Annotated in this window: 107 protein-coding genes and 2 pseudogenes (2 of these 109 cut by a window edge); 46 read left to right on the top strand and 63 right to left on the bottom strand. The window is 65.5% G+C overall.

Annotated features, from left to right (window positions below; translation table 11 throughout):
- The 3 genes in view from ACZZZQ_RS10965 to pcaH are tightly spaced (at most 44 nt apart) and all read right to left on the bottom strand, a layout consistent with a single transcriptional unit that may run on beyond the window.
- On the bottom strand, nt 1-445 hold the beginning of the coding sequence (locus ACZZZQ_RS10965; protein ID WP_187250174.1) for a lyase family protein. Its footprint begins 863 nt before the window's first position; only the first 445 of its 1,308 coding nucleotides appear in the window; the start codon lies at nt 443-445; its stop codon lies off the left edge, out of view.
- 44 nt (nt 446-489) lie between these two features.
- Complete coding sequence (gene pcaG / locus ACZZZQ_RS10960) at nt 490-1,050, bottom strand: protocatechuate 3,4-dioxygenase subunit alpha (RefSeq protein WP_463508096.1); 561 nt, start codon at nt 1,048-1,050, stop codon at nt 490-492.
- Nucleotides 1,051-1,052: 2 nt separating this feature from the next.
- Nucleotides 1,053-1,871, bottom strand: a complete 819-nt coding sequence (gene pcaH / locus ACZZZQ_RS10955) for a protocatechuate 3,4-dioxygenase subunit beta (RefSeq protein ID WP_320490591.1) — start codon at nt 1,869-1,871, stop codon at nt 1,053-1,055.
- A 118-nt stretch (nt 1,872-1,989) separates the two neighbouring features.
- On the opposite strand from pcaH, the gene ACZZZQ_RS10950 reads away from it, so the two are divergent.
- Nucleotides 1,990-2,742, top strand: coding sequence for an IclR family transcriptional regulator (locus ACZZZQ_RS10950; RefSeq protein ID WP_187250171.1), 753 nt, complete (start codon nt 1,990-1,992; stop codon nt 2,740-2,742).
- A gap of 88 nt (nt 2,743-2,830) precedes the next feature.
- Entirely contained in the window at nt 2,831-4,012 is a 1,182-nt protein-coding gene (locus ACZZZQ_RS10945; protein WP_463507541.1) for a 4-hydroxybenzoate 3-monooxygenase, read from the top strand.
- A 28-nt stretch (nt 4,013-4,040) separates the two neighbouring features.
- Here the strand turns inward: ACZZZQ_RS10945 and ACZZZQ_RS10940 are convergent, their stop codons facing one another.
- The 3 genes from ACZZZQ_RS10940 to ACZZZQ_RS10930 form a co-directional block, all read right to left on the bottom strand.
- Nucleotides 4,041-4,235 (bottom strand): hypothetical protein, encoded by a 195-nt coding sequence (locus ACZZZQ_RS10940; RefSeq protein ID WP_463507540.1) that lies wholly within the window; start codon nt 4,233-4,235, stop codon nt 4,041-4,043.
- Nucleotides 4,236-4,327: 92 nt separating this feature from the next.
- Entirely contained in the window at nt 4,328-4,801 is a 474-nt protein-coding gene (locus ACZZZQ_RS10935; RefSeq protein ID WP_463507539.1) for a BLUF domain-containing protein, read from the bottom strand.
- Nucleotides 4,794-5,054 carry a hypothetical protein gene (locus ACZZZQ_RS10930; RefSeq protein ID WP_053097671.1) on the bottom strand — a complete coding sequence of 87 codons (261 nt, stop codon included), beginning with the start codon at nt 5,052-5,054 and terminating at the stop codon, nt 4,794-4,796. Before ACZZZQ_RS10930 ends, ACZZZQ_RS10935 begins: the two co-directional genes overlap by 8 nt.
- Before the next feature lie 111 nt (nt 5,055-5,165).
- On the opposite strand from ACZZZQ_RS10930, the gene ACZZZQ_RS10925 reads away from it, so the two are divergent.
- The 3 genes from ACZZZQ_RS10925 (at nt 5,166) to ACZZZQ_RS10915 (ending at nt 6,384) form a co-directional block, all read left to right on the top strand.
- Complete coding sequence (locus tag ACZZZQ_RS10925) at nt 5,166-5,606, top strand: hypothetical protein (protein ID WP_463507538.1); 441 nt, start codon at nt 5,166-5,168, stop codon at nt 5,604-5,606.
- A 40-nt stretch (nt 5,607-5,646) separates the two neighbouring features.
- Complete coding sequence (locus ACZZZQ_RS10920; protein WP_053097674.1) at nt 5,647-5,964, top strand: NIPSNAP family protein; 318 nt, start codon at nt 5,647-5,649, stop codon at nt 5,962-5,964.
- Nucleotides 5,965-6,030: 66 nt separating this feature from the next.
- Nucleotides 6,031-6,384: a hypothetical protein gene (locus tag ACZZZQ_RS10915; protein ID WP_187250164.1), complete on the top strand. Its 354-nt coding sequence runs from the start codon at nt 6,031-6,033 to the stop codon at nt 6,382-6,384.
- Between the two features lie 17 nt (nt 6,385-6,401).
- Here the strand turns inward: ACZZZQ_RS10915 and ACZZZQ_RS10910 are convergent, their stop codons facing one another.
- From ACZZZQ_RS10910 to ACZZZQ_RS10900, 3 genes are all read right to left on the bottom strand, one after another.
- On the bottom strand, nt 6,402-6,914 hold the full coding sequence (locus ACZZZQ_RS10910) for a GNAT family N-acetyltransferase (RefSeq protein ID WP_463507537.1): 513 nt from the start codon (nt 6,912-6,914) through the stop codon (nt 6,402-6,404).
- 32 nt (nt 6,915-6,946) lie between these two features.
- Complete coding sequence (locus ACZZZQ_RS10905) at nt 6,947-7,807, bottom strand: CPBP family intramembrane glutamic endopeptidase (RefSeq protein ID WP_463507536.1); 861 nt, start codon at nt 7,805-7,807, stop codon at nt 6,947-6,949.
- A 131-nt stretch (nt 7,808-7,938) separates the two neighbouring features.
- Nucleotides 7,939-8,589: a hypothetical protein gene (locus ACZZZQ_RS10900; protein ID WP_463507535.1), complete on the bottom strand. Its 651-nt coding sequence runs from the start codon at nt 8,587-8,589 to the stop codon at nt 7,939-7,941.
- A gap of 141 nt (nt 8,590-8,730) precedes the next feature.
- Here ACZZZQ_RS10900 and ACZZZQ_RS10895 point away from each other — a divergent pair, with 141 nt between their 5' ends.
- The 4 genes from ACZZZQ_RS10895 (at nt 8,731) to ACZZZQ_RS10880 (ending at nt 15,210) form a co-directional block, all read left to right on the top strand.
- Nucleotides 8,731-10,098: a D-alanyl-D-alanine carboxypeptidase family protein gene (locus ACZZZQ_RS10895; protein ID WP_463507534.1), complete on the top strand. Its 1,368-nt coding sequence runs from the start codon at nt 8,731-8,733 to the stop codon at nt 10,096-10,098.
- Between the two features lie 163 nt (nt 10,099-10,261).
- Nucleotides 10,262-11,890 (top strand): MFS transporter, encoded by a 1,629-nt coding sequence (locus tag ACZZZQ_RS10890; protein WP_463507533.1) that lies wholly within the window; start codon nt 10,262-10,264, stop codon nt 11,888-11,890.
- Between the two features lie 107 nt (nt 11,891-11,997).
- Nucleotides 11,998-12,654: a hypothetical protein gene (locus ACZZZQ_RS10885; protein WP_463507532.1), complete on the top strand. Its 657-nt coding sequence runs from the start codon at nt 11,998-12,000 to the stop codon at nt 12,652-12,654.
- A gap of 192 nt (nt 12,655-12,846) precedes the next feature.
- On the top strand, nt 12,847-15,210 hold the full coding sequence (locus tag ACZZZQ_RS10880) for an arylsulfatase (protein ID WP_320490606.1): 2,364 nt from the start codon (nt 12,847-12,849) through the stop codon (nt 15,208-15,210).
- Between the two features lie 139 nt (nt 15,211-15,349).
- Here the strand turns inward: ACZZZQ_RS10880 and ACZZZQ_RS10875 are convergent, their stop codons facing one another.
- Complete coding sequence (locus tag ACZZZQ_RS10875; RefSeq protein ID WP_463507531.1) at nt 15,350-15,877, bottom strand: GNAT family N-acetyltransferase; 528 nt, start codon at nt 15,875-15,877, stop codon at nt 15,350-15,352.
- A 646-nt stretch (nt 15,878-16,523) separates the two neighbouring features.
- Between ACZZZQ_RS10875 and ACZZZQ_RS10870 the strand changes: the two genes are divergently transcribed.
- Nucleotides 16,524-17,765, top strand: coding sequence for a Fic family protein (locus ACZZZQ_RS10870; RefSeq protein ID WP_463507530.1), 1,242 nt, complete (start codon nt 16,524-16,526; stop codon nt 17,763-17,765).
- Nucleotides 17,766-17,943: 178 nt separating this feature from the next.
- Here the strand turns inward: ACZZZQ_RS10870 and ACZZZQ_RS10865 are convergent, their stop codons facing one another.
- A complete protein-coding gene (locus tag ACZZZQ_RS10865) occupies nt 17,944-18,075 on the bottom strand; it encodes a hypothetical protein (protein WP_268776162.1) in 132 nt (43 codons plus the stop codon).
- A 229-nt stretch (nt 18,076-18,304) separates the two neighbouring features.
- On the opposite strand from ACZZZQ_RS10865, the gene ACZZZQ_RS10860 reads away from it, so the two are divergent.
- Together ACZZZQ_RS10860 and ACZZZQ_RS10855 are read left to right on the top strand one after the other, a co-directional pair.
- Nucleotides 18,305-18,448, top strand: coding sequence for a hypothetical protein (locus ACZZZQ_RS10860; RefSeq protein WP_157538179.1), 144 nt, complete (start codon nt 18,305-18,307; stop codon nt 18,446-18,448).
- Nucleotides 18,449-18,493: 45 nt separating this feature from the next.
- Entirely contained in the window at nt 18,494-18,697 is a 204-nt protein-coding gene (locus ACZZZQ_RS10855; protein ID WP_463507529.1) for a hypothetical protein, read from the top strand.
- Nucleotides 18,698-18,704: 7 nt separating this feature from the next.
- Here the strand turns inward: ACZZZQ_RS10855 and ACZZZQ_RS10850 are convergent, their stop codons facing one another.
- Both ACZZZQ_RS10850 and ACZZZQ_RS10845 read right to left on the bottom strand, forming a co-directional pair.
- Entirely contained in the window at nt 18,705-19,724 is a 1,020-nt protein-coding gene (locus ACZZZQ_RS10850; RefSeq protein WP_463507528.1) for an FUSC family protein, read from the bottom strand.
- 175 nt (nt 19,725-19,899) lie between these two features.
- Entirely contained in the window at nt 19,900-20,391 is a 492-nt protein-coding gene (locus ACZZZQ_RS10845; RefSeq protein WP_463507527.1) for a DUF1269 domain-containing protein, read from the bottom strand.
- A 242-nt stretch (nt 20,392-20,633) separates the two neighbouring features.
- Between ACZZZQ_RS10845 and ACZZZQ_RS10840 the strand changes: the two genes are divergently transcribed.
- Both ACZZZQ_RS10840 and ACZZZQ_RS10835 read left to right on the top strand, forming a co-directional pair.
- Nucleotides 20,634-20,774: a hypothetical protein gene (locus tag ACZZZQ_RS10840; RefSeq protein ID WP_463507526.1), complete on the top strand. Its 141-nt coding sequence runs from the start codon at nt 20,634-20,636 to the stop codon at nt 20,772-20,774.
- A 2-nt stretch (nt 20,775-20,776) separates the two neighbouring features.
- Nucleotides 20,777-22,990, top strand: a complete 2,214-nt coding sequence (locus ACZZZQ_RS10835; RefSeq protein ID WP_463507525.1) for an arylsulfatase — start codon at nt 20,777-20,779, stop codon at nt 22,988-22,990.
- Between the two features lie 234 nt (nt 22,991-23,224).
- Here ACZZZQ_RS10835 and ACZZZQ_RS10830 read toward each other — a convergent pair whose 3' ends face one another.
- The 9 genes from ACZZZQ_RS10830 to ACZZZQ_RS10790 form a co-directional block, all read right to left on the bottom strand.
- A complete protein-coding gene (locus ACZZZQ_RS10830) occupies nt 23,225-23,737 on the bottom strand; it encodes a tetratricopeptide repeat protein (protein ID WP_463507524.1) in 513 nt (170 codons plus the stop codon).
- A gap of 61 nt (nt 23,738-23,798) precedes the next feature.
- Nucleotides 23,799-24,155 carry a cupin domain-containing protein gene (locus tag ACZZZQ_RS10825; RefSeq protein WP_463507523.1) on the bottom strand — a complete coding sequence of 119 codons (357 nt, stop codon included), beginning with the start codon at nt 24,153-24,155 and terminating at the stop codon, nt 23,799-23,801.
- Between the two features lie 748 nt (nt 24,156-24,903).
- On the bottom strand, nt 24,904-27,654 hold the full coding sequence (locus ACZZZQ_RS10820; protein WP_463507522.1) for a CIA30 family protein: 2,751 nt from the start codon (nt 27,652-27,654) through the stop codon (nt 24,904-24,906).
- Nucleotides 27,651-28,649: an ROK family protein gene (locus ACZZZQ_RS10815; RefSeq protein ID WP_463507521.1), complete on the bottom strand. Its 999-nt coding sequence runs from the start codon at nt 28,647-28,649 to the stop codon at nt 27,651-27,653. Before ACZZZQ_RS10815 ends, ACZZZQ_RS10820 begins: the two co-directional genes overlap by 4 nt.
- The gene (locus ACZZZQ_RS10810; RefSeq protein WP_463507520.1) at nt 28,646-31,126 is read right to left on the bottom strand and encodes a glycoside hydrolase family 2 protein; all 2,481 of its coding nucleotides are present in this window, start codon (nt 31,124-31,126) and stop codon (nt 28,646-28,648) included. The genes ACZZZQ_RS10815 and ACZZZQ_RS10810 overlap by 4 nt, the downstream gene beginning before the upstream one ends.
- Nucleotides 31,123-32,046, bottom strand: a complete 924-nt coding sequence (locus ACZZZQ_RS10805) for a carbohydrate ABC transporter permease (protein ID WP_463507519.1) — start codon at nt 32,044-32,046, stop codon at nt 31,123-31,125. Before ACZZZQ_RS10805 ends, ACZZZQ_RS10810 begins: the two co-directional genes overlap by 4 nt.
- Entirely contained in the window at nt 32,043-32,870 is an 828-nt protein-coding gene (locus ACZZZQ_RS10800) for a carbohydrate ABC transporter permease (protein ID WP_463507518.1), read from the bottom strand. The genes ACZZZQ_RS10805 and ACZZZQ_RS10800 overlap by 4 nt, the downstream gene beginning before the upstream one ends.
- A 197-nt stretch (nt 32,871-33,067) precedes the next feature.
- On the bottom strand, nt 33,068-34,366 hold the full coding sequence (locus tag ACZZZQ_RS10795) for an ABC transporter substrate-binding protein (RefSeq protein WP_061016443.1): 1,299 nt from the start codon (nt 34,364-34,366) through the stop codon (nt 33,068-33,070).
- A 141-nt stretch (nt 34,367-34,507) separates the two neighbouring features.
- Nucleotides 34,508-35,344, bottom strand: a complete 837-nt coding sequence (locus tag ACZZZQ_RS10790; protein ID WP_463507517.1) for a LacI family DNA-binding transcriptional regulator — start codon at nt 35,342-35,344, stop codon at nt 34,508-34,510.
- 108 nt (nt 35,345-35,452) lie between these two features.
- Between ACZZZQ_RS10790 and ACZZZQ_RS10785 the strand changes: the two genes are divergently transcribed.
- A complete protein-coding gene (locus ACZZZQ_RS10785) occupies nt 35,453-36,673 on the top strand; it encodes an ROK family transcriptional regulator (RefSeq protein WP_463507516.1) in 1,221 nt (406 codons plus the stop codon).
- On the opposite strand, the gene ACZZZQ_RS10780 is transcribed toward ACZZZQ_RS10785, so the two are convergent.
- On the bottom strand, nt 36,662-38,191 hold the full coding sequence (locus ACZZZQ_RS10780) for a carboxylesterase family protein (RefSeq protein ID WP_463507515.1): 1,530 nt from the start codon (nt 38,189-38,191) through the stop codon (nt 36,662-36,664). The two genes, ACZZZQ_RS10785 and ACZZZQ_RS10780, sit on opposite strands and share 12 nt — an antisense overlap.
- Nucleotides 38,192-38,233: 42 nt before the next feature.
- Complete coding sequence (locus tag ACZZZQ_RS10775; protein ID WP_463507514.1) at nt 38,234-39,277, bottom strand: glycosyl hydrolase; 1,044 nt, start codon at nt 39,275-39,277, stop codon at nt 38,234-38,236.
- 679 nt (nt 39,278-39,956) lie between these two features.
- On the opposite strand from ACZZZQ_RS10775, the gene ACZZZQ_RS10770 reads away from it, so the two are divergent.
- Nucleotides 39,957-42,026 (top strand): hypothetical protein, encoded by a 2,070-nt coding sequence (locus ACZZZQ_RS10770; protein ID WP_463507513.1) that lies wholly within the window; start codon nt 39,957-39,959, stop codon nt 42,024-42,026.
- The gene (locus tag ACZZZQ_RS10765) at nt 42,023-43,480 is read left to right on the top strand and encodes a PIN domain-containing protein (protein WP_463507512.1); all 1,458 of its coding nucleotides are present in this window, start codon (nt 42,023-42,025) and stop codon (nt 43,478-43,480) included. Before ACZZZQ_RS10770 ends, ACZZZQ_RS10765 begins: the two co-directional genes overlap by 4 nt.
- A 367-nt stretch (nt 43,481-43,847) precedes the next feature.
- Here the strand turns inward: ACZZZQ_RS10765 and ACZZZQ_RS10760 are convergent, their stop codons facing one another.
- The 4 genes from ACZZZQ_RS10760 to ACZZZQ_RS10745 all read right to left on the bottom strand — a co-directional run bounded on the left by ACZZZQ_RS10760 (nt 43,848) and on the right by ACZZZQ_RS10745 (nt 49,992).
- Nucleotides 43,848-46,136, bottom strand: coding sequence for an AAA family ATPase (locus ACZZZQ_RS10760; RefSeq protein WP_267415931.1), 2,289 nt, complete (start codon nt 46,134-46,136; stop codon nt 43,848-43,850).
- Between the two features lie 218 nt (nt 46,137-46,354).
- The gene (locus ACZZZQ_RS10755; RefSeq protein ID WP_396653579.1) at nt 46,355-47,518 is read right to left on the bottom strand and encodes a tyrosine-type recombinase/integrase; all 1,164 of its coding nucleotides are present in this window, start codon (nt 47,516-47,518) and stop codon (nt 46,355-46,357) included.
- The gene (locus ACZZZQ_RS10750) at nt 47,518-47,745 is read right to left on the bottom strand and encodes a helix-turn-helix transcriptional regulator (protein ID WP_267415933.1); all 228 of its coding nucleotides are present in this window, start codon (nt 47,743-47,745) and stop codon (nt 47,518-47,520) included. The genes ACZZZQ_RS10755 and ACZZZQ_RS10750 overlap by 1 nt, the downstream gene beginning before the upstream one ends.
- Before the next feature lie 1,746 nt (nt 47,746-49,491).
- Complete coding sequence (locus ACZZZQ_RS10745; protein ID WP_311258535.1) at nt 49,492-49,992, bottom strand: hypothetical protein; 501 nt, start codon at nt 49,990-49,992, stop codon at nt 49,492-49,494.
- A gap of 474 nt (nt 49,993-50,466) precedes the next feature.
- Between ACZZZQ_RS10745 and ACZZZQ_RS10740 the strand changes: the two genes are divergently transcribed.
- The 6 genes from ACZZZQ_RS10740 to ACZZZQ_RS10715 all read left to right on the top strand — a co-directional run bounded on the left by ACZZZQ_RS10740 (nt 50,467) and on the right by ACZZZQ_RS10715 (nt 55,128).
- Nucleotides 50,467-50,673 (top strand): hypothetical protein, encoded by a 207-nt coding sequence (locus ACZZZQ_RS10740; protein ID WP_150115111.1) that lies wholly within the window; start codon nt 50,467-50,469, stop codon nt 50,671-50,673.
- Between the two features lie 982 nt (nt 50,674-51,655).
- On the top strand, nt 51,656-52,036 hold the full coding sequence (locus ACZZZQ_RS10735; protein WP_311258534.1) for a hypothetical protein: 381 nt from the start codon (nt 51,656-51,658) through the stop codon (nt 52,034-52,036).
- Nucleotides 52,037-52,154: 118 nt separating this feature from the next.
- Nucleotides 52,155-52,550 carry a hypothetical protein gene (locus ACZZZQ_RS10730; protein WP_311258533.1) on the top strand — a complete coding sequence of 132 codons (396 nt, stop codon included), beginning with the start codon at nt 52,155-52,157 and terminating at the stop codon, nt 52,548-52,550.
- Nucleotides 52,531-53,340 carry a hypothetical protein gene (locus ACZZZQ_RS10725; RefSeq protein ID WP_311258532.1) on the top strand — a complete coding sequence of 270 codons (810 nt, stop codon included), beginning with the start codon at nt 52,531-52,533 and terminating at the stop codon, nt 53,338-53,340. The genes ACZZZQ_RS10730 and ACZZZQ_RS10725 overlap by 20 nt, the downstream gene beginning before the upstream one ends.
- Before the next feature lie 382 nt (nt 53,341-53,722).
- The gene (locus tag ACZZZQ_RS10720) at nt 53,723-54,442 is read left to right on the top strand and encodes a hypothetical protein (RefSeq protein WP_463507511.1); all 720 of its coding nucleotides are present in this window, start codon (nt 53,723-53,725) and stop codon (nt 54,440-54,442) included.
- Nucleotides 54,439-55,128, top strand: coding sequence for an HNH endonuclease (locus tag ACZZZQ_RS10715; RefSeq protein ID WP_463507510.1), 690 nt, complete (start codon nt 54,439-54,441; stop codon nt 55,126-55,128). Before ACZZZQ_RS10720 ends, ACZZZQ_RS10715 begins: the two co-directional genes overlap by 4 nt.
- Before the next feature lie 14 nt (nt 55,129-55,142).
- Here ACZZZQ_RS10715 and ACZZZQ_RS10710 read toward each other — a convergent pair whose 3' ends face one another.
- The 7 genes from ACZZZQ_RS10710 to ACZZZQ_RS10680 all read right to left on the bottom strand — a co-directional run bounded on the left by ACZZZQ_RS10710 (nt 55,143) and on the right by ACZZZQ_RS10680 (nt 59,463).
- Nucleotides 55,143-55,766: a uracil-DNA glycosylase gene (locus ACZZZQ_RS10710; RefSeq protein WP_311258529.1), complete on the bottom strand. Its 624-nt coding sequence runs from the start codon at nt 55,764-55,766 to the stop codon at nt 55,143-55,145.
- Between the two features lie 23 nt (nt 55,767-55,789).
- Nucleotides 55,790-56,914, bottom strand: coding sequence for a hypothetical protein (locus tag ACZZZQ_RS10705; protein WP_311258528.1), 1,125 nt, complete (start codon nt 56,912-56,914; stop codon nt 55,790-55,792).
- A gap of 367 nt (nt 56,915-57,281) precedes the next feature.
- Nucleotides 57,282-57,581 (bottom strand): rhodanese-like domain-containing protein, encoded by a 300-nt coding sequence (locus ACZZZQ_RS10700; RefSeq protein ID WP_463507509.1) that lies wholly within the window; start codon nt 57,579-57,581, stop codon nt 57,282-57,284.
- A gap of 35 nt (nt 57,582-57,616) precedes the next feature.
- On the bottom strand, nt 57,617-57,880 hold the full coding sequence (locus ACZZZQ_RS10695; protein ID WP_311258526.1) for a hypothetical protein: 264 nt from the start codon (nt 57,878-57,880) through the stop codon (nt 57,617-57,619).
- Nucleotides 57,877-58,329, bottom strand: coding sequence for a hypothetical protein (locus tag ACZZZQ_RS10690; RefSeq protein ID WP_311258525.1), 453 nt, complete (start codon nt 58,327-58,329; stop codon nt 57,877-57,879). Before ACZZZQ_RS10690 ends, ACZZZQ_RS10695 begins: the two co-directional genes overlap by 4 nt.
- Before the next feature lie 13 nt (nt 58,330-58,342).
- Nucleotides 58,343-58,768: a MarR family winged helix-turn-helix transcriptional regulator gene (locus ACZZZQ_RS10685; protein WP_311258524.1), complete on the bottom strand. Its 426-nt coding sequence runs from the start codon at nt 58,766-58,768 to the stop codon at nt 58,343-58,345.
- A gap of 74 nt (nt 58,769-58,842) precedes the next feature.
- Nucleotides 58,843-59,463 (bottom strand): TetR/AcrR family transcriptional regulator, encoded by a 621-nt coding sequence (locus ACZZZQ_RS10680; RefSeq protein ID WP_311258523.1) that lies wholly within the window; start codon nt 59,461-59,463, stop codon nt 58,843-58,845.
- A 130-nt stretch (nt 59,464-59,593) separates the two neighbouring features.
- Here ACZZZQ_RS10680 and ACZZZQ_RS10675 point away from each other — a divergent pair, with 130 nt between their 5' ends.
- From ACZZZQ_RS10675 to ACZZZQ_RS10660, 4 genes are all read left to right on the top strand, one after another.
- Nucleotides 59,594-60,910, top strand: a complete 1,317-nt coding sequence (locus ACZZZQ_RS10675) for an MFS transporter (RefSeq protein ID WP_311258522.1) — start codon at nt 59,594-59,596, stop codon at nt 60,908-60,910.
- Complete coding sequence (locus ACZZZQ_RS10670; RefSeq protein ID WP_311258521.1) at nt 60,910-62,739, top strand: glycoside hydrolase family 3 protein; 1,830 nt, start codon at nt 60,910-60,912, stop codon at nt 62,737-62,739. Before ACZZZQ_RS10675 ends, ACZZZQ_RS10670 begins: the two co-directional genes overlap by 1 nt.
- A gap of 17 nt (nt 62,740-62,756) precedes the next feature.
- Nucleotides 62,757-65,309, top strand: a complete 2,553-nt coding sequence (locus tag ACZZZQ_RS10665; protein WP_311258520.1) for an excinuclease ABC subunit UvrA — start codon at nt 62,757-62,759, stop codon at nt 65,307-65,309.
- A gap of 63 nt (nt 65,310-65,372) precedes the next feature.
- Nucleotides 65,373-65,741 carry a winged helix-turn-helix transcriptional regulator gene (locus ACZZZQ_RS10660; RefSeq protein ID WP_285362845.1) on the top strand — a complete coding sequence of 123 codons (369 nt, stop codon included), beginning with the start codon at nt 65,373-65,375 and terminating at the stop codon, nt 65,739-65,741.
- Here the strand turns inward: ACZZZQ_RS10660 and ACZZZQ_RS10655 are convergent.
- On the bottom strand, nt 65,728-66,234 hold the full coding sequence (locus tag ACZZZQ_RS10655) for a CGNR zinc finger domain-containing protein (RefSeq protein WP_463507508.1): 507 nt from the start codon (nt 66,232-66,234) through the stop codon (nt 65,728-65,730). The two genes, ACZZZQ_RS10660 and ACZZZQ_RS10655, sit on opposite strands and share 14 nt — an antisense overlap.
- A 46-nt stretch (nt 66,235-66,280) precedes the next feature.
- Here ACZZZQ_RS10655 and ACZZZQ_RS10650 point away from each other — a divergent pair, with 46 nt between their 5' ends.
- On the top strand, nt 66,281-67,210 hold the full coding sequence (locus ACZZZQ_RS10650; protein ID WP_463507507.1) for an AEC family transporter: 930 nt from the start codon (nt 66,281-66,283) through the stop codon (nt 67,208-67,210).
- Between the two features lie 40 nt (nt 67,211-67,250).
- Here the strand turns inward: ACZZZQ_RS10650 and ACZZZQ_RS10645 are convergent, their stop codons facing one another.
- Nucleotides 67,251-69,041: a glycoside hydrolase family 3 protein gene (locus ACZZZQ_RS10645; protein WP_311258519.1), complete on the bottom strand. Its 1,791-nt coding sequence runs from the start codon at nt 69,039-69,041 to the stop codon at nt 67,251-67,253.
- Between the two features lie 9 nt (nt 69,042-69,050).
- Nucleotides 69,051-70,328 carry an MFS transporter gene (locus tag ACZZZQ_RS10640; protein WP_463499156.1) on the bottom strand — a complete coding sequence of 426 codons (1,278 nt, stop codon included), beginning with the start codon at nt 70,326-70,328 and terminating at the stop codon, nt 69,051-69,053.
- A 93-nt stretch (nt 70,329-70,421) separates the two neighbouring features.
- On the opposite strand from ACZZZQ_RS10640, the pseudogene ACZZZQ_RS10635 reads away from it, so the two are divergent.
- From ACZZZQ_RS10635 to ACZZZQ_RS10615, 5 genes and pseudogenes are all read left to right on the top strand, one after another.
- A pseudogene (locus tag ACZZZQ_RS10635) lies at nt 70,422-70,637 on the top strand (helix-turn-helix domain-containing protein); the annotation flags it as partial.
- Nucleotides 70,638-70,739: 102 nt separating this feature from the next.
- Complete coding sequence (locus tag ACZZZQ_RS10630; RefSeq protein WP_463508095.1) at nt 70,740-71,675, top strand: TetR/AcrR family transcriptional regulator; 936 nt, start codon at nt 70,740-70,742, stop codon at nt 71,673-71,675.
- A 67-nt stretch (nt 71,676-71,742) separates the two neighbouring features.
- Nucleotides 71,743-71,922, top strand: a pseudogene (locus ACZZZQ_RS10625) (BlaI/MecI/CopY family transcriptional regulator); the annotation flags it as partial.
- Between the two features lie 71 nt (nt 71,923-71,993).
- Nucleotides 71,994-72,119, top strand: coding sequence for a hypothetical protein (locus ACZZZQ_RS10620; RefSeq protein WP_463508115.1), 126 nt, complete (start codon nt 71,994-71,996; stop codon nt 72,117-72,119).
- 3 nt (nt 72,120-72,122) lie between these two features.
- Nucleotides 72,123-72,947, top strand: coding sequence for a M56 family metallopeptidase (locus tag ACZZZQ_RS10615; RefSeq protein ID WP_463499147.1), 825 nt, complete (start codon nt 72,123-72,125; stop codon nt 72,945-72,947).
- Nucleotides 72,948-72,986: 39 nt separating this feature from the next.
- Here the strand turns inward: ACZZZQ_RS10615 and ACZZZQ_RS10610 are convergent, their stop codons facing one another.
- On the bottom strand, nt 72,987-73,202 hold the full coding sequence (locus ACZZZQ_RS10610; protein ID WP_463499144.1) for a hypothetical protein: 216 nt from the start codon (nt 73,200-73,202) through the stop codon (nt 72,987-72,989).
- Nucleotides 73,203-73,385: 183 nt separating this feature from the next.
- On the opposite strand from ACZZZQ_RS10610, the gene ACZZZQ_RS10605 reads away from it, so the two are divergent.
- Genes ACZZZQ_RS10605 through ACZZZQ_RS10595 form a run of 3 tightly spaced genes read left to right on the top strand, consistent with a single transcriptional unit; the run spans nt 73,386 to nt 77,908 of the window.
- Nucleotides 73,386-73,613 carry a heavy-metal-associated domain-containing protein gene (locus tag ACZZZQ_RS10605; protein WP_463499141.1) on the top strand — a complete coding sequence of 76 codons (228 nt, stop codon included), beginning with the start codon at nt 73,386-73,388 and terminating at the stop codon, nt 73,611-73,613.
- Nucleotides 73,606-75,663, top strand: coding sequence for a cytochrome c oxidase assembly protein (locus tag ACZZZQ_RS10600; RefSeq protein WP_463499138.1), 2,058 nt, complete (start codon nt 73,606-73,608; stop codon nt 75,661-75,663). The genes ACZZZQ_RS10605 and ACZZZQ_RS10600 overlap by 8 nt, the downstream gene beginning before the upstream one ends.
- Nucleotides 75,617-77,908: a heavy metal translocating P-type ATPase gene (locus ACZZZQ_RS10595; protein WP_463507506.1), complete on the top strand. Its 2,292-nt coding sequence runs from the start codon at nt 75,617-75,619 to the stop codon at nt 77,906-77,908. Before ACZZZQ_RS10600 ends, ACZZZQ_RS10595 begins: the two co-directional genes overlap by 47 nt.
- Nucleotides 77,909-77,917: 9 nt before the next feature.
- On the opposite strand, the gene ACZZZQ_RS10590 is transcribed toward ACZZZQ_RS10595, so the two are convergent.
- The gene (locus tag ACZZZQ_RS10590) at nt 77,918-78,280 is read right to left on the bottom strand and encodes a winged helix-turn-helix transcriptional regulator (protein ID WP_311258514.1); all 363 of its coding nucleotides are present in this window, start codon (nt 78,278-78,280) and stop codon (nt 77,918-77,920) included.
- A gap of 87 nt (nt 78,281-78,367) precedes the next feature.
- On the opposite strand from ACZZZQ_RS10590, the gene ACZZZQ_RS10585 reads away from it, so the two are divergent.
- On the top strand, nt 78,368-78,769 hold the full coding sequence (locus ACZZZQ_RS10585; RefSeq protein WP_463499133.1) for a nuclear transport factor 2 family protein: 402 nt from the start codon (nt 78,368-78,370) through the stop codon (nt 78,767-78,769).
- 67 nt (nt 78,770-78,836) lie between these two features.
- Here the strand turns inward: ACZZZQ_RS10585 and ACZZZQ_RS10580 are convergent, their stop codons facing one another.
- Complete coding sequence (locus tag ACZZZQ_RS10580; protein WP_463507505.1) at nt 78,837-79,439, bottom strand: DUF5134 domain-containing protein; 603 nt, start codon at nt 79,437-79,439, stop codon at nt 78,837-78,839.
- 60 nt (nt 79,440-79,499) lie between these two features.
- On the opposite strand from ACZZZQ_RS10580, the gene ACZZZQ_RS10575 reads away from it, so the two are divergent.
- Nucleotides 79,500-80,924 carry a PepSY-associated TM helix domain-containing protein gene (locus ACZZZQ_RS10575; protein WP_463499127.1) on the top strand — a complete coding sequence of 475 codons (1,425 nt, stop codon included), beginning with the start codon at nt 79,500-79,502 and terminating at the stop codon, nt 80,922-80,924.
- Nucleotides 80,925-80,979: 55 nt separating this feature from the next.
- Here the strand turns inward: ACZZZQ_RS10575 and ACZZZQ_RS10570 are convergent, their stop codons facing one another.
- Together ACZZZQ_RS10570 and ACZZZQ_RS10565 are read right to left on the bottom strand one after the other, a co-directional pair.
- Nucleotides 80,980-81,822, bottom strand: coding sequence for an SDR family oxidoreductase (locus ACZZZQ_RS10570; RefSeq protein WP_311258510.1), 843 nt, complete (start codon nt 81,820-81,822; stop codon nt 80,980-80,982).
- A 71-nt stretch (nt 81,823-81,893) separates the two neighbouring features.
- On the bottom strand, nt 81,894-82,922 hold the full coding sequence (locus tag ACZZZQ_RS10565) for a PDR/VanB family oxidoreductase (RefSeq protein WP_463507504.1): 1,029 nt from the start codon (nt 82,920-82,922) through the stop codon (nt 81,894-81,896).
- Between the two features lie 312 nt (nt 82,923-83,234).
- Here ACZZZQ_RS10565 and ACZZZQ_RS10560 point away from each other — a divergent pair, with 312 nt between their 5' ends.
- Entirely contained in the window at nt 83,235-83,981 is a 747-nt protein-coding gene (locus ACZZZQ_RS10560) for a sulfite exporter TauE/SafE family protein (RefSeq protein ID WP_463499121.1), read from the top strand.
- 25 nt (nt 83,982-84,006) lie between these two features.
- On the opposite strand, the gene ACZZZQ_RS10555 is transcribed toward ACZZZQ_RS10560, so the two are convergent.
- The 4 genes from ACZZZQ_RS10555 to ACZZZQ_RS10540 all read right to left on the bottom strand — a co-directional run bounded on the left by ACZZZQ_RS10555 (nt 84,007) and on the right by ACZZZQ_RS10540 (nt 88,423).
- A complete protein-coding gene (locus tag ACZZZQ_RS10555) occupies nt 84,007-84,606 on the bottom strand; it encodes a TetR/AcrR family transcriptional regulator (RefSeq protein ID WP_463499118.1) in 600 nt (199 codons plus the stop codon).
- Between the two features lie 100 nt (nt 84,607-84,706).
- Entirely contained in the window at nt 84,707-86,020 is a 1,314-nt protein-coding gene (locus ACZZZQ_RS10550; protein ID WP_463508094.1) for a glycoside hydrolase family 3 protein, read from the bottom strand.
- Nucleotides 86,005-87,138 carry a glycoside hydrolase family 3 protein gene (locus ACZZZQ_RS10545; RefSeq protein WP_463507503.1) on the bottom strand — a complete coding sequence of 378 codons (1,134 nt, stop codon included), beginning with the start codon at nt 87,136-87,138 and terminating at the stop codon, nt 86,005-86,007. The genes ACZZZQ_RS10550 and ACZZZQ_RS10545 overlap by 16 nt, the downstream gene beginning before the upstream one ends.
- 4 nt (nt 87,139-87,142) lie before the next feature.
- Nucleotides 87,143-88,423 (bottom strand): MFS transporter, encoded by a 1,281-nt coding sequence (locus tag ACZZZQ_RS10540; protein WP_463507502.1) that lies wholly within the window; start codon nt 88,421-88,423, stop codon nt 87,143-87,145.
- A gap of 231 nt (nt 88,424-88,654) precedes the next feature.
- Here ACZZZQ_RS10540 and ACZZZQ_RS10535 point away from each other — a divergent pair, with 231 nt between their 5' ends.
- Together ACZZZQ_RS10535 and ACZZZQ_RS10530 are read left to right on the top strand one after the other, a co-directional pair.
- Nucleotides 88,655-89,566, top strand: a complete 912-nt coding sequence (locus tag ACZZZQ_RS10535; protein ID WP_463499110.1) for a LysR family transcriptional regulator — start codon at nt 88,655-88,657, stop codon at nt 89,564-89,566.
- A 225-nt stretch (nt 89,567-89,791) separates the two neighbouring features.
- Nucleotides 89,792-91,132: an aspartate aminotransferase family protein gene (locus tag ACZZZQ_RS10530; RefSeq protein ID WP_463499107.1), complete on the top strand. Its 1,341-nt coding sequence runs from the start codon at nt 89,792-89,794 to the stop codon at nt 91,130-91,132.
- Nucleotides 91,133-91,294: 162 nt separating this feature from the next.
- Here the strand turns inward: ACZZZQ_RS10530 and ACZZZQ_RS10525 are convergent, their stop codons facing one another.
- The 7 genes from ACZZZQ_RS10525 to ACZZZQ_RS10495 form a co-directional block, all read right to left on the bottom strand.
- A complete protein-coding gene (locus ACZZZQ_RS10525; RefSeq protein ID WP_463499105.1) occupies nt 91,295-92,140 on the bottom strand; it encodes a DJ-1/PfpI family protein in 846 nt (281 codons plus the stop codon).
- A gap of 65 nt (nt 92,141-92,205) precedes the next feature.
- Nucleotides 92,206-93,003, bottom strand: a complete 798-nt coding sequence (locus ACZZZQ_RS10520) for an ABC transporter ATP-binding protein (RefSeq protein WP_463499102.1) — start codon at nt 93,001-93,003, stop codon at nt 92,206-92,208.
- A complete protein-coding gene (locus ACZZZQ_RS10515) occupies nt 93,000-94,007 on the bottom strand; it encodes a FecCD family ABC transporter permease (RefSeq protein ID WP_463507501.1) in 1,008 nt (335 codons plus the stop codon). The genes ACZZZQ_RS10520 and ACZZZQ_RS10515 overlap by 4 nt, the downstream gene beginning before the upstream one ends.
- Before the next feature lie 56 nt (nt 94,008-94,063).
- Nucleotides 94,064-95,092, bottom strand: coding sequence for an ABC transporter substrate-binding protein (locus tag ACZZZQ_RS10510; protein ID WP_463499096.1), 1,029 nt, complete (start codon nt 95,090-95,092; stop codon nt 94,064-94,066).
- 572 nt (nt 95,093-95,664) lie between these two features.
- Nucleotides 95,665-96,432, bottom strand: a complete 768-nt coding sequence (locus tag ACZZZQ_RS10505; RefSeq protein WP_463499093.1) for an ABC transporter ATP-binding protein — start codon at nt 96,430-96,432, stop codon at nt 95,665-95,667.
- Complete coding sequence (locus tag ACZZZQ_RS10500; RefSeq protein WP_463499090.1) at nt 96,429-97,412, bottom strand: FecCD family ABC transporter permease; 984 nt, start codon at nt 97,410-97,412, stop codon at nt 96,429-96,431. The genes ACZZZQ_RS10505 and ACZZZQ_RS10500 overlap by 4 nt, the downstream gene beginning before the upstream one ends.
- 80 nt (nt 97,413-97,492) lie before the next feature.
- Nucleotides 97,493-98,974, bottom strand: coding sequence for a DHA2 family efflux MFS transporter permease subunit (locus ACZZZQ_RS10495; protein ID WP_463499087.1), 1,482 nt, complete (start codon nt 98,972-98,974; stop codon nt 97,493-97,495).
- A 225-nt stretch (nt 98,975-99,199) separates the two neighbouring features.
- Between ACZZZQ_RS10495 and ACZZZQ_RS10490 the strand changes: the two genes are divergently transcribed.
- Nucleotides 99,200-100,297 (top strand): ABC transporter substrate-binding protein, encoded by a 1,098-nt coding sequence (locus tag ACZZZQ_RS10490; RefSeq protein ID WP_463499085.1) that lies wholly within the window; start codon nt 99,200-99,202, stop codon nt 100,295-100,297.
- Nucleotides 100,298-100,478: 181 nt separating this feature from the next.
- Nucleotides 100,479-101,489 (top strand): LacI family DNA-binding transcriptional regulator, encoded by a 1,011-nt coding sequence (locus ACZZZQ_RS10485; protein WP_463499082.1) that lies wholly within the window; start codon nt 100,479-100,481, stop codon nt 101,487-101,489.
- A gap of 49 nt (nt 101,490-101,538) precedes the next feature.
- Here ACZZZQ_RS10485 and ACZZZQ_RS10480 read toward each other — a convergent pair whose 3' ends face one another.
- The 4 genes from ACZZZQ_RS10480 to ACZZZQ_RS10465 form a co-directional block, all read right to left on the bottom strand.
- The gene (locus tag ACZZZQ_RS10480) at nt 101,539-103,578 is read right to left on the bottom strand and encodes a beta-galactosidase (protein ID WP_463507500.1); all 2,040 of its coding nucleotides are present in this window, start codon (nt 103,576-103,578) and stop codon (nt 101,539-101,541) included.
- A 75-nt stretch (nt 103,579-103,653) separates the two neighbouring features.
- Entirely contained in the window at nt 103,654-104,973 is a 1,320-nt protein-coding gene (locus ACZZZQ_RS10475; RefSeq protein WP_463499076.1) for an ABC transporter substrate-binding protein, read from the bottom strand.
- 40 nt (nt 104,974-105,013) lie between these two features.
- Nucleotides 105,014-105,838, bottom strand: a complete 825-nt coding sequence (locus tag ACZZZQ_RS10470) for a carbohydrate ABC transporter permease (protein ID WP_463499951.1) — start codon at nt 105,836-105,838, stop codon at nt 105,014-105,016.
- Between the two features lie 40 nt (nt 105,839-105,878).
- Nucleotides 105,879-106,802 carry a carbohydrate ABC transporter permease gene (locus ACZZZQ_RS10465; RefSeq protein ID WP_463507499.1) on the bottom strand — a complete coding sequence of 308 codons (924 nt, stop codon included), beginning with the start codon at nt 106,800-106,802 and terminating at the stop codon, nt 105,879-105,881.
- Between the two features lie 263 nt (nt 106,803-107,065).
- Between ACZZZQ_RS10465 and ACZZZQ_RS10460 the strand changes: the two genes are divergently transcribed.
- Together ACZZZQ_RS10460 and ACZZZQ_RS10455 are read left to right on the top strand one after the other, a co-directional pair.
- Nucleotides 107,066-107,698, top strand: a complete 633-nt coding sequence (locus ACZZZQ_RS10460) for an isochorismatase family protein (RefSeq protein WP_463499070.1) — start codon at nt 107,066-107,068, stop codon at nt 107,696-107,698.
- 62 nt (nt 107,699-107,760) lie between these two features.
- On the top strand, nt 107,761-108,831 hold the full coding sequence (locus tag ACZZZQ_RS10455; protein ID WP_463499067.1) for an LLM class flavin-dependent oxidoreductase: 1,071 nt from the start codon (nt 107,761-107,763) through the stop codon (nt 108,829-108,831).
- A gap of 52 nt (nt 108,832-108,883) precedes the next feature.
- Here ACZZZQ_RS10455 and ACZZZQ_RS10450 read toward each other — a convergent pair whose 3' ends face one another.
- The 4 genes from ACZZZQ_RS10450 to trxA all read right to left on the bottom strand — a co-directional run bounded on the left by ACZZZQ_RS10450 (nt 108,884) and on the right by trxA (nt 111,692).
- Entirely contained in the window at nt 108,884-109,045 is a 162-nt protein-coding gene (locus tag ACZZZQ_RS10450) for a hypothetical protein (protein WP_463499064.1), read from the bottom strand.
- 40 nt (nt 109,046-109,085) lie between these two features.
- Nucleotides 109,086-109,352, bottom strand: coding sequence for a metal-sensitive transcriptional regulator (locus tag ACZZZQ_RS10445; RefSeq protein ID WP_463499062.1), 267 nt, complete (start codon nt 109,350-109,352; stop codon nt 109,086-109,088).
- A gap of 281 nt (nt 109,353-109,633) precedes the next feature.
- Nucleotides 109,634-111,289 (bottom strand): FAD-dependent oxidoreductase, encoded by a 1,656-nt coding sequence (locus tag ACZZZQ_RS10440; RefSeq protein WP_463507498.1) that lies wholly within the window; start codon nt 111,287-111,289, stop codon nt 109,634-109,636.
- 31 nt (nt 111,290-111,320) lie between these two features.
- The gene (gene trxA, locus ACZZZQ_RS10435) at nt 111,321-111,692 is read right to left on the bottom strand and encodes a thioredoxin (RefSeq protein WP_463499056.1); all 372 of its coding nucleotides are present in this window, start codon (nt 111,690-111,692) and stop codon (nt 111,321-111,323) included.
- Between the two features lie 84 nt (nt 111,693-111,776).
- Here trxA and ACZZZQ_RS10430 point away from each other — a divergent pair, with 84 nt between their 5' ends.
- Nucleotides 111,777-112,724, top strand: coding sequence for a GlxA family transcriptional regulator (locus tag ACZZZQ_RS10430; protein WP_463499052.1), 948 nt, complete (start codon nt 111,777-111,779; stop codon nt 112,722-112,724).
- Between the two features lie 116 nt (nt 112,725-112,840).
- Here the strand turns inward: ACZZZQ_RS10430 and ACZZZQ_RS10425 are convergent, their stop codons facing one another.
- Nucleotides 112,841-112,957: the 3' portion of an MFS transporter gene (locus tag ACZZZQ_RS10425; RefSeq protein ID WP_463499049.1), read on the bottom strand. The gene runs 1,197 nt beyond the window's last position; only the last 117 of its 1,314 coding nucleotides appear in the window; the start codon falls outside the window, past its right edge; its stop codon occupies nt 112,841-112,843.

Here is a 112,957-nt window from a genome sequence, read left to right as displayed (position 1 = left end):
CGCGGCCGTGCCGCTCGGCGACTCCGCGCAACCCGTCGACGACCCCGGTCAGAGACTCGCGCACGCGCTCGACCGCGGCGAGGGCGATGATCATCATCGCGGTGTCGACGATGTCCTGGCTCGTCGCGCCGCGGTGGACCCAGGGACGCAGAGGCTCCGGCACGCGGTCCTTCAGCTGCGCGACGAGGGGGATGACCGGATTCCCTCCGTCGACCGACGCCGCGACGAGGGCGGGCAGATCGACCGCATCGGTCGCGGAAGCATCCCCGCGCAACGCGCGCACGATCACCTCATGCTCGCTCTCGGGCAGCATCCCGATCTCGCGATAGGCCGTGACCAGCGCCTGCTCGGCACAGACCAGCGCCTCGAGCACGGCCGCATCGCTCACCGCCTCGTCGTGCCCGGCCGTCACCGGCGAGAGCAGCCCCTCATCGAATGCCGTCATGACTCGCCTCCTCCTGCTCGACGCGCGCGACGCCGCCGATCGCCTCAGTAGACAAGGAACACCGTCTCCCCGTCGCCCTGCAGGCGGATGTCGTGTGTCAGCCAGCCGTCGGGGGTGCGCGTCGCGATCAGGGTCGCACGCTCCTCCGTCGACAGCGAGGCGAGCAGTGGATCGGCATCGAGAGCTGCCGAGTCCTCAGGCAGGTAGATGCGCGTGTGCAGCTTGTCGGGCAGGCCTCGGGCGTAGACGATCGCCGCGAAGAACGGTGCGCGCGCGCCTGCTGGGCCCGGGTTGCGCGTCCAGAACTCGTAGCGGCCCTCGTCGTTCGTGAAGGCACGGCCGAATCCCGTGAACGTGTGGTCGTCGCGGCGGAGCGATCCGCGGGCGCGGGGCACGGTGCCGTCGGCATCCGCTCCGAAGATCTCGATGAACGCATCCGGGATCGGGTGGCCCGCTCCGTCGCGCACGGTGCCGGCGAGCAGGATGGCGCCTGGTGAGTGCGGCGAGGCGATCTCGTGCATCTTGGGGTACTCGACCCCGTACGCGAAGAACGGACCGACGGTCTGTCCGGGCGTCGGTCGGCGGGTCCTGGTCGGAACGGACATGCTCACGCCTCCTCCTGCTCGAACCACGTGGCGTCGGGGCCGTCGACGACGATGTCGAAGCGGTAGCCCGTCGACCACTCCGGCGATGTCAGATCGTGGTCGTAGACGCCGATGAGGGCGTCGCGGTCCTTCTGCCGCCAGATCGTGTTGTAGATGGGGTCCAGGGCGAAGAGGGGATCGCCCGGGAAGTACATCTGCGTCACCAGCCGCTGGGTGAACGACGAGCCGAACACCGAGAAGTGGATGTGCGCGGGCCGCCAGGCGTTCGCGTGGTTCTTCCACGGATAGGGCCCCGGTTTGATCGTGGTGAAGTGGTACTCGCCGTCGGCATCGGTGATCGCGCGACCGGCGCCGGTGAAGTTCGGATCGAGCGGGGCCGGATGCTGATCGCGCTGGTGGATGTACCGGCCCGACGAGTTCGCCTGCCACAGCTCGATGAGCTGGTCGGCGATCGGACGGCCCCAGGAGTCGAGCAGCCGCCCGCGCACGGTCATCCGCTCGCCGAGGGGCTCCCCCGCATGCTGGATGGTCAGGTCGGACTCGATCGCCGCGACATCGCGCTGTCCGAACGCGGGCGACAGCAGCTCGATGGTCTCGGGGTCGACGAGGCGCGGGTTCTTCGTCGGATGCCGCAGCAGGCTCGAGCGATACGGCGCGAAGTCGTGCATCGTCGCGGGGAGCACCTCACCCGCGGCCTCCCGGCGCTCGAGTGACGCGTGCAGGTCGACGATCTCCTGCGTGATCTCGGCCTGACTGACCTGAACGGGCGATGCGAGCAGCGACTCGGGCGCGGCGGCGATCGTTCCGGATGAGGCGGTCATGGGTGTCTCCTTCGACACGGCGGGCTGCGTTCACAGCATCCTGATCCCCGGGGCGGACGAATGGTGTCCGATTCCCATCCAATGAGACACGAGGCGCGCTGCGTGCGATCATCGACGCATGGCCAACTCCTCCTCGGGCGACTCCGTCACCGAACGACTGATCCGCGTGCTCGAGACGTTCACGCCTGCGCGCACCGTGCAGAGCGCCGCCGAGATCGGCCGCAGGGCCGGGCTGCCCGCGTCCTCGGCGCATCGAATCGTAGGCGAGCTCGTCGATGCCGGAATGCTCGAACGCGACGACGACCGGAGGATCCGCATCGGGATGCGTCTGTGGGAGCTCGCCACGCGGTCGTCCCATGCCCTGCGTCTTCGTCAGGCGGCGCTGCCCTTCATGGAGCGAGTGCAGTCGCGGGTGCGCGAGCACACCCAGCTGGCGATCCTGGAGCAGGACGAAGCACTGTTCCTGGAACGCCTCAGCAGCCCGGAATCCGGCTCGAACGTCACTCGGGTGGCGGGGCGTCTTCCCCTGCATGCGTCGTCATCGGGGCTCATCCTGCTGGCATACGCCGACCGGGCGGTGCAGGAGCGCGTCCTCGCCGGTCCGCTGCCCGCGGTCTCCGCTGAGACCATCACCGACCCGGCCGCGCTGCGTCGCAAGCTCGCCGAGGTCAGGGCCGTCGGGCATGCAGCGGCACCCGGATACATCGAGGCCGTATCCACGGGTGTCGCCGTGCCCGTGCACGATGAGACCGGGAGCGTCGCGGCGGCGCTCTCGGTCGTGCTGCGCCGCGAGGCTCCGATCGAGCCGGCACTGCGCGAACTGCTCGCGGCGGCGCGGGACATCGAGCGCGCACTGGGCGGGCGCCGCTGAGGCGGAATCCCATTCAACGGTAGAAGGCTCTGGGTGCCGCGCCCACGCGCCCACAATGGGTGGCGACACATCCGTCGAAGGAGACGCCATGACCATCACCGTCCGCACCCGCGTCGCCATCGTCGGCGCCGGCCCCGCCGGGCTCCTGCTCTCGCACCTGCTGGCCGATGCCGGCATCGAGTCGATCATCCTCGACAGACGCGGCCGCGACGAGATCGAGTCCACGATCCGCGCCGGCATCCTCGAGCAGGAGACCGTCCGGGTTCTCAGCGAGACCGGGGCGAGCGACCGGGTGCTGACGGTCGGCAACCGGCACGACGGCATCGAGCTTCACTTCGAGGGCGAAGGTCATCGCATCGACTTCCCCTCCCTCACCGGCCGCAGCGTCTGGCTGTATCCGCAGCACGAGGCTCTGAAGGATCTGATCGCCGCGCGGCTCGCCGCAGGTCAGGATCTCCGATTCGAGACCGAGGCCACTGCCGTCGGCGACGTCGAGAGCGATCACCCCTGGGTGACCGCGACCTCAGCGGACGGCACCGATCTGCGCATCGAGGCCGAGTTCGTGGTCGGAGCCGACGGCTCGCGCAGCGTCGTGCGCCCCGCTGTCACAGGCTCCTCTTCCGGCGGATACTTCCGGGAGTACCCGTTCGCGTGGTTCGGCATCCTGTGCGAAGCGCCGCCGAGCTCCGACGAGCTGATCTACAGCAACTCCCCCGACGGATTCGCGCTGATCAGTCAGCGCAGCGCGACCGTGCAGCGCATGTACTTCCAGTGCGACCCCGAAGCCGACCCGCATGCCGTCTCCGAAGCCGAGATCTGGGACACCCTGCAGGCGCGCGTTCCCGGGACGGCCCTGACCGAGGGTCCCATCTTCCAGAGGGACGTTCTGCGCTTCCGCAGCTTCGTCGCGCACGAGCTGCGCCACGGACGCGCCGTGCTCGTCGGCGACGCCGCGCACACCGTGCCGCCGACCGGCGCCAAGGGCATGAATCTCGCCGTCGCCGATGTCGTGCTGCTCGACCGGGCCCTGCGGGCCCTGCTGCTCGAGAACGACACGCGTCTGATCGATGCGTTCGCCGACACCGCACTGCGCCGCATCTGGAAGGCCCAGCACTTCTCGTGGTGGATGACGAGCATGCTGCACACCGCGTCCGATGCATCGGCGTTCGATCAGCGTCGACAGGTCGGGGAGCTGCGCTCGGTCGTCGAGTCGGAGGCAGGTCGCACCTTCCTCGCAGAGGCGTACACCGGATGGCCGCACAGGGTCTGATCATTCCGCGGCGAGCGCCACCGCTGGGTCAGGCGGTGTCCGCGTGCGGGAGTGCCAGGTCCACGAGGCTCACGACGAACTTCCCCGGCTCCTCGAGCATGCAGAGGTGGGCGGAGTTCTCGAACCAGACGACGTGCGTCGATGGAGCGGACACGCGGTCGATCCATCGTTCGACGGGTGCGGTGGGCGTCGTCCAGTCATGGCGTCCGAGGAACTGGAGCATCGGCACGTCGAACGCGGTCCTGACGACCTCACCCGGCCCGGGTGACACCGGGTGGTGGCGCGGCGAGCGTGCTCATCCGCCTCAGATGACGGCTAGCGCGACCGGGCTTCGCTCTCGACGGGCTGCCGACTGGCCGACTCACGCACTCGGAACCACAGCGTCAGCTCCATGATCGCGCGACCGATCATGTCGTGATCGCCCATGCGGAGATCGTCGAACGAGTCGCGATATCCCGAGGCCGTTCCAGGCTCGGGAGCGACGAGGGACTGATATCCCATCGTCCAGTCCCGGAAGCGCCGTTCGTGCAGCGGCTCTTCGATCAGCACGCGGACATCCGTGTGGCGCGGGTCGCGGCCGATCCTCTCCATCAACGCTTCGACGTCAGACCTGGGCCCTTCGAGGATCTGCACGAACTCTCCGCCGCGGTAGAGCAGCATGCCGGTGATGTCGCGGTCGCTGTTGCGGGCGCGACTCACTGCCAGCAGTTCACCGAGCTCGTGTTCGCCGAACGGCTGCGTGGCGCTGCTGCAGTAGACGAGCGAGACGAGCGGATTCTGTTCAGTCATTCCGCACCCCGTCCCCGCCGTGGTGAGCCGACCGATGCGCGCCGACCTCGACGGTGGCCGTCACCGCTGCCATCGCTCGATGGTGGTCCGCGAAGTCGCCGATGGAGCGCGAGGCCGCGTCGAATGCGCGCCAGACGCCGTCGGACAGACGGTCGACGTAGCCGAGGAAGGAGCCGTCCTGGCTGCCCACGTAGAAGCCGTCTGCCACGCTCGCCCAGAGCGGGCGAACAGGCGTCGGCGATTGATCACCCATGCCCTCAGCGTACCTTCGAGATTCCGGGTGGGCTCCGGATCATCCTCCAGGCGGATGCCGATACCTCGCTTGCACGATGCCGCAGCGCGGCGATCCAGCGAGGCTGGACACATGAACGCACGAATCGCACTGGCCGCACCTGCTCTGCTCCTCGCGGGGGCGCTCACTCTCTCCGGATGCGCCGCGTACGACAGCATCGTCCACAAGCAGGCCACGTCGACCTTCGACGACGTCGCAGCGTTCGACGACGGCGCAGAGGTCGACACGGACTGGCTGCCTGCGGACGCCACCGCGATCACCGTGCGGACGTCGACGATCGAGGATGCCCCGGATGCCGTCATCCTGCTCACCAGCGAATCCGCGCTCGGCGAGGACTGCGTCGAGGTGGATCGGCAGTCGGCGCCTGCCTGGGTGCTCGACGACGCCCCGGACCCGTACACGGCGAAGACGGTCTTCGCCTGCGGCGACTGGAGCGTGGTGGAGAGCGCTGACGGCTGGTTCGGCTGGACGCCGAATTCAGAACAGGAGCGGAGCGCCGCAGCCGCGGAGTGACGATCGGAACGCGCGGTCCGGCTCTGGCAGGATCAAGGACATGATCACGGTTCACCTGCGCTACGAGATCGACCCCGACAAGCTCGACGACTTCACCGAGTACGGCAGGGCATGGATCCGTCTGGTGGCGAAGCACGGCGGGACCCACCACGGCTACTTCATGCCGAGCGAAGGCGACAGCGATGAGGCGTTCGCGCTGTTCACGTTCCCCTCGTTGGCCGAGTACGAGGTCTACCGCACGGCATCGAAGACCGACCCCGAGTGCATCGAGGCCTTCGAGTTCGCGCGCAGGACCCAATGCATCCGCCGCTACGAGCGCCGCTTCCTCAGCCCCGTCTTCTCGGCCGACGCCGACTGAGGAGGATGCTCCCGCCCGGTGCGTCAAGGGGTTCGACGGTGCCGCTCTCGGTCCTAGCGTCTCCGCATGGCTATCGAACTGAATCACCCCGCCCTCGAACACGCCCGCTCGCTGGTCCGCGACGGCAAGGTCGTCCGCGATGAGCGCGACGACTGGTCGGAGGCCGCGCCCAGCGCTGACGACGAGAACCGCTTCATCGAGCAGCACGGATGGACCGAGTTCTCCCACTGGCACCTGGGCATCGACAAGAGCGAGAACCCCGAGACGAAGAAGGCGTACTCCTTCCCCTTCGGGGACCTCCGCTCGGTACGCCGCTCGGGAGTCATCTCCGGTGAGAGCCGTGCCGGGCAGTACGACCACACCGAGATCCGCGACGAGCTGCGCAAACTCCTCGAGCTGATCGACGCCGACCGCGACTAGCTCGGACTCCGGATACCTCAGTCCGAAAGCGACCGTTTGCCGGGATGTTCGGCCCCGCCCGTGGCCACGGGCCGCGACATCATGATCTCGATCCGTCCGTCGGGAAACGTCTCGCTCGCCCCATCTGGCGTGAATCCCAGGCGCGTGTACGCCGCGATCCCCCGGGGGTTGCTCTCCATCACACCGAGATGGATCGTGTCCGCTCCACGGGAGGAGACATAGTCCACGCAGGCGACCATCAGCGCGTCGACGGCTCCCTGACCCCGGTGCCCCGGTGCGACCCAGACCCCGTTGACCACCCAGCGTCCACTCATGTCGTAGACGCCGCCGATCCCGACGTCCTCGCCATCGATGCTCGCGATGAATGCTCCGGGATGAGTCGAACGGCTCCGCCAGACGTCGTCGCCGAACGCGGACTCCCGCTGCAGCGTCGACCCGAACATCTCCGGGGACTCTGCGAGCGCGGCCAGCCGAAGGTCTCGGTAGCGTTCCCACGTCGCAGACGGCGCCGGAGTGATCGTCACATGCATGCCAGAAGCCTGCCAGAGCGCGGGACGCGACGTCAGATCCGGTCGCTGACTACGGCCCCCGCGTCGTCGCTGAGCGCGTTCCGCTTGTCGCGTCGGCTCTCCCGAATGACGCTGATGACGCTGATCGCCAGCAGGATCAGAAGCAGGCTCTCAACGTACCCGAGTGCTCCGGTCCCCGAGTCGTCCGCAAGCGAATGCTGCACCGGGACCGATGCGGACGGAAGCCCGACGTCGGACCCGACGTAGAGGACCCAGTCGGTGAGAGCGTGAATGAGCATGGCGACCCAGATGCGTCCGGTGACGCGACGGATCCAGTAGTAGGTGGCGCCGGCTGACATCAGGGCGATCACATTGAAGGCGATGATGAAGAGCGGCAGACCGCTGAACAGGTAACCCGGAATATGGGCGAGCGCGAACACGAAGCACGTGAGGAGGAACACGGCGAACTCGCCGAAGCGCGCGCGGACCGCTGTGAGCAAGACGCCCCGGATCACCAGCTCCTCACCGAAGCCGACCATCAGCGTTCCCAGCGCCACGACGACCAGGAAGCCGAGCGAGCGCTCAGCCCAGGGCACGTCGAACAGCTCGACCACCGGCACGGCGAACGCGAGCACGGGTATCGAGATCAGCCACCACCGGCGAGGGGTGAGGGTCGGGGTCGGTCGCTCTCTCCACACCTCGGCACCCCAGCCTGCCCACCGCAGGAACAGCAGAACGCCGCCGATGCCCACAGCGAGGGGGATGAAGTGACCGAGGGAGAAGTCCGCCAACGAGCCGTCGTCGCCGACCAGCCCGCTGAGGAGGTTGCCGAGCCCCCACGCGCAGAGAACGTAGAAGACCACGACCCCGAGTGCGAGCCAGATGCTGCGGGGACGTTCGATTGCGGTCTTCATCCTGAGGCTCCCCCTGATCCGGCGGACGGCGCCCCGTCGACGCCGCATGAGAGCGAGCTTCCGGTCTCCTAGGCAATCCTAGGGTTCCGGAACATCCGCTCGTCGTTCGCCGACTGACGCAGAGAGGTCGCTCACCCCTTCGGAGCGAACGAGCCCAGAGCCGACCGATACTGCGCGCTGTCGCTGCGCACCTCATCGGTGACCAACAGCGCGTGAGGGCCGATCTGTCGCACGTGCAACTCGCGGCACGGGATGGTCACGACCTTCAGCAGGCCGCGACGCCAGGCATCCGCGAGCGCCTCGACGTCTCGATGCTCGGGACTCTCGGCGAGCGTCGTCGGTCGTGTCTCGACGTGAGAATCGAAGCCGCGCCGCTCCCAGTCCCGATATGCCTCATCGTCGAAGACATCGCCGCCGAAGTCGTCTCGCCATGCTGGCCCGACGAGCTCGCGCAGAAGGCGCTCCCGCTCCGTCGAGCTCAGATCTGAGCTGAACACCGCATCGAGCAGACCTCGGTCGGGTTCGACGGCGGCGTGCGCGAGCACGTCCTCCCAGATCCGCGACCAGGCTGCCGACCAGCGCTCGCGGGTGACGGCATCCACCGGGTTCGCCGCAGCCGCGGGCATCTCGATCAGCCTCGGCGGCAGCATCTCGCCGACGGGACGCAGATCGTGCGCCTCTCGAATCCAGAGCAACTCGAGCAGGAGCTGTGGCCTGTCCTCCACGGTGATGGACATGTCGTGCGGCCAGGGGTTGCCCGGCATCGGAGTCGTCGATCGCATCCCGTCAGTCCATCGGATCGCCGTTCGGCTTTCAACCGGTTGCTGTCCCCCGAACGGCGGATACCGGAGGATGCCGGCATACGAGAGGATGGCCTTTTCTGCGGAATGCGAGCGACGGGTGGACGCGATGAGGGGCTCTCGATGACAGCACCCGGGCAGCCGGTGGATGGGCTGTCCGATTTCGCGGAGCTCATGGCGCATGAGCAGGAGTTCAGCGGTGATCGGGTCGACCCCGCGGTGCGCAGAAGACGCCGGCGACGAGGACTCATCATCACCGCCGTCTGCGTGGTCCTGGTGCTGGCCGTGACCGGAGGGTACGTCGGGTGGGCGCTCACGGCTCCGGTGGATCCGCCGGCCGTGACCGCACGCGCACCGCAGGTCCCGGTCGGCGACGCGGCTGCCGTCGCCACGCATACGGCTGCGGCATCGGCGATCAGCGTGTCCGGCGCCGACGCGTACCTGGGCGAGGGGGCGAGCGGCACCTGGTCGGCGACGGGGACGGGCGAGCCGCTCCCGATCGCGAGCATCACCAAGCTCATCACCGCCCTCGTCATCCTCGACGCGTCACCGCTCGCCTCCGCAGACGACCCCGGACCGACCATCACGTTCGGCAAGGCCGATCACGACCTCTACGACCAGTACTACGTGCAGGGCGCGACCATCGCTCCGATGCCCACCGGCACCTCGATGTCGTTGCACGATGCCCTGGCCGTCATGCTCATCCCCTCCGCGAGCAACTACGCCGACGCGCTGTCCTCCCGGATCTTCGGGTCGCAGAGCGCTTTCCTCAGTGCGACGCGCGCCTGGCTCGCATCCCACGGCCTCACCGGAACGACGGTCACCGAGCCCACCGGCATCAGTCCGCGCAACACGAGCACGCCCGCCGATCTGCTGGCCATCGCGAAGCTCGCCGCCGCGCATCCGGCGATCGCTCGGATCGCCGCGACCCCCTCGGTCTCGATCCCCGGCGCCGGTCAGCTGATCAACACGAACGCCCTCCTCGGCACCGCCGGTATCACGGGACTGAAGACCGGCAACCTCGGCGAGGGCACGCACAGCCTGCTGTACACGGCGACGCTCGACGTGGGCGCGCCCGATCCGCTCGCGATCACCGGCGTCGTCCTCGGCGGATCATCGCGCGAGTCGGTGAATGCCACCGTGATCGCCGAGCTCGAGAGCATCCGCTCCGGCTTCCATCAGGTGCCCGTCGCGAGCGAGGGCCAGGAGATCGGAACGATCTCGACACCCTGGGGGTCCACCGCCACCCTGGTCATCGGCGAGGACGCATCGATCTTCACCTGGTCGGACACGCCGATCGAGCTGACGATGGACATCGACACCCCTCCCACCTACCGCGACGGCACGGCCGTGGGGACCGTCACCTGGACCGCCGGACCGAACACCGTCACTGCCCCGGTGACCATCTCGGGGACCATCGATCCTCCCACCGAGTGGTGGCGCCTCACCCACCCGTCCGAGCTCGGCTCCGCGACGGATGCCGAGGGCTGAGGCCGCTCGACCGCGCATCGGAACGCTGCGTGCCGACCTTCGGACGAAAGTCGAAAGATCGACCGATCGGCCTCCGCCTGCGTTCTCCGGCTATACGATCTGCATCGAGGCGCCAGGCTCGATGTGCTCTGCGGAAGGACAGCCGGATATGTCAGCAGACCCGATGACCTCTCGACCTGAGGCACCGAGATCCGCCGCCGTCTCCGCCTGGGCGCCGCTGGCCATCCCGGCATTCCGGGTGCTGTGGTTCGCGCAGCTGGGCAGCAACATCGGCACCTGGATGCAGACCGTCGGCGCACAGTGGTACCTCGTCGACGCCGCGGCCAGCGCGACCATCATCGCCCTCGTGCAGACGGCGAGTCTGGCCCCGGCCGTGCTGTTCTCCCTCCCCGCGGGCGTGCTCGCCGACTCCCTCGACCGCCGCAGACTGCTGATCTGGGGGTCGGTGGCGAGCGCCGTGATCGCCGCGGCGCTGACCGTCATCGCCGCCCTGAACGAGCTCACTCCGTGGACGATCCTCGGCTTCACGTTCCTGCTCGGTATCACCTCCACGCTGACGTCCCCGGCCTGGCAGGCGATCCAACCGGAACTCGTGCCCCGCCCGCTCATCGGCGCGTCCTCCGCGCTCGGCGGCGTCACGGTGAACGGTGCCCGCGCCGTCGGCCCCGCGCTCGCGGGGGTTCTGCTGTCGCTGTTCGGCGCGCCCGTCGTCTTCGGCATCAACGCGCTCAGCTTCATCGGAGCAGTCGTCGCCCTTCTGTGGTGGCGACGGCCGCAGCAGAGCGGACTCGACGACAGGGAACCGTTCACGGCCGCGCTGCGCGCAGGAGTCCGGTACGTCTCATCCGCCCACCTCGTGCGCCGCATCCTTCTGAGGTCCGCGCTCTTCGCCCTGCCCGCCAGCGCACTGTGGGCGCTGCTTCCCGTGACCGCCAAACGGCTCGACCTCACAGCGAGCGGATACGGCTTCCTGCTCGGAGCGCTCGGCGCCGGGGCCGTGCTCGGCATCTTCGTTCTGCCCATCGCCCGCAAGAGGTTCTCGGACAACGCGGTGATCGCGGTGAGCGCTGTGCTGTTCGCAGCCGGCACGCTCGCCGCGGCATGGCTGCCGTTCGTCCCCATGCTGCTGCTGCTCGTTCTCGCCGGGGTCGCCTGGATCGGCACGCTCACCGTGCTGAACGCCGCACTGCAATTGACCCTCCCGCAGTGGGTGCGATCGCGAGGAGCATCGATCTACATCCTCGTCTTCATGGGAACGATGGCCGTCGGGTCGTTCGGCTGGGGCGCCCTGGCCGGAGCAGTCGGCACGGCGACGTCGCTGGCCGTGGCCGCGGCGCTGCTCGTCGTCATCGCAGGCAGTGTGATGTGGCTGCCGCTTCTGCCGGGCACCAGCACCGTCGACCGGACCGTCTCGATGTCATGGCCCACCCCGACTCTCGTCCTCGACCCCCAGCCGACAGACGGCCCCGTTCTCGTGCAGATCACCTACACCGTGCGACCCGACAGCATCGACGCGTTCCGAGAATCCATGCGACTGGTGGAGAGTTCGCGGCGGCGAACCGGCGGGTACCGATGGACGCTCCTCCGCAGCGGCGAAGAGCAGGACCTGCTGCTCGAGTCCTTCATGGTCCCCTCCTGGGGAGAGTACCGACGGCAGCAGACCCAGAGACTGACCGGTCGCGACCGTGAGATCCAGGCGACCGCGCGGGCGCACACCGAAGGCGAGCCCACAGAGGTGCACTACTTTCCCGAGCCCACGCCGCCCCGCAGGAGACCCGGACCTCAGCGCTGAACGGCCTCAGGGGGACAGCGGAAGGCCTGCGCCGTCGGATGCCGGGGCATCTGGGAATCCCGTGAGAATCGACGGGCTGGTCACGACCGCGCCGATAGCGTCGAAGCATGGATATCGACACCAGACGACCCCAGGTTCGCCGTGCACGCATCCTCTCGCCCCTGTTCGGGATGGCGGTCACGGCTGCGCTGCTGGCCGGATGCGCCGCCCCCGCGTCCCCCACCCCGACGGTCACGCAGACGGTGACGGCATCCGCTGATCCTGCGCCGAGTCCGTCGCCCAGCGCATCCTCCACGCCGACCGCGGGCGTCAGCCCATCGGGCATCGGAGACGTGGAACTCGGCGCGCCCTACGACGAAGCCGTGGCGGCGGCGGGTGCCGCTCCAGTGGACGCCTGCCCGTGGCTCGCGTCCACGGAGGCCGACGGATACATGCTCACCGTTCAGCGCCCCGAGGTCTCGGAACAGGACCCCGCGGTGGTCGACCTCGTGCAGGTGTCCGCCTCACCCGTCGACCTCGAAGGCAAGCCGGCCGTCGGCCCGCTGACCGCTGAGGGGATCGGTCTCGGTTCCCGGCTCGACCAGGCGCTGGCCGTCTACCCTGACGCGGTCGAAGTCGAGAGCGTCGGCGATCGCCGCTATCTCGCGATCGAGTCGGAAGCCGGCACCGGTTCGGTCTTCCTGACTTACACCGCCGGAACCGACATCATCTGGGGAGTGACGGCGACGACCCTCGACGAGCCGCCGTACGAATCCTGCGCGTGAGCGCGGGACCGCAGCGTCAGAGCCCTCTCGGCCCGCGTGAAGTCTCTACGACGGTGGTCGTCACCCCTTTGGGGTGACCGTCCTCCCATCGCCCCGGGTCGCTTCGGTAGAACTTGAACTGCCGCTGACCGTGGGGGATCGAGTGTCACGGGCCAGGGGCGCTCGGCGGCATCTTGACGATCGGAGAGCACGATGAAGACGTATCACGAGGGCGAGCGATTCCCGGGCCGGATCGGACGGACGTACGAAGAGTCGGAGGCGGCCTTTCCGATGCCGCCGACTGCTCCGGATGGGGCACCGAACGTCCTGTACATCGTGATCGATGACATCGGGTTCGGGTGGATCGACGCCTTCGGTGGTCTCATTCACACGCCCAACATCTCCCGCCTCGCCGACGGCGGGCTGCGGTATACCTCCTTCACGACGACCGCGCTCTGCTCTCCGACGCGCTCGTGTCTTCTCACCGGCCGCAACCACCACTCTGTGGGCATGGCGAACATCCCTGAGTTGGCCAGCGGCTTCCCCGGATACAACGCCCGCCAGCCGCAGAACAAGGCCGGGATCGCCGCGATGCTGCATGACTACGGATACACGAGCTTCTGCATCGGCAAATGGCACAACACCCCGTCCGAGGAGACGGGAATCTCCGGTCCCTATGACCGGTGGCCGACGGGCCCGGTGTTCGGGTTCGACCGCTTCTACGGGTTCATGGGCGGCGACTCCGACCAGTGGTACCCGAAGCTCTTCATCGACCGAGAAGCCATCGACCAGCCGAAGCTGCCGGAAGAGGGCTACCACCTCTCCGAGGACCTGACCGAACGCGCGATGAGCTGGATCGCCCAGCACAAGTCGCTCTCGCCGGAGAAGCCGTGGTTGACGTATCTGGCGTTCGGGGCGATGCACGCCCCCCACCACATCTGGCCGGAGTGGGCCGACCGCTACAAGGGCAAGTTCGATTCCGGCTGGGACACCTACCGCGAGGAGACTCTCGCGCGGCAGAAGGCCATGGGCATCGTCCCGGAGTCCGCCGAGCTCTCCCCGATGCTGGAGGGCGTACCCGAGTGGGACACACTCTCCGCAGACGAGAAGAAGCTCTTCGCGCGGATGGCGGAGGTCTACGCCGGATACATGGAGCACACCGATGAGCAGATCGGGCGTCTGGTGGACTTCCTCGAGGAGACAGGGCAGCTCGAGAACACTCTGCTGTTCGTCTTCGTCGGCGACAACGGATCCTCCGGGGAAGGAACTCTGAACGGTCTCTTCAACGAGCAGTCGGTGACGATCTTCAGCGGTGAACCGCCGGAGACGGTGGAACGGAACCTCGAGCGCATCGATCAACTCGGCCAACCCGGGTCTTACAACCACTACCCCGTGGGGTGGGCGTTCGCCGGCAACACCCCATTCAAGCTGTGCAAGCAGTACACGCACTGGGGAGGCGTGCGGAACCCCATGGTCGTCCACTGGCCCGCAGGCATCAGCGCCGCCGGCGAGCTGCGGCACCAATACCATCACGTCACCGACATCGTGCCGACGATCCTCGACGCCATCGGGGTCGAAGCGCCGCGCTACGTGAACACCGTGCAACAGGCGGAGATCGAAGGCGAGTCGATGCAGTACACCTTCGACGCCGACCCGGACGCACCGTCGACGCACGTCACCCAGTATTTCGAGATGCTCGGCAACCGCGGGCTCTATCACGACGGCTGGAAGGTCGTCACCTACCACGGCCGCAAGCCTTGGGAGAACGCCGCCGCCTGGTCCTTCGATGAGGACAAGTGGGAGCTCTACCACGTCGCCGAAGACCCGGCGGAGGCGCACAACCTCATGGAGGGGAAAGACGCCAGCAACCTCGACGATCCCGATGTCCGCAAGTGCATCGACCTGGTTTCGCTGTGGTGGGCCGAGGCCGGCAAATACCAGGTGCTCCCGCTGGATGACCGGTTCCAGGCGCGCGCACTCGACCGGGAGGCACTCTACGCGGCGAGCCCGAAGACCACCTGGTACGAGGGGGCCGTGCGTGTTCAACCGTTCGAGGCGCCGCTGACCCTGAGCCGATCGTGGTCGATGAGCGCGGTCGTCGAGATCCCCGAAGGTGGCGCGACGGGCCCCATCGCCGCGATGGGCGGCGACTCCTCGGGCTGGAGCCTCTATCTGAACGACGGGGTTCCGACGTTCTGCTACAACTTTCCCGGGCCGGAGCTCACGTACATCCGCGGAACAGAAGCGCTCAGTCCTGGCCGCCACACGATCGACTACGTCTTCGACAAGACAGGGCCCGAGCCACTGGGCGCCGGCGGCTCCGGTCGGATCACGGTCGACGGCACAGTCGTCGGCGAGGGAGAGATCCCCCGAACGTGCACGGTGGGGTACTCGATGGACGAGACGTTCGACATCGGATGGGACAAAGGTTCACCGGTCTCCGAAGAGTACGGACCGATCGCGAAGTTCACCGGCAAGATCGTCCGTGTCGACTTCGACTCGCAGCCGGATCTGCATCCCGATCACGCCGACCACCACGCCCAACAGCACGTCAACCAGGCGATGCTCCGGCAGTGACCCGCTGGGGCGGCCGCCGTGCACGCCGCCCCAGCGCCAGTCCCACGTCGTCCGGGGACTCCTCACGAGCCGCGCGGAGAACCTCCGTCGACTCGCCTGGAGCCATCCGACGACTGACGGCTCGGAACGAGCCTCTGCCTCACACTCCGGTGCGAGAGTAGCGACTGACCCAGAGGCCGGGAATCGGCTCGGCATCCGACTGGTGCACGAAGCCGAGGGACTCGTACAACGCTCGAGCTGGCGCATTGTCGCGCCCGGTCGCGACGACCGTCTGGGGCGCGAGCGACATGACCTGCCCCACCAGCGCGGCGCCCAGGCCTTTCCGGTGATGGGTGGGGTCGATCATGAGACGGTCGAGGTCGACGACGTCATTCTCGATCACGTATCCCACCGCGCCGGCGATCTGGTGATTCTCGTCGACGCAGACCAGCCACTCCAAGCCAGCCGAAAGCAGGTCGGACGCCGTCTCATGGAGCGGCGGAATGCGGTCGTCACCGATCAGCCGAGCCTCGACAGCGTACGCCTCGTGCTGAAGCTCAAGGAGGCGCGGCGCGTGACTGCGCAGTTCATCTGCGGTCAATCTTCGCGTCAGCACAGTCCGCCGCCCCTTCACCCGATCGAGCCGGTAGACCCGGCCTTGGCCTTTGCGTCGCCACAGAGACCACATCAGTTTGGCGCGACTACGGAGAGTCGGGGCCGGCCCAGCTTTTCTTCAATCATGCGCCGCCTCTCGGCCCGTGGCGCTGTCCGACGGTGCGATATGGGTGCGGCGACAGCTCAGCGATCCGCTGGCTTCGTCGACACACGGCATCACCGCTGTGACCTCCCGGGCCTCTCGTCGCGGAGGACGGATGCGGGACGCCTCGCGCGAGAGAGGAACGCTGATGCGAGGCGCCCCGAGTGACGCCGATGCCCGCCGGAGTCACTCCGGCCAGATCGTCGCCCCCGGCGCCATCCGGCAGATTCAGGATCCCCGCTCGAATCCATTCCCACCAGACTCAACTAGACATCGAGTGACGAGGTACTCCGCGTTGCCGCGCATCGCGGGCTTGTACCGCTCAAGGTCATCGACAGGCACCATGATCGACCCACCAGACCAGGCGCGTCTCGCACGTCTCCAGGAGATCCGACAGGGCATGGAGGAGCTTCGGATCGAGGCTCTCGCCGAACGTCGAGGTAGAACCTTCACGACCGAAGGGACGCTCGAGTTCATTCGGCGAGATGATCTCGCCGCAGATAGCTCTTCGCGCCAGACGCGGGTTGAGTCACCCCCTACCAACACCTAGTTCCATAAGTGTTGGTATCATGGTGTGATGCCCACGTCTTCGCCCAGCACCCGCATCCCCATCGATGCCATCTCGAGCGAGACCCTGGACTGGAAGCCGCGGGCACCGGAGATGTTCTCGCGGGCCGAGGTTGTGCGTCAGACCGGGCCGTATGAGGCGACGGTCACAGCACCGATTGCCGAGTGGAGCCCGCAGGTTCCCAGCGAAGACGCCGCTGATGTCGAAGACGCCACGCGCCAGCTGGTCGCGTTCGACGAGCATGCGCGGCGCACGTTGGGCACCGACAATCCGGCCCTGGGCCCGATGACCGCGATCCTGCTGCGCACAGAGTCCGCGTCCAGCTCACAGATCGAGCAGCTGACGACGTCGGCGAAGCAGCTCGCTCTCGCCGAGATCGATGAAGGCGACAAGGCCAACGCGCTCACGGTGATCGGGAACGTCCGCGCCATGGAGGCAGCCCTCGCGCTCTCGGACGAGATCTCCGAGGAGTCGATCCTGCAGATGCACCACGCTCTGCTGCGCCACCAATCCGGCCTCGAGCACGAAGCAGGTCTCTACCGCCAAGAACCGGTCTGGATCGGCCCCGGCAACGCCGGCCCCCGCCAGGCGGAGTTCATAGCTCCCCACCACGACCGGATTCCCGGTGCGATCGGTGACCTGGTCAGATTCGTGAAGCGCCAGGACATCTCCGTGCTTGTTCAGGTCGCTGTCGCGCACGCTCAGTTCGAGACCATCCACCCGTTCGTCGACGGCAACGGCCGCACCGGCCGCGCGCTCGCGCAGTCGATCCTGCGCAACAAGGGTCTCGTCGGCTCCACCGCCGTGCCGATCTCTGCAGGACTGCTCGTGAACACCGGGCGCTACTTCCAGGCGCTGACCGCTTTCCGAGCCGGCGACGCTGCCCCGATCATCCGCGAGTTCGCCATGGCGAGTCGCATCGCCGCGTCCACGGGGACGCAGCTGGTCGACGATCTCGTCGCGCAGCTGGACGAGTCCCGCGCTCTACTCCAGGGCGTCCGCTCCGACGCTGCGGTCTGGAAGGTCCTTCCCGCGCTCGTGGGCCAGCCGGCTGTGAACACGAAGTACCTCATGAGCGCGCTCGGACTCGGCGAGATGGCGGCGCTGCGCGCGCTGGACACACTCACCGATCGCGGGGTGCTCACCGAGACGACCGGTCAGGGACGCAACCGCGTCTGGCAGCACCGCGGGATCTTCGAGGTCCTCGACGGATACGCCGAGCAGATCCGCCGGATGACCGCTCGAGGCTAGCCGCGCGCCAGCGCGGGGTCATAAGCCCCGGCGGGTCGGCACTGCTTACGACCCCCGATCCGCCTTCCGCGTAATCGTGCGGATTTCGTGCGCTCCCGTGCGTTCGGTTGCTGGGGCACTTCGACGGAGACCCCCAGCAATCGAGCGCATCCGAGCGCGCATTGCCTCTGAACGAGGTCTAATCCGGGTCCGGACCTGCGGCTGCAGTTCCCTCGAGCTCGCGAAGCCGTTTCAGCTGTGCCCACGGCCAGAACGCGATCCACCCGATCGAAACGATCGAGCCGCCCATGATCATCGAAGCGATATCCATGCGCTTCACGCTACGGACTCGGCGTGCCCGCGGTCATCCCCCGCGCGACGGATCCGGTCAGACAGCCACTGCGGCTGGCGACCGCAACCTCAGAAACCTCACTATGCGGAGTCCTCGTCGATCCGCGTGATTCCGGGGTTTACGTGTTTACAACCTCACAAACCTCAGTTGCTCAGCGAGCCTCCACCCCGCTCGTCACGACCGACCCTGACCCCGAATAAGTGGCCCCATGCCTGAACAGAAACCGATCGACAAGAAGACCGCCCGGCACATCCGAGCTCTCGTCATCACGCAGGACGACGCGCTGAAGGGTCGCCCTTGGCGGTCGATGAAAGCGATCAAGCGCGCGCTGAAGGCAGGCGAGATCGACTGACCTGCGCTCGACGCTCACCCCACACACGACCTCGAGGAGACACCGATGGCTCTCATCTACAGCACGACCCCGCACGACACCGACGAGCTGGTCGCTCTGCGTCAGGTCATCAACGACAACGAGCGCGAGGCAATCCTCCTAACCAAAGCGGCGTTCAGCAAGCGGCTGCGGAAGGTGCCCGAAGACGAGATCCTCGCGCTCGATGCCGCGGGCGCCGCCCAGCTCTACGCTGATCTGCTCACTGAGTGATCGCCAGCTAGGCACCTGACCCTTGACCGTCGGAGACCTGCTTCTGTGAAGCGGTGCGCGCCGCTCGAATGAGGATGGGAATCACGGCGCCGAACAGCAGTGCCAGGGCGACGCCGATGAGTGTTTCGAGTGCCCGCTCGGCAAAGCGGAGTCCTGGTCGTTCTCCGATGCCCTGCAAGATGAGCGTGAGCGCGAGATAGGTGGTGAACGCCGGAGCGATATACCACCGGCTGCCCTGTGTTGCGGCGAGGGCAGCGATCGCCAGTCCGACAGTGGCGATCGTGACTGCGACAGGGGGATCAAGTCCGGCCAGGTATGCCGCAGCGAAGGCTCCGGCCACGACGCTCGCTGCTCGCCCGACACCACGCAAGACGAGTTGCTCTCGGCCGGGTCGCATCACCAGCAGGACAGTTCCCGTCGCCCAGCCGACGTGCTCCAGTTCGAGCACGTATCCGAGGAGCGCGGCGATCGCGGCTGCCATACCGAGAAGGGCGCCGTATGTGAGCGCCTCCTGCCGCGTCGGGGTGGGTGGACGCGCAGGAGGGGCGACCTGCCTCTCCGGCCAGAGCATCGCCACGCCCCATGCGTAGAGAGATCCAGCGAGCATGAGGACGGCAATCAGGGCACCTTCCGCGAGATCGCGATAGGACAACGCGATGCCCGTGAGTGGAAGAACCACCGCAAGCGCCAGCGCGCCCGCTCGAGCTTGCCGCGCCCACCAGGTGCAGCCGACGGCGAGGCCGAACATGGCGCAAACCGCAAGGAACGGCACCTGCGTCAAGAGAGAGCCGGTCAGGAACCCCACAGCGCTGAGGAGCCCCACGAGGGGGATGATGCGTCGACCTCTGCGGTAGCCGGGAAGATCGAATGCGGCGACCGGGATGACCCCGACCGCGAGAGCGAGCCCCGCTGTTGGGCTGAACGGCATGACGATCATCGCGGGCACGGCGTACACCGCACCGAGCAAGAACATCGTCCAATGCCACTGGATTGGGCGGTGGGCCAGCGCCGAACGAGGATCGTTCATGGCCTACCCGAACGAGGTGGAGTGACGATGCCGCCCATCGCCGACGCCGGCGTTGAGAGGCATGGGGCCGGCTGCGGAGGTGGTGCGTCGGCTACGGGTCGTGCAGCAGCCTCCCCAGATTCGTCCCGCGCGACGAATCTGGGGCCGACCGCCTCAGCGCACACGTAGCGATCGATCAGTGCGAGCCCAGGTCGTGGATGAGTTCCTTCTCGTCTTCTTCCGACAGTGATGTCTGCACGACGGTGCCGTTGTACGGAGCGAGCGCTGCGGCGAACTTGTCCTCGGTGAGCTTCACGGCGTAGAGGACGATGGCGGACTTCCCGGCGGTGACCGTCGATTTCACGCGGTTGCGGAACTCGGCGTCCAAGCCAGTCTTGTCCAGGCCCGCGAACAGGGCACCGAAGAGTCCTCCGAAGATCAGTCCCGCGAAGGGGACGAAGAAGAGGATCCCGATCAGTCCGCCGAAGAGAGCCCCGCCGGCGGCACCGGCGCCCACCTTGCCGGTGGTCCCGGGGTATTCGACCTTGGTCTTACCCTCGCCGTCAACCTTGACGAGTGCGAGCCCGGCGAGCTCTACGACGAAGTCGCCCTGCAACTCCTGCACCCGGTTGTACGCCGCTTCCGCGTCCGCTTCGGAGTCGTATGCGATGACGATGAGATCGGCCATGGGGATCCTGCTTTCGTGGAAGTGCCGTCAAGAAGCTCCTTCTCGGCGGCAGATGGTTCTGAGCCTGGAACGGCCGGACAACGCCACCGGCGCCGCCTGCCAGATACAGGATGCGGCCTAGCGGGACGGGGCGTTCCCGCCCCTCACCTTCGAAGGGTGACCCGCCCGTTTCCGCCTCGCGCGTGGCGCATACGCTCGGCCGCACAGGGCGAGACCGGCTCGCCGTACCTCAGGGAGTGGCGATGTCCGACGTGCAGCGTTCTGTTCTTCCGATCCCGGACCTCGCCTACACGGGCACGGTCACCTACGACGCGACCGACCCCGACACCACGTTCCCGCCGATCACCCCGGTGCGCCCCCTGAAGGCTCCCCGAACGTCCTGATCGTGCTCATCGACGACACCGGATTCGGCGCTTCCAGCTCCTTCGGCGGACCCGTGCAGACCCCGAACTTCGAGCGCGTCGCGGCCGCAGGACTGAAGTACACCCGGTTCCACACCACGGCGCTCTGCTCACCCACGAGGGCGGCACTTCTCAGCGGACGCAACCACCACACGGTCGGCATGGGAGGGATCACCGAGATCGCCACCTCCGCACCCGGCTACAGTTCGCTGCGTCCCAACAGCTGCGCTCCGCTGGCTGAGACGCTGAAGCTCAACGGATACAACACGGCTCAGTTCGGCAAGTGCCACGAGGTGCCCGTGTGGCAGGCGAGCGCGATCGGCCCATTCGATGGATGGCCGAGTCCCGGCAACGGCTTCGAGTACTTCTATGGCTTCATCGGGGGCGAGACCAATCAGTGGTACCCGGCTCTGTACGAGAACACCACACCCGTGGAGCCCTGGGGCACCCCCGAAGACGGATACCACTTCATGGGCGACATGACCGACAAAGCGATCGCCTGGGCCCGCGAGCAGAAGTCTCTCGCGCCCGACGTGCCGTTCTTCACCTACTTCGCCCCCGGCGCCACCCACGCACCACACCATGTGCCTGCTGAGTGGGCCGACAAGTACAAAGGACAGTTCGACCAGGGCTGGGACGAGATCCGCAAGGAAACGTTCGCGCGCCAGCTCGAGCTCGGCGTCATCCCGCCCGACGCCGTACTCACCGAGCGCAGCCCGGGCATCCCCGCGTGGGACGAGATGAGTGATCTGATCAAGCCCGCTCTCGCCCGCCAGATGGAGGTCTACGCCGGATTCCTCGCCTATGCCGATCACCACGTCGGCCGGCTGCTCGACGCCTACGAAGAGCTCGGCATCCTCGACGACACCCTCGTCTACGTGATCATCGGCGACAACGGCGCCAGTGCCGAAGGGTCGATGCACGGCACGACCAACGAGAGCTTCACGATCAACCACATGAACGAGATCGAGACCGAACAGTACGTCGCCGATCACATCGACGACATCGGCACCCCGCGCTCCTACAACCACTACGCCGTCGGGTGGGCTCACGCGATGGACACCCCATACCAGTGGACCAAGCAGGTGGCGAGCCACTGGGGCGGCACCCGCAACGGCACGATCGTCAGCTGGCCGAACGGCGGAGTGGAGAAGGGCGGCATCCGCAACCAGTTCAGTCACGTCATCGACGTCGCACCCACCGTGCTCGCAGCCGCCGGAATCCCCGAGCCCAGCATCGTCAACGGTGTCACCCAACGCCCCTACGAGGGCACGGCGATGAACTACACCTTCACTGACGCGGATGCCGACGCGGCCGAGCAGCACGAGACCCAGTACTTCGAGATGATCGGCAACCGCGCGATCTACCACAAGGGCTGGACGGCCGTCGCGAAGCATAAGGATCCCTGGCTCGCGTCATCCCATGGCCTCGACGACGACGTCTGGGAGCTGTACAACGTCGAGGAAGACTGGACACAGTCCAACGACCTTGCCGCCGAGGAGCCCGAACGCCTCGCTCACCTGCAGCGGCTGTTCCTCATCCAGGCGGCACGCTTCAACGTGCTTCCCCTCGACATTCGCTCCGCCGAGCGGATGAACCCGGACATCGCCGGCCGGCCGCAACTCGTCGTCAGCGACACGCAGAAGTTCTATCCCGGTATGAAGCGCATGAGCGAGAACACCACGATCAACATCAAGAACAAGTCGTGGACCGTCACCGCGCAGGTATCGATCCCCGACAAGGGTGCTGACGGTGTGCTCATCGCGCAAGGAGGCGCGTACGGCGGCTGGTCGTTCTACCTGAAGGATGGTGCTCTCACGTTCGCCTACAACCTCCTTGGCATCACCGTCGACATCGTGCGCTCTGACGAGCCTGCGCCAACTGGCGACCGCGAGTTGCGCGCACACTTCGCTTACGACGGAGGAGGCGTCGCGAAAGGCGGCACGGTCACCCTCTTCGCCGGCGAAGACAAGATCGGCGAAGGGCGAATCGAGAAGACGATCCCCTACCAGTTCACCTTCGACGAGACCGTCGATGTCGGCCAAGACCTCGCGTCGCCGGTCTCGCCCGATTACGCCGCCACCGGCAACGCGTTCACCGGAACGATCGACTGGGTACGCATCGACCTCGGCGACGACGACCACTCCCACCTGATCGCCGACGAGCACAAGCTGGCCGTCGCGATGCTCAAGCAATGAACGCGTGAGACTACGGGCAGCGAGACGTCCTCGAGGTGGGATGCCCCGCCTCGAGGGAGGTAACGCTGGCGGGGCATCCCGGGTGACGCCGGTGCCCGCCGGGCGTCACACCCGATGTCAGCGCACGCCCCCCGGCGCCCGCTGACAGACTCAGGATCGCACCATCTCGGCCCGAGCGTGCGCGACCCTCATCCCGCGAGGGCGATGCACCGTCCAGTGCGATGCGCGCTGCGTTCAACGGTACTCATGCGCGTCGAGCGACGCGAGGTACTCCGCGTTGCCGCGCATCGCCGGCTTATACCGCTCGAGCGCCTCGATCTGCACGTGATCCGCGAGTAGCAAGAGCAGGCTCCCCAACGCTCTGTTCACGTCCCCTTGCGCGTGAAGGGTCAGCGCCTCGAACGCCCCCAGCGCCACGTCGTCCGGGAACTCCTCACGAGCCGTGCGGAAGACCTCTGCTGACTTGTCCAGATCGCCGAGGTTGCGCAGCGTGGATCCGTACTGCAGGAAGCACCGGCGCCGGATGTCGCCGCGGAGCCCGTTCCCGAGCGCGCGGCGGTAGTACCCCTTCGCCATAACTTCTTCGCCGGCGGTGTCGAACGCGCCGCCGACTTCGTAGAGCACGCGCGGATCGTGTGGGTGCTGCTCCAGGATCGGGCGAAGCGCCGCGATCGTCGGCGCCATGTTCTCGCGGTCTCGCTCCCCGAATATTCGATCCAGCTCAGCGTTCAGCTTGTCCGTTGCCATCGTGGCCCCCCGGTGCACGGCGCTGGAACCGTACTCAGTCACGCTATCCGAAGCACACGCCTCAGAGCGCGACGTCGACGGGCCGTCGGTCTCCTCGCGTGTTTGGGGTGCTGATCACGAGGAACCGCGTCTCCGTCTCCCCAGGGTTGAAGAACCGGTGCGCGAGCCCAGGCGGGACCTCGACTCCCTGCCTGGCCTCGAGGTCGACGGCGCCCTCGGCGGTCTGCATCTGAGCGGTTCCTTCGAGCACGTAGAAGAACTGCGTCGCAGTGTCGTGCACGTGCCACTCTTCGCCGGCTCCGGCCGGGACTCGCTCCTCGATCACCGACAGCCCGGGGCTGTCGAGCAGCCGCCACCCGTCGGAGACCTCGCCCCACACGTAGTGATCAGCATTGGTGACATCGACAGGTTCGGGCATCCTTCGATCCTTCCAGACGAAATGGTCGGCGCTTAGTGCGAACGCGCGCCCGGACACATGCTCTAGGAAGTACGCACACCTTGGGATCGACGAGAAAGAAGCCTGCCGACAGTGAACACCCCGGCGCCAACGACGGCGACACCAAGCGCGATCACCATCACTGCCGCGTCGTTAGGCAGCATGGCGCACCCGACGGATGTGTCCTCGTAGGGACAGCTTCTCCAGGGCTGGAAGAAGAACAGCACGGCTGTCGCCGCCCCCACCAGCCCCGATGACGCGCCGAGGACAGTCATCAACCTCGATCCGCGTTGAGTCATGGTCCAACGTAGACATCAGACGCGCACTCGACTCGTCCGTACTGCGATCTCCCAGCTTCGGCATCAAGTCCGCGTGTCGGGCTGGAACCCCGCGCCAGCACTGGAAACGCGCTCTCACCTGCTCAGCCCCTTCTTACTTCCCTGTCTGGCCGTTTACCGACGATAAGACCACTTATCGCAGCTATCCGGCGGCCCGATCTCACTTCAACCTCTAGGCCATTGGCCACGATTAGACCAGTTATCCGGACTGTCCGGCAACGCACAGCGCCGCGGCTCCTCGACGATCTGAAACGAGTGGTCGCCGGTGTCGATCCACGCTTCACACTCCGGAGTCGTATCGCCGTCGCCCGAAACAAGGGAGAGGACGAGAGAGCGTTGACGGCCACCCCCACTGCATCGGGGGCGGCCGTCAACGTCAGCGTGCGTCTCCGTCAGCTCCTCCGCAGACGCCCCCGCACGAGGAGTGCTCCTCCGAGGGCAAGGATGACTAGCCCTACGAACACCCACGGCCCGACAGCCCCTCCTGTGCTCGCCAGGTCTTCGCCGCCGTTCCCTGCCCCGGATCCTTCAGCGCCTCCCCCGCCGCCCGAGGGTTCGCCGGTGCCAGGATTCTCAGGCCCAGGCTCCTCCTCTGGAGCCGGGTCCACTGCCTGGACGACGGTGACCACATCGTCTACGCGAAGTTCACCGGCTCCCTCACCTCCGAGGTAGATCCCCAGCTGAGTCACCGAGGTCGGATCGAAGGCGGCGTCGGGCGCCCATGCCGGAGCTGCGAAATCGGAGAAGGGGATCTCCACGCGCTGCCACCCGTCACCCTCGATGGGGGCGACCGTCTCCCAGTAGGAGCCCTGCGCGACGAATTGGACGGTCACTGCGTCGCCGGGTGTGCCCTGGACCCAGAACTCGAGTCCGGCGTACCCCCACCAGTCCTGAGGCTGAGTGAACGTTCGCACGACGCCCGCGTAGCCGGGACCGCCGAGGTCGTAGGCGGCGACCATCGCCTGAGAACCCGTCTCGGGGTTTGCTGCAAGCGCGGGAGTGATAGCGCCGCCGCCGGTGTTGCGCACGTAGGTCGCGGCGAGGGCCTCATCATCGGCATAAGATTCGAAGTCCTCGACGACCAGCGGATCGCTCGGCAGGGACTTCATGGCGAAGTCGGCGGGTCCCGCAGACGAGGCGGTGGATCCGACTCCGTTGATGGCCGCCACTGACCACCAGTATCGCTCCCCCGGCTCCAGTTCTACATCCGGCCTGACCGTTGTCGCCTGAATACCGTCCGCGATGAACAGGGGGCTGGCGAGATCAGCCGACGTCGCGAGGGTGAAGCGGTAGTAGGCCGCGCCCGATGCAGCCTCCCACGTGAACGTGGGGGTAGCCGTCACATCAATACTGCCCGTCGCCGGGGCGATCAATCCGAATGCTGCAGGCGGCCCGTTCGGCGCATCGACAGCTGACCAGATCGTGGCTCGCGAGATGCTCGCGTCACCCGCCAACCTCACTCGGAGGTAGGGGCCGACGAGGTCACGTGCCGTCAGCACTCCATCGTCCGACTGCGTCGATGCCGTCGTCCAACTCACGGCATCCGCACTCGACTCCACGACGACCGACCCGGAGATGATGAAGTTCGCGGCGGTCAGGCGATCCTGCTTCCAGGTGATGGTCGCGTCGTCACCGATCGGGACGATGCTGGTGCCGTCCGCACGGGGATCGATGGTCACGTTCTCGTGCGCCTCGGTGAGGAGCCAGGACTCCAGCGGATCGACGAGCACTCGGGTGTCGGTCTCGGTCGCGACCGGCTCCGACACCGCCGCATCGACGCCCGAGGCATCCACGGCGACGACCCGATAGATTGCGCCGGATGGCGACACGAAGTCCGTTGACGATCCAGCATCCGCACCTAGGGCTGCGGTATTGACCTGCGCCCAGGCGACTCCGTCGGTGGACCGCTCCAGCCGGTAGGACGAGGCGCCTCCCGCGCCTCGCCACGCCACCGTATTGATTCCGTCCGCGCGGTCGATCGCGACGATCAGGGGCGTGCCGATGTCGGGTTGCGCTGATGAACCGCCGACGGCGTCGGCGTACGCCGAGATCGCCGACACTCGAGCTTGCTCTGCGTCGGTGGCGCCGGGCGCATGGAGGGTGAAGCCGTCGTCGTGCGGCACGAGGCCGCCCCTGTCGTTATTGCCGAACAGCGACCAGAACAGCATTCCCGTCACGTTCGGATCCTCGAGCAACGGATCGAGCAGCTCGGTGCTGGCAGCGGTCGAGGCGTACTCCCCGCCGATGTATACCTTCCCAGCGGCCGCCACCGTAGCGGCATCGGCAGACACGCGCGATGGCGTCGGCGGGTAGTAGTGCACATCGACGATGTCGAGCGCCGGGGCGGCGAGTGTGTCCGGATCGATGTCGAACCGACGGCCGGCGGCGACGAGCTGCTGCGGGGCGCGCTCCTTGATGAAGGCAACCTGCTGGTCGATCCAAGGCGCCGTCATCCCCTCCAACTCGTTTCCGAGTTCCCACGCCATGATGGTCGGATCGTTCACATACCGGATGCCGGTGAGCGCGTTGGTGCGCTGGAGGATGGTGTCGACGTAGTCCTGATAGGCGTCGATCGCTCGATCGTCGGTGTAGAAGTCGGCTGATGCCAGCCCGAAGGGTGCCGTGAAGTCTCGGTGTCCTCCGTGGTAGTACTCCCACTCGTCGGTGAGCGGCAGGATCAAGCGGATGCCGAGCGTGCCGGCGTACGCGATCGCGAAGTCGATCGTCGCGAATGCCTCCTCGTTGATCTCCCCGATGGTCGGCATGATCGCCAGCGGGTTCGCGCCGTCCTGGCCGGTCGAGGTCATCATGTGCGTGCGAACGACCGTCGACCCCATCCGTGCGGCGGCGTCGAGAGTGTCGGCGATACGGAACGCGGTCGGGTAGTCCACTCCGCCGACGTTCTCGTCCAGCCCCAGCCAGTAGATGTTCGGCCCACTGAAGCGGAATGTGTCACCGTCGAGCACGAGCCGGCTGCCGTCGCGTTGCACGAAGGTGCTGTTGAGCGAGGTCCAGTCTTCAGGCGCTGCCGAGGCCGGGGCGGCAGCCGCCGGCAGCAGCGCTGCGGCCACCGCGACGGCGAGAATACCCGCCGAGAGTCGGCGGCCACCGGTGCTTCGGGGGCGGGGTGTGTGTCGGTTCATCGGGCCAGGCTCCTTCGTCTGGGGTCGTGCAGAGGTTCGGGAATGGTGCTGCCGAGCGCTTCCGTCCGGTGGATCAGTGCGGCGGCGCCGAGGATCGGGCCGGCTCCGTCGAGTGCCGAGCCGATGACGATCACGTCGGCGGCGTAGTCGAAGACGATCGCGTCCTGCACCGCGCGACGGACGAGCTCGAGGTAATCGGTGCTGACCGCGGTGAATCCCCCGCCGACGGCGACGATCTCGAGGTCGAGCAGCGTCGCCGCACTGGCGATCGCCTGGCCGACGGCCGTCGCTGAGCGGATGATCGCGGCGCGCGCGACCGGTTCTCCGCGGGCTGCGTCTGCGGCCAGCTCCTCCCCCGTGCCGCCCAACCACCCGTTCGCCTGCGCCCAGGCAACGCTGCGGGGGCCGGACGCGATCCGTTCGAGCGTGACGTCGTCGGCGGAGTCCGACTCGGTACGCGTGGCGATCTGCACCTGTCCGATATGCCCTGCGTTGCCGCTGCGCCCGGAGATGAGCCGATCGTGGAGGATGATTCCGCCGCCGATTCCAGTGGAGACGATCATCGCCATCGAGTGCGCTGCGCCACGGGTGGCCCCCAGCCAGTGCTCGGCGAGGGCGATGCAGGTGCCGTCCAGACGCATGACGACGGGCAGACCGGGGACCAGCCGATCCAGGTGAGCTGCGAAGTCGAAACCGTGCAGCTCCGTTAGGTTCTTCGGACTCACCGTCCCGCGGCCCAGGTCGACGGGGCCGGCCGACCCGACCCCGGCTCCGATCAGTGCTGCCGTCTCCGGCATTCGCTCGATCGATGCGCGCACGGCGCGGTCGATCGACTCTTCGAGCTCGCGCCGGCCAGCTCCCGACCCCGTCGGTTCGCGGTGGAGACTGCCAGGCAGGATCGCGCCCTCCGAGTCGACGAGCGCCGCCTCGACTTTGGTGCCCCCCAGGTCGATCGCCAGCGCGATCGACCTCGGGGAATCTGAGACGATGCTCATCGCGCCCAGTCCGCGACCAACTGGTTCGCCGTGCGCAGTACGCGAGTCGACACCAGATCGGCGGGATCAAGCGTCGCGCTGGTGCGCACCCGGAAAGTGACAGTCTCGCCAGGCAGCATCGTCACGAGCTGGTCGTCGACGACGGCTGCAGGGTCGACCTTGTCGACGAGCAGAGCCAGATCCCGCAGGAACACCTCGGCCGTGACAGTGACCGTATAGCCGTCTTCACAGGGCTGCGCATCGGTGGTGAACGCCGGCGCTGGAAGGCTGGAGTCACGCGCTTCCGCGTAATACCAGAACCCCCGCTCGGTGCCGACCGTGGCCACGATCACCTCATCCACGTGGGACGACACGATCGCCACCCCCGGAGGGATGTCGACGGTGACCGAGGAACGACGATCGAGGTCGAGCGGGATCGTCGCCGATGCCAGCTCCGTCCCGTCGAACCGCAGTCGCCGGACGATCAGATCCTCCGTCAGGGCGTCGGGGCTGTCGTTGAGCACCGCCACGACGAGTCCTTCGCCGCGCGGCTGCACGGTGACCAGGCGATCCGCATAGACGTGTCGAAGCGCGTACAGCAGGGGCTTCGCGTGCTCATCCCCGTCGACAGCCGCCCACGATGTCACCGGCCAGCAGTCGTTGAGCTGCCAGACGACGGATCCCATGCACCGTGGGCTCAGCGAGCGGAAGTGCTCGATGGCGACGGTCACGGCGTTGGCCTGATTGAGCGACATGGCCCAGTGCCAGTCTTCGGTGTCATCCGGAAGCGGCAGGTGCGCAACGAGCCCATCGGTGAGCTTGTCATTGCCGTCTGTCGCCTTCTGGTGATGGATCATCCCCGGCGATTCGGGCGTCAGGGGCGAGTCCGAGATCGCTCGTTCGATCGTCGACCAGGTGGCAGGCCCCTGCCATCCGAACTCGGCGACGAATCGGGGTGAGACGTCACGATAGGCCGGATAGTCGACGCGGTTCCACAGCTCCCACAGGTGCACAGAGCCATGGTCGGGGTCGTTCGCGGGGATCTCGGGCGTTCCCGACCACGGGCTCCCCGCGGTGTAGTTCCCGGCCGGATCGAGTTCGGCGACGAGACGAGGCAGGAGGTCGAGGTAGTACCCCATTCCCCAGGTGCGGCCCTGCACGCGCTTCTCCCAGCCCCACTCCTCGAAACCCCAGATGTTCTCGTTGTTGCCGTTCCACAGCACCATGCTCGGATGCGGCATGATACGCGTGATGTTGTCGCGGGCCTCGGCCTCGACCTCACTCCACAGCGGCTCCTCTTCGGCATACGCCGCACAGGCGAAGAGGAAGTCCTGCCAGACCATGATGCCGCGCTCATCGCACAGCTCGTAGAAGTCATCCGACTCGTAGTAGCCGCCGCCCCAGATCCGGAGCAGATTCATGTTCGCGAACTCCGCCTGGTCGAGGCGGCGCGACAGACGAGCACGATCGACTCGGGTCACGAAGGCGTCGTCGGGAATCCAGTTCGCCCCTCGCACCCACACGGCCTCACCGTTCACGACGAAGCGGAAGGACGTGCCTTCGGCGTCCGGTTCCAACTCGACCTCGACGGTGCGGAACCCGATGCGACGCGTCCAGTCCGCGATGTGTTCGCCAACCTGCTCGAGCGTCACAGCGAGGTCGTAAAGGGGTTGCTCACCGAAACCACGCGGCCACCAGAGCTCAGCGTCGGGGACGGCGAGGTCCACGACGGCGATGGTCTCGTCGGCACCGAGTTCGACGCGGCCGGTCACCCCGGCGACCGCCGCAGCCAGGGTCACGTCGGCATCGCCTGCGCGCTCCACCTCGACGTGCACCGCCACGCGACGGTCGTCACCGTCCACCGTGACGACCGGACGCACGGACGCGAGACGTGCCCCCGACCACGCGTGCAGGCTGACCGGCTTCCAGAGCCCTGCCGATGCGGCGTCGAGACCCCAGTCCCACCCGAAGTTGCAGGCGGCCTTGCGGATGGCGTTGAAGGGGTGGAAGTAGGTATGCGGCCGATACCCGATCTCGAGGCTCGCACGATCGGCGGCTGCGACCGGCGAGCCGAAGTGCACGACGAGCTCGTTCTCCCCCTCCCGAAGGAGCGCATCGACATCGAGGCGGTAGGTGCGGTGCTGGTTGCGCGTCTCAGCCACGACGCTGCCGTTCAGTGTGACGGTCGCGACGGTGTCGAGTCCTTCGAAGACGAGGTCGTGGCGATCGTGCCCGTCAGGCGTCCAGTCGAACGCGGTGCGATACTCCCAGTCAGTGGAGCCGATCCAGGTCACCAGGTGCTCGTTGCGGTCGAGGAAAGGATCCGGGATCAGCCCGGCGTCGAGAAGATCTGTGTGGACCAGGCCCGGGACGGTCGCCGGGACGCTCAGACCGGAGAAGGACGCAGGAACCGCACCTCCCGTGGCGCGCAGACTCCACCCCTCATGCAGCGCACGGGTGGTCGATGGACGGGCGGTGGTGATGTCGGTGATGCTCACTTGGTTGCTCCAGATGTCAGGCCGTTGTAGATGTATCGCTGCAGGAAGAGGAAGGCGACGAGCGTCGGAATGATGACGAGCACGGTGCCGGCTGCGATGATCTGCCACTGCGCACCGAACGGACCCATGAAACGGAACAGCGACGTGGAGATCACCCCCAGATCCTGCGAGGGCATATAGAGGAAGGGAATGTAGAACTCGTTGTAGATGGCGATGCCCTTGATGATCACCACGGTGGCGACGGCGGGCTTCAACAACGGGAGGATGATGCGCCAGTACACCGTGAAGCGGTTCGCGCCATCGAGCATCGCCGCCTCATCGAGTGAGATCGGGATCGACTGCATGAACTGCAGGAAGATGTAGATCGCGACGATGTCGGTGCCCATGAACAGCAGGATCGCCGCGCCACGTGTGTTGAAGAGATCGAGCGCGGAGACGACCTGGAAAGTGGCCACCTGCGTCGTCACGGACGGCACGAGGGTCGCGAGCAGGAACAGCGCCATCACGAGCTTGCGACCCCGGAAGCGAAAGCGGTCCAGAGCGTAGGCCGCCATCGTGCCGATCAGAATCGTCCCCGTCACTGAGACCAGCAGGATGATCGCGGTGTTCAGGAATCCGGTGACCATACCGCCCTGGTCGAAGGCGACGACGAAGTTGTCGAGGTTGAACCAGTTCGACGGCGGGGTCAGCGGCCCGGTCGTTCGCTGTTCCCGGTCGGTCTTGAAGGCGAGCATGAAGATGGTCACCAGCGGCACGACGGCGAAGAGACTCGCGATGATGAGCGATGCGTCCTTCAGGGTCGTCGCCGTCAGCGCTGCGGCTCCGCGTCTGTGGGTGCTCGCGCGTCGGCGCGCTCGAGATTCGCGCGAGGACGAGGGCTCGGGCGGCGCGCCCTGCGTGCGGACTGCGGTCACGGTCATGACTCGCCTCCCTTCTCATCGGGGAAGACCCGACGTTGGACGAACGTGATGACAAGGACGATCACCAGGAGCACGACCGCCATCGCCGACGCGAGGCCCACCTTCGAGAATTTGAACGCCGTGTTGACCGTCTGGATCACGAAGGTCTCCGACCCGTTCGCCCCGCCGGTCATGATGTACGGCATCTCGAACGCCGACAGCGCGCCGGCGATCGCGAGGATGAAGGACAGCCCGAGGATGCGACGGATGCTCGGGAGGATGATGAAGCGGAACTTATGCCACGAGTTCGCCCCGTCGATGTCGGCGGCTTCGTACTGTTCTGCCGGCACGGACTGGATCGCACCGAGGAAGAGTACGAAGTTGAGCCCCATGTAGCGCCAGACCGACGTGGCCGCGAGGGAGGCGTTGACGAACGAGGGGTCGCCCAGCCACTGAGGCGGGTCCTGGATCCCGACGGCGACGAGAAGCGCGTCGAGGGTGCCGCCAGGGCGGAGGAAGTAGAGGAACACCAGCCCGATCGCGACCCCGTTGATCAGGTAGGGGAAGAAGATGACGCCCTTGAAGAGGTTCTTGAAGCGTGTGCGGAAGCTCAGGAGCGTGGCGAGGTACAGCGCGAGCACGAGTTGGGCGACAGCCCCGACCAGGTAATAGAGGCTGACGAAGAACACCTGGAAGATCTCGGGCTTCGTGAAGATCTGCACGAAGTTGTCGATCCCGACGAAGTCCTTCTGCGGCTCGAGCCCATCCCACGACGTGAGGCTGTACCAGAGCATGTTCGCCACCGGCACGTAGGTGAGCACGACCAGAAAGGCGAGGGGCACCACCAGAAAGAGCCATGGCGTGAACCCTGCGCTCTGTCTCCTCGCTCGCAGGGGTTGTTGTTCGCGGCCCTTGCGAGGTCGGGTCGTCACCAACGCCCTCGTGGCGGGCGACGTTCCCTGTCCGATTGCCATGATGTCTGCTCTCTTCGGTGAGGATGGCCGTCCGGCTCCGGGGGAATCGGAGCCGGACGACCTGGGGATTACTCGGCGACGGCAGCCCGCGCCGCGGCCCAGCGCTCGTTGAGATCAGCGAATACGCTCTCCTTGTCTCCGTCCGCGGCTCCGCGCGCGACATCGATGAGCTTCTGCCGGTAGGTGTTGCCGAAGAGGTCGATCTCGGCCTCGTTGGCGATGTCGTTGATCACGGCCTCCTTGCCGACGGGATCGGGCGCGAGCTCCAGGTAGGTGACTCCGAGGTCGGCGAAGTCCGCGAGAGTGTCCGGCGCGGGATCGCTGATGACCGGACTGATCGCTCCCTGACTTGCGGCGAATCCGGACTCGTTCGTGAACCAGTCGATCCACGCTTTGGCCGTCGCCTTGTTGTCCGAGTGCTTGCTGATCGCCAGGAACTTGTCGGACGCGGTCACCGACGTGAAGCCGTCATCGGTCTTCCAGGGCATCGGCCAGAAGCCGATGACATCGCGCGACTCGCCGGCTTTCTCGGCAGCATCCTGCATCTGCGACACCGCCCAGGAGCCGAGGACCATCGAGCTGATCTCACCGGATGCGAGGAGGTTCTTCGACTCCTCCCAGTTGGTGGTCGTCGGGTCGGGCTCGCTGAGTCCTGCTGCCACAGTGTCGAAGAGCAGCCCGTCGATGTTGTACTGGTCGTTGCCTTCCGACCATGGGTCGTCCGTCTCGATCATCTCGGAGCGGACCTCGGGCCCCTGGGTCGCGCCCAGGTTGCCTTCCAGAGTCGCGAGCGGCCAGCCGTCCTTGTAGTTCGTGTAGTACGGGATCGAGCCCGTCGCCTTGATCTTCTCGAGGGCGTCAAGGTATTCCTCTTGAGTCGCCGGCGGCTCGGTGATGCCCGCCTCCGTCCAGACATCCCGGTTGAACACGTAGCCCATCGCCGAACCGAACGTGGACACGCCGTACACCGTGCCATCGAACGATGCCTCATTCGCGAAGCGGTAGGTCTCAGACTGCTCTTCGACCGTGCCCAGCGGCTCGAAGAAGTTCGCGTACTGGTCTTTCGTCACGTTCGAGCTCGGGATGAGGAGCACGTCGCCGTAGTCCTGCGAGTTGAGGCGGATCTTCGTGTCGCCCTCATAGTCGGTGAGCGCTTCGAACTTCACCGTCGTACCCGGATACTCCTCTTCGAACGTCTTCGCGTACTCCTTGAAGGTCGTGTCGACGAGGTCGGTGCGGTTGGTCAGGACCGTGATCTCGCCCGACGGCTCACCGTCGTCGTTGCTCGCTCCGCCCGAGCATCCAGCGAGGACGATCGCGCCGACCGCCGTCATCGCGGCGAGACCGAGGATCGGTTTCCGGTTCATGAGAACTCCTTCGTTCGCGGACGAAGGGCCGGGTTGCCTCGTCGCTCGGCATCCAGCATCGCTGGCGGAGACATCAGAGTCAAGACTTAAGATTATTAATTTATGTAACAGATTGATGTCGGCGGAGTCGGCACCAATCGGTCACTCGATCGGGGCGGGTCCCGACGTCGCGCGCTCGATGAACACCGCGTGGGGAGCTTCGCGAGTCTGCGCCGGCCGGCCGGCGAGCAGTTCCAGCAGCTCCTCCCCGGCGATCTCGCCGATGCGCTGCACATCGTGGCTCAGGGCGGAGAGGGGTGGCTCCGAGAGCTGGCATTGCGCCGAGTCATCCCATGCCACGACGGAAATGTCCTCGGGTATGCGAAGCCCGGCCTGCTGTGCCGCGTCGAGTCCGCCCAGCGCCATGAGGTCACTGTCGAAGATCACGGCAGAGGGCCGCCCTTCGCTCGCCAACAGGATGTTCATGGCCTCGAAACCCGAGGTTCGCGAGTAGTCGCCGGTGAGGCTGACGGCGTCGAGGCCGAGCGCATCGACGAGAGCCGCGAAAGCCTCGACGCGGGATTCGGTATGCGTCAGTTCGATGGGGCCGGTGACATGTGCGAGCCGACGATGCCCACTCGCGACGAGGCGGTCGACGGCCTCGCGCATCGTGAGCGCATCGTTCGTCCACACGGCCGGGAGAGCCTTGGCCGAGGCAGGTGCCCCGATCACGATCGCGGGAATGCTGCTGCGCTCAGCGAAAGACACACGTTCGTCGTCGTCGACGACGTCGACCAGGATGAACGCGCTGACGACATGCTCTCGGTGCCATCGCTCCAGCTGCAGTATCTCCTCCTCGCGTGTGGAGAGCACGCGCAGCAGCACTGAAAGACCTGCGGGCCGGACCACACGATCGATTCCGGCGATCAGCTCGTGGTAGAACGGCTCGGCGCCGTAGATCTCGGAGGCGCGGAACAGTGTGAGGCCGATGGGCCGCACCTGCGCGATAGTCTGTTCGAAATCGGGACCCATCGGGTGGGCGACCTTTCGTGATCGGATCGTCGTGTGCGCCCCTCACAGTACGCGCTCGATGATCAGGAGACACAGATGGCCCGGCGCGAGTCGATACAGTCCGGCCCCGGCAGCCAGGCGCTCATCGTCGACCTGATCAGATCGGCAGGGCCGATCAGCAGAACCGAACTGACTCAGGCGACCGGGCTCACTCAACCGTCCGTGTCGAACATCGTGCGCCGCCTCATCGAGGCCGGACTGGTCAGAGAGTCAGGCCGCGCGGCGTCACAGGGAGGCAAGCCACGCACTCTGCTCGAGATCAACGCGAGCGCCAAGTACGGGATCGGTATTCAACTCGGCTTCGAGTCGATCACCCTCGTCGCCACCGATGTGCGGGGCGGGGTGGTGGGACGCCAGCTCGTCAACGGAGCCGGATCGGCACCGCCCGAAGAGGTCATCACCCGGATCGCCACGCTCTATCGCGATTTCGTGGACGCAGTAGGCCTTCCTCCGGCGTCGATCGCTGGCGTCGCCATCGTCGCGCCAGGACCTATCGCGCAGGTCGGCGGAGTTCTGCTCGGGCCGCCGACGTTGTCGCGATGGGACGAGTTCCCGCTCAAGCAGGAGCTTCAGTCAGCCATCGACGCTCCCGTCATCGTCGACAATGACGCGGCCGCCGCCGCCGTCGGAGAGTTCTGGAGTCGACAGGTGTCGCGGACGGAGTCGTTCGCCTGCATCTACATGGGCACGGGAATCGGCGCAGGCATGGTGCTCGACAGTGCCCTCTACCGCGGCTCCAGCTCGAACGCCGGCGAGCTGGGCCACGTCAGCATCGATGCCGATGGAGTCCCGTGCCACTGCGGCAACCGCGGATGCCTCGAACGCTATGCCGCGCCGGAGGCCGTCATGCACGCCGCTCACGACGTGCGCGGCGATCTCAGCGATCTCAGCCTCGGATTCGACCCGGAGTCGCTCAGCAGGGACTTCGATCAACTCGCCCGGGCCGCGATAGGCGGACACGACACGGCACTCGGCCTCCTGCAGCGATCCGCCGATCAGATCGCCTCGGCCACGGTGACCCTGGCCAACCTTCTCGATCTCGACCGCCTCGTCCTTGCCGGGCCGGGGATGGCGGTGGCGGGCTCGCTCTACACACGGACGATCCGCTCCCGGCTCGAGCAGAGCTTCTTCGCGCGACGTGCACATCCGATCCTGGTGGAGCTGTCGGCGAATCCTCGAGACACAGCGGCGATCGGCGCGGCCTCGCTTGTGCTGCAGGGCACGATCGCCCCCGGGCACGGACCTTCACTCGGCTGATGCGGGGGACCACCTGCCGACGTCACGAGAAGATGCCCAACGGCGACGACCGGCGAACGGGTCGTGGACCACATCGATCTGCTCATCGAGCACGAGTGTGGCGCGGCCCTCGGCGAAAGGTGGCCACTGGGCGACACTCGCCGCATGAGGGCTTCCGGAGCGCACGAAGCTGGCCCACAGTGCGCTCATGCTCTCGCTGAGCCCCCGGGGCGGTGCGTCGCCGACCTCCTCGACCGCTGCCGCGCTGTCATCGAGATGACGGAAGACGAACGGCAGCTCGAGCGAGTGCCCGGCTCGGCGCGACCAGGATGCCGTGTCGGGTCGCGGCCACGCGAACAGATAGGCGAATGTGCGGGCTCCGGTGCGCCGACGCGCCTCGAGCAGCCGATTCGTCGGACCGCGGTAGTGTCGGTCGGTCACCAGCGACTCGAGCACCTCGGCCGGGGTGAGCATTCGACGGTCATCCTCAGCGCACGCCGAGATGTACGAACCCGCTTCGCCTCCTCGCCCCATGCTCTCGAGTTCGGACTCGAGCGCGCGCAGAGCGTCATGTGCTGCGAGATGCATCAGGTCCACTGATGCGCTCGCCTCGTTGCGAGCGGTGCCGATGAGTGCGTCGATCGCGATGCCGCACCCGTCAGCGATCCGCCGCCTCGGCAGGTCGTGCACGAAGCGACCGTCGATGATCGGACGGAACGGGGTGGCGGGTCCGCGCAGCGCCCCCTGCCATCTCTCGACGACGCGCTGCTGGGCTGCGATGATCTCCGGCGCCGGTGCTCGCAGCAGATCGCGCGGATCCGCACCTCTTCCGCCGATTTCATAGAGCAGCTCCGCGGTGACCTCAGCGGCCTGTTCGGGGGTGTGTGCTCGCTCCGCCGGAGCACTCTCGATGATGACCCGCTGGAATGGCGCCTCGTCGTCGCTCTCCGCGAGCAGGAACGAGACGATCGCGCCGCCGGCCGACTGCCCCATGACCGTGATCCGCGAAGGGTCTCCTCCGAACGCCGCGATCTCATCGCGAACCCACGTGATCCCAGAGAGCGCGTCCCCGAGCGCGAGGTTGCCGGCGTCCGCGTAGTCGTCACCGAGCAGATGGTCGAGACGAAGGTGGCCGAACGCCCCCAGGCGGTAGCTGATCGCGGCGACGATCAGATCTTGGGCGGCGGCGAGACGCGCACCGTCGCAGAGCGGATCGCCGTTCGAGCCCACAAGGTGCGCTCCGCCGTGCACCCAGACGAGCACGGCGCGCGGGTCGGACTGCGTCGCGGGCAGCCAGACGTTCGCAGTCAGACAATCCTGTTCGCTCATAGGCAGGGCGCCGGCCGAACCGGCGCCCTGCCACGCGAGCGGCCCCTGTGCGCTCACGCGGAGTCCGGCCCAACGGTCGGCCGGGACGGCAGGCCGGAAACGCTCAGGCACCTTCGCCGTCGGCACGCCGAGCACTGCGATGGCGTCGCCATCCGGGGTGCGCACGCGCGCACCCCGGACTCTGCCTTGCGATGTTGCGAATTCCTGCATATCACCTCTTCCGAGATCGTCTTTCTCTCCTCCCGCCGACCCCTACGGCAGCACCACCTCGCCCTGATTCAGCACCCTGGGGTGAAAGTACGCGTTCTGGATCTCCGTGTTCGAGTTGTTGCCGCGGAGTTGCTCCGACCAAATCATGAAGTACGACCATCGCGTCTGAGACTGCAGGAAGTTCGCGTCGGGCACCTTGCCCATCTCGGCGATCGCGATCGGCTTCGTCCCTGCGATCGACTGGAGCTGCTGGTAGTCGGCCGCACTCGGGTAGTTCTTGTACCAGGCGTCGAGCGAGACGACGTCCACGTATGAGGCACCCGGGTAGTAGTTCGACCATCCGCCCGCCGGGTTGTCTTGAATGTTCCACACCCAGATCAGGTTGTCGAGGCCCTGCGCGTCGAAGTAGTCGCGCATCTGCTGGAAGATCTTCGCTCCGCCGTTCGCGCCCGGGCGCCCACCCCACCAGTTCCAGGTCTCGTTCATCTCGTGGAATGGCCGGAAGAGCACCGGCACGCCGGCATCCTTGAGCTGACGGAGGTAGGGGACGACCTCGGCCATGCGCTGACGCCACGTGTTGTTCAACGCGGTGCCTCCGGTCACGATCTGCGTGAACTGCGTGTTCGTGATCTGCGTCTTCACACCGCCCTCGAACTCGCAGGTCGATGGACCCGTGGGCGAACAGGCATGCCAGGCGAGGGTGACGAGCGAGCCGTTCGCCCACTCCGTCTTGGCCTGGTCGATCACACGCTGACGGTTTGCCGCGTCCTGCGATCGGAACATCAGGTCCCCTCCCCACAGTCCGGGGTACTGACCGGTGATGTCCTTGACCTGTTGCGTGTACTGGGCGGGCGCGCTGGCCGGTTCCTTGTTGTGCTGACCCGACACGATGTTCGAGCCAGTGATGGCGCGGAGGTATTGCAGGACCGACGCCTTGCTCTTCGGAGTGAACGCTTCAGCAGGCGCTGGCTGGCCGACCGCAGTGGCGACCAGGCCGAGCACGAGCGCGGCACCCAGGGCCATCCGAGCCATCCGAGCCATCCGAGCCATCCGAGCCATCCGAGCCATCCGAGTAGGGAATCTCATCTTCGTCTCCTTTCCGCGCTTCCTCGTCGAAGCGGCGGCGGAACCAGACTCCCCTCCCGAGCACTCCCCGTCAAGCGGTTAGATCATAAATTTATTAAAGTCGAGTGGGGGGCTTCGACTTCGGTGCAACCACGGCGAAGAACGCTCCTCCGTCGCGTTCCGGAGGAAGCCGGGGCCTTCGTGCCGACGGCAGGATTGACCCAGATCGCAAACACGAGGTCGGAGGAGCCGCGAGCTTCCAACTCCTCAAACCTGAACACGCACCGAAAATGCACCACGCCAGACCCCGGATACGGAAAAACCCCCGATTTCTCGGGGGTTTCCATGGCGGTGACGGTGGGATTTGAACCCATTCTGCAGTCCAGACCCTGGGTCCAGCTCTTGCGGAACAGCGGAAAAACAAGGAAGCGACCCACATCTGCTCACACCAGCTCACCTAGTCCCGCACGAGTTCCGTTACTGCTGCGTTACCGCTAACGCTCAGGGCAGAAGTCGGTTACGAACGTGAGCGTGAAGACGACTCAACACGCCGGGTTACGAGAGTGACGTGAGTCGCGCACGTCGCGACCCGTACCCTCAGCGACCGACTCGGCGTGGTACCGGAGCACCCGATCGCTCAGTTCGGCCTTTCGCTATTCATGTCGGTTGCCCATCGTATGCTCGCCTCAAGGAGGCCAACGTGATTGATCCGATAACTGGGGCGGCGATCTCTGCCGGCGGCAAGGTGGCTACTTCTGCTGCCGTCGGTCTCGGGAAGAAGCTGACGCTTGAATGGCGCATCGCGAGGAGCGCTGCATCCGCGGCGCAAGAGCTAGGCGTGAAAGTGCCACTAAAGCCCCTCCGCGCTGCGCTCATGAACTCTGATTTGATGACCGCCTGCAAAACAAATGGTCCTGCTGGTACGGCTGCCAGAGAACTCCTCGACACGATTAGATGCGACGGCCTCGAGGGGCCTCCAAGCGGGTTTCTGCTCCCTCTTCTGCGGACTGCGACCGCACGACAACTAAGCGCTGGTGACTCCCAAGCGCTGGTGTACGAGCAAGTTATCGTTCCGATCACAGAGATGGCGGAGCTTGGCAAGGACACGATGGAGTCCGCTCTTGCCCACTTTCCCGCGGCGCTCGCGGAGGATGCGCGAGCGCTGGAGGGTGCGATCGGCGAGCGGGCCTTGCTCCGGATGCTTCGAACGCTTGCCAAGCCGCAGGAGCGTGGCGAGACTCTCAAGGATTGGCTTCGTGCCCGGCCGTCGTGGCTCGAAGAGAGCGAAGCTGTGGACGGGTGGCTCGGTCTCCTAGCGATCACCTGCGGGAACCACACTAACGCGCGCGCCTGGATCGAGCGTGCGCTCGAAGGCGGAGCCACTCCACGCGCGTACTGGCTTGTGCAGATCGTGGGGATCAATCGTTCGGAGTCGGACGCACTTGACCTCCTCGCCCACGATCGCGGGCACCCGTTGATCGAGGCGATCTTAACGGACAACGAGCTCTCCGAGCGAGAGCAGCACCTGCTGGACTGGACTCCGCAGACAGCGATGCAACGAGCTCTCGCGGCCTCCATTCGCGCGCAGCAGCTAATCGAGGCGCGACGACTCGACGAGGCTATCGAGTTCTCGGTAGATGCGTTCGAAGCCGACGGGTTTGGAGCCGCAGGCGTAATCGGCGTTCGTGCTCTCATCGCGCGGTCCCTGGTGGGTGAGTTTCACACTCAAACCGAAGATCTGTCGGCGGCGCGGCGCCTCGCGATCGATATCAGAAACAGCCAGCGACGGACCGGAGTTCCCAACTCTGAGGCAGTCGTGCTTGCCATCGAAGCCTCCATGCTGCTTCAAGACTATGACCGCGCGAAGGCGCTTTTCACTGCTACCCCAGAAGGAGAGGCGACCGCTGCCGAAGCCGCTCACGCTAGTGTTCGCAACGCCGCGGCGCTCGCGCTTCTCCACACGGGACAGCTGTCAGGCGCGCACACACTAATGGGCGAAACCGCATCAGCCTCGATGCGACTGCAACTCGCAGCACGTGAGGCTGAACTCGAAGTGGAGGGTGACAAGGCCGTCCGACTATGGTCCGAAGCGGTAGATGCCACCGAGGACTGGAACGAGAAAGCAGCGATCTGCTCTGTTCTTGCTCATCGCGGCATCGTGCATCCCTTCGTCGAGATCATGCGCCCGCTCAACGCCCAGTTGTGCGACGAGATTGACAGTATTGCGGCCCTGTTTCGAGAGCAGCCCGGCGCTGAGTCGCGCGCGGCATCCGCGGCGCTAGATAACCCGAGGCTCGCCCGCGCCCTGGGCCAGTATTACGCCGAACACGAACGACCCGATGACGCTCTCCGCCTCGCCGAACAATCAGCGCGTCGGTGGGGCGATCCTGACGAATGGTTCCGGGCAGCGCGGTATCACCTCGATCGCGGCGACCATGAGAAGGCCGTCGATCGGGCACAACGGGCTATCGTTGCGGGCGGACAAGCCTGGGGGCACGTGCGCGTGCCCTTCGACTACAAATCCAGGCGATGTATCAGGACAGGCAGTGGGAAGAGCTCATCCTGCCAGCGCGAGCTCTGCTGCGCATCGAACCCGATGCAGCCGACGCAGCCTGGTCATTGGTCTTTGCCTACAATCACGCTGCCGACGACCTCCAGGCGTTCAAGGAATGGAAAGCACACCCGGTGTGCCGTGTCCCTCATGACGCCGGTCAGGCGTCTATGTGGCTGCATCTTTTCCAGCGCTTCGGCACAGAGATGGCGCAGGTGAGCGAAGTTCTCAGTCTGAGCCATAGATTCTCTTCTCACGAGCAGGTTCGACGGCTAGCAGTGGGCGCATTGTTAATCGCCCCCATCGAGTATCGAGACACCGAAGTGCAGCTACTCGCCCTAGCTGACGAATATCACACGGACTTCCCCGATCGCCCCCGTCTGGTTTGGGCCGTGACGATGGAGGGAGATGATCCGAAGGAGCTGCTTGCTGCGATCGATCGAGCTGCCGGTGGTCCCCGCCCTACCAATGACCTTGATGCCCACCTGCGCGATGGGTCGTTGCCCGTCGGGTTGATCGCCCACTTCTCGCGGCGGGGCCTTGCCGAGATACTCGTCAAGAGCCGCCATTCGCCTCGCTTCGCGGGTGGTTCGGATGAGAGACCCGTGGACTACACGGCCGTCGAAGTAGCCAGCTTGCGGGGCGCCGCCCTGGACACAACGGCAGCCCTAACCCTCGCAACTCTTGATGACGACCTCGCGGAAGTGCTCAGCCGTGTTCCCAAACGACTGTTCGGCACATATGGTCAACTTCGCGACGCGAATGATGCGGGGATCGATTTTGAGCGGGCCGGCGATGTCTTCGTCCCGAGCACCGTCGATCAGGGTCCGACCGTCATGTTCATTCCCGAGGAGGAGGTCGCGGAGCGCCGTCGCCTAACAGAAAAGCTGATCGTTCTCCTCCGGCTCGCCGAACGATCGGATCCGCCACAGCTGGCGCCTCCGACCGAACAATTCGAAGACCTCTTAGGAGCGTGGTCCGAGGCGATCCTCCGGGCTGCCGAAGCGGACGTTCCCCTCTGGTGCGATGATGCTGCGACTAGACAGATAGCTGGTGCCTTCGGAATATCATCCTTCGGGACGCCGACAGTTGTGGAGTACATGCGTGCCGCCGGGCAGCTCACCGAAGAGCAAGCTGACGTCATCGACGCGGCTCTTATTCGTGAACATCTCGTTGGGATTCGCTACAGGAAAAACCCTTGGGAACTGGCGGCTGCTATTGGCCTCGCACCCGCCGGGCTGGGGCAGGCAATCTTGCACGGCGGTCCGACGTCCGCGGCCAGCAAAATCGAGATCATCGTTCGTGGCATGGAAAGATGCGTAGCCGAACCGGATGCGATGCAGGATTGGGCAGCCGTAGGCGCCAGATATGTCACGGGGATCGCGGGCACAGAAGAAGAAGCAGTCGACAACCTCGCGCTCTTCATCCGAGCGGCCCTAACGATGTCGTGGACTGCGGCGCACGTTCTTCAGTTCATCTTCAAGGGGTTGCGGGAGGCAGCGACGGATCGTTGGTACCCTGCGTTTCGCCAAGCAGTGACCGCACACTGGGGAAGTTTGCGATCAATCCTCCCTACCGATCTTGCAGCGACCCTGCTCCTCGGGAAGGTAAAGCTTCTACCGGATCCTGATCGGCAACTCGTGCTGGAAGTCATCTTCCGCGACGACGACTAGGGAGAGCTCGCGGTCGCGGCCCGAGGGCTGAGAAGCACTCTCGTGCGAGCTTCGCTACTGCTGAAAACACAGGAGAACGTGGACGGCGACGTTGTCGGATAGGCCCATAAGCCTGCAGCCAACATGATGGGTGGGGCGACCTTGGTCGCCCCACCCATCATCAAACGTAAATGCTGCTCGGGAGCGGTGACGGGGGCCTGAGTATGCACCTCGTGAATCTGCCCGTGACGTAGAGCTGCACCCCTGTGGCCAGTCTCGTTGCAGGTCACGACGTCCATCGGCCGCTGGGGTCGCGGGGCTGACATGGACGAGCGTCGCCAAGGTCTGGAGCTGTTCGCCGGGCCGAGCACCTTACATATCGAAGCGACTACGAGAGCGCTTCGGGGTCCACCTTCACGGCCTTACACATGTTGTCGAAGTGCTCTCTGTCAACCGCCCGCAGGAACTCCATACAACGGCGGACTTGGCCATGCACAACCCTCGCATCGAGCACTTCGACTGTTTCGTTACCCTCGCCATGGGAAAAGCGATTGCAGAAGTCGTACACGTCACGATATGGCTCATCGGGGTCAGCCAGCACTAGTGCTTCCAGCTGCTGGAGGAAGTTCGGCAGATGCGGTGCCTTATAGCTAGCGAATGACTCGAGTACCCGCCTGGCGGCATTGGGGAGCAAGAACAGGCGCTCATGATCCTCGCCGTCGTGGACCCCCTTCATCACCATCGAGAAGAGATACGCATACTCGGATGTGCTGTTCCGCAGGAGATCCGGCAACGGGCCGACCTTCGTCGCCCGCTTCCCTTCCTTCGTGGCTGCGAACATTTCCAGGAACGCGACCCTCGGGAATCTCGCCTCATTGGTATCGCCGTCGCGCAGAGCCTTGGCAGATGCGCTCCACCTGCTCCTATGCGATGTGATGAAGAGGCGTAGCAAATTGAAGTCATGAGTCAGAACGACGTACTGACCGAAGTTCTGAAGAGTGCTAAAAAGCCACTGATGGGTGGCAAACAATGCTTCGCGGTCAAGCGAACTGGAAGGGTCGTCAATCACAACGATGCGTTCCCGCGGGTCGATACCGTGTGTCTGCTGATCTTCAAGGTTCCGGAGAAAGTAGAGCAGCGACAACGTGGTGCGTTCTCCCTCGCTCAAATTGGTGCCCGCCTTTTCACCCCGTCGACAGGTGTAGGACTTGCCATCATCGGTCACGGCGATGCTGAGATGTGCCTTCCCATAGACACGTGCCAGATCGCGCGTGAGCTTGTCGGCCATATCCTTCGTCGTGAACTGCTCCTGCCGCACGCGATCCAGATTGCGGCTGGCTAGTTCGACCGACTTGGCAGCAGTATCGCTGGCGCTCTTCGCATCTGCTACTTGCTTCTCCAAATCGCGAAAGGCCTGGCCGTGGGATCCGACGATGTGGTCCAGAACAACCGACTTGCGCTGTTCGGTAAGCTCTCGGTGGCCTTTCGCTTGTTCGTTGTGGTCGTGTACGGCCTCTGACAGAACGGTTGCGGAGACTGCGTCGCCGAGAACAGACCAGTCGGGTTCGTCAGGGACCGCACTTGGATCAGCGACCTTGGCTGCGAGAGCGGCCTCAACAAGCTCGAGACTCCTAACTCGTGCGTCGACGTCGCCGCGCGCTCGCTCGACCGCTTGTTCATAGACAACCTGCAAGTCCCTCACAAGTTCCGACGGAGCCGGCAACGAGTCGAGCCAAGCCTCCAGGTCTTGCTTGCGTCCGGTCACAACTCGAAGCAACTGCTGCGCCGCGCTTCGGATCTCCAGCCAGCTCTTATCGAAGTGCTGAGCGAGTTGCTGTCGCCGCGCACTCGTTATCTCTCCGTCGCAGAAAAGGCAGTTGTCCCGCTCTTCATGGAGCGCTAGGCCCCGCTCAACCCATGTCTGTGCGTGTGGCGCTGCTTCAAGAGCGCCGAGCGCAACCCGTGTCGGCGTACGATTCAATATGAACCCCAGCTCACTCAGCTCGCCCCTCAGCGCGAGGGGCGCAACCAGTACTGGACTAATGGCAACGGGCGGTTCCTCGCCAAGTTGCACGAGAGCGTCCGCGTGGGCGCCGTCGTCTGGGAAGTCAGTCCTCGGAGCTCGTAACATCTCTCCGACCCTGACCACCGAGTAGCGGTTTCGGCTGTAGTGGCTGTAGTCGAATCGCTGAAGCTCGCTGACAATGCGGTCTTGCGCGTCGCGCACAAGCTTGGCTGCGCGCTTCTCGAGCTTGGTTCGGAGATCTTCAGCTTCGACTGCGCTGTCGCGCAAGCCGGCGATCTCCTCTTCGAGACTCTTCTGCGTCTCCTTCGAGTCGATGGCTTCCTGCCCCAGGGTGACGATGGCCTCGGCATTCTCGCCAGCCAGGAACTCTGAGAGATTTGCTTGAACCCACGCCCGGGTGAAGACAGCCATCGCCGGCGAGGGACTACTGCCGCCAGCGGGGACTGCGACCTTCACCTGATCGCTCGTCTCCCATACAACTCCGGTGGCGGCCTTTCCTGCGCCCAGGCTCAAGAGCAGCTCGGCGAGCGTGGACTTGCCGCTGCCGTTATGGCCGTACACGACGGTCGCGTGACCCAGCGGGCGATCTTCGGGCCACATGCCCTTCTCGAACAATCGCCATTGTTCTTTCATCTCGAGTCTGCGGAGCATGCTCTCACCGTACTGGTCACAATCGCTCGTCCACGCGCAGTACAGCCCGAGTATTCAGATGCGCCGTGCGTGCGGCGACTTCTCACGCGGTCACTCTCACACGAGCTCCAAGTCAACGCCTCTGCTTGGCGCGCAGCCGCCGTTCGTCACTCTCGGAGCCCTGCATGACGCGGGGACATTGGGCGAGTAGCACGACCACGATATGCAGGCTGCGCGAATCAGTTAGCGTCAGACGAGTAGTGAAGCCCCCCTCCGAACGCTTCTGCCCGCGCGCTGTCGAGTGCTGATGCGACGTCGTCGAGGTCGTCGTCAAACAGATCGGCGTACGTGTCGAGGGTCATCGCTGCGCTCGCATGCCCGAGCATGCGCTGGACCGCTTTGACGTTGGCGCCGGCGCTGATCGCGAGCGACGCCGCGGTGTGCCGAAGATCGTGGGGTGTCACGCGCGGCATGACCGCACGAAGCGCCCCTCCGCGCTCGCTCGCCCTAGCAGCAGACGCGTCCTCCAGCCGAGCGCGCTTGCATGCCCCTGCGAACCACCCGGACTTCGAGTTGCCCGGCCGAAGGTAGCCACCGGTCTCCGCAGGGAAGATCAGTTCGTCCGGTCGCTTGAGCGTGACCGCTTGAGCCATCGCCGCATCCAGGAAGGCCGGATAGACAACAGTACGACGTTCGTGCGTCTTCGGCGTCCCGACGACCACATGTCCGTTGACGATGACTGCGTTCGACGAGATGTTCAATCGGCGTCGCGCCACATCGACATCTGTAACCGTGAGTCCCGTCGCTTCACCCCAACGGAGACCTGTGTAGGCGAGGAAGCGCACCACGTCGGGATAGAGCGACGCCGTTGCGAGCCGTTCGACCTGCTGATGCGTAAGGTATGCCCTCTGCTTCCGAACCTTCCGCGGGGTCTTCACCTCCCGCGCCGGATTGGACTGGAGCCGGCGGTCGCGAACCGCTCCATCAAGGATCGATGCGAGGACCCCATGGCACCGCTTCACGGTCGTGGCTGAACGGTCAACGCTCAGCTCGGCGATCCAAGCAGCAACCTCGGTGTGCCGAATCGTTCCGACACGGCGGGTTCCCCACGCTGGCTCGACGTGCACGCGCCACGCACTCTCGTCACTGTGGAACGTGGACGGCTTCACCGCGACGGCATGCGCGGTCAGCCAGGCAGCACCGAGTTCACCGACCGTGACTCGAGACTCCCCCGGGGCGATATACGCGCCTTGCAGCTTTGCGGACTCCACCGAGGTGATGTACGCCTCAGCGTCCCGCTTACGCGTGAATCCGCCTTTGCGAGCGGTCTTTCCGTCTGGCTTGCGATATCGCGCTTCCCAGCGTTTACCGTTCTTTGTGTCGTACGAGTATGCGCTGCCCATCAGGCGGCTTCCTCCGACGTACTTGCATACTCTTGCGCGAGCAACCATTCGTCGACAGCCTCGGGACGATAGCGGGGGCTGCGACCGATTCGGATGAACTTCGGTCCGCGGCCAGTGATACGCCATTCGCTCAGGCTGCGCTCGGTCGTGCCGAGTCGTTCGGCTAGTGTTGCCGGCGTGATCAACGAGTCCAGCAGGCTCGTGCTCACAGGGGTGGAAAAAGACATGGATCTCCCTTAGAAGTCAAACTTCCAAGAGGACCTCGTAGCCGAACCCGTTAGCGGTTGCTTGGCGTATCCACCGGTCGGACCTGCTTTGGCCCTGCCCTTTTACTGTCATTCAGGCTTGCTCACGACTGTACACAGCACCGCAGACACTTCGACGTGTACACCGATGCCAACCGTCGATGCGTTGCCACTCGCGTCGCCCCTCCGCTAGCGCGGCACGCGGTGTGTACCTGGTACGTACCTGCGGAATCAGAGCTTCCAGTTACACCACCAGTTACATCAAGATCGGCGTCATTCTGCACCTCAAAGCTCCTCTCCCCCGGTGTGTACCTGGTGTACCTGGTCTAACTAGAAAAGGAGAAAGACATTGTCGTTGTCCACATCTCCATCTCGCCTGAGCCAGTAGGCCTCCTATATAGAGGTTTGCGTTCGAGGGCAGGTACACCAGGTACATTTGTGAAAATCGCAGATCAGACGCAAATAGTGCAAAGCCTGCATCACCTCGTCCCGACGGCCCGAAAACCTCCCACGAACTGGGATTTCTGCCCCTCGGCCACGTACCTGGCGTTGCAGGAACATGTGCAGGTACACGCGCTCACCAGCGGTCAACCTGTCTGCCGAGGACCCGCATATCGAATCCCGCGGTTCTTGCAAAGTCACCTGCCACCAGAACCTGCAGCGATCGGCACGGAAGTCACGACGAACCACTCCCCGCAGCGAGATGACGTTGGACGCAGCTTGCGGGGCTTCTGTCTGTGAGCCTTCGACAAGTCAGAAGAAGACCGGGTCGAGAGATCTACAGCGTCAGCGGGCCGAGCGAAGCGACAGCCAAGCGCCCTGGGAGGTGTCGGCTACGCCGACCACCGGTCAAGTTTCCGCCGAGCGAAGCGAGGTGAGAAACGCAGCCCGGTGCCACCTCCTCTTATGCTCTTTTCCTCTTTTGGCCCCGAGGCCGAGCTTCAGCGAGGAATCGGAGTCAAATTTGCTGCGTGATCGGGGTAAAGAGAATGACTCAAACTCATTGTTGGCAGGTTGACTCAGGAGGAACGACGGAGGCAGCCTGTCAACAGGGTCATCCTCTGTCCCCGGAAAGCCGGGGCTTGCTTGTTAACACGGTTTAGAACGAAGTGGCACCGTGTTGACAAGCTCAAGCGAAGCGACGCCAGGGGAGCGTAGCGAGCCTGACTCAACCTCGACGCGGCCGCCCGGAGGCGGGTGCCTTAGCCACTCGCGCAGCGCAGGCTGCAGCTTGCTGCGGCCTCTCTGCTGACGGCTGTCACACCATCGATGGGGGCGTATCGGTCGGACTCTTGACTGAATCCGGCGCGGCAGCGTCGGGAACTGATGGTCACTTCCCGCCCACTAGACGCCCCCTTGTGACCGTCTAGTGACCAATCCGAGTCCACCGCGCGACCGTCGGGAGCGCAGTCGAGGCGCCGTTTGAGGACACTTGACCCCGAGACGCAAGGGTGGCCACGCAGTGACCATCTGCGGGCCTCCCCCTGGTCGCCAGGTGGCCTCCCGCTGGTCATCTGCACCGAACCATGTCTCGTGACCCCATCGAGCGCCCCTCCGTGGGCGCGAAGTGACCGCCGCGAGTCCACGTCAAGGCCACCACGAGGCCAGGAGCGGTCCCCACTGCCGGCGGCCACTCAGGCGCGCGACGAGCGCCGGACACCGGCGAAAGAAGAACCCCCGATACCGGAGGGCAACGGGCGGTTAGTAGAAGTGTGAGGTGAGTGAAGCTCAGTCCTGAGCGGGCACCGTGAGGAGGTAGTCCTCGAGCGCGCGGGTGAACTGGTCCTGCTGCTCGACGGGTGTGCGCTGCGCGGCGAAGGAGAGTCCGACTCGACCGTCGCTGGAGACGTAGGCGCTGCCGGTGGCCATCAGCCGCTCGGCGCCATCCGCGCTCGGCAGGATGACGATCGACACCTGCTCGGAGGTCAAGAACTCCGAGCAGTCCCAGACGTCGGCGTCACACCACCCCTTGGCGGTGTTGTCGCGAGGATCCTCGACGACGAGGCCTTGGGTTTGGAAATAATTCACGAGCTGCAGCGCCGGAGGGAACTCGGACGGCACGGGCTCGACCGTGGTGTCCGAGGGCGAAGGCGTGACTTCGCGTACGGTGCTCGCCGAGGCCGAGGGCGAGGAATCAGCCGCCGAGTCAGCGTCGGGGGCGGAGCAGCCGGCGACGGCGACCGCGAGAATGAGAGCGCCCGATGCGGCGAGAAGACGAGTGCGAAGCATCCTCTCTGTATAGCGGTTCGCCGGGGAGAAAATGAATCGGTCAGCGGGGCTTCGCGGACGCGACGCCTGAAAACCTTTCCATCCCGGGAACCCTTTCTTTCCCGAAAGTCTTTCCTTCCCGAAAGCCTTTCCTTCCCGAAAGTCTTTCCTTCCCGAAAGTCTTTCCTTCCCGAAAGCCTTTCCTTCCCGAAAGCCTTTCCTTCCCGAAAGCCTTTCCTTCCCGAAAGCCTTTCCTTCCCGAAAGTCTTTCCTTCCCGAAAAGTCTTTCGGGGAAGCAAAGGCATCCGCTCGCCTCTTCGGCGAACGATCGCAGTCAATAGCTCGTCCGTGTCGCGGTGTCGCACAAAAGGCTCGTTATGAGGTGCTTCCGCCGACTGGCCGTCGTGAAAGTGCGCGGCGTCCAGAACGCGCATGCAAAGAGATCACCCGTGATCCCGCTTCCCTCGCAGCGGTGTCTGGAGCGAGAATAGAGCGGTGCCTCCACTGACCCCTGATGAAGTCAAACGAGCGCTTGCTCTGATCGAAAAGGGCGCGCAGCTCGGAGGGAATTATCCCGAACCGAGCGCGATGGAACTCGCCCGACGCGTGTTGACCGGCGAGCTTAGCCCTGAGGACGCGCGAGTGGAGATGAACGAAGCACTCCAGGAGATCGTCAAGCACGAGATAGACGAATCGAGCTAGCCGATGGGTTCGCCGCCAGGCCATGGAAGCCGCTCACATCATTGCTGAGATCGACGCCGCACGTCTGGCCGCGGCGGCAGAGATGAGGCAACCGCCGAGGAGGAGACCGCACGCCACCGCGCCGCATATGAGGCGCGGTGGCGTGCCGTTACGGGATCGCTAGACCATCCCATATCTCGTCTACCGGCGGTAGATGGAGATTCCGAGGCAGTCGGATCTTCACGCGCTCACTCCGAGCTGAACGCGCAGCGCCAGGACGGCCCATGAAGCCCCGGGGAACATCTGCTCCTCGCGGGTTTCTTCTCTGTCTCGGGGCGTGTACCGCCGATTTGGTACGCGGAGAGCAACCTCTTGAGGCCACAAGAACCCCTGTTCAGCGATACTAACGATTTGCTCGCCGGGGGTGTGCAGCGCCGCCGTGTAACCACTTCTGTACCAGCGCCACTGTGGCCGATCTGAACGCTGACCTGCGAAAAATGCGCTATGCACCGTATGTACCGCAGTTTCGGCGGAACTATATGCGTACGTGTGCGCATGCGCGCATGTGTGGACTTTCTCGGATCTCGCGGTACATCGGTCACATACCTTCCTCTCTTCCTCTCAAACCCTTGAAAGATCAGGCCAAAACACGCCCCCTGCGTGTACCGCCGATGGACTCTCGCCTTCAATCGCCGGTACACACTTCTCCCACGTTCGAACTCGTATTTAATCTCTGAACTGGTAATTATCCGTAGGTGGCGTGTACCGCCGATGGATTTTCAACGACGGTACATCGCCCAGAATGTGTTCGGAGAAACAGAACGAGTACAGCCGCAAAGGGAAGGACTTTCACTCTTCCTACTGAGCAACTGCAACTCCCGCACCGCCGAGCCCAATGACCCAACGCCGCCGGAGCCGGTCGCATGAACGGCTCCGCCGTCGACCCCACCACATGGGTGTAACTAGGGTGGCTTATAGGGTAGTACGGCGGTAAACTGGCGATATGGAAACCCTGACCCCGACGACAGCACACGGCCGCACCATGCGTATGGACATCCACGACATCGTGCGCGAGCTCAACGCAGCCCTCGGCCCGACGCTTGTGGCAGGCCTCGCTGGATCCAAGGACCGCAAGCTCCCGATCCGCTGGGCAAGGGCCGACGGCCCCGAGCCGCGCTCGGACGCCTCGAACCGTCTGACGTTCGCTCACCGTCAGTGGACTCTCCTGTCTGCATCAGACGGCGATCACGTTGCCCGGCAGTGGTTCATCGGCGGGAACCCGCACCTGCGCGAGGACACCCCGATCACGGCGATCCGCGAGGGCCGTCATGGTGAGGTCGCCGACGCCGTCGAGTCATTCATCGCCGGGACCGCTGACGCGTGACGTGTGCGCGCCGCGTAGCCTCGTGTCGATGTAGTGGTTTTTTAGTGGCACGTTCATAGCTTTCCCAGTGTCACGGGAGTAGAGTGTGACTACGAGTCAAGGGACAGGAGGCACGCTGATGAGCGGCAAGACGATCGCAACGGCCACGAAGCACGGCGCGCACAAGAGAGTGATCAAGCTCGACGTTCGCGAGGTCACCCGTCGCCTGAACGCGGCGCTGGGTGGCACGCTCGTCTCGACCCTCGCCGGCTCCAAGGACACGAAGGCCTCCTACAAGTGGGCGAAAGAGACCGGCTCCCAGCCTGGTCCCGAGGTCGTGAAGCGCCTCGTGTTCGCGTACGAGCAGTGGCAGAAGGTCGCTGAGGCTGAGGGCGAGCACGTCGCTCGAGTCTGGTTCATCGGCGCGAACCCCTGGATCGAGTACGAAACCCCGATCATGGCGATCCGCGAGGGCCGCTTCAAGGACGTGGGCAACGCCGCTCAGGCCCTGATCGATGACAGCTTCAGTGGCTGAACCGGGCACACGGCGGATCTGCCAGGACACCGGACTCGCACTCGTTGCGGGTCCGGTGTCCTCGTTCCGGATCGCCCGAGAGTCGTACGGGGCCCTGGCGCCGAAGCCGCGAGAAGCCAGCGATGACCCCGGCAACTGGAGTCGCTACGACACCATCGGACGAACCATCTACAGCAGCGCCGACCGCGTCACCGCGTTCATGGAGCTGCTGGCGACCTATCGCACCGACATCAACGCCGAACGCCGCGCGCTGCAGCCGGCCGCAGATGCGATGGGGAAGAGCCTCGACGACTACTGGAACGAGATCGTCACCGAGTGGGACGAGTCTGATCACATGAAGGCCTCATGGCTCCCCCGCGCCTTCCGCGACGGACGTGCGCTGTACACGATCGAGTATCCGGATGGTTGGTGGATCGACGCCTCGGCAACGGAGACGATCGCTGCCATCCATGACCTCTTCGCCGGCCCCTGGCCCACGAAGGACGGCGAGTCAGAGAGGCCTCTCACGCTGTCCGACCTCACCGGTGATGACCGTGTGCTCACCACCGCGATCGCCGCCGCGATTCGAGAGCACGTCCAGCTCGACGATGGCACGCTGCCGCTCGGCATCCAGTTCCTCTCCAAGCACGGCCGCCCGGCCGACGGTTCTGGTCTGTGCTGGGCGTACTGGATGCGTCAGGTCGACAGCGGACTGGACGAGCCGGCGAAGGTGATCCGCACCGAGCCGATCCTCGAGGACGACGCGGCTTTCAAGGCCGCTCAGGTGCTCTGCAAGATCAAATCGCGGTGATGGTGATAGAACTCGAGGTCACCGTCACCCCGCGCGAGACCCACGTGTGGGCGCCGCGAACCCAAGCGGCTCAAGAGCTGCGCCGGGAACTCACCGACGCCGGCTACCTCGTCCGTGACGCTGACCCGTGGGGTCTGGACACCGCAGGTCTCATCCCTGACGGCGAGCACCTAGAGTTCGACCCCGCGCGCATCTTCGACGTCGGCATCGGCGCTGACGCGAACGCGACCCTGCATGCGCTGGTCGACTCCGGACACACGCTGATCTGGCATCGCTGGCAGACGCGGCTCTCTCGGAAGGTCTGGGGAGTCCCGGTGGCGATCCCCGCCGAGGCCGACCGCGCGCCGGCGGCACCGAGACCGCGACGCACTTCGGCACCACGGTGCGCAGCACCCGCGGCCTCGGTCTGCGCATCTCCCGCGATGTCTACGCGACGATCAACAAGCGCTCGTCGTCACCTCGCTGGCACCGCGACGACAACCCGGAACTCTGGGACGCCCTCGACAGCGTCTATGAAGACGCCGAGCACCGCATCCTCACTGACGAGTGGTGCGAGGAGCACCGAGAGCGCGCCCTTCAGAACTTCGACCTGAACATGGCCCACTTCGCATCCTTCGACCGCGACGAGTTTGAGCGAGCTCTGCGATCGGCCGTCGCCAGCCAGCGCGGCATGGTCGAGGTGAAGGACTTGACGAAGTGGGACGGCGTCGCCGGGCTCTACGTGATGGTGCTCGACGAGTACGCACAGGTCTATGTCGGCGCAACGAACAGCTGGACCGGCATCGCCAAGCGCGTCCGTCAGCACTGGACCACCCAGAAGCAGTTCGATCGCCTCATCTTCGGCGACGTCGACAAGTCGATCATCTCGATCGACAGCTTCCGCGCGCTCGACACCACCCGCATCTTCGCCCTCAAAACCGAGAGCTCGTTCGCTGACGAGAACGATCTGCTCGAGCAGTTCCCCGCGAAGTTCACCCTGAACAGGCTCCGAGGCGGCAACGACGCCGTCCGCCTTGCGGGCTTCCTCGGAGTCGGTGCCGTCATGCGATCTCGGGAGTTCGCGACGGATGACCCCTCGACGACAGAGCTGGATCCCGCGTGACGGTCGCGGTTGATGCTCTGCCTGACGACGCCGTCGCCCTGTACAGCGAGACTCTCGCCGGCGTCGCCGAGGCTCTGCCGTCGCTCGAATTGGCTGAGCAGCGCCTTGCCCCCATCGCCGGCGAAGTGTGGACGGGTATGCTGACCCTCCACGGCACGACCGCCGCCGGAATCACCGATCGCTCGTCGCGCCGCGTCTCCGACCGCACAAGAGCGCGGGTGTTCCTCCGAGACGGATTCCTCTGCACCTACTGCGGCGGCCAGACGATCCCCCGCTGCGTCCTCGTCGCGATCAGCGACGTCTTCCCCGAAGCGCTCCCCTACTACGCCCACTACCGCCGAGGAACTGTGCACCCGGCATACTGGGCCCTCGCCCCCGAAGCCGACCACAAGCTCGCCCACGCCAGCGGCGGCTCAAGCGACGTCGACAACCTCACCACCCTGCACGCGATGTGCAACACCCGGAAGTCCAGCTTCGCTGCCGAGTCACTCCCCCAGGTGCAGCTCGTCCCGCCGGCCATCGCGACCTCTTGGGACGGGCTCCTCTCGCGATACGCCGACCTCGTCATCGCGGGCAACCACCGCGGTCGCCGTCACTCAGCCTCCGGCTACCACCTCCAGTGGCTGCAGCGCTTCGACCGCCAGGCGGACGCCGCGAGAGTACGTGAGGCCTCGATTTCGCGCTGACGCCCTCGCGATGATCAGGCGAGCAGCGCCGCCACCTCGTGGAATGCCTCGCGTCGCCGCGCCACGCGGGCTGCCCGCTCCTCGAGATCGCGCACGAACAACGCCTGCGGCGACGGATGGAACGTGCGCACGACCGTGAGCCCACGATCCCGCTCGATAGTCGGGGCGATGTGCAAGAGTCGCCGCCAGGCGTGGTCTGCGTCACCGCCCTGAAGCAGGACGATCTTCACCTTCGGCGCGAGCTCCAGCAGATGCAGGATCGTCTCGACTCCGGCATCCAGCTCTGACGCCTTCGGAGCGCGGTTGATGTACCAGGGGTAGGCGTTCCACGGGAGCAACTCGAAGGGCGAGACCCCGGCCTCCTCGAGCAAGACCGCCTGCAGCTCGGCGCTGCCGTCGTTGTTCTCGACGCAGATGAACCCACTGCCGACCTCGTCCTGCGTGGCCGGGCCTGGGTCGCGCAGGATGCTCAGCACCCGGGCCTCGACTCCACCATGGAGGGGAGCGACGTACGGCGCCCAGCCTCGACCCACCTCGCGTAGTTCGTCGACGTACTCGTTCACAGGCGCGACGTGAGCCGCGTAGCGATCAGCCCACTGCTGCTCACGGAACGCCTCGATGGCCATCTGCTTCGGCATGGCTTGACGGTAGCAGTGCGCTGCTACCGGGCGGAGTCAGCGTCAATCGCGACGCCAGCTCGCTCACGCCAGAGCTGCAGGTGATGCTCGATGGTTGCATGATCTCCCCGAAGCGCGGCTTCGCTGCCGGGTGAGAAAAGAACCAGCACCTCCGATTCGTCGAGGGTGCTGAGCCAGCCCGCGAAGGCGGTTCGCTTGTCATCGCCGTAGGATTCGGCGAGCATTTCGAGGAGATCGCGTCTAACGCCTTCACCAGCCATACGTCGGGTGAGGCGCGTGTGGGCTACGTCCCGGCTGGCGGCGTTCCACGCGTCGGAGAACGACGCGTACCCGCGTGAAAGGTCGAGGTTCGGCGGGATCTTCGGCAGGTCTGTGCGTCCTCTCACCAGGATTGGAACGGCCTGCTCTCGGACCCATTCTTCCAACTGCCCCACCTCGTGCATGAGGGTGTACACCGTACCGGTGTGAGGTCTCCGGACAACCACCTCCGGCCAGATGGAGACGCCCATCTTCGTACCTCGAGGAACGGAAGCAAGAACGCTGCCAACCTCAGCGACCTGTTGCTCGCCGGCGAGCAAGGCGGTGTGTGACCCATCCTCGAGGTCGACCCGACCGACTCGGGTCAGCGTGACGCTCGGCTCTCGGTGCTTCGCGAAGTTCGTGTGCTCTGCGAGACGTCTCAGGGGGTGCATGTCCACGTCTCGGCGGTGAAAAGGCTGGAGCCGGTGAAGGCGTTCGTACAGCTCGCTCCCGCGGACGAAGACGCCTAACGGTCTGCGTCGCTTATCGGAGGCCCAGGCATCGAACGCTTCCGCTGAGAGCTTCGCCGGTACCTCGATCAGGGCAGCCTCTTTGCGATCCAGATCGCGCCCCAGTTGCGACTCGACCTCCGCGAACAGGCAGTGTTCCATGAGGTTGCGGGTCTGATTGAGAGCGTCCGCGAACAGCCGGGGCACTGCTTGCGGCAGCGGTGCGATCGAAGCGAGCACGACCTCCTCGGTGGTCGGCGTCAGCCTCTGAGCCAGTTTGAGGGGGTCGGCAGCCAAGTATGGATGCAGAATCTGCCCGAGCCGCAGAATCTGCGCATCTACGTGCGCAGCGGTGTACAGCGCATGCTCTTGATGCTCCGGCAGCCAGCTGTCACTCATTCGCGTCAACCGGTCGCGGGCCACCTGAGTGCTGAGCCTGTCCCATGTCGTGAGCCTAATCGCGGCGTCAGGACCTCTGATCCTCTTTGCAGACGCTCGCACCCCCGCGATCCCGCTCGAGCACTGCTCAGACGCCAGATACCTACTCAGCCCCATCTCACTTCAACGTCTGGCCCATTGGCCACGATAAGACCAGTTATCCCGACTATCGGCGCAGTCCCATCCCACTCCCCTGTCTGGCCCTTTCCCGACGATAAGACCACTTATCGCAACTATTCGGCGCATACCTACGTGGCTCAGAACCCGGTTATCTCCCTGAGTCGCACTTTCTTAGCCACACACCCCGATGCCAGCAGGAGGATCACGGTCAATCCCCAGCAACGAGTTCGCCTCCCGTGGCGCGCCAGTCGACCAGGCCACGCGCCATGTTCACCGCGTCGTACCCGAACTCCCCAAGCAGGTTCGCCGCTCCGCTCGACAGCAAACCGCCTGTGCAGAACGTGATGAGTAACCGGTCCTCTGGCAGCTCACCCGCGCGTTCCTCGAGCTGCGCCAGCGGGATCAGCACCGCCCCCGGGATGTGATGCCGCCGCCACTCCTGTATTCGCCGGACGTCGACGATGAGGGCGCCGGCCGTCACGAGCACCCGCGCCTCTGCGGCGCTCACCGCGCACGGTCGGCGGAAGAAGTGTCGGGCCGACGTCACCGGCGATTCTCCGCGCGCACGTTGATGAGCGTAAGGATGCCGCCGAGCACGGGAACGAGAGCCATTAGGCGCGTCCGCAGCATCAGATCGCGCCCGAACAGCGCCGTCACCGCCACGGCGACGTAGAGTGCGCCGTGAACCGGGCCGATCGCAGGCGCCACCCCGTCAGCATGTACGAGGAACAGATTGACGAGCAGAACAACGATGCTCAGCAGTTCGAGCCCGGAAAGCACCTCGAGGGTACGCAGCAAGGGTCTCATTCCGCACCCGGCCGAACGATCATGATCACGACGACAGCGACCCACATCAAGTTGAAGACTCCCGTCAGTGCACGCAGGTTCGCGAGTCGCCGGGGATCAGACGCGGAGCCCAGCGCATCACGCTGCGCGGGCACGATCCTCAACACGAGCAGGGCTCCGGCGACGGCGGTGAGCACCATGGCGATGGTGATCCAGATCTCGCCGAGCCTCCCCTGCACGGCGGCGAGAACAAGGCCGACGAGAGGAACAGTCAGCGCCATTATGCCGTAGGTACGAGTGATTCGATGCAGCAGCTTGGCCGGTTCGACTCCACCGACCGGAGCGTCAGCGGCCGATGCAGTGCTCGACGCGGAGGGAGCGAATCGCGGGAAGAGACTCGTGGTGACGGCGACGGGGCCGATGAAGAGGATGCCGGCGACGACGTGCACGGACAGGAGTACGTTTTCCACACCTTTAGATTACCTAAAGGTTCTGGTCTCCCGCAAACGTCGCGATCAGATGGGCGTGCAAGGCATCGGAGAGTTGCGGATACTTCGCGGCGAATTCCTCGTCGAGCACGGCGATCCTCGCAGCAGCATCCGACAGGAGCCGCCCACCTCGACCGGTGACCTCCAGGTGAGACGCTGCACCGGCACGTGCCGTGGCATCGTCGACCAATCCGGCATCCTTCAACGCGGCGACCGCGATATGGGCGCTCGGCGCCGTGATTCGCGACCGGCGCGCCAGCTCGCTGAACGAGATACCCGGGGTGGCACGGATGTGTCCGAGCAACGCGTATTTGCGCGATGTGAGCCCGAGTGGCTTCAGGACATCAGCGAAAGATTCCTGCCAACCCGCAGCTACGGTGAGCAGCGCGATCGTGGGACTGAAAGGCGGAGTCTCTGACACCCGCTCAGGCTACCTGCCGCGACGGTCGTCGAGTCTCGGGCGCGAGGGCGCAGTCACACCCGCGTGACGGTGGTTCAGCCCCCATCACCCCACAACGGACAGAGCAAGACCGATTGGATCCACTCTTCCAGCGGCCGCGCGATCGACACACGCTCGGGATGCATGAGCCATTGCAACTGCAGACCCTCCTGCAACGCGATGAGGTCCCGAGCGAAGCTCTCGGGATCGATGCCAGGGCGAAGCAGTCCGACGCCTCGCACCTGAGTGAGCGCGCGCGAGGTGCCGGCGATGATCCGGGAGAAGTGTTCGCGGAAGTATTCGTGTGAAGGGTGGGACATCTCGGTGGCCTCAGCACTGAGCACGACGAAGAGTCTAACCATCGCCGGCCTGCCCTCATTCAGCCGAGCCAACCTGACCATCCCCCGAAGAACACCCAGACCTCCAGGCTCTTGCGATCCGCTCTCGACGAACACGGCCCTGTCGATCCGCTCGCGTTCAGCCAGAACGGCAAGAAGCAGATCCTCCTTCGATCGAAAGTGATGCAACAGGCCCGCGCGCGAGATTCCGACGTCCCCGGCGATCTCGAGGATGGAGGTGCCGTCGAAGCCTGCGCGCGAAAAGCTGCGGGTTGCGGCCTCCACGATCTCTGCGCGCCGCGCCACACCCTTCGGATACGTGCCCGTACTCAGTGTCACCACTCTCCTTCTGCAGGGTAAACATTAATCGGGATCATAAAACCAACACTAGTGTAGGTTTTGTGCTAGCGTGGCGTTCTCGCCGATGACCCGTCCGGCGCCCGCAGTTCACTTTGACGAAGGAGTCTCCGTGTCCACCGAATCCGCTGCGCCTCCGGCCCCCTCGGCCCCCGAGGCCCACTCCACCTCAGGGCCCCGTGGCCCACGGGAACCCCGCGGCTATGCCATCACCTTCTCCCTGGCGTACACCGGCCTTTTCTTCGCGATACTCACGCCGATCCTGGGCGGCCTCTCGGTGAAGCTGCAGTCGCTGGTCGGCCTCGAGGACGCTCCTCTCCAGCTCGGCCTCGTCACGGGAATCGGCGCTCTGTTCGCGCTTGTGGCGCAGCCGATCGCCGGGCGACTCTCCGATGCGACGATCTCGCGCTGGGGCATGCGCCGACCGTGGATCGTGATCGGCGTGGTCGGTACCTTCCTGAGCCTCGTCGGCGTCGGACTCGCTCCGAATGTCGTGGTGCTCACGGTCGCCTGGTGCGCCGCTCAGACCTTCACCAACTTCGCTCAGGCCGCCGAGGCGGCGTCGCTCGCCGATCAGGTTCCCGTGCGACGACGCGGATACGTCTCGGGACTCGCTGGAGCAGCGGTTCCGATCGCGATCCTCGCCGGAGCGACCAGCCTGAACTTCCTCCCAAACGACTTCTGGCGAGCCGCGGCCCCGGGAGCGGTGGGGCTCATCTTCGGGCTGTTGTTCGCACTCACCCTCAAGGACAAGGTGCGCTCCAAGCGCCCCAACGCACCGATGACGTTCTTCAACTTCATCAGCACGTTCCTCTTCAACCCTCGACGCATGCCGGATCTGGGATGGGCGTGGTTGACCAAGGCGATGATCATGCTCGGGTACGGGGCGGTCGGCACCTACCTGACTCTCTTCCTCGCGACCAGCTACGACATGGACATCCCTGAGCAGCTGCAGTTCAACCTCTCAGCCACCTTCGTCTCGGTCGCGTTCATGATCGCGGTGAGCATCATCGGCGGGAAGCTGTCGGATGTCGCGGGACGGCGTCGCGTGTTCGTCTCGATCGGCGGCGTCCTCGCAGGCGCCGGCATCCTGCTTCTCGCCGTCTCTCCGAATTTCGGTACAGGCGGTCTCACGGTGATCCTTGTCGCCGAAGCCCTTATCGGCGCCGGCATGGGTCTGTTCTTCGCGGTGGATGCCGCCCTGTGCATCGACGTGCTTCCGGACGATGGGAACACCGCGAAGTACCTCGGCATCCTGAACATCGCCAACACGTTGCCCGCGATGGTCGCACCGCTCATCGCCGGCGTCATCTTCATCCCCCTGGGACAGACGCTGTTCGGCGCCGGCTACACACTGTGGTTCGTCGTCGCGGGGCTTGTCGCCATCGCCGGCGGCGTACTGGTCTTCCGAGTCAGAGGAGTTCGTTGATGCCCACCCTTCGCCATCCTTACCAGGATCCGACCCTCAGCCCCGAGCAACGCGCAAGGGATCTGGTCTCGCGGATGACCCTCGAGGACAAGGCCGGAGCCATGTTCCGAGCGATCGTCGCGGTCGGTCCCGTGGGCCGTCCCTCGTCGGCATTCAGTTTCCCCTCGCTGACCTCGCTCGTCATCAATCACCGCATCACCGATCTCTATGTCGTCGGCGACGCAGACGATGCCGCGGGATTCGTGAAATGGGTCAACGAGGCTCAGGAGCTCGCGTTGGGATCGACCCTGCCGATTCCGATCACATTCTCCAGCGATCCCCGACACGGGTTCATCGAGAATCCCGGCACCGCTGCGCTCTCGAGCATGTTCTCCCAGTGGCCCGAGAGCTTGGGTCTCGCGGCATTGCGTTCACCGGAACTCGTCGAACGCTTCGCCGACATCGTTCGACAGGAGTATGTGGCGGTGGGACTCCGCGGCGCACTGCACCCACAGATCGACGTCGCCACCGAGCCGCGGTGGGCTCGCGCGGGAGCCACGTTCGGTGAAGATGCCGAGCTCACGTCGGCACTCGGCGCCGCGTACATCCGCGGGCTCCGGGGAGGCGAGCTCGGGTCGCACTCCGTCGCTGCCATGGCCAAGCACTTCCCCGGTGGCGGCCCTCAGAAAGACGGCGAGGATCCACACTTCGTCTACGGCAAGGAACAGGTGTATCCGGGTGGTCGGTTCGAGTACCATCTGAAGCCGTTCCGAGCAGCGATCGATGAAGGCGTCGCGGAGATCATGCCTTACTACGGCATGCCGGTAGGCACGAAGTTCGACGAAGTGGGGTTCGCGTTCGAGAAGGCGATCGTCACGGGTCTCCTCCGACAGGAACTCGGCTTCACCGGGACTGTGTGCACAGACTTCGGGCTGCTCACCGATGTCGAGATCCTCGGCAGCGACATGCCCGCTCGGGCGTGGGGGCTCGAAAGCACCACCCGCCAGGAACGGATCGCCCGCCTGATCGATGCCGGCGTCGACCAGTTCGGTGGAGAGATGTGCACGGAAGAATTGGTCGCGGCCGTGCGCAAGGGGCTGGTCTCCGAAACTCGTGTGGACGAATCCGTTGTGCGCCTCATGACTCTCAAGCTGCGTCTGGGGCTCTTCGAATCCCCCTACGCCGACCCGAAGCAAGCGATTCAGATCGCCGGCTCCGCAGACTTCCGGCAGGAGGGCGAGAAGGCTCAACGCGAAGCCATGACAGTTCTCACCAATCGACGCGATCCCGGCGGCACACCCACCTTGCCCGTCACCGAAGGACGGCGCCGCGTCTACGCGGAGAACCTCACTGTTCCGCCGGGACTCGATTGGGACATCGTCGATGATCCTGCTGCCGCCGATCTGTGCATCCTCCGCCTGAGCTCACCGTTCGAATCGCGAGGGGTGGGATTCGAGGCTTTCTTCCACGCGGGCTCTCTCGAGTTCCCCACGGCGGAGATGGACAGGCTCGTCGCTGTGTGCGAGGCAGCACCGACCATCGTCGCGATCACCCTCGATCGCGCGACCGTGCTCGGACCGCTGGCGGATCACGCAGCTGCCATCGTCGTCAACTACGGGGCGTCGGATGCGGCCGTGATCGATGTTCTGACGGGAGTAGTCACCCCGAAGGGGCGCCTGCCGTTCGATCTCCCTTCCTCCATGGAAGCGGTCGAGCAGAGCCGGGAGGATGTGCCCTTCGATACCGAGGAGCCGCTCTTCCGGTGCGGGCATGGTCTTGACTACGCCGAATCCGCCACCCACGTCGCCGACGGTAAAGTTCACGAGGAAGCCGCGTCGACCCGGCACTGATCCCGAGGAGGCCACGGATGCGATTCGCCGATGACGGAACACATCAGCCAGGGTCCCCCAATGTCGTCGAGGTCCGCGGGGCACGCGTCCACAACCTCAAGAACATCGACGTCGATGTCCCGTTGCGCGGCCTGGTGGCGATCGCCGGGGTATCCGGTTCCGGCAAATCGTCGCTCGCGATGGGAGTGCTCTACGCGGAGGGCTCCCGGCGCTACATCGAAGCGCTCTCCACCTACACGCGGCGACGGATGTCGCAGGCGACGCGGGCGGATGTCGACTCCGTGCGCCACGTCCCGGCCGCTCTGGCACTCCGACAGCGTCCGGGAGTTCCGGGTGTGCGGTCGACCTTCGGCACGTCGACTGAACTGCTGAACGTCATCCGGGTGCTGTTCTCCCGGCTCGGCTCGCATGTGTGCCCGAAGGGGCACCGACTCGAGCCGACGATCGACGTCGCCGCCAACCTCGACCTGGTGTGCCCCGAATGCGGGGCGGTTTTCACCCCGCCCGGTGCAGAGACGCTCGCGTTCAACTCCGAAGGTGCGTGTCCGATGTGCACCGGGACGGGCATCGTCCGGGCCGTCGACGATCGCTCCCTCGTACCCGACCCGTCGTTGACCATCGCCGCGGGCGCCGTGGCCCCGTGGGGAATGTTCGGCCTCACCGTGATGCCGCAGGTCGTCGCCGAGTTCGGCGTGCGCACCGATGTTCCCTATGCAGAGCTCTCCGACGCTGAGCGGGAGATCGTTCTGCACGGTCCGGAAGAAAAGAAGCACATCGCCGTGCGCTCCAAGAACGGCAAGCTCTTCGAGCTGGACTTCACCTACCGCAACGCGCGACTCGCGGTTCAGGAGGCGCTCAACAATGCGGAGAGCGAGAAGGGGCTGGCCCGAGTCAACAGGTTCATCACGTCGCAGACGTGCACGGCCTGCCAGGGCACGCGCCTGAGCGACGCGGCGAGACTCCCCCGCGTCGCCGGCAGGAATCTGGCCGAGGTGACCGCGATGTCTCTCGACGACGTCACGCCGTGGCTGCAGAGCATCCCCGCGACTCTCCCGCAGGAGATGCAGACGATGACCATGTCGATCATCGGCCAGTTCGCGCAGATGGCGACGCGACTGATCGAACTCGGTCTGGGTTACCTGAGCCTCAATCGCTCCAGCTCGAGCCTCTCGACAGGGGAACGGCAGCGAGTGCAACTGGCCAGAGCCGTGCGCAATGAGACCACGGGGGTCCTCTACGTCCTCGACGAGCCGTCCGTGGGACTCCATCCGGCGAACGTCGACGGCCTGATCGGAGTGATGCGCGATCTGCTGTCGAACGGCAACTCGGTGGTACTCGTCGACCACGACGTGCAGGTGCTCCGCGAGGCGGATTGGATGATCGAGATCGGCCCGGGGTCAGGGGCTGCCGGCGGCACTATCCTCGCCGCCGGCACTGTGGCAGACCTCGGCACACTGCCCGAATCGCTGATCGGCGGATTCCTCGCCGATCGTGAGCCGCTGCTGGTGCGCGACCGCGCCGAAGAGGGAGATGTCTTCGCTCATGGCCGCATGGAACTGCGCACGCGGGCTTTGCACACCGTGCACCCCCTCGACAGCGCGATACCTCGCGGTCGCCTGACCGCAGTGACGGGGATGTCAGGCTCGGGGAAGACCACCCTGGTTTTGGAGAGCCTGGTCCCGGCGCTGCAATCGCTCATCGGCGATACGAGCCGCCCTGCACATGTCCTCGATCTCACCGCGCCTGGCATCGCGCACGTACACATCGTGGATGCCGCGCCGATCGGCACGAACGTGCGCTCCACCATCGCCACGTACAGCGGAGCCCTGGACGATCTCCGCAAGGCCTATGCGGCGTCACCCGATGCTCGGGCGCACGGACTCAAGGCCGCCGACTTCTCCTACAACACCGGGTCTCTGCGCTGTCCACGTTGCGAGGGCACCGGCCAAGTCGTCCTGGATGTGCAGTTCCTTCCTGATGTCGACATCTCGTGCCCCGACTGCGCCGGTAGCAGGTACGGCGCTGAGGGCCACGCGATCCGGCGAGCCGGATCCGATGCTCCGCCGATCTCGCTTCCCGCACTTCTCGGGCTCACCGTCGCACAGGCATTGCCGCACGTGACGGACCTTGCGAAGGTGCGGAAGAAGCTGCAGACGTTGATGGATCTCGGGCTCGGATATCTCACGCTCGGCGAAGACACCCCCGCGCTGTCCGGTGGAGAGGCGCAGCGGCTGAAACTCTCCACAGAACTCGGGCGCGATCAGTCCGATTCGCTCTTCGTTCTGGATGAACCCAGTGTCGGTCTTCATCCGTCGGACACGCGCGTGCTCCTGCGGGTGCTCGATCGACTGCTCGAACGCGGAGCAACGGTGATCGTGATCGAGCACGACCTCGACGTGATTGCGAACGCCGATTACGTCATCGACATGGGGCCTGGCGGCGGAGTCGCCGGGGGACGAATCGTTGCGACTGGCACTCCCGAGCAGATCGCCGCTGCGACGGAAAGCGCGACCGGTCGCTATCTCGCGGCCGCGTTCACGCGTCATCCCACCGGCAGCTCAGAAGCGTAGAGGCCATTGCTGCACCGAACGCAACGAGTACATCTCATGCACTGAAGGCCGTATCCTGAGCCCATGAGATTCGATCATTGCGCACTGCAGGAGTGCGGCGTCGCGCGGTTCCTCAGCCTGCTCGACGGCCCCTGGGCGACGCTCATCGTGCGCGAGCTTCTGAAGAAGCCGCACCGGTTCAACGAGCTCCTCTCGGCACTGCCGGGAATCAGTGCCCACACGCTCTCGAGCCGACTGCGCAAGTTCGAAGCGCACGAGCTGGTGACCCGCACCGCCTACGCCGAGATCCCTCCTCGCGTCGTCTACGAGCTGACGCCGGTGGGGATGCAGCTGCGCCCGGTGCTCGACGCGATGAATGCCTGGGCGATGACCGTCCCGCCCCACCTCTTCGGCCTCGATGAGGAACCGACGCCTACGCTCACCGCTGACTGACCGGGGCCCGGTGGCGGCGAACGGCATCGTAGTTGCCGCACTTCGCCGAACAGTAAGAGCGCCGTCCATTACGACTGGTGTCCACGTACACGACAGGGCAGCGATCCCGCAGGCAGACGCCCAGACGAGACCCCTCCGACTCGACGACGAAGAGCGCGAGCCCACCGGCGGTGACAGCACGCACACGTGCGACGACATCCTGGGCATCAGGGGCGAAGTGCAGGTGCGGACGGAGCCCGCCGTGGGTCGTGAGATACGGACTCGTTGCGCCGGCCAGGAGGAGGCGATTGATGGTGTCGCAACGCTCGTCTGCTGTTGCAGCGAGGAACACCGGGACGATCTGATCCGCCCATTCCCGTAGCTGCTCGCCGTCGCGCTTGTCCAGCTCTGCCCGCCGGATCTCATGGTCCGCAAGAACGGTGGCCGCAGCGCCGACGTCCCAGCCCCGCCGTGCGAGGGTCACGAGATCCGCGGCGAGCAGCGGGCCGGTCATGTTGTCATGGTTGAACTGCATTGACCCATTGCATCACAGTGAGGAGATGGACGTCATCACCACGGGGATCGCCCCGATCATCCTGCTCCTCGGGGGCGGTCTGATCCTTCGGTGGCGCGTGCTGACAGACGCCGGGTTCTGGACGGGACTGTCGTGGGTGAGCTACTGGGTCTTCACTCCCGCGCTCTTTCTCACCTCCATCAGCGGCGCAGATCTCGCGGCCGTGCCCGCGGGGCCGCTTGCGCTCAGCGTCGGCATTCCCACGCTGCTGGTAGCCGCACTGTCGGTCGGTGTGGCGCTCCTCACCCGAGCGAATGGCCCCCAGCTCACCTCCCTGATGCAGGGCTCCATCCGCATCAACACCTACGTCGGGCTGGTCTTCGCATCAGCGCTGCATGGGCAAGAAGGAGTGGCGACGTTCGCACTCGCCAGCGCCATCGTCGTACCGCTGGTGAACGTGATCTGCGTCACGACGCTCTCGCTCTTCGGCAAAAGGGACACAGGACGGCGGCGCCTCGCGCTGTGGAGAGATCTCGCATCGAATCCCCTCATCCTCTCCTGCCTGGCCGGAGTCGCGCTCAATCTGGGCGACATCGAGATGCCTGCGGTCCTGCAGACGACGATCGAGATGATCGCGGCCCCCGCCCTCGTCGTCGGCACCATGGTCGCCGGCGCCGCACTGCGATTCACGTTCCGCCCGCGAGACCTGGTCGATGTCGGTACCGCTGTTCTCCTCAAACTACTCGCGCTGCCGCTCGCGGCGATGTCCATCGCGCTGGCGTTCGGAATCACCGGCGCGACCCTCACGAGCATCATTCTCATCACGGCGGTCCCGACTGCGCCCAGCGCCACCGTCCTTGCATCGCGGATGGGGGGCGACACTCGGCTCGTGGCGGCCATCACCGGCATTCAGACCGTGCTCGCCGTCGCCACGATCCCCATGCTGCTCATTCTTGCTGGCACCCTGTCCGCGTGAGGAGATCACGCGGACAGGGTCGTTCGTGCGGGCGGGCGGGTCAGCGCACCCCGTACCCCAATCCGTGTCCGAAGCGCAGCAGCGGGTCAGCAGTGTCGAACGGAACATCTGAGCGCGATGCTTCGACCGCCGCCATGCTGGACGGCAGATCGAAGGGGAGGCGACCCCTCGGCGCATCGTGACCGAACAGCACGTCGAGCACCGCGCGCGGGTGGGCACCGTAGTTGGCGACGACCGCATGCGCCGATTCCAGGATCGGGGTGAGGATCGCCGGACGATCGAGGAAGACATCGACGACCGTGGTTGTCGACGCGCTCAGCTGAGCGATGTGCGACACGGTCTCGTCATCCATCGCGAGCGAGCCCGCATGGAAGTAGTTCTCGAAGGCCGTGGAGCGCTTCTCATACGGTGCATGGATGCGCACGATGGCGAGGTCCGCCTCGAGCGGATCGGTGACGACAGTGCCGTACTCCGCAGCGACATCCTCGGGGATGCCCTCGACGTACAGGCGCCGTCCCTCCGCGGCGGGCAAAGCGGAGCGCCCACCCTCGGAACGGTTCGTGAGCAGCGTCAACGACGCACGCTGAGCCGCGAGGCCCGCGGCGATGAACGCGGGCGCACCGACCACACGAGACGCCTCCACCGGATCGACGTACGGGTCGTCGAAGAGACCGAGCACGAATTTCTCGGCGAGGAGCCTGCGCGCCGAGACATCGAGCCGAGATTCCGAGATTTCACCCGCCTCAACCAACTCGACGAGCATCTCGGGACATGCTTCTCCGCCGAACTGATCCACGCCCGCATCGACGGCCTTGCGCATCCGCTGCCGCGGGGTGAGGTCTTCCACACCCCAGGCCCGCGCGGGGAATGGTTCTCCCTCGACCGTCGCGTCGTTGATCAGACCCCAATCTGTGCAGACGATTCCGTCGAAGCCCAGCTGTTCGCGAAGAAGTTCCGTGATGATCGAGCGGTTGAACCCGAAGCCCACTTCTTCGTACTCCGTGCCGACCGGCATGCCGTAGTACGGCATCATCTGCGACGCACCTGCGGCGATCGCCGCACGGAACGGCTCCAAGTGCAGATCGAACCGACCGCCGGGATACACCTGCTCGCGTCCGTAGGCGAAGTGCGGGTCCTCGCCATCCTTCTGCGGCCCGCCGCCCGGGAAGTGCTTGGCCATCGTCGCGACCGAGTCCCGTCCGAGCGCCTCGCCCTGGAAGCCCTGGATGTACGCGACACCGAGCCGACTCGTCAGTTCGACGTCTTCACCGAAAGTATCGAGCTGGCGCGCCCAGCGCGGCTCGGTGGCGAGATCGATCTGCGGGTGCAGAGCAACACGGATGCCGACGGCGAGATACTCCTGGCGAGCGATGTCAGCGAACTGCCGAACGACGCCCTCGTCTCGGATCGCGGCGAGCCCCAGGGCTTCCGGCCACACGGAGAACGCCCCGGCGAGAAGTCCGGCGAGCGGATTGTCGCTGTAGGAATTCCGAGGGTCGGTCGACACCGTCACCGGAATCCCGAGCCGCGTGGTGAGCGCTAGGTCTTGTATGTGATTGTTCCAGCGCGCCATCGCCTCCGGCGACCCTCCGGTGAGGAGGTTGAAGTGACTCATGTGCCGATGTGACACATACTCCGCGTTCGATGGGAGGTCGAACTCTTCATCACCATCGGAGAGTGCACCGTCCTCCCCCATCGAGATCATGGCGTGGAAGAACAGGCCGGCCTTCTCCTCCAGCGTCATCTGGGCGAGGAGGATCTCCACCCGCTCCTCGACCGGAAGACTGCTGTCGCGGAAGCGTACGTCGATGCTCTGATTGTCGGAATCCATGAGTGCGCCTTACTTCGTGCCCTTGACTCGGAAGATGAGAACTGCGCCCGCCAATGCGGCAGCCGCGCCGACCAGGTAGAACAACGAGTAGCCGCCGATCGCGGTCGCCGCGCCCAGCGCGATGACTCCCGGTGCGATGGCCGGAGCGATGGACTGCGGCAGCGCATTGGCGATGTTGATGACGCCGAGGTCCTTGGCCGTGTCTTCGACATCGGGGAGCACCTGCGTCGCCAGGGCGAGCGAGACCGAGAGGAAGGACCCGATGCCGAGTCCGATCAGTCCCTGACCGACGATCACCATCTCGACGGTCGGCGCGAAGGCGAGCACGACGAGCCCGGCCACCATGATGATGCCGGCGGCGAGGACGAACGGCTTCCGGCGCCCGAGCTTGTCGGAGAGGTAACCCGCGAGCGGCCCGGAGATCGCCTGCGCGCCGACTGCCGCGAGGTTGCAGATCAGGACGGCCGTGATGGCCTCTGCTTCCGTCAGGAGGAACTTGTCGGTCAGATAGAGCGGCAGATAGGTGGCGATACCGGCGTAACCGAACATCACCAGGAATGTCGTGAGCCAGGTCCAACCGAAGTCGGGGTTCTTGCGAGGGTTGAAGACGAAGGATCCGGCGAAGTCCTTCCAGCCGTAGCTCGTCGACGGCGGCGTGAGACGCACCCCATCCTTCAGCAGCATCGCGAACAGCACCGTCAACACCAGACCGATGAGCGCGGGTACCGCGAATCGCGAGAGATCCGAGTCGAGGAAGTTGACCGCGAACGTTCCGCCCAGGATGCCGAGCGACGTGGTGATCCCGATGATTCCTGACGCGAGGCCGCGCTTCCATACCGGCATGCGATCCGCGATGGTGGCGTTCAACGCTGCCAGCGTGCCATTGAGGGCGGCCTGCGCGACGCACCATCCCACGAGCACCATCCACACCTCGCTCGCCAGACCGATCGTCACGAGAGCCGCGAATCCGACCACGGCACCGAGGATCAGCCAAGGCCGTCGCATACCGAAGCGCGACATGGTGCGGTCCGACAGGCGCCCGACGAGCGGATTGAAGATGATCGCGAAGAGCGTGCCGACGCCCATGACGAGGCTGAGCGCGGCGACCGACTCGCCGCGGTTCGCGGTGATGTGCTCGAGCTTGAAGGCCAGTGAGACGAACACGGGTGTGAGCAGCGCCAGGTACACGCCGAAGTTGGCGAGACCCAGCGTCGGCAGATACGCCGGAGAGACGGGGCCGGCCGGCAGGGACCGGGTGAGAGGCGTGGTGGTGGAGGGTTCAGTCATCGTCGACTCCTTGGTCGCGCCCGAAGGGGGTGGGCTCGGACCAGAGTAACGCAAATTCGAACAAATTGTAAGTCAATGCCGATCTATTCGTAGATGAAACGCGCGTGCGATCATGAGACGGTGAGATCTTCCGAGCACGCTTCGTCCCGCACCGCATCGACCGCGCTGACGCGACAGCGGATTCTCGCTTCAGCCAGAGCGCTGATCGGCTCGCGAGGCGGCGCACAGGTCTCACTCGAGGACATCGCGGCTGCATCTGAGATCACGCGCCCCGGGCTCCTCGGCCACTTCCGCTCGATGGATGCGCTGATGACAGCGGTGGAAGCCGAGTTCTGCGCGGAAACCGGACTGCAGATGTCGACTGGTGTCCATTCCTGGGCAAACCTGTTGGAGATCCCGGACTATCGCTCGATGTCCGTACAGTTCTTGAGCCTCGCATTGACGACCGATTCACCATCACCGTCCGCGGCCTGCCACCACAGGCAGCTCCTCGAGTCAACCGAGAGCCTCCTCATCCAGCGTTCCGCCTCGACCTCGCTGACCCCTCAAGGGCTCGTCGCCGCGTGGGAGGGGCTGCTCGTACTGCAGGCATACTTCCCGTCGCTCGATCCCGCTCGAATCGTCCAGGCGCGCCTCGATCCATCGCACGCCCGGCCGTCAACACCCTCCTCCCGCACGGCCCCCGCATCCCCGGAATCGCTGATCCCCGACCAGTTCGGCTATGCGCGTGGTCGCTCCCGTCGGCGGGAAATCGTCGAAGACGCCACCATGCTCTTCGCCCGCAACGGATACCACGGAACCACCATCCGGCAGCTCGCATCCGAGGTGGGCATCTCCGCGTCCACACTTCTCCACCACTTCGGACACAAGGCGGGCCTGCTTGCGGAGGTGCTTCGCCACCGAGACGAGCAGCTCGTTCATCGGCGCGGTCAGCGGGACATGGATGCGCGCACGGAGCTCGCAGAGCTCGGCGATGAGGCGCGCCGGGATCTGGACGTGGAGCGAGGGCTCGTAGACATGTACGCCGTGCTCTCCACCGAGGCCATTCACCCCGACCATCCAGCGCACGCCTACTTCACCGATCGCTACTCCCGCACGATCGACTACTTCGAGGGCCTCATCGCGAACAGCGACTCCGGGTCTCCGGATCCACGGCTCGATGCCGTGTGGCTCGTCGCGCTGTGGGACGGACTGCAGTATCAACTGATCCTGAGTCCTGACGATATGGATCTCCCCACACAGCTGGATCATCACATCCAGACATCCCTGGGAATCGCTCCGGCCACGAAGAGCTCAACCCCTGACGAACCTCACGCGCCGGATGAGCGCACATCCTCCAAGGTGTAATACAGTAGCTACCAGGTTTGTAGAGTAATCCGATTCGGACCTCATACCCCAGTCGCACGGAGGAGCCATGGCCGGAGAGAGAACTCGAGAGCGAGGCGAGCTCGAGGGCGAGGTCATGCGGCTGCTCTGGCAGCACGTGGATCCCATGAGCGCGCGCGACCTGCAGGAGCTTTTCACCGGACAGGTGCCCGCGTACACGACCCTTCTCACGGCGCTCACCCGCTTGGAGAAGAAGGGGCAGGTCGTCCGCTCGGGAGACTCCCCCGGAAGGTGCGCTTTCAGGCCGCGCGCTCGGGAGAAGAGTTCACGAGCGATTCGATGCTCTCCGCCTTGGATCGGGCAGGAGACCGCCACGCGGCACTGCTCGCCTTCGCCGGAACGCTTGACGACGACGACGTCGCGCTGCTGAAATCCGCGTTCGGTCGGAAGTCCTCGAAGCGCTAGCAGATGCTCTTCTGGGTTGTGCTGGCCTGCGGCATCGCATCGATCACGGTCGCCCTCCTCGCACCCCTTCTGCTCACCGTGGGACGCTGGCAACTTCTACACCCGCGTACCGCGCTCTCGGTGTGGTTCGGGGCGTTCTTCACCGGCATCGCACTGGCCCTCGCCGGGCTGATCATCGGCGTCGCCGGCGCCGTCGTCGCCTCGCATACCCCGACCGGTTCAGAAACGCTGTTGATGACGATCCTCGGCTGGGCCGGCTTGGGCGCCTTCGGCGCGATCGCCGCTTTCGTCGCCGTGTCCGCCGAGCCGGTCCTCTCCTCCGAGACAGGGGCGCTGCATTCGCTGGCACCGATCGCCATCAGCCGCGAACAGCGACGCGGGTTCACCCTGGTCCGGTTCGAATCGGATCAGCCGATCGCCTTCGCCGCATCAGGCAGACCGTCCGAGATCCTGCTGTCGACGGGCATGGAGTCGCTGCTCCCCTCCGCTCAGTTGCAAGCCGTCCTCGCTCATGAGTACGCGCACCTGAGGCAACACCATGCGTGGGCCACGCGAATCGCTCGGATCAACGCTCTCTGCCTCCCGCGAACACACTCCGCGCGCGCGCTGCGAAGAGCCACCACGCTTCTCGTCGAACTGGCTGCGGACGACCAGGCAGCGCGCCTCGCCGGACCCGCGCATCTGGCGAACGCTCTCTCAACGCTCGCTGCAGCATCGAACGATGTCGGTCTGGAGCTTCGCGCCGAGAGGCTCGTGGACAAACGATGGCCGGGCGCCGTCAAGCGTCGACGGCCCCCCGCTGCCTTCGCCAGCGATTCCTCGGCGTGAGGCGGCTCTGGATCGCACCTGCTCTCGCATCGTGGCTGTTCAGGCCCGAGGCTTCCAGCCGCACGCACGGATCACCCATGACCACGCCGCGCGCGCCCGTCGACGGATCCGATGGAAGAGAAATCTCGTCGCATCCCATTCCTCAGCGAGAGTGGACGGGCGGTCATCCTCATCCCTCGGGGGCGCAGTGAGTCCGATGACCAGGATCAGCACCAGGAGCGCCACCAGCAGCATGACGGCGGAGATCATGCTCACTTTCGCGACTCCGTCATCTGACTCACCTCTTCGATTCCGCCTCTCAGGAGATCGGCGATACGGGCCTCATCGAGATCCGAAGCAGGTAGTGTTAACGCTACATCCGGTAGTTATCCCCGCCATCGCGGCGCGCTGATAAAACTACAGGATGTAGACTTGAATGCAGTAAAGAGTGGAGTGGAAATGTCGGAGTTCACATTCGAGGTCACCGGAATGACGTGCGAGCACTGCGAGCACGCGGTGGGATCAGAACTGTCCCAACTTCCCGGTGTCCAGAACGTCGTCGCGGATGCGACGACCGGACGCGTGAGTGTCACCCACGATCTCCCGGTGGACCGGAGTTCCTGGGAAGCCGCGGTCGGTGAGGCCGGGTACAAAGTGGGTTCGTGGCCTGTACGCCACGATGCGTGAAGATTCTGCCTCGAAGGCCCCCAGCGATCCCGCTCTACTGCGCCCGTCCCGTCGCCTCCTGATCGGGGGCGGCATCGTCGCTGCCATCTTCGGGATAGGTCTGCCCGTCGGCATCACTGTCGCACTCGGGGAGGCGCCCTACAAGAAGCTCTTCCAGTCGTTCCCCGGCCTTGATGTCGGGGTAGTGACCACCGCGCTCTTAGTGGCGGCGGACGCCGGGATTCTGCTGAGCATGGGCATCCTCGCCTACCTGCTGTTCTTGCGCGCCACGCCCGCGAAACGCGCGATGCGCTTCGAGTACGGCTTCGAACTCCGCGCTCTCCGAGTCACTGCATCGATCTGGGCGGCGAGCGCCGCGGGCCTGGCCGTGTTCGAGTCCTTCGATGCTAGTGGTGCGCAGCTCGAGCGCATCCTCGAGCCGGGAGCACTCGCGTTCCTGTTCGAGGCGAGCACTGCCCCCATCGCGTGGACGATCAGCCTCGGAGGGGCACTCATCGTCCTGTTCGCGTCGTTCTTCGTCGATCGCTGGACGGGAATGCTGATCCCGCTGTGGGCATCTTTCCTCGCCACGCTCGCTCCGGTCGTGTCGGGGCAGGTCCTCGTCGGCCCCGATCACGATTTCGGCGGCGATGCTGCCGTCTTCCAATCGCTCGCGGTCAATCTGCTCTTCGGCGTCGTCGCGGTCTACTGGCTTCGGGTGTGCTCCGGTCGGTTCATCGACCCCGAGTCCCTTCGGCGCCTCTTTCTCCTGGCGGCGATCCTGCTGCCGGTCATCGCCGCGTCCGACGTCGTCATCACCTTGTTCAAGCTCGCCGGGACACCCCTCCTCGGGGCTCTGACCGGCTGGCTGATCGTCGGGCGATGGGCCGCATTTCTCATCGTCGCGATCCCTCTGATCGCGCTTCGCGCTCTCTGGCGCCGCGCACGCGTCCGCGCGGAACATATCGTCGCATGCCTCTCCGTCGCGTCCTTCGGCGTCATCGCCTGGGTAGGCACCACAGCCGCAATGACCCGGCAACCCCCGCCGCAGTACTTCGTGCCGACGACCATCTCGCAGACCTTCATGGGTTTCGAGGTCGCAGATGCGCCGAGTATCGAGGTGCTGTTCGGGCATTGGCGACCGAACGTGCTGTTCCTGGCGATCGCGACGGTCGGGATCGTCGTGTACCTGCTCGCCGTACGTGCGCTGCACCGCCGTGGCGACCACTGGCCGCCCGGGCGAACCGTCGCGTGGCTGCTTGGCTGGGCGATCATCATCTTCGCGACCAGCTCAGGCTTCGGCAAGTACTCGGCGCCGGACTTCGGCATCCACATGATCGTCCATATGAGCCTCAACATGCTGGCACCCGGCATGCTCGTGCTCGGCGGGATCGTCACGCTGCTCCTGCGTGCAACGCGCTCGGTGCCCGAATCACCCGTGGGGCCGCACGACTGGATCACTTGGGTGCTGCACTGGCGAGTGCTCCAGTTCCTCTACAACCCCCTGATCGTGTTTGTGGTGTTCATCGGCTCGTACTACGGGCTGTACCTCACGGGGATCTTCGGCGACTACATGCGCTTCCACTGGGCGCATCAGTTGATGAATCTCCACTTCCTGATCGTCGGCTATCTGTACTACAGCCTCATCATCGGGGTCGATCGCCCGCCCCGCCCGCTCCCCCATGTGGGAAAGCTGGGGTACGCGCTGGCCGCGATGCCCTTCCACGCGTTCTTCGGCATCATCCTGATGACGAGCACGACCCTGATCGCCGAGAATTTCTACCTCTACCTCAGGCTCCCGTGGGCTGACCTTCCCGCGCAGCAGTATCTCGCGGGCGGTGTCGCCTGGGCGGGAGGAGAGATCCCGCTCCTGATCGTCATCATCGTGCTTCTGATCCAATGGGGTCGCCAGGACTCGAAGGAAGCACGGCGCAAGGACCGGCACCTCGACACGGGGAGGGATGTGGAGTTCGACGCCTACAACGAGATGCTGCGCCAGCTCTCCGCCCGCTCCGCAGCGAGCGATGAACTACGCCCGGGCCCGCAGCCCGAGAAGGAGCCACAGAGATGACCCCCCGACTACGCGAGAACTCGAAACCCCCTTCGAGCTCGACGTCTCCGGCATGACCTGCGCGGCGTGCGCCGGTCGTGTCGAACGCGCTCTGAACAAGCTCGACGGCGTCACCGCAACCGTCAACTACGCGACGGAGCGGGCCGTGCTGACCGGCATCTCGACCGAGGAGTCGGCACGCGCGATCGCGCAGATCGAGAGCGCGGGCTATGGCGCCCATCTGCGAGACGGATCAGATGATGCCTGGTCGCAGCGTGCCACTGAGTTCCGGATCTCCTCGCTCCGGCGACGACTGGCGGTGGCCGCACTCCTGACCGTCCCGCTGATGGACATCACCCTGGTCCTGGCCCTCGTCCCCGGATGGCGGTTCCCCGGCTGGGAGTGGGTCTGCGTGCTGCTCGCACTGCCGATCGTCACCTGGGCCGCGTGGCCGTTCCACCGCGCGACCTTCCGCAATCTGCGTCACGGCATGGTCAGCATGGACACCCTGGTGTCTCTGGGCATCGCGGCGTCGTTCGGCTGGGCGGTGGCGACACTGCTCTTCGGCGTGGGTGCCGGGTCGGAGGGCTATTGGCTCGGCTTCGGCTCGACCCCCGAGGGCGCCGACTCGATCTACCTCGATGTGGCCGCGGGCATGACCACCTTCCAGCTCGCAGGCAGATACTTCGAGACACGCTCCCGCCGGAAGGCCGGAGACGTGCTCGGCGCACTGAGCGCACTCGCTGCCACGCATGTGCGAGTGCTGCGCGACGGGGTCGAGACGGTGGAGCCGGCCGGCCAGCTGCGCTCCGGTGACGTGTTCGTGCTCCTGCCTGGCGAGACCGTCCCCGCTGATGGTGTCGTCCTGAGCGGCAGCGCAGCCGTCGACGCGAGCATGATGACGGGCGAGCCGATGCCGATCTCGGTCACCAGCGGAGACACCATCACCGGCGGCACCATCAGCACCGACGGCCGGCTCGAGGTGCAGGCGACCTCAGTCGGCGCGCACACCCAGCTCGCCCAGATGGCTGCGCTCACCGAGCAGGCGCAGGCCCGCAAGGCCGATGTGCAGAAGCTGGTCGACCGCGTGGTGACCTGGTTCGTTCCCGTAGTGATCGGACTCGCCATCGTCGTCGGGATCGCGTGGGCACTGAGCGGCGCCCCCGACGACAAGGCAATCGGCGTCGGGATCAGCGTGCTGATCATCGCCTGCCCCTGTGCGCTCGGACTCGCTACCCCCACCGCGCTGATGGTCGGCATCGGGCGCGCTGCGACGCTCGGCATCCTGATCAAGGGGCACGACGCTCTGGAGGCATCAGGCGCGGTCACGACCGTGGTTCTCGACAAGACGGGCACACTCACCACCGGCACGATGACGGTGCAGGACACGGCGGTGTTCGACGTGGAGCCGCACGAGATGTGGAGGCTCGCCGCCTCCGCCGAACGCGGCTCGGAGCACGCGATCGCACGCGCCATCGAGCGTGCGGCCGCACCGTTCTCGACCGATCTGCGCCCGCTCAGCGAATTCACGGCGAAGCCAGGACTCGGCGCTGTCGCCACGATCGACGGCACCCGTGTCGTCATCGGCAACGTCTCACTGATCGAAAGCGAGGCGGTGCGCTTCCCGGCCGAGGCCCGCGCGGCCGTCGAACGTTTCGAGAACGATGGCCACACGACCGTGCTCGTCGCCGCTGACGATGTCGTGATCGGCGTGCTCGCGCTGTCGGATTCCCTCAAGCCTCGCGCGGCTGACGCTGTCAAGGCTCTCCGCGAGCAGGGGCTGGAGATCCTGCTGCTCACCGGCGACTCTCCGGCGGCTGCGGCGCGCATCGCTGCCGAGCTCGGCGTTGATGGGGTCCACGCCGGGGTGCTTCCGGCGCAGAAGGCGGACGTGATCTCGACACTGCAGGCTCAGGGCAAGCGCGTCGCGATGGTCGGCGACGGCGTCAACGACGCGGTCGCACTGGCCACCGCCGACCTCGGCCTCGCGATCGTCACCGGCACGGACATCGCCCTCAAAGCGGCCGACATCATCCTGGTCCGGGATGACCTGCTCGTCATTCCCGACGCGATCGCGATCTCGCGCAAAACGCTGCGGACGATCAAGATGAACCTCGTCTGGGCGTTCGGTTACAACGTCGCGGCGATTCCTATCGCCGCCGCGGGCCTGCTCAACCCTCTGATCGCCGCCGCCGCGATGTCGCTGTCCTCGGTGTTCGTCGTCTACAACAGCCTCCGTATCCAGAAGGTGCGCGGCTCGCGCTGACTCCCCTGACTAACGCAGGTCGTACGCCTCTCGCGCCACGAGCACCTCTTCGATGTGACTCTCCGCCCACAATCCCAGCGCGGTCAACGGCTCGCGCAGCGTGAGCCCGAGCGGCGTCAGCGCGTACTCGACACGGGGCGGCATCTCGTCGTAGGCCGTGCGCGTCAGAAGACCATCGCGCTCCAGATCGCGAAGCGTCTCCGCGAGCACCTTCGCGCTGATGCCGCCGACGCGATCTCGGATCGTTCCGAACCGCGCCGGCCCGTCACTCAGAGCGATCACGATCATGGCTGTCCACTTGTTGGCCACCCGTGCCAACGATGTGCGCGATGGACACGTCGCCAGCATCACGTTCCAGACAGGATCAGCCATTTCGGAAACCCACTCCCTTAGTTACGTTGAGGTAACAGGTTACCATATGTAACCATGGTGACGTACCACTCATCCAAGGAGAGAATCATGACTGACACCACCCCCGCCGGCATCGCCACCACGTACTTCGACGCGCTCGCCAAGGGTGACATTCCCACCGTGATGGCGCAGTTCAGCCCCGACGTCGTCTGGTACCAGCCCGGCGGCCACCAGTTCTCCGGCCAGCACACGGGCATCGACGGCGTCGGCGCCCTCCTCGGCGGCATGATGGAGGCGAGCGAAGGAAGCTTCGCCCTCGTCGTCACCGGTCCGGCGATGGTCAACGGCGAGATGGTCGCGCTTCCCGTGCGATTCTCGGGCACCCGCACGGGCACCTCGATGGACATGGCCGGCGTCGACCTGCTCACGGTTCGCGACGGCAAGATCGTCGCAGTCCACCTGTTCTCCGAAGACGGCACCAGCGAAGACGCCTTCTGGGGCCAGAGCTGATCGACAGTCACGCGTGCGGGTGAGGCCGGACTCCCGCCTCACCCGCACGCGTGACTTCGCCGCGCAGTCAGCCGTTCATCAGCACCAGCATCCACCCCATGCCCGCCGCCATCGCGATGTGACAGACAGAGTGAATGCGATGATGCGACGACCGAAACAGGCGCCAGACCCACCACACCGTGGCGGCGACGCACAAGGCGATGAACATCCCATTGACAGCGTCCGCCCACACAGGCGTCGACTCAAGGGCGAATCCGCCACCGCCGTGGTGCTCCGCATGAGCCCCACCGGCATCGTCAGACATGTCCATCCCGGCCATGAGCAGGGGCATCGCGGCGAGCATCCAGATCATCGCAGCGTCGAGCACGATGTGGCCGACGAGGTCGACCGCCTGCGCTCCGTTCGCCCCACGGAAAGAGGGCACCAGGGCCAACGCCAGGATGGCGAAGATGGCCACCTGCGCCCAGGTTACTGCATCCCATACTGTCCACCAGGTCATGACGATCATCGCGACGCTCATGATGCCGTGCGTGATGTCGATCAGGTCCGTGTCCGTCAGTGCGGAACCCTCCGACCGCGTGCGCGAGCGTGCGGCGAGTCCCCAGAAACAGATGATGGCGGTCATCACGAAGAGCAGAGTGAGGAGGATGTTCCAGGGTGCGGCGATCACGGCTTCAGTTTAGTACTACATTATGTAGATATCTGATTCCGCCCAGTGAAAGGCCCGACGATGACCACGATCGACTTCGAGTCGACCGGTGCACCAGAGAAGACAGGGCGTGCTCGCCCCAGAAGGATCAACTGGTTCGGCGCATTCTGGCGCTGGCACTTCTACGGAGCACTCCTGGTCATCCCCGTCCTCTTCGTGCTCGCCGTGACGGGCATGACGTACCTGTTCCGCGCGCAGATCGACGCGGCGATGCACCCGGGCGTCATCACGGTCGCCGTTCCGGACGGCGCGGAACGACTGCCTCTGTCCGCCCAGCAGGAGGCGGTTGCGCAGGAGTTCCCCGACCGATCGGTCGTCTCACTGTTCGACAGTCTCGGTGACCGCTCGACGGTCTTCGTCACCGAGCTCCCCGACGGTACCACCCAGAATGTCTACGTCGACCCGTACCGGGCCGTGGTCACCGGGTCGCTGACTGACGATCAACTCATCTCGGACGTCTTCATCCGAATCCACGGGAATCTCCTTGCAGGAGACTTCGGCGATCGGCTGATGGAGCTCGGTGCCAGCTGGGCCATCGTGCTGACGATCACCGGATTCCTGATCTTCTTCCTGGGGCGCAAGCCGCGAAAGCTGGCCGCGCAGAAGAAGCTGAAGGGTGCGAGGCTGCGCAGTGCGCATGCGCTCGTCGGCCTTCCGGTCGGCCTCGGAATCCTGATGCTCGTCATCTCCGGACTCCCCTGGACCGGCCTGTGGGGCAGCGTGTCCGAAAAGGTCGCAGCAACCGGCGGGTCCTCGCTGTGGGGCGCCGACCCCGGGGCTGAGTCGACGATGAAGGACCTGATCGAACAGACCGACGGATCCAACGCCCCCGCCGGCTGGGCGGTGGGCATGGGGCCGACCGGGCAAAGCGACGGAGAGGGTGCAGGCGTCTCGATCGACGCCGCCATCGCTGCCGCCGAGGCCGAGGGCGCGCCGAGCCCCTACTACGTGATCTACCCCGTGGACGAGACTGGGGTGTTCAGCGTGATGAGCAGCCAGTGGTACCAGCAGGGCAACCCCGCGGAGTCCGATGTCACCCTCGAGCAGACGGTGCACGTCGATCAGTACTCCGGCGAGGTCGTCGCGCAATACGGCTACGACGACTACAGCCCGCTCGCCCAGGTCGTCTCGCACGGAATCGCGATCCACGAAGGGCGGCATTTCGGCCCCATCAACACGATCCTGACGACGCTCTTCTGCCTTGCCGTGATCTTCATGTGCATCTCCGCACCCATCATGTGGTGGCGTCGCCGCGGCACCGCGAGCGGCATGGCAGCGCCGCGCGCGCGTCTGCCCCTGTTCGGGAACATCGCACTGCTCGTCAGCGTGGTCGCCCTGGGGGTCTTCCTGCCCATGTTCGGGCTGTCCGTGCTGGTGATCCTGGCCGTAGATCAGCTGCTGATCCGGCGTATCCCCGCCTGGCGGAAGTTCTTCAACGCCGTGTGAACGGGGATGGTCTCGGTTGCCACAGCGACCGAGACCATCCGTGCAGTCACAGCGATCAGACGGCGAGGTCTCGCAACCAGGCCTCGACGGTCCGCGGAGTGATGCCGAGAAGCTTCTGCGCGGAGCGCTCTTCGTCGATCACCTCTCCGGGCTGGGTCCACCGGAAGTGGTACGAGTCGACCACGGGGCGCGCAGCATCCGCCCCGAACATCGGGATGATCAGTTCGCCGTAAGCCTCGGGCTCCTGTGCCTCGAACACGACGGGCTTGTCGAAGTACCGAGCAAAGCCCTCGGCGAGATCTGCTCCGAGCTGAGGAGGAAGCGCGCCGGCAGTGACAACACCCGTGACCGAGTCGTCCGTCAGCAGTGCGACGGCGATGTCGGCCATATCGAGGTGCGACACCCAAGAGACGGGGTAGTCATCGCGAATCGGGTAGTGCAGCGCTCCGTCTTCCCGAGCCGGGCCCAGCGTGACCGGCAGCAGGAGGTTCTCCAGGAAGATACGGGGAGCGATGACCGCGTACGAGACACCCGACTCCGCCAGGGCCGCCGCGAGCACGCCGTGCGCCGTCAGCGTTCCGTCGGGAAGCTCGGTGGGATAGCCGCTGGTCGAGAACACCACTCGACCAGGACGCGCCTGAGAGACAGCCTCACCGATCGCCTGGGCGTAAGCGAGTTGCTGGTCGGGGCTGGCGAGCGGCAGGTGAACGAAGACCGCGTCCGCACCGGTGTAGGCCTGCACCAGCGACTCCACAGAGGTGTTGTCAATGGAGATTGCAGGTGCGGTCGCCTTGGCACTGTCGCGCACTGCAGCCGTCGGGGTGTGTCCCGCCGCGAGCAGAGCAGCAAGAACAGGGGAACCTTGAGCGCCGGTGGCGCCGTGAACGATGATTGTCATGTTCCCATTAGTGCATACGATGCATCGGTTATGTCAACTGCATTAATGGAGTTTGGACCGACCCTGATCACTTAGATGTCGAGCGTCAGCTCGGCGGTGAGTGAACGCGAACAGCACACGTTGATCTGAGAGTGCGTGGCGTGTTCCCGCTCGCTCTGCACGTGGTCCCGGTGATCGGGCACACCCGCCAGCACCGGCACGATGCATGATCCGCAGACCCCCTGCCCACAGCTGCGGTACGTCTCATACCCGTGGCGCTCGAGCACGGAAGCGATCGACTCGGTGGCCTCCACCCTCATTGCTTGTCCGGTCGATGCGGCGACCACGGTGAACGCCCCATCCGCAGAAGAGCGAGGCGGCGCTGCCGAGGAGAAGCGCTCCGTGACGAACTGGTCGTCGCGCCACCCATACTCCAGTGCCCGCTCTCGCGCGAGCGCGATGAACCCCTCCGGCCCGCACGCGTAGATCATGCCGTCGGCCGTCGGCTCGAGGAGGCCGCGCGGCCCACTCTCACGGAAGGAGTCACCCTCATCACTGAAGTGCGGGAAAACCGATGCTGCGAACGAGCCCGACCGCAGCTGCTCGAGCAGCGGGAGGGAAGCAGCACGTGGGGCGTACGCGTGCAGCTCGAAGGCACTCGCGCTGCGATGCAGCGACTCGGCCATCGACACAAGCGGAGTGATTCCGACTCCGCCCGCGAGCAGAAGTGATCTCGACGCTCCGGACTTCAATGCGAAGGTGTTGCGCGGCGGAGAGATGTGCAGCCGATCGCCGACGCCCACATTGTCATGCACGTGACGTGATGCGCCGCGCCCTAGATCCTCCTTCTGCACGCACACCGAGATGACTCCCTCTTCAGGCGACGCGTCGACGAGAGAGTATTGACGGATCAGCGTTCCCGTCAGGTGGAGGTCGACATGAGAGCCCGGCTCGATCGTGATCATGGCATCGGTCCGCATGAACCGAAGGTGAAGCAGCACTGCACGGTCGGAGACGACCGTCCGCTGGGACACGACCACTTCGAGGCGCGAGGACCGCGATCGGCTCCCCGCCACCGCATCCTGCCGATTCCGCCTGCGCACCGCGCCCAGAAGCCCCATCTTCCGCTCCTCTCATGTGAGCGGCCACGTGCGGGGTGCCCGCGGTCCGCGCTCTGCACGAACAGACGACGACGGCGAGCCCTGGTGACGACCATGGCCCGCCGTAGTCTGTTCAGTTTTCGTGCATCTTAACTCTACAACATGTAGCTTTACATTCGCACACGCGATCGGCGCGACTCCGCGCCATGTATCGGCGGCGATAAGTGACCCCGATACAGACCGTGCGCACGGTCTGTATGTTACAGTGGCTTCCACGCGACGCCGCGACGCTGTCACCTCGGCTGTCGAGACGCCTGACAGAAGGAGACCCCAGTGCTCATCGTGATCATCGCTCTCGGAGTGGTCATCGGGGCACTCACCGGATTGCTGGGGGCTGGTGGCGGAATTCTGACCGTCCCCGCCCTGGTCTACCTCGTGGGGCTGCCCGTCTCCTCAGCGATATCGACCTCTCTCGTCGTGGGAGCGATCGGCCCTCTGGCCGCATTGGTCCCGCGCCTGCGCGGCGGCGTGGACTGGAAGATGGTGCTACCTGTCGCCGGCGCGGGCGTGGTGGCGGCATTCGGCGGCACGCTCGTCGGCCGGCTCATCTCGGAGGAGATGCTCCTGCTGATCTTCGCCCTTCTGATGGTAGCCTCCGGCGTACAGATGCTCCGCGGGCGGCCTCGCGCCACAGGCAACGACCGCCGACCGAAGCTCTGGGCCCTGCGGGGAATCGCTGTCGGGCTGCTCGTGGGGTTCCTGACCGGACTGCTCGGCATCGGCGGCGGCTTCATCACCGTCCCCGCTCTGGTCTTCCTGCTCGGAATGTCCATGAGGCTGGCGATCGGCACCTCACTGGTCGTCGCCATGATCAACTCATTGGCCGGCATCGCGGCGCACGCGGGGGTGTCGAACCTTGACTGGGGGCTGATCATCGCCTTCGTCGTACCCTCGATGGTGGCATCGTTCGGGACAGCGCTGCTCGCGAAGCGCATGAGCAACGTGTTCCTGCAGAAGGCCTTCGCGATCATGGTCCTGACAGTCGCCGCCATCACGGTGGCGCAGGTGCTTCTGCCCTAACCGGCGAATGCGCAGTTCAGCGCCGTCAAGAAGGCGAAGGACCGGTCTCCCAGCACACTCGGAGACCGGCGATGTGAGCGGATACCTGACTCACCATGTCGATGCGCCGGTCGACCAACCATTGCTGTTGGATGCCGTCGAGCACCGCGATCGTGTTTCCGACCAGCAGCTCCGTCGGGGCATCCGCGCGGATCACACCCGATTCCTTCCCCTGTTCCACGGCGTCACCCAACCACGCTCGTGCACTGGCGTAGTGATCTCGCAGCCATTCATTTGCCGGATGGTCGGGCTCGGTGGCCTCCGCCGAAACGCGGACGAACACCCCCACCCACTCCGGGCGGGTCGAGTTGCGGGCCGTCAGAGGCACGAGAGCCTCGAACGCGTCCCACCCGAGCGGAACCGTGCCGTCGCCGAACAGGAATGCATTGTCGTCCCGCTCCCGCTGCTCCAGAATCGCTGCCAGCAATGCGACCTTCGAGGGGAAGTGATGCAGCAGACCCGACTGGGAGATTCCGCTGGCGGCCGCGACATCCGCGATCGACATCTTATGAAAACCGACCTCGGCGATCTGTTCCACAGCGGTGCCGACGATCTGCTGCTGCGTCTCCGCGGCAGATCGTCTCACACGACGCTTGCGGGTGTCAGGCGCGTATCTCGGGGGGAAGGACAAGGATGCCTCTCTCGACGGGGATCGAAACCGACTGACGATGCGCTGTCAGCCGGCCTCAAGGAATCGTAACGCGGACGTCTCCCAAGCCTCGACCTATGAGCACAGATCCCACTCGAAGCGGTACCCACCGCTGCGCGTCCTGGTCCCAGCGACGCTGGAGCCGGAGGTCGCATGTGGCTCGAATCCTGACTTCCTGAGCGGGATGCACCTCAGACTGCCCCCAGCCGATCAGGCGGATCGGCTCGTCATCGCTCTCCGGGTCGAAGTAGATCTGCACGGTCTCACGACCCTCGAGTCGACCGGAGTTGCGCACCGTGACGTCGACAGCATCGATCCGCCCATCGGACGACCGCACGATCTGCGCCTCCGAGTACTCCCACGTGGTGAGCCCCAGCCCGTGCCCGAACCAGAAGGCCGGCACCTCCCCACTCCCGAACCAGCCGCGATGGCCGATCGACGTTCCCTCGGCATACTCCAGGACACCCCGTCGAGGCGTGGTGCTCCACGCCGGTCCGCGGTGATTGCCCACGGGGAATGTGGTGACCAGACGACCCTCCGGAAGCACGTCACCCAGGAGCGCAGCCGCGACCGCATCCCCCGCTTCCTGACCGGGGAGACCGGTGAACAGCACAGCATCGACATCAGCAATCCAGGGCATGAGCACAGGTGTGGCGGCGTTGATGACGACCACGGTGCGCGCCGCGACGTTCGCGACCGCCGCGACGAGAGCATCCTGATCGCCGGGCAGCGACAGCGTGTTCTTGTCCTCGCCTTCCGTCTCCTGGTCGGGAGTGAAGCCCACGACGACGACAGCCACATCGGCGGTTCGAGCCGCTGCAGAGGCGGCGGCGATCGCGGAGGCCGACGATCGCACCGCCTCGCTGACGACCAGGCCGAGGATGCGCGGCAGGGTATCCTTCTCCACGGTCGCGGTGACGAGCTGCCCCGGCTCCACCCGCACGGCTGCGGCATGGCTCTTGGGGCGGAAGAAGCCACCGCCAGGACCGGGGTGATAGTCGATCCGGTAGCTGCTCTCATGCCCCTCCGTGACCAGATGCCAGTTCCCGGGGCCCCGGGTTCCGAGCTGCACCATCCGGCCCTCCCGGATGTCCAGAGTCGCGCTCAGCTCGATGCGAGCGGCACCCTCGAGCCATCCGATCTGGCTGTCCTCGAGCTCCGCCACTTCGAGATGGCGGCTGTGCACGAGATCGCCGGCGTCGTCGAAGACCCGCACACGGATGCCGTGCTCCCCCGTTTCGGGATCACGCACGCGCGTGGGCTTCACGGTGGGCAGTGTCTTACGCGTCTCCACGCCGTCTGTGAAGATGACGTGGTCGGCGCCGAGGCGCGCCGTCATCCCTTCGACGATTGAGATGACGTGCGGAGCGCGAACCTGAGCGGATCCGCCCCCTGTCCGATCGTGTCCGTGGCATGGCGACCGATGAGGGCGTACGTGGCATCCTCACGGAGGGGAAGCGTGTCGTTGACGTTCTTGATGACGACCATGCCGCCCGCTGCGAGCCGCCGGAGTTGCGCGCGCCGCAGTTCGCCGGCTGGCGCCTCGACGGAGTCGGGCCATCCGCGAGGGTCGGTGAGGCCGCCCACACGATGGGCGAGCCGGAGCAGGCGTCGCACGTGGTCGTCGATGGCGTCTTCAGAGACGGCGCCCGCACGCACCTCCTCCTCCAGCGATTCAGTCCAGGGTGTCGCGGGACCGGGCATCACGAGGTCGAGCCCCGCGGCAGCGCTCTCGGCGGCCGTCTTGGTGGCGTACCAGTCCGACAGGACGAGTCCGTCGTAGCCCCACTCCTCTTTCAGTACCTGGGCGATGAGCTCGTGGTGCTCCGTGGAGGGAACCCCGTTGACGCTGTTGTACGCCGCCATCACGGTCCAAGGATTCGCATCGTCGATCGCGATCTCGAAGGGTGTCAGGTACACCTCCCTGAGCGTCTTCGCCGTCATCCGCACGTCCACCGTCGTCCGCTCGGTCTCGGACTCATTGCCGAGGAAGTGCTTGGCGCTGGCACCGACGCCCCTCTCCTGAAGTGCGTTGATGTACGCGCTCGCAAGGCGGCCGGTGAGCAGCGGGTCCTCGCTGAACGCCTCGAAGAGCCTGCCACCCAGGGGCGACCTATGGAGGTTGATGGTGGGTCCCAGCACGACGTGCGTCCGTTGCGCCTCTGCTTCCTCAGCCAGGATCCCCCCGGCTTCGGCGAGCGCTTCGGGATTCCACGTCTGCGCGAGCAGGCTCGCATTCGGCAGCAGACAGCTCTCACGACCGCCGACGACGATCTCACCGCGGACGCCTGTGGGCCCATCGGACAGCACGAGACCTTCGAGGCCGATCGACGCATCGGCGTGCAGCGAGAAGTTGTCGGCTCCGGAGAGCAGCCGCACCTTCGCTTCCAGCGTCAGCCGTCGAACGAGATCGTCGATGACCGGCTCCAGTGCGGCGACTCCTGCGGCGTCCTCCTCATGGATCGTCATCGGGTCACCTCACGCTTCGGACGGGAATGATCAGCACGGCACCGACAACGGCTATCACGCCGGCGATGATGAGCATGATGTCGTAGTTGGTTCCGCTGCTCAAGCCGACGATCCAGGCGGCGAGCGCAGGCGCCACCACCTGGGGGCCGGCCATCGCGATGTTGAAGACACCGAGGTCTTTCGCCGTCTCTTCGGGGTCGGGCAGCACATCCAGCACGAGCGCGAGGTCGACGGCCACGTAGGCCCCGAACCCGACCCCGATGATGGCCTCGGCCACGAAGAACATCGTGGGCTCCGTCGTCTGCGTGAGAAGGATCGTGCCGGCGGCGAAGATGAGCGCTGCGACGACGATGAAGACCTTGCGTCGTCCGAGCTTGTCCGAGAGCCATCCGGCGATCTGGCCGCTGACGATCAGGGCGATCGTGAAGACCAGGACGCCCGTCGCCATGATGCGCACTGCTTCGGCAGGCTCGAGGTTCATCTCGTGCTGGATCCAGAGCAGTCGGAAGGTGATGAACATGAAGTTCGCCAGCACGACCAGGAAGCGCGACCACCAGGCGAGTCCGAAGTCGGGGTTCTTGATCGGGTTCACCCAGAACGTCTTCAGCACGGTGCGGATGCCTCCGCCGGAACGGGCGGGGAAGGGGCGCGGCTTGTCGGGCAGCATGATCGCGTAGATGAGCACCAGGATGAACCCGACCACTCCGGGGATCAGGAAGAGCAGCAGCAGTTGCGTGGCGAAGAACTGTGCGGCGTATGCGGCGCCGAGGGTCGCGGCCTGCTGGGCGATGCCGATGGCTCCGGCGACCTTGCCGCGCTGCGAAGAGGGGAGCTGATCGGCGATGGATGCGGTGTGCGCGGCGATTGCCGCATTCGCCGTGATCTGCGCGAGGATCCACCCCGCGCCGACGACCAGAGCCGTAGGCGCGATGGCCATGATCAGCAATGCGACCAGGAGACCCGCCATGCCGACGATCATCCAGGGCCGACGTCGGCCGAACCGGCTCATCGTCCGGTCGCTGATGCGTCCGAACACCGGGTCGAAGAACAGTGCGGAGAGCGCGCCGATGGACGTGATCAGTCCGAGAGTGCCGATCACCTCTTCCTGCGGCATCAGAGATTGCAGCTTCAGCACGAGTGCGGCGGAGATGACTGTCGACAGGGGAAGCATGAGGCCCAGGCGTGCGAGCACCATGGTGGTGACCACGGCGGGCCGGGCGCGCACCGTGGGTGCGGCGAAAGTAGGGGGCTGGGGTGAGTCACCGACAGCGGTGTCGTCGATCATGGCGCTCCTCATTGAGTTCTATGTACAGACCGAGCACTCGGTCGGTATGACTGTAGCGCACTGCCGGGCAAGGCGCAACGCCCGGGTGATCACACCAGCGAGGAAGAGAAAACCGAACAATATGTAACACATCCGTCATGCGGAGGAATCGGCCGGGAAACGCTCCGCGCGTACGGTGTGGCTCACCCGGCATGATTCCCGTGCCGGGTCCGACGAACGGAGGTGGGGCGGATGGAACTTCGCCAACTCCGCTACTTCCTCCGCGTTGCGGAGACCCTTCATTTCGGACGAGCCGCCGAGCAAGAGAACATCGCCGCCTCCGTGGTGAGCACACAGATATCTCGACTCGAGCGCGAGCTCGGCGTGGACCTGTTCCGACGAACGAGTCGGCGCGTGACCCTCACCCTCGCCGGCGACAGCTTTCGCGAGCATGCCGAGAATGCGCTCGCATCCCTCGACGCCGGAACTGCGGCCGCACGCAGAAACATCGTGGAGATGCAGCGCCTGCGGGTGGGATCCTTCGCTGATGACCCCCTGACGCATCGGTTCCTCTCCACTTTCCGCAGCCGCTATCCCCGGGTGCCGCTGAGCTATGTCGAACTCTCCATCTCGCACCAGGTCTCCAGCGTGATCGAGGGCGACGTCGACCTCGCCTTCGTCTGGCTCCCGGTCGACGACCCGCGCGTCACGGTCGATACGCTCTACTCCGAGATGCCGGTCGCGGCTCTCTCCTCCACCCATCGCCTCGCGAATGAGGCGCGGGTGCACGTCGACGACCTGCTCGGCGACTCGTTCGCCCTCGCCGCCGCAGGGACCCCGCCCGAATGGCGGGCCCATTGGTCGCTCGACGCCTACCGCGGCGGTCCACCGCTCCGCTCGATCGAAGTGAGTTCGGCACGCGAGTCCCTCGCCGCGGTGGCCTACAGCGGAACCGTGGACACCATGTCCACGAACTCGGCCGCACTGTGGAGTCATCCCGGCGTCCGTTTCCTGCCACTCCCCGACGCCCGCCCCACGAGCCTCGCCCTGATCTCCGCAGCGAACTCGCGGGAGCCACTGGTACAGGCTTTCCGCGAAGTCGTGGCCGATGTGGTCAGCAGCGAGCTCGACGCCGTCCCCGGGGCCGTCTCACTCGTCGGCTGACACAACACGCTCCGCCCCGTGTCGGCACCCGCTGGTCGCGCCATCCAGCGATTCGGAAGCCCTCGCAATCATTCGCTTCCACGGAACGATTGTTCGCATTCCGGCCATTGATCGGCGGCAAAGCGGCCCGCACCCTGGAAGGACCACGCAGCCCTCTCGGGTCGTGACACCCCGATCCCGCTGTCCCATGGCCGCCAACCTTGCCGGCCCACCCAGGAGAAGATGATGCTCACCCTCGAAACCGCCACCCGTCGATTCACCGAGAAGTTCTCGGAGTCCGCACAACTCACCGTCGCCGGACGGGGTGTGATTCCCGGCGGCTACAGCCGTACGTCGTTCAACTTCGGCCCGCATGCCGTCTTCGTCACCGGCGGCGACGGCGCCTACATCGACACTGTGGACGGACACCGCCTCCTCGACCTGAACAACAACTTCACGGTCAACATCCTCGGCCACGGTGACTCCGTGATCAGTGATGCGCTGATCGCCGCGATTCCGTCCGGCGCCTCATTCGGCAACCCCGTCACCGAGGAAGCAGAGCTCGCCCAGATCCTGATCGACCGCATCGCGTCGATCGACATGGTGCAGTTCTCCTGCTCGGCATCGGAGTCGATCCTGAGCGCGGTGCGCGTCGCCCGGGCATACACCGGCCGCACCAAGATCGCGAAGTTCGAGGGCGGGTACCACGGCTTCACCGACCCGGTGAGCATCTCCGGTCACCCGCACGACGCGGCGGAGTACGGGTCCGATGACAGCCCGCTTCCGGTGGCCGACAGCGCGGGCATCCCGGCAGCAGTCGTCGAGCAGGTCGTCATCCTCACTCAGAACGACATGGTCGGTACCGAGCGGATCCTGCGGGAGCACGGGTCCGACCTCGCATGCGTCATCCTCGAGTTGGAGAGCGGCGCCGGCGGCCACGTGGTCCTGCGCAAGGAGTTCGTGCAGATGATCCGCCGGGTGACAGCGGAACTGGGCATCCTGTTCGTGCTCGACGAGACCATGAACCTTCGCGGCGCATACAACGGCATGCAGAGCCTCTACGAAGTCGCTGGCGATCTCACCGTCATGGGCAAGATCATCGGTGGCGGACTCCCCCTCGGAGCCGTGGGCGGGAAGGCCGAGATCATGCAGGTCATGGCCGACGGCACCGTACCGATCTCCGGCACGCACCACGGCCACCGTCTGGCACTGGTCGCGGGAATCGCGTGCATGCGCGCGCTGGACGAGGATGCCTACAACCGACTGAACACGATGGCGGCGCGCATTCTGTCGGAGGTCGGCGAATGGACAGCGGCGCGCAAGAGCCCGTTCACGATCTACGGCGGTGGATACTCCTCGCTCGCGTACGCCTACCGCACCGAGCCGGGTCTGACAGTGGAGACCCAGCGCGACCTGTGGCGCAACGTCGATGCGGACAAGACCCAGACCTTCTCACTCGAGCTCGCGAACCGCGGCTTCTTCCCTGTCGCGCGCGGCGAGATCTCCCTCTCCCTGGCGATGACCGATGACGACATCACCTCGTTCATCGAGGCCGTCAAGGAGATCGTCATCGAGATGGAGAGCTGACCGCACCGGAGCCTTCCGTCTCCGGCGCGGTCACGTCGCGAGAGCGATGACCCTGCCGAGGGACGTCAGCGGTGGGCGAGGACATGAATGCCCACGCCCACCGCTGGAGAAGAAATGTCGAATGCATGCGTTTACTCTACGTGATGTAGATATACCGGTTCTTCAGTTCGTGGGCGCTCGAAGCTCCTCCTCCAACGGAGCGAGGAAGTCCCGAGACAACTCCGTCAGCGCTGCGCCCGCCAGCTCGGGGGTTCCGGTGTGGAACGGCGGCTCGGGAGCGTACTCGGCACCCAAGACTGCGAACCGCGCCATCTCCTCACCGGAGAGGTACGCGAGGAGCCGGATGCCGAGGTCCATTCCTGCGGTCACACCGGCCGCCGTCAGACGGTTGCCGTCTTCGACCAGGCGTTCGTCGACCTCGATCGCGCCATAGTCGCCGAGCAGGTGCCGTACGGCCCAGTGCGAGGTGGCCCGTCGACCGTCGAGCAACCCTGCATGAGCGAGAGCGATGGAGCCGGAGCACACACTGGTCACGTACTCGGCATCCTGACCGATCCGACGCAGGTGCTCCATGGCACGGGCATCCCGCAGGAGGATCCCGGTGTCGCCGCCGGGCACGAGGATCACGGACGGCGAAGTCGTCACCTCGTCGAGTGTCAGCGCAGGCTCGAGTGCCACACCGGCCCCGCTGACGACAGGCTCGCCCGCGGGGCCGGTGGTCACGAACTGCACCGTCGCACCCGTCCCTGCGAGGAAGTGGAACGGCCCCACCACGTCGAGGAGCTCGAATCCGGGGTGCAGGACGATCAGAATCGTCTTGTCCGTCGCGAACCGCACTCCGGGCAGTGCGGCCAAGGTGTGGTGTGCGGCGATGGACCGATCGACGGCCTGCTGCTTGGCGGGGTCGTCTCCGATCACCGAGAACAGCGTGCTGACTGACGTGTCGAACCCGGTCGGGTGCCCTGGCAGATCCATCACCTCAGGGACGACATCACGGTCTTCGTGCATGCGGGGTTACTCCTCATTTCTCAGGACCGACGAAATGTCGGCGCGGGGTTCGGTCATGTGGGCGCTCACGTCACGTTTGCGGGACCACTGTCTGCGAAGACGAGCTGCAGTCGTCCGGTGAGCGGGTTGATGAGGGTGCCGGCGCGCACGCCGAACACGCGCAGCAATAGCTCTGGGGTGAAGACCTCGTCAGGGCCACCCGATGCGACGACGCGACCTTGCTCGAGCATGACGATCTCGTCGCAGTAGGACGCCGCCAGGCTCAGATCATGCAGGGTGATCAGAGTGGTGATCTCGAGGTCCCGGATCAGCGTGAGTAACTGGAGTTGATGGCGAATGTCGAGGTGGTTGGTCGGCTCATCGAGCACGAGGATCTGCGGCTCCTGAGCGAGGGCGCGTGCGAGCTGCACCCGTTGACGTTCACCTCCTGAGAGCGTGCTGACATCGCGGTCGGCGAACTCCGCGACGCCCGCGGTCGCCATAGCCCGATCCACGGCTCGCCGATCTTCCCCGCGGTCCGCTCCAATGAGTCGGCCGTGCGGGAGACGTCCGGTTGCGACGCATTCGGCGACGGTGAGTTCGAGGTCCGCGGGACTGTCCTGCACGACAGCGGCAGTGATGCGGGCGGCATCCCGGGCCCGCATCGACCAGACATCGCGACCATCGGTGAGCACCTGTCCTGCGGCGGGACGCAGCATCCGATAAACCGTTCGCAGGAGCGTTGACTTGCCGCTGCCGTTGGGCCCGACGAGCCCGACGATGTTCCCCTGCGCGCGCAACACCACATCGTCGATGATCCGTCGACCGGCGATGTCGACATCGACGCCCTGAACTTCGAGCGGCGCCCCCTGCCCTTCACTCATCTCTCGCTCCGACCGGAGCGTCGTAGCAACCATAGGAAGAACGGGGCCCCGACGACCGCGGTGAGGAGACCGACCGGCACTTCTGTCGGCGCGAGGAGCAGCCGTGCCCCTATGTCCACGACCACCAGGAGAAACCCGCCGGCGAGTGCGGACGCGGGGAGCACCCATCGGTGATCGGAACCGATCATCATGCGAACTGCATGCGGGACCACCAGCCCGACGAATCCGATGGACCCGCTCACCGCGACTGCGACACCGACGAGCAGCGAGGTGATGATGAACAGCATCAGCCGCATCCGTCCGACGTCGACGCCGAGGCTCGCTGCCGTCTCGTCGCCGGTGAGGAAGGCGTTCAAGACGGGAGCGAGGAGCACCAAGACAATCGTCGCCGCGACCAGGACGAGCATGGGCACACCGAGGTCCTGCCACGTCGCCGCCGCCAGGCTGCCGGCGAGCCACGACAACACCTGTCCGATGCCCTGGTTGGCGCTGCTGGATCGCAGGACGAGGTAGCTCGTGATCGAACTGAGCAGGTACGACATCGCGACCCCGGCCAACACCAACCGGTTCGGTGCGACCCGCCCGCCCTGCTGGGCGAGCGCGAAGACGAGCACCGTCGCGAGGAAAGCTCCGATGAAAGCAGCGATCGGCGTCGACACCGAGGCGAACAGCCCGCTCGTGAGCGTGAGCGCGGCGACCGCGGCCACGGATGCGCCGGAGGAGACGCCGAACACGAACGGGTCCGCCAGCGGATTTCGCACGACGGCCTGCAGCACCGCGCCGGCGACCGCGAGCGCTGCCCCCACGACGAAGCCGAGCAGCGCGCGCGGCAAACGGAATTCCCACACGATCTGGTCGTCGAGCCCGTCGACGCCGCCAGCGCCCCAGGGCAGCAGGTGTGCACCGATGACCTCGATGACACGGCTCGGTGCGATGTTCACGCTCCCGACGGCCACAGAGAGCACGACTGCGACGATGCACGCGACCACGAGGACACCGATCACCGATTGCGTACGCCGCCCCGTGCGCGCAGCCGACCGAGCCCGCACGGCCGCCTTCGTCACGAGGTGGGAACCGCGAGATCGAGGTCGGCGTGAAGCGCGTTCGCGATCTTGGTCAGCCCCACCATGACGGAGATCGACGAATCGGTCTCCTGCGTCGGGACCTCACTGATCCGGCCGTTCTTCACCGCGGGGAGGTCGGGGAAGTTCTCCTCGAGGAACGCCTTCTGCGACGCGAAGTCCTGACCAACGAACGTGCCCACCAGGATCACGTCGGGGTCCGACGCGGCGAACTCTTCTTTGCTGATGTAGACGGAGTCCGAGGGGAAGACGTTCTCGCCACCCGCGGTCTCGATCAGATCGTCGTAGATGCCGCCGGCCAGGACGATCACCGGACCGGTTCCACCGTTGAAGTATGCGGTCTTCACGGTCGGTTCATCTTTCACTGCCGTGACTACCTTCTCCTTCGCGCTCTCCAGCTCCGCGATGACCTCGTCAGCTTTCTCCGAGACACCGAAGATCGTCCCGTAATCGCGCAGTACCTTCGAGACGGAGTCGACGTTCCAGATGTCCGAGCTGAGATAGTCCGTCGCCCCGCAGAGGCTGGCACCGTAGACGGTCACCCCCGCCTCCTCCAGCTGCTCGACCGATGCGTACCCCTGCGAAGTATCGAACGCGTACCCCTCCAGCACCTGGCCGGTCACGAGGTCGGGTGCTTCGCTCAGCAAGACCTCTTTCGAGGGGAACCCCATCATGCTGCCGATGGTCTTGAGCCCTTCCGCCGCCTCCGCCACGGATTCCGGGTATGGCGAGTAGTTCTCCTGGACAGCGACGATCTTGTCTCGGAGGCCGAGCGCGAGGAGCGCCTCGGTGTTCGACTGCCACAGGCTCACCACACGCTCAGGCTCGGAGTCGACAGTGATCTCCCGGCCACAGTTCTCCAGCGTCACCGGGTAGCCCGCCCCTGCTTCGCCCGGCGTGGGTGCCGTCGATGCCGGGGTGTCGCTTCCCGCACACGCGGTGGTCAGGAGCAGAAGAGCTGCCACCGCTGCGGTGCTGAATACGGATCGTCGGACGGTGGGTCGCATGGAACTCCTTCGGGGAACGGGACAGCTCTACTTCTTGTAGAAGCATACCGGTTCGGAATCACGGCACCACGAGAGCCTCTTGGCGCATTCCTGCGGAACGAGCGCCGAGGAGACCATTCGGATGGCCCGAACTCATCGTTAAAACGCATTCACGCCAATGGTCATTGGCTTCCTCCTCGAGGATGCTGGAAGCTCACACCACTTCCGTCTTCAGGAGGACACATGTCAGCCCCACGCCGCTCGGCCACCCCACTGCGAGCACCTACAGCGCGGCACTCGCGGAAGGATCTGGTTGAGACGGCCTGACGCCGCTCTTCCTTCTCTATCGACAGCGAAACCACCGTGCCGGATACGTCCACGATCCTGCTTGGGCGGGTGGACGGCGGCGATCGAGGCGCCATCGGGGCTGTAAAAGTTTCCTTGATCAGGACTTTGGTACTCACAGCTTGTCTGGAGCAGCTGTGAAATGCACGTCCGGCGGACTCTCGGAGATCGACGGAACCTTCAGTCCGGGAAGCAGGGCAAGAACAGGTCAGTAGTCCGGAGTAGCTTTGGAAGTGACATGTCGCCCATCAACGCATCGGCGCCGTGAGCAGATGCGGTCGGCCCGTGATCGGATGCTCGATGAGTCGCGAATCGACGGCGAAGACCTCTCGCGTCAGTTCTGATGTGAGCGTCTCGACAGGGATGCCGACAGCCCGAATCCTGCCTTCATTCATCACGACGATCTGATCGGCATGGGCGACCGCGTGATTGAGGTCATGCAGAACGACCACACGCGTGAGATCGACGGACTCCAGAAGATTCAAGAGGTCGTGCTGCGCCGTGATGTCGAGGTGGTTCGTCGGCTCATCGAGCATGAGAACCGGGGCATCCTGAGTGAGCGCACGCGCGAGGAGCACCCTCTGCCGCTCACCCCCGGAGAGCGTGGCGTACTTGCGGTCGGCCATGTGCGCGGCCCCGCATCTCACCAGTGCGGCGTCAGCATGATCGCGATCAGCCTTGGTCTCGCCTCGGTACCACGGCTGGTGGGCATGACGCCCGGTCGCGACGATGTCGCGAACCAGCATGCTGTCGTTGCTGGTCTGATGCTGCGTCACCACGGCGCGCAACTGCGCCGCTCGCCGTGGTGCGACGTCCCAGACATCCACGCTCCCGATGAGGATGCAGCCGGCATCCGGCTTGAGCGCTCGATACATCGCACGCAGGAGCGTGGACTTTCCTGAACCATTCGGACCGACGATCGCGACGAATTCACCCGAAGCGACCTCGAGCGAGAGTTCCTCGATGAGGCGCGCGCCGCCGACACTGAGGTCGAGGTCCGTGATCGCGATCTTCATGTGCGGCCCTCCGGTGATCTCATCAGCCAGAGGAAGAAGGGTCCTCCCACGAGCGCGGTGAAGATCGTCAGCGGATACTCGTTCGGGCTTCCCACGGTACGGGCCACCAGGTCGACGGCGATCAGGAAGATCGCCCCCGCGAGCGCGGCGACCGGGAGCAATCGCCGATAGTCCGCCCCGACGATCATGCGCACGGCATGCGGAATGATCAGACCGACGAAGCCGACGCCGCCCGCGACCGCGACGGTCACGGCCGTGAGGAGTGCGGCGACGATGAGGAGTCCGAGTCGGAAGCGGCGCAGATTCACGCCGACCGCCACCGCGTCGTCGTCGCCCAGCGCCAGCGCGTTCAACCCTCGCGCCTGGCTCAGCAGCCAGGCGCCGGCGATGACCATGACGACAGTGGGCAGCAGGAGGCCATCCCATCTTGCTCCCGCGACGCTCCCCATCATCCAGAAGAGGATCCCGCGCACCTGCCCTGGCTCGGCCTGCAGCTGAGCGAAGCTGGTTCCCGCCATGGCGACGTATCCCAGCGCGACACCCGAGAGCACGAGTCGCATATCGGTGAAAGAGCCCGATCGCTGGGCGAACGCGAAGACGAGCACGAGGATGACCAGTGCGCCGACGAACGCCGCCGCCGGAGTGGTGAGTCCGAAGAGCACACTCGAACCGAAGGTCATCACCAGCACCGCACCGAGCGACGCTCCTGACGAGACACCGACGATGTACGGATCCGCCAGCGGATTCCGAAGCAGACCCTGCAGGGCTGCGCCGGCCAATGCAAGCGCCGCCCCGACGACGCCCGCCATCAGCACCCGCGGGACGCGCAGCTCCCAGACGATCTTCTGATCGATCGAATCGACAGCGCCGGAGTCGCCGGTCACGTTCGCCCACACCACCCCGATCACGCGATCGATACTGACGTTGACGCTCCCGAAGCAGACGGCGACCACTGCACTGACCAGGATCATTGTGGCCATCACGATCACCCACAGCGACAAGGGCACCACTGCGGCGATGCGAGGTCGGCGGCCGCGAACGGGTGCCGTCTCCGAGAGCGTCACGAGTGCGAAGGCAGGACGAAATCTCCGCCGGCGTCGTCCGCGGGTCTGCGCACGAAGGGGCTGAGCGCGACGGTAGCGAGGGCGATGAGCGCGGCGATCAGGAACGCCGCGCGTGCTCCCGGCGCTCCTGCCGTGGCGGCCGTGAGACCGTCGCTCTCACCTGCGTGCAGGATCGACGAGTATGTCACCAGCATCACTGCGACTCCGGCCGCACCGCCGACCTGCTGCAGCGTGTTCAGCACCGCAGTGCCGTGCGAATACAGCGGGCGGGGGAGAGACCCCAGCGAGGCGGAGAACAGTGGGGTGAACGACATCGCGAGTCCTACCGACATCACCGCCTGCACGATGATGAGCACCCACCACACCGTGTGCTCACCGACGGTCGAGTAATAGAACAGCGCGGCCGTCACGAGGATCGTGCCGGGGATCAGCAGTATGCGGGTGCCGCGTGCATCATAGATGCGTCCAGTCAGCGGTCCGAGCAGGCCCATCAACAGGGAACCGGGCAAGAGGATCAGACCGGACTGGAGCGGATTGAGGCCGGCCACGTTCTGCAGATACTGCGGTAGCAGGGTCAGCGTGCCGAACATCGACAGCGCGAGGATCGTCATGATGATCACCGAGACGGTGAAGTTCCCCGAGCGGAACACGCGCAGGTCGAGCAGCGCGTCGTCCTTGCGCTGCAGCAGGAGCTGACGCCAGACGAACAGGCCGAGCGACACGCCACCGACGACGAGCGAGAGGATGCCGGCCGTCTCGCCGGATCCGCCCTCGCCGCCGAACTGGCTGAGACCGAACACGATGCCGCCGAAGCCAAGCGCGGCGAGCGGGATCGAGAGCACGTCGAGCGGGACCTTGCGGGTCTCGCCGAGGTTCGTCATCCACTTCGCCCCCATGATCAGGGCGATCAGCGCGATCGGCAGGATGATCGCGAACAGCGCACGCCAGTTGGCCAGCTCGAGTACCGCGCCGGCGAGCGTCGGGCCGATCGCGGGAGCGAGAGAGATCACCAGGCCGACACGGCCCATCATTCGTCCGCGCGACTGCGGCGGCACGACGTTCATGATGGTCGTCATCAGCAACGGGATCATGACGCCGGTGCCGGCCGCCTGGATCACGCGTCCGACGAGAAGCATCGTGAAGCCGGGAGCGACGAGTGCCACCAGGGTGCCCAGCGAGAAGGCGATCATCGCGGCGATGAAGACCTGGCGAGTCGTGAACCGCTGCAGGATGAATCCGGTCGTCGGGATGACAACGGCCATGGTCAGCATGAAAGCGCTGGTGAGCCACTGGCCGAGCTCGGGTGGGATGCCGAGGTCGGTGTTGAGGTCCGGGATCGCGATCCCCATCGTGGTCTCGTTGAGGATCGAGACGAACGCTGCCACCAGCAGCAGCCAAATCACACGCATGTCAGAGCGCGGGATCATCCCTGACGTGGCAGCCGGAATCTTGATCGGACCAGTATCGACGGCAGACATACGGCCTCCTGGGCCTGGAGAGAATGAGGCGGCGAACGGGAGACCGGACCGTCAGGGCAAGGACGAGCGGCCCACGCCTGCCGACCGGAGGACGGGATCGGGATGCACGGCTCGGTCTTATTCTACGGTACGTAGAGTTAACTGCGGCATTCGCGCCTGCAGGGCGGATCTTTAACACTACCTATTGTAGAGTTAAGCCACTTGACCCCTAGGAAGGTTCGTCCGATGCACATCACGAAATCCCGAGCTGCGACCGCGCTCACGTCTCTCGTCGTTCTCAGCGTCCTGGCTGGGTGCTCCGTCAGCCCGTCCGATGCAACCAAGACCGAAGCGCCGACCGTCGATGGAACCACCCTGACGGGCGGGAGCACGGAATACCCCCTCACGATCGGCAACTGCGGCTTCGAGCAGACGTTCACGGAAAAGCCCGAGCGCGTGGTGCTCATGAACGGCGCCTCCGTCGCCGAGGTCGAATCCCTCCTTCTGCTCGGGCTCGACGACACCATCCTCGCGAACATGCAGAACTACGGGATGTCCGATCAGCCGGAACTGGTCGCGCAGATCGACGCGCTGCCCACGGGCGACCTGGACATGGCCGGGAGCTTCGAGATCCCGGCCGAGCAGTTGCTCGCCCTCAAGCCCGACCTGGTGATCGCGACAACGTCAGGCGGTTTCGACTCGGCCAACGGCCAGGCATCCCGCGACGAACTCGCTGCCGAAGGCATCAACACGATCGTCAATCCTGCGAACTGCGCCATGGGCAAGGAAGACGCTACGGAAGAGGAACTCTCCGCCTTCGACAACGCGACCGTCGAGTCGTCGTTCGGGTTCCTCAACCTCGTCGGCAACGTCTTCGATCGCCAGGCCGAGGCTGAAGCGCTCGTCAGCGAACTCCGTTCTCAGATCGACGCAGTGTCGTCTGCGGTGGAAGGCAAGGAGACGCCGACCGGCCTCATCGTCTTCCCCGGCATGTCGATGATGACGACCAACGGCATGCCCGCGGTCTTCCTCGGCGGCATCTTCGACGACGTTCTCAACCGGGCCGGTGTCGTCGGATCGTTCCAGGACAGCGACCTGACCTTCACGTCGACGATCGACGCCGAGCACCTCGCTACAGCCGACGTCGACGTTCTCGTCGTCGGTGGATTCATGCCGGGCGAGGATCTCGACGCTGAAGCCGCTACCCTCTTCGCCGAGTACCCGCAGTGGGACGCCGCGAAGAACAACAACTACGTCACCGTCTCCGACGGCGTGTACGTCGGCCCGACGAACGCCGCGGCGATCGAGAAGATCGCACGCGCCGCGCACCCCGACGCATTCTGAACTCTCCCGCAGATGGTCCGGCGATCCTGTGATCGTCGGACCTTTCGCACGCGTGAAAGTGGCCCGACTCGGGCGCGAGCCCGCACGAGCGGAGAGAGCCGGCGCCCCCAGGAAGCGCTTCCTCCGCTATGCTGAGCGGCAGCATCCGGAGCCCGATGCCCCGAGCCGCAGAGGATTGAAGATGGCGAGACTGGCCCAGCGCATGCCCACCATGGACGACGTCGCCGAGCTCGCAGGCGTATCGAGAACTACGGTCTCGCGGGTGTTCAGCAACACGGTGACCGTCGACCCGCTGCTGTCGCAGAAGGTTCATGACGCTGCGGCGAAGCTGCGCTACTCACCCAGCCAGATCGCTCGTGGTCTCGCCAAGGGCCGGACGCACTCGGTGGGCATTCTCGTCCCCGAGCTCGACAATCCCATTTTCCAGCGCACGCTCACCGGCCTCTCGCAGGCGGCCGGCGAGGACAGATATCAGGTGCTGATCGCTGACTCGTCGGAGCGACTCGCGAACGAGGCAGAGCTGATCACCGAGCTGCGGCGCCGATGCGATGCGATCGTCCTCTGCTCGCCGCGAATGGACGACGCTGAGCTGTCGACGCTGGTCGCACGCCTCGGCCCGGTCGTGATGATCTATCGCTCTGTACCGGTTCCCGGAGTTCCGGTCATCGCCGTCAGCCTCGAGCATGGGGTACAATTGCTCGCTGAGCACTTGCACGAGCTCGGGCACCGTCACATCGCATTCCTCGACGGCGGCGAGAAGTCAAGATCGGGCGCCCGTCGATTCGCCGCTCTCGAGGAGTTCTGCGCAGATCACCCTGACGTACGAGTGAGCCGCGTCACCGGCGGAGGCACCATCCAGGCCGGCTACGCCGCCGCGGATGCCGTCCTGGCCACGGACGCGACAGCCGTGATGGCCTTCAACGACGTCGTCGCGATGGGCCTGCTCAGTGCGTTGCAGCGACGCGGCGTCGCCGTCCCTGAGCAGCTGTCGGTGACCGGCTTCGACGACATCACGTTCAGCGAGTTCACCAACCCGCCGCTCACGACGGCGGCGATTCCGGCCGAGGAGCTCGGGCGTCTCGCCTGGGAACGGCTTCACGCGATGCTGGTGGACGGTGAGACGGATGACGGAACGACTGTCGTCCCGTCGGTGCACCTGCGGGCCTCGACGTCAGCAGTGATCTCGGACTGACACCGGCTGCACCGTCACGGTGAATCCGCGCCGGTGCCGCCGGCGCAGGTCAGGCTCTGCTTTCTGCCACAGGCTGCCGATCGCGCTTCAGGACTGCAACGGCTGCGGGCTCGAGAGTCAAGGTGTCCCCCGCGACGACGGCAACGCGCCCTGTCAGCAGCTCCGCCGCACCAGGGGGGACCGTGATCTCTGCAGAGTGCTGCCCGTGGTTGAGGAGGAAGAGATATGACCCCTCAGGTCCGTGACGTTCGACCGCCTCGACTCCGGCAGGCGTCTCTAGGACAGCGGCGACCTGTGCGTCGGCGAGCACGGTGTCGAGCACCCGATCCATGCCCGTCTCGCTCAGCTGAGTGCCGAGATACGTCACCACACCGTCGCCGAGCTCGTGGCGCAGGATCGCCGCCTCCCCCTCGAGGTAGCCGTCCGTGTAGGTCGCGAGAACCGTGGCACCATCGGTGACGAGATCGTCCTGCCACAGGCCGGCGTCCGTCTCTGAGCCACGCATGTCCACACGCACTCGCTCGTCCGACGGCAGCGGCGAGAACTCGCGAACGCGTCCGCCGATGAGCGACAGAAGACCACCGGGATAGCCGCCAGGGATCACCCGATCGTGCTCGTCAACGATGCCCGAGAAGAAGGAGATCAGTACGTGCCCGCCTGACCGCACATAGGCACTGAGCTGCTCGGTCTGCGCCTCGCTGAGCACATAGCTGTTCGGTATCACGATGAGGCGATAACCGGACATGTCGGCGTCGAGGGTGATCACGTCGGTGGCGATGTTGCGTCGCCACAGCGGGGTGAAGTGCCGCGTCACGATGTCGACGTAGCTGAGCTTCGTGGGGTGTGCGACGCCTTCCATCGCCCACCAGTTCTCCCAGTCCCAGACGATGGCCACCGCCGCCTCCGCAGTGGTTCCTGCGATCTCCTCGAGCTGTGTGAGCTCCTGTCCGAGATCGACGACCTCCTGCCAGGTCCGGGTGTCGGTCCCGCTGTGCGGCAGCATCGCCGAATGGAACTTCTCCTGGCCGTATCGCGAGGCGCGCCACTGGAAGAACATCACCGCGTCGGCTCCGTGCGCGATGGCTTGGAAGGATCCCAGACGCATCCTGCCCGGCTTCTTGACGAGGTTGAGCGGCCACTGACTGACGGCGCTGCTTGCCTGCTCCATCATCAGCCAGGGCTGCCCGCCCTTCAGCGACCGCATCAGGTCGTAGTTGAACGCAGCGGTGATGTGCGATTCGGCGTCGGCGGGGTTCGGATAGATGTCCAGCGCGACAGCATCCTCCTCCCTTGCCCATCGTGTGTAGTCGGCACCGGGGAAGAACCGCATGAAGTTCGTCAGCACCGGAATATCGGGGGTGATCGCGCTCATGATGTCACGCTCTTCGCGGAAGCAGCCGAGCAGGAGGTCGGAGGAGAACCGCTTGAAATCGAGCTCGCGCGCGGGGTTCACGTTCCCCATCACGGGCTTCGGCAGGTCGACCTGACTCCAGTCGCTGTAACGCTGGCTCCAGAAGGTGGTACCCCAGTGCTCGTTCAGGACCTCCAACGATCCGTGTCGGTCGAGGAGCCAGTCGCGGAACCGCGCACCGCACTGATCGCAGAAGCACTGCGTGTGATATTCGTTGCCGATGTGCCACATCGCCAGAGCCGGGTGGTTGCCATAGCGTTCCGCGAGCGCTCGCGCGATCTTCTGGCTGCGCTCGCGGTAGACCGCCGATGACGGGCAGAAGTGCGCCCGGCTTCCGATCGCGATCTTCCGCCCCTCCCTGTTGGTGGGAAGCACCTCTGGATGCTCGGTCGCGAGCCACGGCGGCGGCGCGGCGTTCGGCGTGCTGAGGTTCACGGAGATCCCGTGTTCGTGCAGGATGTCCATCACCTCGTCGAGCCACCCGAACTCCAGCTGGCCGTCAGCGGGTTCCAGTGACGACCAGGAGAAGACGCCGACGCTCACCAGCCGCACGCCCGCTTGCCTCATCAGCGCGGCGTCCTCGAGCCAAGTCTCCCTCGTCCATTGGTCGGGGTTGTAGTCGCCTCCGTAGACGATGCCGGGAAGCCGGGCGGTGAAGTTGTGGATGGGGTTCGTCACGTGACGCCTTCTGGTCGATCTGATCGGAGTCGGAGTGCGCGGGGCCCCTGACACGAGGCCCCGCGCGCAGCGAGGCTACATCGCCGCTTCGAGCTCGGAGATGAACTGCTTCGCTGCTTCGTCGGGGGTGATCTGATCGAAGATCACCTGCTGGTTCAGTCTGGCGAACAGCGGCACGAGCTCGGGCCCGGCGTCGAGGTTCGGCTTCGGGAAGCCGGCGACCGACAGCTCGGAAACCTCTGTCACGTAGTCCGCCAGCTTCTGCTCCGACGGCGAGAAGTCACCTTCGATGGACGCGAGTACCTCACTGTTCCCCGGTACGCCACGGTCAGAGCGCAGGATCGCACCCGCCTCCTCGCTGTTCACGATGAAGTCGATCAGCATCGCGGACTCGACCGGATGCTCCGACTTCGCCGAGACCGAGTAGTAGACGCCGGGCTTGACGTAGGCACCAGGGCGGTCGCCGTCGGACTCGCCCGGGAAGAGGAGCAGCTCGAGTTCGCGTCCGGAGGCTGTCTGCAGCGCTTCGACCTGGTTGGCGGAGAGGATGGACATCGCGGCGGTGTGGGTCGCGATCGGAGACTGCTCCAGTCCGAGCGATGCCTGCTCCACCGCGAGCGAGGCCGACGGCGTCGCGCCACTGTCGCGCAGCTCGAGGATGTACTCCCACCATGCGGCGGCAGTCTTCTCGGTGAAGCCGACGGTGGCGTCGTCGGGGCTCCAGAGATCTTCGCCACGCTGACGGATGAACATATTGAAGCCTTGTTCGTCGAGCGGGAGCGTGGCGCCGTAGACGTCGGGCCCTGCCTTCTCACTGATCTCCGCGGCGATGTCGAGGTAGTCGTCCCACGTCCAGGTCTCGTCGTCGGGCACCTCGATCCCCGCCTCCGAGAAGATCTGCGGATCGATGACGACGCCGAACGTGCCCACTCCTCCCGGCACCCCGTATACCCCGTCATCGATCGTCGACCCTTCGAGCGCGCCCTCATCGAACTGGTCGAGCGGGAGCACATCCGCGTGGTCCGACAGGTTCACGAGCAGACCGCCGTCGACGTAATCGTAGATGAAGGGGTCGACCTGCTGCATGACGTCGGGGGCGTCTCCTGCGGCCACGGTCGTGGAGAGTTTGTCCCAATAGTCCGTATAAGGAGCGAACTCGGGCACCACGGTGATGTTCGGGTGCTCCTTCTCGAACAGGTCGATCACCTGCTGCGTCATGGTGTGTCTGGTGTCGGATCCCCACCAGTTGAAGCGGATGGTGACCGGCTCATCGGAGGCTGTCGCCGGTGCGGATTCCGATGGCGCCGCGCATCCGGCGAGCACCATCGTCACGGCGGCACCGAGAGCTGCGAGGCGTACGAGTCGAGCCGTATGGCTCGTGCGGGGGTGTGTCATGTCATTGCTCCATTGCAGTTGTGATCGATCAGGGAAGAGGTCATTTGAGTCCGGTGGTCGCGATGCCTTTGATCAGGTAGCGCTGCCCCACGAGGAAGACGAGGAAGACAGGGATGAGGGTCACGACCGACATCGCGAACAGCGAACCCCAGGAGGATCCCCCTGTCGAGTCGACGAAGTTGCGGAGCGCGACCGGGACCGTGAGAACGTCCGGACGCGTGAGGTAGATGAGCTGACTGTAGAAGTCGTTCCAGGTCCAGATGAAGGTGAAGATGGCGGTGGTGGCGAGCGCCGGCACGGAGAGCGGCAGCAGCACCTGGAAGTAGGTGCGCCAGTACCCCGCGCCGTCGATGCGAGCAGCCTCGTCGAGTTCCTTGGGGAGTCCGCGGAAGAACTGCACCATGAGGAAGATGAAGAATGCGTCGGTGGCAAGGAACTTCGGGACGATGAGCGGCAGGAACGTGTTGACCCAGCCGAGGTTCGAGAAGAGGACGTACTGCGGAACGATGAGCACGTGGATCGGCAGCATCAGAGTCATCAGCATGAGTGCGAAAAAGATCTTCTTGCCCCGGAACTCCAGCTTGGCGAACGCGTAGGCGGCCATCGAGCAGGTGATGAGGTTGCCCAGCAGACTGCCGAGGACGATCGCACCCGAGTTGAGCAGATAGAGACCGAAGGGACTCGACAGCGCGTTCCAGCCATCGGTGTAATTGCTGAAGTCGATCGTCTCGGGAAGCAGCGACGGATCGCGGAAGATCAGCTCCTCCGGCTTGAGGGAACTCGCGACCATCCACAGCAGCGGATAGATCAGCAGCACGCCCACGGCGATCAGGATGATGTGCCTCACGACCTTCGAGAGCGTGATGCGGCGGGCAGACGGCGCGATCGAGCGGCGCTTCAGGAGATCAGTCGCGGTCACTGTAGAACACCCAATGCTTGGAGGCGATGAAGTTCACCGCGGTGAAGACGGCGATGATGAGCAGCAGGAACCAGGCCATCGCGGAGGCATAGCCCATGTCGCGCTTGCCGAAGCCCTCCTGATAGAGGTAGAGCGTGTAGAAGAGAGTCGAGTCGGCCGGACCCCCTGAACCACCTGAGACGATGAACGCCTGCGTGAACGTCTGGAACGAGCCGATGATCTGCAGGATCAGATTGAAGAAGATGATCGGCGAGAGTAGCGGCAATGTGATGCTTCGGAACTGTCGCCACCGACCCGCGCCGTCGATGGACGCCGCTTCGTAGTACATCTCCGGGATCTGTCGCAGCCCTGCGAGGAAGATGACCATCGCGGACCCGAAGGTCCACACGTGCAGCGCGACAAGGGTGCCGAGCGCCGTGTCGGGGTCCGAGATCCAGCCGGGGCCATCGATGCCGAACAGCGCGAGAAACTGGTTGACGAGCCCCTCCGTACCGAAGAGCTGACGCCACAGGATGCCCACCGCTACCGAACCGCCGAGAAGTGACGGCAGGTAGTAGACCGAGCGATAGATCGCCAGGCCGCGGATGCCGCGGTTCAGCATGATCGCCAGGCCGAGCGCGGCAGCCATGAGCAGCGGCACCCCCAGGAACACGTACGTGAACGTGACGCCCAAGGACTTCGCGAGTCGGGGATCGTTCAGCATGTCCGCATAGTTCTCGAGACCGATGAACTCAGGCGGCTTGACGAGGTTGTAGTCGGTGAAGGACAGATAGAGCGAGGCGACCATCGGGAAGGCCGTGATCGCCAGCATCCCGACGAACCACGGAGCAAGGAAGCTCCACGCTGCACGTTCCTGGTGGCGGGCGGCCAGGCTGAGCTTGAGCTTCTGCTGGGGTGGGGCGGCGGCCATCAATGCCCTCTCCATCGTCGTCATTGAGCGGGGAAGCGCTTCCTTGGGAAGCGCTTCCCCGAGTATAGGGCGAGTCATGAGACATGTAAAGTCACGCAGCCTGAGACCGACGCGCAGTGGCGGGCGCGGCATGTCGGCGCCCACCCCTGCGCATACTCACAATTGGCGCGAATTCATCTGTTAGATGCATTCATGCCAATTGCACGATCGTGAAGTCTCTACGAAGCTGGAAGCACAATCCGCTCCCATCTCCAGGAGGACACATGTCGGCCCCCCGCCGCGCCCTGATCGTCATCGACCCCCAGCAGGAGTACTTCACCGGCCTCCTGCCCATTCAATACCCGCCGCGCGACGAGTCGATCCAGCGCATCGCGAATGCCATCGACGCTGCCGAGCGCGCCGGCATCCCCGTCGTCATGGTGCAGCACACCGCCGGGGACGACGCACCGGTGTTCAACCCGACCCAGCCGGGGTTCCGACTGCACCCCTCGCTGGAGGAACGCGACTCGAGCGCATGGAAGCACGTCGTGAAGAACTACAGCTCGATCTTCCCCGAGACGGGAGTTCATGATTGGCTCCGCGAGAACAAGATCGACACGATCACCCTGGTGGGCTACATGACCAACAACTGCGTCCTCGCCAGCGCCGCGGACGCCGAGTCACGCGGGATCGCTGCAGAGGTGCTCGCCGATGCCACCGGTGCGATCAACATCACCAACGACGCAGGATCCGCCGACGCCAAGACCGTGCACACCACGCTCATGGCCCTGCTGAACTCGAACTGGGCAGCTGTCGCTCCGACCGCCGCGTGGGTCGGAGCCGTCGAGGCGGGAACAGCGCTCCCCAAGGGAAACCTGGGCGAGTCGGCCGCCATGGGCGCCGCTGCACACGCCTGATCCGAATCATCCGGCCGGGCGCCACGCGCACGTGGTGTCCGGCCTTTCTCAGAAAGGTCCCGATGCTTCGTCCGTCACCATTCGGAAGCGCCCCGTTCGCCCTGTCGGTTCTCGACGGAGGCCTCACCGGCATGGGCTCCACCGCCGGTCGTGTCCTCGAAGAGGTGATCACTGCCGCGCGGATCGCGGACGCGCGGGGGTATGAGCGGTTCTGGATGTCAGAGCACCACGCCATGCCCGGAGCCTCGATCGCCTCGCCTCAGCTCATGGCCGCGCGCCTGATCAGCGAGACCCAGCGGATTCGCCTGGGTGCGGGCGGCGTCATGTTGCCTAATCATGCGCCGCTCGTGATCGCCGAACAGTTCGGCATGCTCGAAGCCCTCGCTCCTGGACGCATCGACCTCGGCGTGGGACGAGCCCCCGGCACCGACCATACGACGGCCGCTTCATTGCGGCGTCACGCGTCTGCGAACGACGAGTTCCCTCAGCAAGTGCAGGAGCTGATCGCGTTCCTGAAGGATGATTCTTCCGATGCGCTGGCCGACGTTCATGCGGTTCCGGGCCCCTGGCAGGAGCAGCAGAACGACACCGGCGCTCCAGCGTCGCCACCCAGGCTGTGGATTCTGGGGTCTTCGTTGTATTCAGCCCAACTCGCCGCCGCACTCGGCCGACCGTACGCCTTCGCACTGCAGTTCGGCAGCCCCGATGTCGCCAACGCGCTCCGCATCTACCGTCAGCACTTCCACCCCTCCCGCGTACTGAGCGCGCCGTACGCGATCGTCAGCGTCGGTGCAGTGGCAGACGAAGACCCGGCGCAGGCTCGCCGCGAGTCGACGACCAATGCCATGGGGATGATGCGGATGTTCCAGCGCGAGACGTTCGCGTTGCCCTCCCCCGATGCCGTGCGAGATCATCCGTCATCGGCCGCACAACACCAGTTCATCGATGACTGGACCGACCGCACGTTCCACGGAACGGCATCAGACGTCGCCGCGCAGCTGGAGGAACTGCACTCGATCACCGATGCCGACGAGTTGATGCTGGTCACCGGCAGCCACGGCGTGCAAGCTCGGTCGACCACTCTCGAGCTGATCGCCGACCATTTTGGTGCGGGCGATTCCCGCCGGGTCTGAACCCCCACCTTCGATGGTCGCGCCGGTTCCCACCCCGGCGCGACCATCGCGGTCATCGCCGGAACAGGCGCGAGAAGAACCCGGTGGCGGGCGCCTTCTCGTGGCCGGGGCAACGCTGATCCAACGGCACGTGACGCATGACATCTGCGACGTGCTGGCCGCATCCGGCCCAGGTCGTCTTGCCGCAGATCTTGCAGGTGACTGCTCTGCACATGAGAGGTCCTTTCGTATGAAGAATCTGATCGGGCGCGGCCTCAGGCCAGGCTGAGGAAGACCTTCTCAAGCTCTTCCACGGTCGGACCCTCTGTGTCATCTGAGCGCCCGACGCACTCCTCCAGCGCCGAGGCGACGATGACGAAGCCGGCCCTGTTGAGCGCGTGCGTCACGGCTGCGAGCTGGGTCACGACATCGCGGCACGACGCCTCGGCTTCCACCGCAGTTATCACCGCGTCCAGCTGCCCCCGTGCGCGGCGAAGCCGGCTGACGACGCGCCGCTGGGCCTCTTGCTCCGTACTATGCATCGGCATCTCTCTCTTTCTCTGACACCCGAACAGAACGATCGTCCTGGCCTGTCGATGGTTCTGCGATTGAATCCGACAGCGTGCTCGTGCGAACCCATGAGGTTGCGCACCGTCCGGTCGCCGCCATCGCGACCACGCCAGCCGCGATCAGCCCCGCCACGACCGCGACCACCGGCGACGAAGGCACCGTCAATGCCCCGAACGCGGCGACGAAGACCGCGATAACCACGAAAGAGAGCCGTTCCGCTGTCGTCGCACGGCAGACGACACGCGCGGGGCGATCAGACATGGAGCGCGAAGGCCGGCACGGCGAGCACTTGATCCACACGGTCTGCGAGCACCGCGCGCAGCGTCGTCATCCCGCCGGAGAGCGAGGCGGAGTCGAACCCCGACTGATCGAGGATCCGATGCGCGATCGCCGAACGGACACCCGATGCACACATCACCCTCACCGGCCGTCCTGCCGCAGCCAGATGCACCTCCTCCAGACGCTCCCGCAGCTGGGTGTGCGGAATGTGAAGCGCATCGGCAATCATTCCCTCCGCGACTTCGGCATCGCCTCGCACATCCAAGATGAGCGAGGTCTCACGTGCGAGGTCGAGGTCGCGCGCATCCCACAGCCGCATCGTGCCGTCGAGGACATTGGCACCCAACATGCCTGCAAGATTCACCGGGTCCTTGGCCTGACCGAACGGGGGTGAATAGGCGAGATCCAGATCGATCAGATCGGTGACGGCCATACCCGCGCGCAGCGCGGTCGCGATCACGTCGATTCTCTTGTCGACGCCTTCCCGTCCCCATGCCTGCGCGCCCAGGATCAGCCCATCCCCCTCTCGGAAGTGAACGTTCAGGTGAACCGGAACGGCACCGGGAAAGTACCCCGCGTGCTGGTTCGGATGCAGGCTGATCGTCCGGAACGCGATTCCCGATCGAGAGAGCATGGCGCGGTTCGCGCCGGTGAGGGCGACCGTCAACTGACCGACCCGCACGATCGCCGTTCCCAGAGGTTGCGGAATCGGTCGCGCCTTGTCCGGGCGGATGATGGCATCGGCCACGAGCCGTCCGGCTCGGTTCGCGGGACCTGCCAGCGCCACCGGCCGGCGAATGCCCGTCACAGGATCCTGGCTGAGTACGGCATCTCCCACAGCCCACACCTGCGGCAACGAGGTACGTCCGTGCTCGTCGACGATCATCGCCCCGCGCTCGCAAGCGACCCCGGCCGCCTCGAAGACCGCGGTGTCGGGGCGCGCCCCGACAGAGAGCACGATGAGATCGGCGACGACTTCGGTGCCGTCCGACAGAGTGATGGCGTCAGCATCATGACCCGCGACGATCGCCTCGGCAGCGACCCCCGTTCGAACGTCCACACCCAGTCGGCGCAGCTCTTCGACGACCATCCACCCGAACTCCGCATCGACCGGCGAGAGGACGTGGTCGGCGACCTGGACCAGAGTGGTCTCCACGCCTTGCAGCGCCAGGGCCTCTGCCGCTTCGACGCCGATGAACCCCGCCCCGAGGACAACGGCTCGCGTCACGCCGGTCTCGACCTGCGCGCGCAGATACGCGGCATCTTCCACACTGCGCAATGTCCGCACCCGCGGAGAGTCGAGACCGGAGATGTCCGGACGCACGGCTCGCGCACCCGGCGCCAACACCAGGGCGTCGTACTCGATGCGTTCCTCTCCCGCCGCTGTGCGAACGACGACGCTCTGCGAGTCGGCATCCATACCGACCACATCGTGCCCGGTGCGGACGTCGAGGTTCAACGACGCCCGCAGCGTCTCGGGCGTCTGCACCAACAGCGAGCCCTCTTCTTCGATCTCGCCCCCGACGAAGTAGGGAAGCCCGCAGTTCGCGAACGACACGTGCGCGCCACGTTCGAGCACCACGATCTCGGCGGACTCGTCGAGGCGCCGAGCTCGCGATGCGCAGCTCATCCCCCGGCGACCCCGCCGACGATCACGATCCTCATGAGGTCGTGGCGTCCTGAGCGGCGATCTTCGCACGCACCTCATCCATGTCGAGACCCTGGACTGCTTCGACGACTTGCTGCAGACCCGCTGCCGGCAGCGCACCGGGCTGCGAGAAGACCAGGATGCCGTCTCGGAAAGCCATCAGCGTCGGGATCGATCTGATCTGGAAACCAGCGGCGAGCGCCTGCTCCGCTTCGGTGTCGACCTTGCCGAAGACGAGGTCGGGGTACTTCTCAGACGCGGCCTCGAAAACCGGCCCGAACATCCGACACGGGCCGCACCACTCCGCCCAGAAGTCGAGCAGCACGATGCCCTCACCGTTCATGGTCTGGTCGAAGTTGGAAGCCGTGATCTCAGTGGTAGCCATGGGTAGACTTTATACCCCCAGGGGTATATCTGTCCGCGGCAAGCAGGCCGATGTGCGATGAGAAAAGGCCACACGAGGAGTTCTATGAGAATCGCGATCAATGCCTTCACGGACGTGACGATGTTCCATCTCTCCGTGCCGCAGATGGTGTTCGACGAGGTCTCCCGACTGGGTCTCGCTGATTGGTCGTGCGTGCTGTTCTCCGAGCGCGGTGGCACCATTCGTACGGCCGAAGGCTATTCGATCAGCGGGGTTCAGCCCCTGACGGTCGTCGCCGACGCCGATCTCATCGTCATCCCGTCGTGGGTCGACGATGGACGCGTGCCGAGTGCGGCCCTGCGCAGAGCAGTTGTCGACGCGCACGCCCGTGGCGCCGTGGTCGCCGGCCTCTGCCTCGGCGCGATCGCCGTGGCCGACGTGGGCCTACTCCGAGACAGGAGCGCCGTCACGCACTGGCGCGCTCTGAGCACCCTCGCCGGAAGGCACCCCGAGATCAGCACCGAAACAGACGTGCTCTACATCGATCATGGCGATGTGCTGACCTCGTCCGGCACCGCGTCGGGCATCGATGCGTGCCTTCACATGGTGCGTCAGCGGCTCGGTGCGGAGGCCGCCAATCGGGTCGCGCGCAGCCTGGTCGTGGCGCCGCACCGCGAGGGTGGACAAGCCCAGTACATCGAGCACCCCGTGGCCGTCCGCGAAGCGGATGACCCGGTCGCGATGGCATCCGCCTGGGCTCTCGCCCATCTCGATGAGGATCTCACCATCGAGGCTCTCGCCAGCGCCGCGCATGTGAGCCGTCGCTCGTTCGTGCGTGCCTTCCGCTCATCGACCGGCTCCACGCCCGCGGCATGGGTGCGATCGCGACGTCTCGACGAAGCTCGGCACCTTCTGGAGGCCTCGAGCCTCTCGATCGATCAGATCGCGGCATCCTGCGGGTTCGGGAGCCCGATCACCCTCCGCCAGAACTTCATGTCCGCCTTCGGAAGCACGCCGTCCAGCTATCGGCGGCGGTTCGACGCTCGCGCGTGAGCGTCAGCTTCGTCGGGAAGTGATCATCCCGACGACCACAGCGAGTCTTCCGGAGTGCACGCCGCGAGCGAGCACGACCGCCCCCGAGCAGAGGTGGCCCGCCCGCACTGCTGCCGCTACCGCACCGCCTTGGGGAGCGCGAAGGTGACCACGGCGACGAGCGCCGCCACCACCAGCATGTAATAAGCCGGAGCGAGCAGGTCGCCGGTGGCCTGCACAAGCCAGGTGCTCAC

This window comes from Microbacterium sp. AC132 (genome assembly GCF_979258525.1).
Note: the sequence above shows the minus strand (reverse complement) of the source record. Positions and strands in the feature narration are given on the sequence as shown.

Excerpts from the sequence above, each read along its gene's own strand:
- pcaG (WP_463508096.1), bottom strand. The coding sequence starts at position 1,050 with ATGTCCGTTCCGACCAGGACCCGCCGACCGACGCCCGGACAGACCGTC.
- pcaH (WP_320490591.1), bottom strand. The coding sequence starts at position 1,871 with ATGACCGCCTCATCCGGAACGATCGCCGCCGCGCCCGAGTCGCTGCTC.
- ACZZZQ_RS10950 (WP_187250171.1), top strand. The coding sequence starts at position 1,990 with ATGGCCAACTCCTCCTCGGGCGACTCCGTCACCGAACGACTGATCCGC.
- ACZZZQ_RS10945 (WP_463507541.1), top strand. The coding sequence starts at position 2,831 with ATGACCATCACCGTCCGCACCCGCGTCGCCATCGTCGGCGCCGGCCCC.
- ACZZZQ_RS10940 (WP_463507540.1), bottom strand. The coding sequence starts at position 4,235 with ATGCTCCAGTTCCTCGGACGCCATGACTGGACGACGCCCACCGCACCC.
- ACZZZQ_RS10935 (WP_463507539.1), bottom strand. The coding sequence starts at position 4,801 with ATGACTGAACAGAATCCGCTCGTCTCGCTCGTCTACTGCAGCAGCGCC.
- ACZZZQ_RS10930 (WP_053097671.1), bottom strand. The coding sequence starts at position 5,054 with ATGGGTGATCAATCGCCGACGCCTGTTCGCCCGCTCTGGGCGAGCGTG.
- ACZZZQ_RS10925 (WP_463507538.1), top strand. The coding sequence starts at position 5,166 with ATGAACGCACGAATCGCACTGGCCGCACCTGCTCTGCTCCTCGCGGGG.
- ACZZZQ_RS10920 (WP_053097674.1), top strand. The coding sequence starts at position 5,647 with ATGATCACGGTTCACCTGCGCTACGAGATCGACCCCGACAAGCTCGAC.
- ACZZZQ_RS10915 (WP_187250164.1), top strand. The coding sequence starts at position 6,031 with ATGGCTATCGAACTGAATCACCCCGCCCTCGAACACGCCCGCTCGCTG.
- ACZZZQ_RS10910 (WP_463507537.1), bottom strand. The coding sequence starts at position 6,914 with ATGCATGTGACGATCACTCCGGCGCCGTCTGCGACGTGGGAACGCTAC.
- ACZZZQ_RS10905 (WP_463507536.1), bottom strand. The coding sequence starts at position 7,807 with ATGAAGACCGCAATCGAACGTCCCCGCAGCATCTGGCTCGCACTCGGG.
- ACZZZQ_RS10900 (WP_463507535.1), bottom strand. The coding sequence starts at position 8,589 with ATGCGATCGACGACTCCGATGCCGGGCAACCCCTGGCCGCACGACATG.
- ACZZZQ_RS10895 (WP_463507534.1), top strand. The coding sequence starts at position 8,731 with ATGACAGCACCCGGGCAGCCGGTGGATGGGCTGTCCGATTTCGCGGAG.
- ACZZZQ_RS10890 (WP_463507533.1), top strand. The coding sequence starts at position 10,262 with ATGACCTCTCGACCTGAGGCACCGAGATCCGCCGCCGTCTCCGCCTGG.
- ACZZZQ_RS10885 (WP_463507532.1), top strand. The coding sequence starts at position 11,998 with ATGGATATCGACACCAGACGACCCCAGGTTCGCCGTGCACGCATCCTC.
- ACZZZQ_RS10880 (WP_320490606.1), top strand. The coding sequence starts at position 12,847 with ATGAAGACGTATCACGAGGGCGAGCGATTCCCGGGCCGGATCGGACGG.
- ACZZZQ_RS10875 (WP_463507531.1), bottom strand. The coding sequence starts at position 15,877 with ATGTGGTCTCTGTGGCGACGCAAAGGCCAAGGCCGGGTCTACCGGCTC.
- ACZZZQ_RS10870 (WP_463507530.1), top strand. The coding sequence starts at position 16,524 with ATGCCCACGTCTTCGCCCAGCACCCGCATCCCCATCGATGCCATCTCG.
- ACZZZQ_RS10865 (WP_268776162.1), bottom strand. The coding sequence starts at position 18,075 with ATGGATATCGCTTCGATGATCATGGGCGGCTCGATCGTTTCGATCGGG.
- ACZZZQ_RS10860 (WP_157538179.1), top strand. The coding sequence starts at position 18,305 with ATGCCTGAACAGAAACCGATCGACAAGAAGACCGCCCGGCACATCCGA.
- ACZZZQ_RS10855 (WP_463507529.1), top strand. The coding sequence starts at position 18,494 with ATGGCTCTCATCTACAGCACGACCCCGCACGACACCGACGAGCTGGTC.
- ACZZZQ_RS10850 (WP_463507528.1), bottom strand. The coding sequence starts at position 19,724 with ATGAACGATCCTCGTTCGGCGCTGGCCCACCGCCCAATCCAGTGGCAT.
- ACZZZQ_RS10845 (WP_463507527.1), bottom strand. The coding sequence starts at position 20,391 with ATGGCCGATCTCATCGTCATCGCATACGACTCCGAAGCGGACGCGGAA.
- ACZZZQ_RS10840 (WP_463507526.1), top strand. The coding sequence starts at position 20,634 with ATGTCCGACGTGCAGCGTTCTGTTCTTCCGATCCCGGACCTCGCCTAC.
- ACZZZQ_RS10830 (WP_463507524.1), bottom strand. The coding sequence starts at position 23,737 with ATGGCAACGGACAAGCTGAACGCTGAGCTGGATCGAATATTCGGGGAG.
- ACZZZQ_RS10825 (WP_463507523.1), bottom strand. The coding sequence starts at position 24,155 with ATGCCCGAACCTGTCGATGTCACCAATGCTGATCACTACGTGTGGGGC.
- ACZZZQ_RS10820 (WP_463507522.1), bottom strand. The coding sequence starts at position 27,654 with ATGAACCGACACACACCCCGCCCCCGAAGCACCGGTGGCCGCCGACTC.
- ACZZZQ_RS10815 (WP_463507521.1), bottom strand. The coding sequence starts at position 28,649 with ATGAGCATCGTCTCAGATTCCCCGAGGTCGATCGCGCTGGCGATCGAC.
- ACZZZQ_RS10805 (WP_463507519.1), bottom strand. The coding sequence starts at position 32,046 with ATGACCGTGACCGCAGTCCGCACGCAGGGCGCGCCGCCCGAGCCCTCG.
- ACZZZQ_RS10795 (WP_061016443.1), bottom strand. The coding sequence starts at position 34,366 with ATGAACCGGAAACCGATCCTCGGTCTCGCCGCGATGACGGCGGTCGGC.
- ACZZZQ_RS10785 (WP_463507516.1), top strand. The coding sequence starts at position 35,453 with ATGGCCCGGCGCGAGTCGATACAGTCCGGCCCCGGCAGCCAGGCGCTC.
- ACZZZQ_RS10780 (WP_463507515.1), bottom strand. The coding sequence starts at position 38,191 with ATGCAGGAATTCGCAACATCGCAAGGCAGAGTCCGGGGTGCGCGCGTG.
- ACZZZQ_RS10775 (WP_463507514.1), bottom strand. The coding sequence starts at position 39,277 with ATGAGATTCCCTACTCGGATGGCTCGGATGGCTCGGATGGCTCGGATG.
- ACZZZQ_RS10760 (WP_267415931.1), bottom strand. The coding sequence starts at position 46,136 with ATGCTCCGCAGACTCGAGATGAAAGAACAATGGCGATTGTTCGAGAAG.
- ACZZZQ_RS10755 (WP_396653579.1), bottom strand. The coding sequence starts at position 47,518 with ATGGGCAGCGCATACTCGTACGACACAAAGAACGGTAAACGCTGGGAA.
- ACZZZQ_RS10750 (WP_267415933.1), bottom strand. The coding sequence starts at position 47,745 with ATGTCTTTTTCCACCCCTGTGAGCACGAGCCTGCTGGACTCGTTGATC.
- ACZZZQ_RS10745 (WP_311258535.1), bottom strand. The coding sequence starts at position 49,992 with ATGCTTCGCACTCGTCTTCTCGCCGCATCGGGCGCTCTCATTCTCGCG.
- ACZZZQ_RS10735 (WP_311258534.1), top strand. The coding sequence starts at position 51,656 with ATGGAAACCCTGACCCCGACGACAGCACACGGCCGCACCATGCGTATG.
- ACZZZQ_RS10730 (WP_311258533.1), top strand. The coding sequence starts at position 52,155 with ATGAGCGGCAAGACGATCGCAACGGCCACGAAGCACGGCGCGCACAAG.
- ACZZZQ_RS10725 (WP_311258532.1), top strand. The coding sequence starts at position 52,531 with ATGACAGCTTCAGTGGCTGAACCGGGCACACGGCGGATCTGCCAGGAC.
- ACZZZQ_RS10710 (WP_311258529.1), bottom strand. The coding sequence starts at position 55,766 with ATGCCGAAGCAGATGGCCATCGAGGCGTTCCGTGAGCAGCAGTGGGCT.
- ACZZZQ_RS10705 (WP_311258528.1), bottom strand. The coding sequence starts at position 56,914 with ATGAGTGACAGCTGGCTGCCGGAGCATCAAGAGCATGCGCTGTACACC.
- ACZZZQ_RS10695 (WP_311258526.1), bottom strand. The coding sequence starts at position 57,880 with ATGAGACCCTTGCTGCGTACCCTCGAGGTGCTTTCCGGGCTCGAACTG.
- ACZZZQ_RS10670 (WP_311258521.1), top strand. The coding sequence starts at position 60,910 with ATGCCCACCCTTCGCCATCCTTACCAGGATCCGACCCTCAGCCCCGAG.
- ACZZZQ_RS10665 (WP_311258520.1), top strand. The coding sequence starts at position 62,757 with ATGCGATTCGCCGATGACGGAACACATCAGCCAGGGTCCCCCAATGTC.
- ACZZZQ_RS10660 (WP_285362845.1), top strand. The coding sequence starts at position 65,373 with ATGAGATTCGATCATTGCGCACTGCAGGAGTGCGGCGTCGCGCGGTTC.
- ACZZZQ_RS10655 (WP_463507508.1), bottom strand. The coding sequence starts at position 66,234 with ATGACCGGCCCGCTGCTCGCCGCGGATCTCGTGACCCTCGCACGGCGG.
- ACZZZQ_RS10650 (WP_463507507.1), top strand. The coding sequence starts at position 66,281 with ATGGACGTCATCACCACGGGGATCGCCCCGATCATCCTGCTCCTCGGG.
- ACZZZQ_RS10645 (WP_311258519.1), bottom strand. The coding sequence starts at position 69,041 with ATGGATTCCGACAATCAGAGCATCGACGTACGCTTCCGCGACAGCAGT.
- ACZZZQ_RS10640 (WP_463499156.1), bottom strand. The coding sequence starts at position 70,328 with ATGACTGAACCCTCCACCACCACGCCTCTCACCCGGTCCCTGCCGGCC.
- ACZZZQ_RS10630 (WP_463508095.1), top strand. The coding sequence starts at position 70,740 with ATGTCCGTACAGTTCTTGAGCCTCGCATTGACGACCGATTCACCATCA.
- ACZZZQ_RS10620 (WP_463508115.1), top strand. The coding sequence starts at position 71,994 with ATGCTCTCCGCCTTGGATCGGGCAGGAGACCGCCACGCGGCACTGCTC.
- ACZZZQ_RS10615 (WP_463499147.1), top strand. The coding sequence starts at position 72,123 with ATGCTCTTCTGGGTTGTGCTGGCCTGCGGCATCGCATCGATCACGGTC.
- ACZZZQ_RS10605 (WP_463499141.1), top strand. The coding sequence starts at position 73,386 with ATGTCGGAGTTCACATTCGAGGTCACCGGAATGACGTGCGAGCACTGC.
- ACZZZQ_RS10600 (WP_463499138.1), top strand. The coding sequence starts at position 73,606 with ATGCGTGAAGATTCTGCCTCGAAGGCCCCCAGCGATCCCGCTCTACTG.
- ACZZZQ_RS10595 (WP_463507506.1), top strand. The coding sequence starts at position 75,617 with ATGAACTACGCCCGGGCCCGCAGCCCGAGAAGGAGCCACAGAGATGAC.
- ACZZZQ_RS10590 (WP_311258514.1), bottom strand. The coding sequence starts at position 78,280 with ATGGCTGATCCTGTCTGGAACGTGATGCTGGCGACGTGTCCATCGCGC.
- ACZZZQ_RS10585 (WP_463499133.1), top strand. The coding sequence starts at position 78,368 with ATGACTGACACCACCCCCGCCGGCATCGCCACCACGTACTTCGACGCG.
- ACZZZQ_RS10575 (WP_463499127.1), top strand. The coding sequence starts at position 79,500 with ATGACCACGATCGACTTCGAGTCGACCGGTGCACCAGAGAAGACAGGG.
- ACZZZQ_RS10570 (WP_311258510.1), bottom strand. The coding sequence starts at position 81,822 with ATGACAATCATCGTTCACGGCGCCACCGGCGCTCAAGGTTCCCCTGTT.
- ACZZZQ_RS10565 (WP_463507504.1), bottom strand. The coding sequence starts at position 82,922 with ATGGGGCTTCTGGGCGCGGTGCGCAGGCGGAATCGGCAGGATGCGGTG.
- ACZZZQ_RS10545 (WP_463507503.1), bottom strand. The coding sequence starts at position 87,138 with ATGACGATCCATGAGGAGGACGCCGCAGGAGTCGCCGCACTGGAGCCG.
- ACZZZQ_RS10540 (WP_463507502.1), bottom strand. The coding sequence starts at position 88,423 with ATGATCGACGACACCGCTGTCGGTGACTCACCCCAGCCCCCTACTTTC.
- ACZZZQ_RS10535 (WP_463499110.1), top strand. The coding sequence starts at position 88,655 with ATGGAACTTCGCCAACTCCGCTACTTCCTCCGCGTTGCGGAGACCCTT.
- ACZZZQ_RS10530 (WP_463499107.1), top strand. The coding sequence starts at position 89,792 with ATGCTCACCCTCGAAACCGCCACCCGTCGATTCACCGAGAAGTTCTCG.
- ACZZZQ_RS10525 (WP_463499105.1), bottom strand. The coding sequence starts at position 92,140 with ATGCACGAAGACCGTGATGTCGTCCCTGAGGTGATGGATCTGCCAGGG.
- ACZZZQ_RS10520 (WP_463499102.1), bottom strand. The coding sequence starts at position 93,003 with ATGAGTGAAGGGCAGGGGGCGCCGCTCGAAGTTCAGGGCGTCGATGTC.
- ACZZZQ_RS10510 (WP_463499096.1), bottom strand. The coding sequence starts at position 95,092 with ATGCGACCCACCGTCCGACGATCCGTATTCAGCACCGCAGCGGTGGCA.
- ACZZZQ_RS10505 (WP_463499093.1), bottom strand. The coding sequence starts at position 96,432 with ATGAAGATCGCGATCACGGACCTCGACCTCAGTGTCGGCGGCGCGCGC.
- ACZZZQ_RS10500 (WP_463499090.1), bottom strand. The coding sequence starts at position 97,412 with ATGGCCACAATGATCCTGGTCAGTGCAGTGGTCGCCGTCTGCTTCGGG.
- ACZZZQ_RS10495 (WP_463499087.1), bottom strand. The coding sequence starts at position 98,974 with ATGTCTGCCGTCGATACTGGTCCGATCAAGATTCCGGCTGCCACGTCA.
- ACZZZQ_RS10490 (WP_463499085.1), top strand. The coding sequence starts at position 99,200 with ATGCACATCACGAAATCCCGAGCTGCGACCGCGCTCACGTCTCTCGTC.
- ACZZZQ_RS10485 (WP_463499082.1), top strand. The coding sequence starts at position 100,479 with ATGGCGAGACTGGCCCAGCGCATGCCCACCATGGACGACGTCGCCGAG.
- ACZZZQ_RS10475 (WP_463499076.1), bottom strand. The coding sequence starts at position 104,973 with ATGACACACCCCCGCACGAGCCATACGGCTCGACTCGTACGCCTCGCA.
- ACZZZQ_RS10465 (WP_463507499.1), bottom strand. The coding sequence starts at position 106,802 with ATGGCCGCCGCCCCACCCCAGCAGAAGCTCAAGCTCAGCCTGGCCGCC.
- ACZZZQ_RS10460 (WP_463499070.1), top strand. The coding sequence starts at position 107,066 with ATGTCGGCCCCCCGCCGCGCCCTGATCGTCATCGACCCCCAGCAGGAG.
- ACZZZQ_RS10455 (WP_463499067.1), top strand. The coding sequence starts at position 107,761 with ATGCTTCGTCCGTCACCATTCGGAAGCGCCCCGTTCGCCCTGTCGGTT.
- ACZZZQ_RS10450 (WP_463499064.1), bottom strand. The coding sequence starts at position 109,045 with ATGTGCAGAGCAGTCACCTGCAAGATCTGCGGCAAGACGACCTGGGCC.
- ACZZZQ_RS10445 (WP_463499062.1), bottom strand. The coding sequence starts at position 109,352 with ATGCATAGTACGGAGCAAGAGGCCCAGCGGCGCGTCGTCAGCCGGCTT.
- ACZZZQ_RS10440 (WP_463507498.1), bottom strand. The coding sequence starts at position 111,289 with ATGAGCTGCGCATCGCGAGCTCGGCGCCTCGACGAGTCCGCCGAGATC.
- trxA (WP_463499056.1), bottom strand. The coding sequence starts at position 111,692 with ATGGCTACCACTGAGATCACGGCTTCCAACTTCGACCAGACCATGAAC.
- ACZZZQ_RS10430 (WP_463499052.1), top strand. The coding sequence starts at position 111,777 with ATGAGAATCGCGATCAATGCCTTCACGGACGTGACGATGTTCCATCTC.